118 protein-coding genes (1 of these 118 only partly in view) are annotated in these 110770 nt (G+C 65.1%); 55 read left to right on the top strand and 63 right to left on the bottom strand.

Annotated elements, in window-relative coordinates:
- Nucleotides 1–62: 62 nt before the first annotated feature.
- From IB243_RS22540 to IB243_RS22550, 3 genes are read right to left on the bottom strand one after another with little or no spacing between them, the layout of a single operon-like run.
- Complete coding sequence (locus IB243_RS22540) at nt 63–536, bottom strand: DUF6152 family protein (RefSeq protein ID WP_192429460.1); 474 nt, start codon at nt 534–536, stop codon at nt 63–65.
- Between the two features lie 23 nt (nt 537–559).
- A complete protein-coding gene (locus tag IB243_RS22545; RefSeq protein WP_010458801.1) occupies nt 560–982 on the bottom strand; it encodes a hypothetical protein in 423 nt (140 codons plus the stop codon).
- Nucleotides 983–999: 17 nt separating this feature from the next.
- Nucleotides 1000–1926: an asparaginase gene (locus IB243_RS22550; RefSeq protein ID WP_192429461.1), complete on the bottom strand. Its 927-nt coding sequence runs from the start codon at nt 1924–1926 to the stop codon at nt 1000–1002.
- A 113-nt stretch (nt 1927–2039) separates the two neighbouring features.
- Between IB243_RS22550 and lexA the strand changes: the two genes are divergently transcribed.
- Together lexA and IB243_RS22565 are read left to right on the top strand one after the other, a co-directional pair.
- Nucleotides 2040–2714: a transcriptional repressor LexA gene (lexA, locus tag IB243_RS22555; protein WP_010458797.1), complete on the top strand. Its 675-nt coding sequence runs from the start codon at nt 2040–2042 to the stop codon at nt 2712–2714.
- Between the two features lie 1053 nt (nt 2715–3767).
- A complete protein-coding gene (locus IB243_RS22565) occupies nt 3768–4043 on the top strand; it encodes a hypothetical protein (RefSeq protein ID WP_192429463.1) in 276 nt (91 codons plus the stop codon).
- A 28-nt stretch (nt 4044–4071) separates the two neighbouring features.
- Here IB243_RS22565 and IB243_RS22570 read toward each other — a convergent pair whose 3' ends face one another.
- From IB243_RS22570 to IB243_RS22710, 29 genes are all read right to left on the bottom strand, one after another.
- Nucleotides 4072–4221 carry a hypothetical protein gene (locus IB243_RS22570; RefSeq protein ID WP_192429464.1) on the bottom strand — a complete coding sequence of 50 codons (150 nt, stop codon included), beginning with the start codon at nt 4219–4221 and terminating at the stop codon, nt 4072–4074.
- Nucleotides 4221–4790, bottom strand: coding sequence for a hypothetical protein (locus tag IB243_RS22575; RefSeq protein WP_192429465.1), 570 nt, complete (start codon nt 4788–4790; stop codon nt 4221–4223). Before IB243_RS22575 ends, IB243_RS22570 begins: the two co-directional genes overlap by 1 nt.
- Nucleotides 4787–5335: a glycoside hydrolase family 19 protein gene (locus IB243_RS22580; protein WP_192429466.1), complete on the bottom strand. Its 549-nt coding sequence runs from the start codon at nt 5333–5335 to the stop codon at nt 4787–4789. The genes IB243_RS22575 and IB243_RS22580 overlap by 4 nt, the downstream gene beginning before the upstream one ends.
- A gap of 5 nt (nt 5336–5340) precedes the next feature.
- Nucleotides 5341–5622, bottom strand: coding sequence for a hypothetical protein (locus IB243_RS22585; RefSeq protein ID WP_192429467.1), 282 nt, complete (start codon nt 5620–5622; stop codon nt 5341–5343).
- Nucleotides 5619–6047 carry a hypothetical protein gene (locus tag IB243_RS22590; RefSeq protein WP_192429468.1) on the bottom strand — a complete coding sequence of 143 codons (429 nt, stop codon included), beginning with the start codon at nt 6045–6047 and terminating at the stop codon, nt 5619–5621. Before IB243_RS22590 ends, IB243_RS22585 begins: the two co-directional genes overlap by 4 nt.
- A gap of 52 nt (nt 6048–6099) precedes the next feature.
- Nucleotides 6100–6444 carry a hypothetical protein gene (locus tag IB243_RS22595; protein ID WP_192429469.1) on the bottom strand — a complete coding sequence of 115 codons (345 nt, stop codon included), beginning with the start codon at nt 6442–6444 and terminating at the stop codon, nt 6100–6102.
- A gap of 10 nt (nt 6445–6454) precedes the next feature.
- Complete coding sequence (locus IB243_RS22600) at nt 6455–6829, bottom strand: hypothetical protein (protein ID WP_192429470.1); 375 nt, start codon at nt 6827–6829, stop codon at nt 6455–6457.
- A complete protein-coding gene (locus IB243_RS22605; RefSeq protein WP_192429471.1) occupies nt 6826–7743 on the bottom strand; it encodes a hypothetical protein in 918 nt (305 codons plus the stop codon). The genes IB243_RS22600 and IB243_RS22605 overlap by 4 nt, the downstream gene beginning before the upstream one ends.
- 772 nt (nt 7744–8515) lie before the next feature.
- Complete coding sequence (locus tag IB243_RS22610; RefSeq protein ID WP_192429472.1) at nt 8516–8857, bottom strand: hypothetical protein; 342 nt, start codon at nt 8855–8857, stop codon at nt 8516–8518.
- A 9-nt stretch (nt 8858–8866) separates the two neighbouring features.
- A complete protein-coding gene (locus IB243_RS22615) occupies nt 8867–9505 on the bottom strand; it encodes a hypothetical protein (RefSeq protein ID WP_192429473.1) in 639 nt (212 codons plus the stop codon).
- The gene (locus tag IB243_RS27500; RefSeq protein ID WP_192429474.1) at nt 9502–10773 is read right to left on the bottom strand and encodes a carboxypeptidase-like regulatory domain-containing protein; all 1272 of its coding nucleotides are present in this window, start codon (nt 10771–10773) and stop codon (nt 9502–9504) included. Before IB243_RS27500 ends, IB243_RS22615 begins: the two co-directional genes overlap by 4 nt.
- A gap of 2 nt (nt 10774–10775) precedes the next feature.
- Nucleotides 10776–11048 (bottom strand): hypothetical protein, encoded by a 273-nt coding sequence (locus tag IB243_RS22625; protein WP_192429475.1) that lies wholly within the window; start codon nt 11046–11048, stop codon nt 10776–10778.
- A gap of 4 nt (nt 11049–11052) precedes the next feature.
- Nucleotides 11053–14121, bottom strand: a complete 3069-nt coding sequence (locus tag IB243_RS22630; RefSeq protein ID WP_192429476.1) for a hypothetical protein — start codon at nt 14119–14121, stop codon at nt 11053–11055.
- Between the two features lie 11 nt (nt 14122–14132).
- A complete protein-coding gene (locus tag IB243_RS22635; protein WP_192429477.1) occupies nt 14133–17012 on the bottom strand; it encodes a phage tail tape measure protein in 2880 nt (959 codons plus the stop codon).
- Nucleotides 17013–17142: 130 nt separating this feature from the next.
- Nucleotides 17143–17913 carry a hypothetical protein gene (locus tag IB243_RS22640; RefSeq protein ID WP_192429478.1) on the bottom strand — a complete coding sequence of 257 codons (771 nt, stop codon included), beginning with the start codon at nt 17911–17913 and terminating at the stop codon, nt 17143–17145.
- A gap of 39 nt (nt 17914–17952) precedes the next feature.
- Entirely contained in the window at nt 17953–18150 is a 198-nt protein-coding gene (locus tag IB243_RS22645) for a hypothetical protein (RefSeq protein ID WP_192429479.1), read from the bottom strand.
- A gap of 19 nt (nt 18151–18169) precedes the next feature.
- Nucleotides 18170–18601 carry a hypothetical protein gene (locus tag IB243_RS22650; protein ID WP_192429480.1) on the bottom strand — a complete coding sequence of 144 codons (432 nt, stop codon included), beginning with the start codon at nt 18599–18601 and terminating at the stop codon, nt 18170–18172.
- Between the two features lie 7 nt (nt 18602–18608).
- Complete coding sequence (locus IB243_RS22655) at nt 18609–18932, bottom strand: hypothetical protein (RefSeq protein WP_192429481.1); 324 nt, start codon at nt 18930–18932, stop codon at nt 18609–18611.
- 9 nt (nt 18933–18941) lie between these two features.
- The gene (locus IB243_RS22660) at nt 18942–19265 is read right to left on the bottom strand and encodes a DUF2190 family protein (protein WP_192429482.1); all 324 of its coding nucleotides are present in this window, start codon (nt 19263–19265) and stop codon (nt 18942–18944) included.
- A gap of 76 nt (nt 19266–19341) precedes the next feature.
- Nucleotides 19342–21435: a ClpP-like prohead protease/major capsid protein fusion protein gene (locus IB243_RS22665; RefSeq protein ID WP_192429483.1), complete on the bottom strand. Its 2094-nt coding sequence runs from the start codon at nt 21433–21435 to the stop codon at nt 19342–19344.
- A gap of 79 nt (nt 21436–21514) precedes the next feature.
- Nucleotides 21515–23077, bottom strand: coding sequence for a phage portal protein (locus IB243_RS22670; protein WP_192429484.1), 1563 nt, complete (start codon nt 23075–23077; stop codon nt 21515–21517).
- A gap of 16 nt (nt 23078–23093) precedes the next feature.
- Nucleotides 23094–23321, bottom strand: coding sequence for a hypothetical protein (locus IB243_RS22675; protein WP_225585235.1), 228 nt, complete (start codon nt 23319–23321; stop codon nt 23094–23096).
- A gap of 16 nt (nt 23322–23337) precedes the next feature.
- A complete protein-coding gene (locus tag IB243_RS22680) occupies nt 23338–23712 on the bottom strand; it encodes a Mor transcription activator family protein (protein ID WP_192429485.1) in 375 nt (124 codons plus the stop codon).
- Nucleotides 23709–25778, bottom strand: a complete 2070-nt coding sequence (locus IB243_RS22685; protein WP_225585236.1) for a phage terminase large subunit family protein — start codon at nt 25776–25778, stop codon at nt 23709–23711. Before IB243_RS22685 ends, IB243_RS22680 begins: the two co-directional genes overlap by 4 nt.
- Nucleotides 25775–26326: a hypothetical protein gene (locus tag IB243_RS22690; RefSeq protein ID WP_225585237.1), complete on the bottom strand. Its 552-nt coding sequence runs from the start codon at nt 26324–26326 to the stop codon at nt 25775–25777. Before IB243_RS22690 ends, IB243_RS22685 begins: the two co-directional genes overlap by 4 nt.
- 153 nt (nt 26327–26479) lie before the next feature.
- Nucleotides 26480–26941 carry a hypothetical protein gene (locus IB243_RS22695; protein WP_192429486.1) on the bottom strand — a complete coding sequence of 154 codons (462 nt, stop codon included), beginning with the start codon at nt 26939–26941 and terminating at the stop codon, nt 26480–26482.
- Nucleotides 26934–27872, bottom strand: coding sequence for a YdaU family protein (locus tag IB243_RS22700; RefSeq protein WP_192429487.1), 939 nt, complete (start codon nt 27870–27872; stop codon nt 26934–26936). The genes IB243_RS22695 and IB243_RS22700 overlap by 8 nt, the downstream gene beginning before the upstream one ends.
- Nucleotides 27869–28672, bottom strand: a complete 804-nt coding sequence (locus IB243_RS22705) for a hypothetical protein (RefSeq protein ID WP_192429488.1) — start codon at nt 28670–28672, stop codon at nt 27869–27871. Before IB243_RS22705 ends, IB243_RS22700 begins: the two co-directional genes overlap by 4 nt.
- A gap of 3 nt (nt 28673–28675) precedes the next feature.
- The gene (locus IB243_RS22710) at nt 28676–29200 is read right to left on the bottom strand and encodes a phage regulatory CII family protein (RefSeq protein ID WP_370540380.1); all 525 of its coding nucleotides are present in this window, start codon (nt 29198–29200) and stop codon (nt 28676–28678) included.
- Here IB243_RS22710 and IB243_RS22715 point away from each other — a divergent pair.
- The 4 genes from IB243_RS22715 to IB243_RS22730 all read left to right on the top strand — a co-directional run bounded on the left by IB243_RS22715 (nt 29199) and on the right by IB243_RS22730 (nt 30938).
- Nucleotides 29199–29450 carry a hypothetical protein gene (locus IB243_RS22715; protein WP_192429490.1) on the top strand — a complete coding sequence of 84 codons (252 nt, stop codon included), beginning with the start codon at nt 29199–29201 and terminating at the stop codon, nt 29448–29450. The two genes, IB243_RS22710 and IB243_RS22715, sit on opposite strands and share 2 nt — an antisense overlap.
- Nucleotides 29451–29528: 78 nt before the next feature.
- On the top strand, nt 29529–30056 hold the full coding sequence (locus tag IB243_RS22720) for a hypothetical protein (protein ID WP_192429491.1): 528 nt from the start codon (nt 29529–29531) through the stop codon (nt 30054–30056).
- 165 nt (nt 30057–30221) lie between these two features.
- Nucleotides 30222–30602, top strand: a complete 381-nt coding sequence (locus IB243_RS22725) for a hypothetical protein (RefSeq protein WP_192429492.1) — start codon at nt 30222–30224, stop codon at nt 30600–30602.
- Between the two features lie 135 nt (nt 30603–30737).
- Nucleotides 30738–30938: a hypothetical protein gene (locus tag IB243_RS22730; protein WP_192429493.1), complete on the top strand. Its 201-nt coding sequence runs from the start codon at nt 30738–30740 to the stop codon at nt 30936–30938.
- Here IB243_RS22730 and IB243_RS22735 read toward each other — a convergent pair.
- Both IB243_RS22735 and IB243_RS22740 read right to left on the bottom strand, forming a co-directional pair.
- Complete coding sequence (locus IB243_RS22735) at nt 30925–31149, bottom strand: hypothetical protein (RefSeq protein ID WP_192429494.1); 225 nt, start codon at nt 31147–31149, stop codon at nt 30925–30927. The genes IB243_RS22730 and IB243_RS22735 overlap by 14 nt on opposite strands.
- Nucleotides 31142–31447 carry a YdaS family helix-turn-helix protein gene (locus tag IB243_RS22740; RefSeq protein ID WP_192429495.1) on the bottom strand — a complete coding sequence of 102 codons (306 nt, stop codon included), beginning with the start codon at nt 31445–31447 and terminating at the stop codon, nt 31142–31144. Before IB243_RS22740 ends, IB243_RS22735 begins: the two co-directional genes overlap by 8 nt.
- Before the next feature lie 549 nt (nt 31448–31996).
- Between IB243_RS22740 and IB243_RS22750 the strand changes: the two genes are divergently transcribed.
- The 13 genes from IB243_RS22750 (at nt 31997) to IB243_RS22815 (ending at nt 38742) form a co-directional block, all read left to right on the top strand.
- Entirely contained in the window at nt 31997–32563 is a 567-nt protein-coding gene (locus tag IB243_RS22750; protein WP_192429497.1) for a hypothetical protein, read from the top strand.
- A 264-nt stretch (nt 32564–32827) separates the two neighbouring features.
- Complete coding sequence (locus IB243_RS27190; protein WP_225585241.1) at nt 32828–33838, top strand: DUF1566 domain-containing protein; 1011 nt, start codon at nt 32828–32830, stop codon at nt 33836–33838.
- 145 nt (nt 33839–33983) lie between these two features.
- The gene (locus tag IB243_RS22765) at nt 33984–34157 is read left to right on the top strand and encodes a hypothetical protein (protein ID WP_192429499.1); all 174 of its coding nucleotides are present in this window, start codon (nt 33984–33986) and stop codon (nt 34155–34157) included.
- Entirely contained in the window at nt 34154–34381 is a 228-nt protein-coding gene (locus IB243_RS22770) for a hypothetical protein (protein ID WP_192429500.1), read from the top strand. The genes IB243_RS22765 and IB243_RS22770 overlap by 4 nt, the downstream gene beginning before the upstream one ends.
- Before the next feature lie 64 nt (nt 34382–34445).
- Nucleotides 34446–34628 carry a hypothetical protein gene (locus IB243_RS22775; RefSeq protein ID WP_192429501.1) on the top strand — a complete coding sequence of 61 codons (183 nt, stop codon included), beginning with the start codon at nt 34446–34448 and terminating at the stop codon, nt 34626–34628.
- 22 nt (nt 34629–34650) lie between these two features.
- Entirely contained in the window at nt 34651–35028 is a 378-nt protein-coding gene (locus IB243_RS22780) for a hypothetical protein (RefSeq protein WP_192429502.1), read from the top strand.
- A gap of 17 nt (nt 35029–35045) precedes the next feature.
- The gene (locus IB243_RS22785) at nt 35046–35498 is read left to right on the top strand and encodes a DUF6378 domain-containing protein (protein WP_225585243.1); all 453 of its coding nucleotides are present in this window, start codon (nt 35046–35048) and stop codon (nt 35496–35498) included.
- Between the two features lie 16 nt (nt 35499–35514).
- On the top strand, nt 35515–36147 hold the full coding sequence (locus IB243_RS22790) for a hypothetical protein (RefSeq protein WP_192429503.1): 633 nt from the start codon (nt 35515–35517) through the stop codon (nt 36145–36147).
- Nucleotides 36144–36434, top strand: coding sequence for a hypothetical protein (locus tag IB243_RS22795; RefSeq protein ID WP_192429504.1), 291 nt, complete (start codon nt 36144–36146; stop codon nt 36432–36434). Before IB243_RS22790 ends, IB243_RS22795 begins: the two co-directional genes overlap by 4 nt.
- Entirely contained in the window at nt 36431–36922 is a 492-nt protein-coding gene (locus tag IB243_RS22800; protein WP_192429505.1) for a hypothetical protein, read from the top strand. The genes IB243_RS22795 and IB243_RS22800 overlap by 4 nt, the downstream gene beginning before the upstream one ends.
- Nucleotides 36923–36961: 39 nt before the next feature.
- Nucleotides 36962–37609, top strand: a complete 648-nt coding sequence (locus IB243_RS22805; RefSeq protein WP_192429506.1) for a DUF1566 domain-containing protein — start codon at nt 36962–36964, stop codon at nt 37607–37609.
- Between the two features lie 72 nt (nt 37610–37681).
- Complete coding sequence (locus IB243_RS22810) at nt 37682–38182, top strand: DUF1566 domain-containing protein (RefSeq protein ID WP_192429507.1); 501 nt, start codon at nt 37682–37684, stop codon at nt 38180–38182.
- Nucleotides 38183–38256: 74 nt separating this feature from the next.
- Entirely contained in the window at nt 38257–38742 is a 486-nt protein-coding gene (locus IB243_RS22815; RefSeq protein ID WP_192429508.1) for a four helix bundle protein, read from the top strand.
- A gap of 332 nt (nt 38743–39074) precedes the next feature.
- On the opposite strand, the gene IB243_RS22820 is transcribed toward IB243_RS22815, so the two are convergent.
- The gene (locus tag IB243_RS22820; RefSeq protein ID WP_192429509.1) at nt 39075–39275 is read right to left on the bottom strand and encodes a DUF3606 domain-containing protein; all 201 of its coding nucleotides are present in this window, start codon (nt 39273–39275) and stop codon (nt 39075–39077) included.
- Here IB243_RS22820 and IB243_RS22825 point away from each other — a divergent pair, their 5' ends adjacent.
- The 5 genes from IB243_RS22825 to IB243_RS22850 all read left to right on the top strand — a co-directional run bounded on the left by IB243_RS22825 (nt 39276) and on the right by IB243_RS22850 (nt 43382).
- Entirely contained in the window at nt 39276–39965 is a 690-nt protein-coding gene (locus tag IB243_RS22825) for a hypothetical protein (protein ID WP_225585245.1), read from the top strand.
- Nucleotides 39962–41071 (top strand): RNA-directed DNA polymerase, encoded by a 1110-nt coding sequence (locus IB243_RS22830; RefSeq protein WP_192429510.1) that lies wholly within the window; start codon nt 39962–39964, stop codon nt 41069–41071. The genes IB243_RS22825 and IB243_RS22830 overlap by 4 nt, the downstream gene beginning before the upstream one ends.
- Before the next feature lie 171 nt (nt 41072–41242).
- Nucleotides 41243–42865, top strand: coding sequence for a DUF4406 domain-containing protein (locus IB243_RS22840; RefSeq protein WP_225585247.1), 1623 nt, complete (start codon nt 41243–41245; stop codon nt 42863–42865).
- Complete coding sequence (locus IB243_RS22845) at nt 42862–43089, top strand: hypothetical protein (RefSeq protein WP_192429512.1); 228 nt, start codon at nt 42862–42864, stop codon at nt 43087–43089. Before IB243_RS22840 ends, IB243_RS22845 begins: the two co-directional genes overlap by 4 nt.
- The gene (locus IB243_RS22850; RefSeq protein ID WP_225585249.1) at nt 43086–43382 is read left to right on the top strand and encodes an AlpA family transcriptional regulator; all 297 of its coding nucleotides are present in this window, start codon (nt 43086–43088) and stop codon (nt 43380–43382) included. The genes IB243_RS22845 and IB243_RS22850 overlap by 4 nt, the downstream gene beginning before the upstream one ends.
- Here IB243_RS22850 and IB243_RS22855 read toward each other — a convergent pair.
- Nucleotides 43354–44652, bottom strand: a complete 1299-nt coding sequence (locus IB243_RS22855; protein WP_192429513.1) for an integrase family protein — start codon at nt 44650–44652, stop codon at nt 43354–43356. The two genes, IB243_RS22850 and IB243_RS22855, sit on opposite strands and share 29 nt — an antisense overlap.
- A 212-nt stretch (nt 44653–44864) precedes the next feature.
- Here IB243_RS22855 and IB243_RS22860 point away from each other — a divergent pair, with 212 nt between their 5' ends.
- The gene (locus tag IB243_RS22860; RefSeq protein ID WP_010458796.1) at nt 44865–45872 is read left to right on the top strand and encodes a D-2-hydroxyacid dehydrogenase family protein; all 1008 of its coding nucleotides are present in this window, start codon (nt 44865–44867) and stop codon (nt 45870–45872) included.
- 264 nt (nt 45873–46136) lie between these two features.
- Here IB243_RS22860 and IB243_RS22865 read toward each other — a convergent pair whose 3' ends face one another.
- From IB243_RS22865 to IB243_RS22880, 4 genes are all read right to left on the bottom strand, one after another.
- A complete protein-coding gene (locus tag IB243_RS22865) occupies nt 46137–47264 on the bottom strand; it encodes a branched-chain amino acid ABC transporter substrate-binding protein (protein ID WP_010458793.1) in 1128 nt (375 codons plus the stop codon).
- Nucleotides 47265–47395: 131 nt separating this feature from the next.
- On the bottom strand, nt 47396–47668 hold the full coding sequence (locus tag IB243_RS22870) for a hypothetical protein (protein ID WP_225585251.1): 273 nt from the start codon (nt 47666–47668) through the stop codon (nt 47396–47398).
- A gap of 329 nt (nt 47669–47997) precedes the next feature.
- Nucleotides 47998–48432 (bottom strand): DNA polymerase III subunit chi, encoded by a 435-nt coding sequence (locus IB243_RS22875; protein ID WP_192429514.1) that lies wholly within the window; start codon nt 48430–48432, stop codon nt 47998–48000.
- A 7-nt stretch (nt 48433–48439) separates the two neighbouring features.
- Nucleotides 48440–49936, bottom strand: a complete 1497-nt coding sequence (locus IB243_RS22880; RefSeq protein WP_192429515.1) for a leucyl aminopeptidase — start codon at nt 49934–49936, stop codon at nt 48440–48442.
- Between the two features lie 73 nt (nt 49937–50009).
- On the opposite strand from IB243_RS22880, the gene lptF reads away from it, so the two are divergent.
- The 5 genes from lptF to IB243_RS22905 all read left to right on the top strand — a co-directional run bounded on the left by lptF (nt 50010) and on the right by IB243_RS22905 (nt 54879).
- Nucleotides 50010–51113, top strand: a complete 1104-nt coding sequence (gene lptF / locus IB243_RS22885; RefSeq protein ID WP_010458789.1) for an LPS export ABC transporter permease LptF — start codon at nt 50010–50012, stop codon at nt 51111–51113.
- Nucleotides 51110–52216, top strand: coding sequence for an LPS export ABC transporter permease LptG (lptG, locus tag IB243_RS22890; protein WP_010458787.1), 1107 nt, complete (start codon nt 51110–51112; stop codon nt 52214–52216). The genes lptF and lptG overlap by 4 nt, the downstream gene beginning before the upstream one ends.
- A gap of 33 nt (nt 52217–52249) precedes the next feature.
- Nucleotides 52250–52630 (top strand): sirohydrochlorin chelatase, encoded by a 381-nt coding sequence (locus tag IB243_RS22895; RefSeq protein WP_029413043.1) that lies wholly within the window; start codon nt 52250–52252, stop codon nt 52628–52630.
- Nucleotides 52631–52695: 65 nt separating this feature from the next.
- Complete coding sequence (locus tag IB243_RS22900; RefSeq protein ID WP_192429516.1) at nt 52696–53637, top strand: CysB family HTH-type transcriptional regulator; 942 nt, start codon at nt 52696–52698, stop codon at nt 53635–53637.
- A gap of 54 nt (nt 53638–53691) precedes the next feature.
- Nucleotides 53692–54879, top strand: coding sequence for a pyridoxal phosphate-dependent aminotransferase (locus IB243_RS22905; protein ID WP_192429517.1), 1188 nt, complete (start codon nt 53692–53694; stop codon nt 54877–54879).
- Between the two features lie 21 nt (nt 54880–54900).
- Here the strand turns inward: IB243_RS22905 and IB243_RS22910 are convergent, their stop codons facing one another.
- Entirely contained in the window at nt 54901–55803 is a 903-nt protein-coding gene (locus IB243_RS22910) for a DMT family transporter (protein ID WP_192429518.1), read from the bottom strand.
- A 518-nt stretch (nt 55804–56321) separates the two neighbouring features.
- On the opposite strand from IB243_RS22910, the gene kdpF reads away from it, so the two are divergent.
- From kdpF to IB243_RS22940, 6 genes are all read left to right on the top strand, one after another.
- Entirely contained in the window at nt 56322–56402 is an 81-nt protein-coding gene (gene kdpF, locus IB243_RS22915) for a K(+)-transporting ATPase subunit F (RefSeq protein ID WP_225585278.1), read from the top strand.
- The gene (kdpA, locus tag IB243_RS22920; RefSeq protein ID WP_192429519.1) at nt 56399–58192 is read left to right on the top strand and encodes a potassium-transporting ATPase subunit KdpA; all 1794 of its coding nucleotides are present in this window, start codon (nt 56399–56401) and stop codon (nt 58190–58192) included. Before kdpF ends, kdpA begins: the two co-directional genes overlap by 4 nt.
- Nucleotides 58193–58212: 20 nt before the next feature.
- Nucleotides 58213–60279, top strand: coding sequence for a potassium-transporting ATPase subunit KdpB (gene kdpB, locus IB243_RS22925; RefSeq protein ID WP_192429520.1), 2067 nt, complete (start codon nt 58213–58215; stop codon nt 60277–60279).
- Between the two features lie 52 nt (nt 60280–60331).
- A complete protein-coding gene (kdpC, locus tag IB243_RS22930) occupies nt 60332–60946 on the top strand; it encodes a potassium-transporting ATPase subunit KdpC (protein ID WP_192429521.1) in 615 nt (204 codons plus the stop codon).
- Between the two features lie 70 nt (nt 60947–61016).
- Nucleotides 61017–63743, top strand: coding sequence for a DUF4118 domain-containing protein (locus tag IB243_RS22935; RefSeq protein WP_192429522.1), 2727 nt, complete (start codon nt 61017–61019; stop codon nt 63741–63743).
- 23 nt (nt 63744–63766) lie between these two features.
- Nucleotides 63767–64477, top strand: a complete 711-nt coding sequence (locus IB243_RS22940) for a response regulator (RefSeq protein WP_192429523.1) — start codon at nt 63767–63769, stop codon at nt 64475–64477.
- Nucleotides 64478–64498: 21 nt separating this feature from the next.
- Here IB243_RS22940 and IB243_RS22945 read toward each other — a convergent pair whose 3' ends face one another.
- Nucleotides 64499–65455: a YafY family protein gene (locus IB243_RS22945; protein ID WP_192429524.1), complete on the bottom strand. Its 957-nt coding sequence runs from the start codon at nt 65453–65455 to the stop codon at nt 64499–64501.
- Between the two features lie 93 nt (nt 65456–65548).
- Between IB243_RS22945 and IB243_RS22950 the strand changes: the two genes are divergently transcribed.
- Nucleotides 65549–66157 carry a glutathione S-transferase family protein gene (locus IB243_RS22950; protein WP_010458759.1) on the top strand — a complete coding sequence of 203 codons (609 nt, stop codon included), beginning with the start codon at nt 65549–65551 and terminating at the stop codon, nt 66155–66157.
- A gap of 22 nt (nt 66158–66179) precedes the next feature.
- Here IB243_RS22950 and rng read toward each other — a convergent pair whose 3' ends face one another.
- The 7 genes from rng to IB243_RS22985 form a co-directional block, all read right to left on the bottom strand.
- Nucleotides 66180–67667: a ribonuclease G gene (gene rng / locus IB243_RS22955; protein ID WP_010458757.1), complete on the bottom strand. Its 1488-nt coding sequence runs from the start codon at nt 67665–67667 to the stop codon at nt 66180–66182.
- 30 nt (nt 67668–67697) lie between these two features.
- Complete coding sequence (locus IB243_RS22960; RefSeq protein WP_192429525.1) at nt 67698–68312, bottom strand: nucleoside triphosphate pyrophosphatase; 615 nt, start codon at nt 68310–68312, stop codon at nt 67698–67700.
- Nucleotides 68313–68408: 96 nt separating this feature from the next.
- Nucleotides 68409–68876 carry a 23S rRNA (pseudouridine(1915)-N(3))-methyltransferase RlmH gene (gene rlmH / locus IB243_RS22965; protein ID WP_005798500.1) on the bottom strand — a complete coding sequence of 156 codons (468 nt, stop codon included), beginning with the start codon at nt 68874–68876 and terminating at the stop codon, nt 68409–68411.
- Between the two features lie 56 nt (nt 68877–68932).
- Nucleotides 68933–69817, bottom strand: a complete 885-nt coding sequence (gene rsfS, locus IB243_RS22970; RefSeq protein WP_010458751.1) for a ribosome silencing factor — start codon at nt 69815–69817, stop codon at nt 68933–68935.
- Between the two features lie 194 nt (nt 69818–70011).
- On the bottom strand, nt 70012–70980 hold the full coding sequence (gene hemF, locus IB243_RS22975) for an oxygen-dependent coproporphyrinogen oxidase (protein WP_192429526.1): 969 nt from the start codon (nt 70978–70980) through the stop codon (nt 70012–70014).
- Nucleotides 70981–71122: 142 nt separating this feature from the next.
- Nucleotides 71123–72400: a phosphoribosylamine--glycine ligase gene (gene purD / locus IB243_RS22980; protein WP_057270804.1), complete on the bottom strand. Its 1278-nt coding sequence runs from the start codon at nt 72398–72400 to the stop codon at nt 71123–71125.
- A gap of 229 nt (nt 72401–72629) precedes the next feature.
- Nucleotides 72630–73349, bottom strand: coding sequence for a YebC/PmpR family DNA-binding transcriptional regulator (locus tag IB243_RS22985; protein ID WP_010458745.1), 720 nt, complete (start codon nt 73347–73349; stop codon nt 72630–72632).
- 250 nt (nt 73350–73599) lie between these two features.
- Between IB243_RS22985 and IB243_RS22990 the strand changes: the two genes are divergently transcribed.
- The 13 genes from IB243_RS22990 to IB243_RS23050 all read left to right on the top strand — a co-directional run bounded on the left by IB243_RS22990 (nt 73600) and on the right by IB243_RS23050 (nt 89759).
- Entirely contained in the window at nt 73600–75120 is a 1521-nt protein-coding gene (locus tag IB243_RS22990) for a helicase HerA-like C-terminal domain-containing protein (RefSeq protein WP_192429527.1), read from the top strand.
- Nucleotides 75121–75305: 185 nt separating this feature from the next.
- Complete coding sequence (locus tag IB243_RS22995; RefSeq protein WP_192429528.1) at nt 75306–76124, top strand: hypothetical protein; 819 nt, start codon at nt 75306–75308, stop codon at nt 76122–76124.
- Nucleotides 76125–76288: 164 nt separating this feature from the next.
- The gene (locus tag IB243_RS23000; RefSeq protein WP_192429529.1) at nt 76289–77134 is read left to right on the top strand and encodes an enoyl-CoA hydratase-related protein; all 846 of its coding nucleotides are present in this window, start codon (nt 76289–76291) and stop codon (nt 77132–77134) included.
- A gap of 478 nt (nt 77135–77612) precedes the next feature.
- Nucleotides 77613–78605, top strand: a complete 993-nt coding sequence (locus tag IB243_RS23005; RefSeq protein WP_192429530.1) for a threo-3-hydroxy-L-aspartate ammonia-lyase — start codon at nt 77613–77615, stop codon at nt 78603–78605.
- A 400-nt stretch (nt 78606–79005) separates the two neighbouring features.
- Nucleotides 79006–80055, top strand: a complete 1050-nt coding sequence (locus IB243_RS23010) for a hypothetical protein (protein ID WP_192429531.1) — start codon at nt 79006–79008, stop codon at nt 80053–80055.
- 116 nt (nt 80056–80171) lie between these two features.
- Entirely contained in the window at nt 80172–82085 is a 1914-nt protein-coding gene (locus IB243_RS23015) for a hypothetical protein (protein ID WP_192429532.1), read from the top strand.
- A gap of 368 nt (nt 82086–82453) precedes the next feature.
- On the top strand, nt 82454–83098 hold the full coding sequence (gene upp / locus IB243_RS23020) for a uracil phosphoribosyltransferase (protein ID WP_192429533.1): 645 nt from the start codon (nt 82454–82456) through the stop codon (nt 83096–83098).
- A 226-nt stretch (nt 83099–83324) separates the two neighbouring features.
- Nucleotides 83325–84335, top strand: a complete 1011-nt coding sequence (locus IB243_RS23025) for a BMP family protein (RefSeq protein ID WP_192429534.1) — start codon at nt 83325–83327, stop codon at nt 84333–84335.
- Between the two features lie 132 nt (nt 84336–84467).
- On the top strand, nt 84468–85433 hold the full coding sequence (locus IB243_RS23030) for a 5'-methylthioadenosine/S-adenosylhomocysteine nucleosidase (protein ID WP_010458725.1): 966 nt from the start codon (nt 84468–84470) through the stop codon (nt 85431–85433).
- 198 nt (nt 85434–85631) lie between these two features.
- Nucleotides 85632–87176, top strand: a complete 1545-nt coding sequence (locus IB243_RS23035) for an ABC transporter ATP-binding protein (protein WP_192429535.1) — start codon at nt 85632–85634, stop codon at nt 87174–87176.
- 25 nt (nt 87177–87201) lie between these two features.
- Complete coding sequence (locus tag IB243_RS23040; protein WP_192429536.1) at nt 87202–88263, top strand: ABC transporter permease; 1062 nt, start codon at nt 87202–87204, stop codon at nt 88261–88263.
- A gap of 102 nt (nt 88264–88365) precedes the next feature.
- A complete protein-coding gene (locus tag IB243_RS23045; protein WP_192429537.1) occupies nt 88366–89289 on the top strand; it encodes an ABC transporter permease in 924 nt (307 codons plus the stop codon).
- Complete coding sequence (locus IB243_RS23050) at nt 89286–89759, top strand: hypothetical protein (RefSeq protein ID WP_192429538.1); 474 nt, start codon at nt 89286–89288, stop codon at nt 89757–89759. The genes IB243_RS23045 and IB243_RS23050 overlap by 4 nt, the downstream gene beginning before the upstream one ends.
- Before the next feature lie 17 nt (nt 89760–89776).
- Here IB243_RS23050 and IB243_RS23055 read toward each other — a convergent pair whose 3' ends face one another.
- Entirely contained in the window at nt 89777–90169 is a 393-nt protein-coding gene (locus tag IB243_RS23055) for a VOC family protein (RefSeq protein WP_192429539.1), read from the bottom strand.
- Here IB243_RS23055 and IB243_RS27315 point away from each other — a divergent pair.
- Both IB243_RS27315 and IB243_RS23060 read left to right on the top strand, forming a co-directional pair.
- Nucleotides 90168–90296 (top strand): hypothetical protein, encoded by a 129-nt coding sequence (locus IB243_RS27315; protein ID WP_255509300.1) that lies wholly within the window; start codon nt 90168–90170, stop codon nt 90294–90296. The genes IB243_RS23055 and IB243_RS27315 overlap by 2 nt on opposite strands.
- A complete protein-coding gene (locus tag IB243_RS23060) occupies nt 90289–91563 on the top strand; it encodes an amidohydrolase family protein (protein ID WP_192429540.1) in 1275 nt (424 codons plus the stop codon). Before IB243_RS27315 ends, IB243_RS23060 begins: the two co-directional genes overlap by 8 nt.
- A gap of 58 nt (nt 91564–91621) precedes the next feature.
- Here IB243_RS23060 and IB243_RS23065 read toward each other — a convergent pair whose 3' ends face one another.
- Genes IB243_RS23065 through IB243_RS23075 form a run of 3 tightly spaced genes read right to left on the bottom strand, consistent with a single transcriptional unit; the run spans nt 91622 to nt 96592 of the window.
- A complete protein-coding gene (locus IB243_RS23065; protein ID WP_192429541.1) occupies nt 91622–92755 on the bottom strand; it encodes an ABC transporter permease in 1134 nt (377 codons plus the stop codon).
- A gap of 1 nt (nt 92756) precedes the next feature.
- Nucleotides 92757–95528 carry a ribosome-associated ATPase/putative transporter RbbA gene (gene rbbA, locus IB243_RS23070; protein ID WP_192429542.1) on the bottom strand — a complete coding sequence of 924 codons (2772 nt, stop codon included), beginning with the start codon at nt 95526–95528 and terminating at the stop codon, nt 92757–92759.
- A complete protein-coding gene (locus IB243_RS23075) occupies nt 95525–96592 on the bottom strand; it encodes an HlyD family secretion protein (protein ID WP_192429543.1) in 1068 nt (355 codons plus the stop codon). Before IB243_RS23075 ends, rbbA begins: the two co-directional genes overlap by 4 nt.
- 157 nt (nt 96593–96749) lie before the next feature.
- On the opposite strand from IB243_RS23075, the gene IB243_RS23080 reads away from it, so the two are divergent.
- Nucleotides 96750–97406 (top strand): hypothetical protein, encoded by a 657-nt coding sequence (locus tag IB243_RS23080; protein WP_192429544.1) that lies wholly within the window; start codon nt 96750–96752, stop codon nt 97404–97406.
- Between the two features lie 136 nt (nt 97407–97542).
- Here IB243_RS23080 and IB243_RS23085 read toward each other — a convergent pair whose 3' ends face one another.
- The 7 genes from IB243_RS23085 to IB243_RS23115 form a co-directional block, all read right to left on the bottom strand.
- Nucleotides 97543–98190, bottom strand: coding sequence for a DUF1569 domain-containing protein (locus tag IB243_RS23085; protein WP_192429545.1), 648 nt, complete (start codon nt 98188–98190; stop codon nt 97543–97545).
- 176 nt (nt 98191–98366) lie between these two features.
- Nucleotides 98367–99635, bottom strand: a complete 1269-nt coding sequence (locus IB243_RS23090; protein ID WP_192429546.1) for a GGDEF domain-containing protein — start codon at nt 99633–99635, stop codon at nt 98367–98369.
- A gap of 159 nt (nt 99636–99794) precedes the next feature.
- On the bottom strand, nt 99795–101090 hold the full coding sequence (locus IB243_RS23095) for a hypothetical protein (RefSeq protein WP_192429547.1): 1296 nt from the start codon (nt 101088–101090) through the stop codon (nt 99795–99797).
- Between the two features lie 244 nt (nt 101091–101334).
- Nucleotides 101335–102093 carry a hypothetical protein gene (locus IB243_RS23100; RefSeq protein ID WP_010458701.1) on the bottom strand — a complete coding sequence of 253 codons (759 nt, stop codon included), beginning with the start codon at nt 102091–102093 and terminating at the stop codon, nt 101335–101337.
- Nucleotides 102094–102259: 166 nt separating this feature from the next.
- Entirely contained in the window at nt 102260–102844 is a 585-nt protein-coding gene (locus IB243_RS23105; RefSeq protein WP_192429548.1) for a hypothetical protein, read from the bottom strand.
- Nucleotides 102841–103131 (bottom strand): DnaJ domain-containing protein, encoded by a 291-nt coding sequence (locus tag IB243_RS23110; protein WP_192429549.1) that lies wholly within the window; start codon nt 103129–103131, stop codon nt 102841–102843. Before IB243_RS23110 ends, IB243_RS23105 begins: the two co-directional genes overlap by 4 nt.
- Before the next feature lie 67 nt (nt 103132–103198).
- Nucleotides 103199–103912: a YebC/PmpR family DNA-binding transcriptional regulator gene (locus tag IB243_RS23115; RefSeq protein WP_192429615.1), complete on the bottom strand. Its 714-nt coding sequence runs from the start codon at nt 103910–103912 to the stop codon at nt 103199–103201.
- 238 nt (nt 103913–104150) lie between these two features.
- Between IB243_RS23115 and IB243_RS23120 the strand changes: the two genes are divergently transcribed.
- Nucleotides 104151–105380, top strand: coding sequence for a nucleoside recognition domain-containing protein (locus IB243_RS23120; protein ID WP_192429550.1), 1230 nt, complete (start codon nt 104151–104153; stop codon nt 105378–105380).
- Nucleotides 105381–105478: 98 nt separating this feature from the next.
- Here the strand turns inward: IB243_RS23120 and IB243_RS23125 are convergent, their stop codons facing one another.
- The gene (locus IB243_RS23125) at nt 105479–106426 is read right to left on the bottom strand and encodes a ZIP family metal transporter (protein ID WP_225585253.1); all 948 of its coding nucleotides are present in this window, start codon (nt 106424–106426) and stop codon (nt 105479–105481) included.
- A 313-nt stretch (nt 106427–106739) separates the two neighbouring features.
- Here IB243_RS23125 and IB243_RS23130 point away from each other — a divergent pair, with 313 nt between their 5' ends.
- The gene (locus IB243_RS23130) at nt 106740–109019 is read left to right on the top strand and encodes an EAL domain-containing protein (protein ID WP_225585255.1); all 2280 of its coding nucleotides are present in this window, start codon (nt 106740–106742) and stop codon (nt 109017–109019) included.
- A 40-nt stretch (nt 109020–109059) separates the two neighbouring features.
- On the opposite strand, the gene IB243_RS23135 is transcribed toward IB243_RS23130, so the two are convergent.
- On the bottom strand, nt 109060–110406 hold the full coding sequence (locus IB243_RS23135; protein WP_192429551.1) for a protein kinase: 1347 nt from the start codon (nt 110404–110406) through the stop codon (nt 109060–109062).
- A gap of 31 nt (nt 110407–110437) precedes the next feature.
- On the bottom strand, nt 110438–110770 hold the 3' portion of the coding sequence (locus IB243_RS23140) for a cystathionine gamma-synthase family protein (protein ID WP_192429552.1). 915 nt of this gene lie beyond the right edge of the window; 333 of the gene's 1248 nt are visible here — the last part of the coding sequence; the start codon falls outside the window, past its right edge; the stop codon is at nt 110438–110440.

A 110770-nucleotide genomic window follows, 5' to 3' on the forward strand; every position in this document is an offset into this window, starting at 1 on the left:
TTTTATGCGGCGAAGACAACCGCTTCAGGGCTTCCACCTGGAAACCAGGCCATCCTGGTTATTCAGGCTGGGCTGGAGCGCAATCCGTAGGCCTTGCCATCCACAAACAGGTACTCCGCCCGCAGCACCGCATCGCCCTTCTCTTCGCGCAGGGTAAAGCCCACTACCGATACCGCCGCGCCGGTTTTGATCTCCTGCACCTGCCAGGCCTGCATGCGGGTCAGGGGCGCCAGTTCGACCTCCCAGCGGCGGTCCTTGCGGTTGGGCAACACCGCCTTGGCCAGCAGGGCCTTGCCGTCCACGGGGGAGGTCTGGGCCGGCACCACGCGCTGGGCCAGATCCGCAGGCAGCTTCAGTTCGGCAGGTATCTCCAGTTCCAGCTCGGCATGCGGGTTTTGCCAGCGCACCTTGAGTACCTTACCTTCCAGATAGATGGGACGCTCAGGATCAAAACTGCTCCAGCCGTGGTGGGCGTGCACCCCCAGCGGAACGGCGGAGGCGGCCAGGAGCACGTGGCGGCGTTGCAGGTGGGTCATCGATTCTCCCCTTGTCGTGTCGATCAGAGATAGGCAATCCAGCGGCCACAGACCACCACAGCCAGCCAGATCATGGTGGAGCCCAGCATCTGCACCCGGGCCAGGCCGTCCAGGCGCGCCAGCGAACCCCGCCCATGGAACCACGCGGCGTTGCAGCCTGCAAGCATTAACAGCAGCATCTTCAAGGTGAATGCGCGGCTGGCGAGCAGTTCGGCAGGCTGCGTGGCAAACATCAAGAGGCCCGACGCAGCCACCAGTCCAAAACCACACAACGCCAGCGACAGGCTGAGCCGCGCAAGGTCCTTGACGGGCAATGCCGCCCCGAGACCAAACACCCGCAACTCCAGCAAGACCAGATTGCCCAGCAGCAAGGCAATGCCCACGATGTGCACCACCTCCAGCGCCGGGTAGGCCCATGCATGGGTCTTGAGGGCAGCAAAAAACATCGGGGCGGCCTTGTTTCTCAGTGCAGCAGTTCCAGCATCAGCGAGATCCTGGCCTTCAAGGGCGAGAGTCCCCTGGAGTCGGGCAATGCGTCCCCCGGCTTGGGCAGCACCTGCCCCTCGGGGCAGCGTGTGGACCGCACCACCCGCACACCCACATCCTGTGCACGCAGCAACGCGCCCTCCAGAGCGTGATGGATGGTGCCATTGCCCGTACAGGCCACTACCAGCCCCTGGACCCCATCGCGCACCAACGCGTCCACCATGGCGCCCGATGCGCCAGCGTGGCTGACGAGCACTTCCACGCGGGGCCAGGCAAAGGAGGATGCTCTATTTTTAATAGCATTAAATGCGGATTTACTAAGCACTGGCGGCCAATCCTGCACAAGGCGGGCAATCCCCTCCTCCACCCAGCCCAAAGGGCCAGCCTCGCCAGAGTTGAACGCATGCACCCGGTAGGGGTGCACCTTCTGAACCTGCCGCGCCCCATGGATTTCCCCAGCGGCCACCACCAGCGTGCCCCGTGCACCGGGTGTAACCGCCACGGCAACGGCATCCAGAAGATTCTGCGGCCCGTCGGGCGTGAGCGCCGTCGCTGGGCGCATGGCGCAGGTCAGCACCACGGGTTTCGCCCGGGTATCCAGCACTTCGTGCAGGAACCAAGCCGTCTCCTCCAGCGTGTCGGTTCCGTGGGTAATGACTACACCACGCACCTCCGGATCTTCCAAGTGGTGCGCGCAGCGCAGCGCCAGCGCATGCCACACCTGGCCATCCATGTCCTTGCTGTCGATCTGGGCCACCTGCTCCGCCACCAGCCCGCCCTGCGCCGCCTGTTGCAATCCGGGAACGGCCGCAAGCAGTTGCTCGACGCCCACCTGTGCAGCGGTGTAACCAATGTTGTCACCAGCCCGCGCGGATGTGCCCGCAATGGTTCCCCCGGTGCCCAAAACTACAATTTTTTGCCCACTCACTTGCGTACTCCGAAAAACTGGTGAAAAATACAGTTACTGGATTAAAAAACAGTTGTCCTTCACTGTAGCCGCCTCCACCGGAAACCACCATGCTCGACAACCCGAAACTCACCGCCCGCCAGCAACAGATTCTGGATCTCATCCAGACGGCCATTGCACGCACTGGTGCGCCTCCCACCCGCGCAGAAATCGCGGCCGAACTGGGGTTCAAGTCGGCCAATGCGGCCGAAGAGCATCTGCAGGCATTGGCACGCAAGGGCGTGATCGAACTGGTCAGCGGCACATCACGTGGCATCCGTCTGCGCAGCGACACGGTACGCTCCATCAATGCAGCACGTGGCAGCCAGTTCAACCTACCCATTCCCGGGCTTTCACAGCTGGTTCTGCCTTTGGTGGGACGCGTGGCGGCGGGCTCGCCCATTCTCGCGCAGGAACACGTTGACCAGACCTACAGTGTGGAAAACAGCCTTTTCCATCACAAGCCCGATTACCTGCTCAAAGTGCGCGGCATGTCCATGCGCGATGCCGGCATCATGGATGGCGACCTGCTGGCCGTGCAGTCCACCCGTGAAGCCCGCAACGGCCAGATCATCGTGGCCCGCCTGGGAGACGACGTGACGGTCAAGCGCCTGCGTCGCACCGCCACGGCCATCGAATTGCTGCCCGAAAACCCGGATTACCCGGTCATCGTGGTGCAGCCTGGCGAACCGTTTGAGATCGAAGGTCTCGCGGTCGGACTCATCCGCAACACCATGCTGATGTAGCCACAGGGCTCCATCACATCCATTCCCTAGTTAGCTGCCGCACTGCAGGTGGCGGGCGTTTGGTGTACCGATAAAACAGGTACGCCAGCCCTGCGGTGCCGGTTCGATTTGCAATCCTGCCTATGTCCAACCCCCGACCTTCGGAGTTTTCACATGGGAATTGCCTTGACCACCTTTTCTGCACTCTCCACCCCACTGCGCTCACTGACCCGCTGGCTCCATCACGCAAGCCCTCTCAAAATGCAGTCTGCGGCAGACTCATCCCCAGCCCATGCCCATCCCGACGATGCGGCCCGGGGCAGCGGCCACAGTGAGGCAGGCACCCGCAAGCCCCACCAACGTCCCGCTGGCATCCCGCACCAGCGTCCGCTGCGTGGCAATTGGCCTTTTACGGTCAATCCTCAGATACCGCCCACCGAGGCCCCAACTCGACTGGCAACCACCAGCGGCGGAGTGTTCACGTCTTCGCCTGCGACCACCCGCAACCCCTGTGGATCACCGTGGTCGGCAGAAGGCTCTGCCAGCAGGACGGCCAAGGTCCTGCGCCGAGCCCCAGCATCGGGCGGCTCGGGCCGGCTGGTGATCGCTGGCCGCATGGCGGATGTGTGCGCTGAGCTGGACCGAATGGCCGCATCAGAGGCAGCGCTGCAAACCTGTTGAGGCGGCGCCATCTCTCACAACGAGCCATTGATGCCCTCTCATTGCGGGGCCTTCCCCAATGGTTTTAGGCAAAATAGCTCGAGGAGCAGCCACCGCACTCCCCGCCGCATGTGGGCTGCTCCGTTGCCCCTGCCAGCATCAGGGACCTGTTTTCGACCTCCTTGAGGGCATGGGTGAACAAGAATACGCACTCGTCCTAGCAGGTGGCTCCAACACTCCGTCACGAAAAGTCCAACACCTTTGATGCGCAAGGAGGCCGCCCGGCGTGATGCAGGCCGCTTCACCAAGGCACAATGTCGGGATGAACATTGTGATTCTCGATTTCTATTTTCCCAAATAGAAAACCACCAAGCACTCGAATAGCTACGCCAATAACTACGCTGAAACTTGAGTATGTTCTGCGAAATCGTTATTACCCGCGACAAAGGCCAGTTGCACGTGCCCATTGGGCCAGCGCAGAGGATGCGCGGCGATCTGATGATGGAGCACCGCAGCCTGGGCGAGCGCGAGCGCACGGTGCCGGTGCTTCGGTGTCTGCCCGGCAACCGCGAGCTGTTCGAGCCGCGCATGACGGCCGTGTGTGCGAACGTGTTTACCTTCTTTGGCCTGGAACGCGATGGCCACGCCTGGCACGCGCAGGAGTGGCGGTGCGAGGTGACGCGGGTGTGACAGCCCAGGCAGGCACCGCCACCGCCAATCAATCAATGCGGGGCGGCGGCCCATCTTCTCTGCGCGGGATGACCTGGCGCTGGGCGCGGTCTTGCAGCTCGCGCTGCTGTTCGCGCCACTCGCGGCGCTGGCGCTGTTCGATCCGGCGGGCGGCCTTGCGGCTGCTGGCCGATTGCATCACGGGGACCCGGCCACTTGCTGGCGCTTTTCTTCAATGTCCAGTATCTTGTTGACCTGACTGCTTACCTCAGCGTAGCGGGAGCGGCAGATTGCGATGGTTGTGGCAGTGTCCCGCTCGCTGGCATAGGCGCCTTCGGCTGCTGCGGGGTCGTCATCTGCAGATCCGGCAGCGGCTGGGGGCGCACCCGCAAGTTGGCTGGAAGTGGCTCGTAGCCCGACACCATGGGCGGGCATTGCACCGATGGCGTTGAGCATGCGGACAGTGCCAGCCCCCAGGCACTGGCGGTCAGACAAAGTAGCGATCTTTTCACGGGCGTCTCCAAGTTGGGTTGATAGGCTGGCCACCGTGGCCGCATGCACACCTGCAGTGGTGTCGTTGAATTGGCGCTGCTGCTTGGCATCGCTCTGGCGAGCCTCTTCAGCCACACGGGCTACATGCTCGCGCTGCAGCTGCTCTGCAGTGGTCTTGGACTTCCAGCGCCATTCCTGCACCTTCCACGTGCCGGCGGCGGCCAGGGCTGCGGCCACCAGGGCAGTGGCGGCGTAGGTGTAGAGACCGGCGATCATTGCAGCACCGCCTTCGCCGCGTCATACAGCGCCTGCCGGTCAGCCAGGCCGTTGGTGCCGCCGTTGATGCGCTTGGTGATGCGGATGAAATCCCCCACATCGGCAAAGGCATTCAGCTCGCGGCTGTGCCAGAACCATGCGGCGCTCATGGCGGCCAGGTCGGGGCGCTCCAGCAACGCGGGCACAGCCTCAAAGTCAGGAACGTTGGGCAGATAGGCGGCCAGGCCGTCGCGGGTGGCGCGGTAGTTGGCGCGGCCGGTGGTCTGGATCAGGCCGCGCCCCATGTAGCGCTTGCCGTCGCCCGGCTGGGTGTTGCCCAGATCCGCCCTGCCCTCGTACCGCTGCTGGGCTGGGGTAGGCCCCCAGATTTCCCGCACATACACCAGGCGCCCGGACTCATGGCCGATCTGCGCAAGGAAGGCGGCCAGACGGGCCGGGGTGTTGATGGCAAAGGTTTCGCAGGCGCGCGCGATGTGCGGCAGCCATTCATCAGCGCGGGCGGCGTTGCAGCCGGTGGCGGCGCGAAGTTGTTGTGCAGTCAGCATGATGGTCAACCCTCCTTGACTCGGGTACGAACAATGAGCACCGCAAAGCCCAGCAACACGCAAGCGTCTTGCAGCGTGGGGGCCTCCAGCGGCAGAAATGGCGTGATGACGGCGCCAGCACCGCCCAGCGCCAGCAGCGCCCAGGCCATGGCCTTGAGCCATTCGGTGGCGCGAACGCGCAGGCCCAGGCCGCGCCTGCATGGGGCTGTGCGCTCCAGCTTGTTGAGGGCTTCGGCCAACACGATCAGGCCGGCCAGCCAGTGCAGGATGGCAAGTGCGGTTGTCATGGCGTAGCCCCTCCACCAGGCTGCTGCGGCGGTTGCGCGGGCTGCGCCTGGCCGCTGATGCGGCGGATGGCAAACACCAGCACTTGCTGGGCACCACCCCCCACTGCAAAGGCACCGCCCAGCAGCAGGCTGTCAGGCAGCTGCGCAGCCAGCAGGGCCAACGGGGCCAGATAGCCCGCCGTGAGGCTGCTGGCAAACGCCACGAACATGCGCCGCAGCGTGGTGCGCAGCAGCTCGCGCCAGGTGTCACTACCGCCTGGCACGGCATTGAGCAGGATGATGGCCACCAGGGCACCGGCAAACCCTGCGATGAGCACATCGACCCGCAGGCCCAGCGATACGCCAAAGGCGGTGATCACGGAACTGGCGGCCGTGGCTGTGGCCACGGTGAGCAGGCCTGCAGCTGTGGACGTGGGTTCTGGCATGGGCTCCCTCTTGGTTGTGTTTGTTTTTTGGTGGACAGCAGCGCGCGCTGCGTCAGATGTGGTCCCCACTAGGGTCGTAAGGGTCCAACAGCGGCTCCGCCCAGGCCGCCACAGCCTTGCGCCAGCCGGTGCTGGTGGCGTTGTGGCGCTTGAGGCGGCTGGTTACCGTGCCCTCGCGCGGCAGCTCCATCAGCAACACGGTGAGCACCAGGGTGTTTGCCAAAAAGTCCAGCAGCAACCCAGCGAACAGCACGGGGTAGCCGAAGCACTTGGCGGTGGTGGTGAGCAGGCCTGCGTCTTTGGCGCGCTTGAGGCTCATGACAGCCAGAAAGAACACCCACAGGGCGTACAGCAGCAGCAAGGCATAGACAGGCGCGAGGATGATGGCTTGAGACATGGCTGGCCCTTTAGGTGATGAGGTACTGGCGAAGCGCGGCGATTTGTTCTTCACATTCCTTGAGCAGCCGATAGCCCTTGTTCTTGGCGCGCACATAGGTCAGCGGCACACCCGCCGCTGCGGCCTGGCTTTCGACCATCAAGATCAACCCCTCGCGCACGATGCGCTGAGGCGATCCACTGGCCTGCTCAAGCTCAGCGATCAGCGCCAGGGCGACTTCGGGGGTAGGTGGATCAGCAGGCAGCGGGATGTTTCCAAGCACGCGCCACGCGTAATACGCCACCGTCTCGGGGTGCGGGTCCACACCATCCATCGTGTTTGTTGGCACCTTCGTGTCACCATCCTTGATGACGTAGCCTTCGTGGGTGAGCTGATAGGTGGTCATGCGTATTCCCCACCGGTTGCAGTGGTTCCCGAGGCATTGCCTGGGAAGAAAGTGGCTCCAGCGCCAGCCGTCTGGATCAGAGCATTCATGGTGACGTCGTATCGTTTGCCCGTCGCGGACCCGCTGAACGTCGTGGATGCGCAAATCAGCATTGATCCGTTGGCCGCGCTTGCGAAGGCACTGCTGAATGCAGGCGTGCCCGTCACCGTGACCGTGCTGGCGTTGGCGGTGATGCTTCCGCCGTTCGCGGCCTGGAAGTGATAGCCGCCACCGCCTGCGATGGTGTAGCTGGTGGAGCTGGCGATGATGACCGCCCGATTCGACGCATAAATTTGCGCGAAACCAGCAGGCACGGCGCCCAGCGTGAAATTCTTCAGCCGAATGGTTCCGTAGCCGCTGACGATGTCGAAACCAGAAGTGCCAGCGTTGTACCGGAATCCGTCGAGCGTGTACTCCTGCAGCATGCCGTTCCCGGCAGCCACGCAAGAACCAGCGGTGGGCGCGATGACGCAGCTTCCAGGCGTTCCAGAATTTCCGAGGATCGTCACACCCGCAGACCCGACAAGCGGTTTCAGCACGAGGTTCTCATTCCACGTGGCATCGGCTACGTCGATGGTCGCCCCGTAGATGGACAGGTCGAGCGTTGCCACCGTATCGATGGCCTTTTGGATCGTCAGAAACGCGCCGCCGCTGGAGTCAACCAGGCCGTTGTTGCTGTCGCTGCCATCGGTGCGCACGTAGTAGGTGCGGGCGGCCGTGAGCTTTTCGCGGAACAAGCCTTGAAAGTAGGCCAGCAGCGTTGCCTTGAGATTTGCCCAGGTCAGTTTTTTCAACACATTCGAAGCGGCACTATCCACCAGGCCAAGCTCATCGGCATCGACCGGGGTTGCCTTGCTGGTGGCCGCGTGAATCACTGCTGCAATGTCTGCAGCACCACCGGTAGCGCCAGTGGCACCCGTTGCCCCCGTCGCACCAGTGGGCCCAGTCGCCCCCGTAGCACCTGTCGAGCCCGTAGGGCCGGTCCCACCCGTACCCCCCGTTGCACCAGTTGCGCCGGCAGGGCCAGTGGGCCCCACCAAGGATGCGAGCCATGCAGCCTCATCACCCACAAAGCCCTCTGCCACCGCGACTTCGTAGGCGCTACTGCCCGTTGCGCCGGTTGGTCCGGTTCCACCTGTCCCGCCGGTAGCCCCGGTTGCACCCGTTGGGCCCGTGCCACCAGTTGCACCAGTGCCCCCGGTAGCCCCTGTTGGCCCAGTACCACCGGTGACTCCAGTCGCACCAGTAGGCCCCTCCACGCCAGTAGCGCCCGATGCTCCAGTCGGCCCAGTGCCACCTGTTGCGCCGGTGGCACCCGTGGCCCCCGTCGGGCCAGTGGCCCCGGTACTGCCTGTTGCTCCCGCCGCCCCAGTGGCGCCCGTGGCCCCGGCAGCACCGGCGGGACCAGTGCCACCTGTCGCGCCAGCGACTCCGGTTGCACCCGTGGCCCCAGTCGCCCCTGTCGGACCTGTCCCGCCAGTTGCCCCCGTTGCGCCCGTCGGCCCGGTAGGCCCCACAGGACCAGTGCCACCACCTCCAGCCCCCGGGATCACCTGCGCCAGATCCAGCGGCAGCTGGTCCGGCGGCGTGAGCACGCGCAGCCATACCTCCGGCGCCAGCTCCAGGTCCAGATCAAGTTCGATGACTTCAGGCATCCTGTGTTACCCCCTTGAGCACGTACGCCTGGGCGGTGCGGGTGTAGAGCTTGAAGTCGTCGGGCGATGTCAGGCGAATATCGAATTCAGCCTCGCCCAGCGCCCAGGCTGCCGTGTCATCGCACGTGATGACCAGCACGCGGGTGGTGGCCGGGTTGTCCCACTCAATCGCCAAGTCGGCCAGCAGCGCGCCCGTTTTGGCGTTGCGCATTTGCGAAGCCAGGGCCCAACCCACAAAGTAGCCGTCGGCAAACGCTGTAGGGATGCGCCCCAGAATCCGCACGCTGGCGCCTTGCTTGATTTCGATGGGTTTGAATTTGCAGGTGCTGCTCATGGTGTTGCCCTACTCAGGTACAGAGACTTCAAGGTATGCAGTGAGGCGCACGGCGCCCATCACGGTGGTGCCGATCTTTGCCACCGCCTCCAGCACGCCAGGGCTGCCGCCCGTCTCCAGCGCCACGGTGAGCGTGTTGCCAGCGGCCACCATCAGCGGCTCATAAACGGTGTCGTAGTTGGAGTAGCCGCGCCATTCGTGTGGCCAGTACATGCTGGGCTCGGCATCGCCAAACGTGGGCAGCGTGATGGAGCGCGTGGGCGGCGTGGGGTTGTCGCCCGGGCTGATGGCAAGCGGCAAGGTGGAATCAAGGGCCGCGCCCTCCCAGATCACCGTGCCGCCCGTGTTCCACAGGGTGGGTACAAAGGTGACTTCCCAGGTGACTTCAATGCCACCCACCACCACCGCCACTGCAGGGCCCACAGCAAAGCGGCCATGGGGAAAGCCCAGCGTGTCCACATAGGTTTCCAGCTGGATCTCGGTGGCGGGCGCGTCGGCATCGTCAAACCAGCGCGCCCACACTGGCGGCTGCGCCTCGCCAGGGTCGGGGCCGCCGCCATCGTCTACCACCGGCGCCACGGCGGGGGCGGCAATGCGCTGCATGCGCAGGGTCAGGCCCAGGTTGGGTGTGCGCTGGATGACGGTCATACCACCACCTCCAGCGCAAAGTCCGCATACCCCGGCATGCGCACCGTAAGGGTGTGTGCCCCGCGCTCGGTGCGAAACTGCACCTGGCCCGATGCATCGGTGTTGGCGGTGTACAAGCCGTCCAGCGTGACGGCAGCACCCGCCATGGGCTGGCCGTTTTCATCGAGCACGGTGAAGGTGGCCACGCCGTCGCGGTAGGTGATTTGCTGGGCATCGTTGGCTGCAGGCACCAGGGCCGCGCCACGGCGCACCAGGTCGACACGCGGGGCGCTGGCGGCGTGCATTTCGGCCTTGAGGGTGTAGCTGCCCTGCTCCCTATCCAGCGATACCGAGGTGAGCACGGCTAGGCCCGCAGGGGCATGAGCGTGATCCATAAGCACCGTCATGCCCTCGCGCAGGTCACCCACGCGGTCTGACACGGTGGCATCCACCACCCACAGGGCGCGGGCAGCGGCGGCCAGCCGGGCCGATGCAATGGCCAGCGCATCGCGCGCTAGAAACACAGCAGGCAGGTCAATGTCCAGCGGCAGCTCGCCCCACAGGCCCACGGCCTGGGGCGCGGCCAAGCTCATGGAGCCACGTGCTGCGCCGGCGGCCCAGTCATACGCATAGGTGACGCGGGCAGTGGTGCGCAAGGCGGTGTTTTCTGCCCGGGCGGTGATGGACTCCACCACCGATGCATCCAGCGTGGCCACGGGCTGGCCCGGGGCGCGGCGCGTGGCCCAGCCGGGGCGCCACATGGCGCCCAGCGGTTCCACCACAGCGGCCACCGCCTGGCGCAAGGGCATGTCTTCGGCGATTACCAGGCCCAGCGTTGTCTGGCCATAGACTGCATCAAGCCCCGCCCATGCATCACGCGGCTCGGTGTGGCCGCACAGGCGCAGCAGCTCGCGCACGATGGCAGAGGGCGTGACCAGCTCGGCGCCTGTTTGCGGGTGGCGGCGGCCCGCCACCGACACGGCAACCGCCTCAGCGCCCGCTGGCTGCGCCAGGCGCAGCACGGCGATGGGGTGGCCCGTGGTGTCCAGTCGCTGCAGCAGCTGCCAGCCCTGGGTGGGGTGGCCACCCACGGTTACGCGGTCAATGCCTGCAACAGGGTGGTCTGCCACCAGCCACTCAGCGCCCGCCAGATCCAGCGGCACAGGGCTGACTCTGGCGCGGCCAAAAACCCACGGCAGGTAGCGGTCTGCCGCGTCTGCCCGGTACTGGGGCAGATCGGAGGCGCGGCGCAGCGGCAGCGGGTCGGAGTACAGCAGAGGTGCACCCACGGTCAAGCCTCCAGCTCCAGCACCACCGATGCACCCAAAGTCACCGCCTGCACCGCACCGGCAAAGATCAAGGCGCCGTCCTGGCGCAGCTCTGCACGGTGGCGCAGCACATCGGCCACGGCCAGCACCTGGGTGAGCTCGCCCCGAGCGTTGTCCAGCGTGACGGGCATCGCGGGCAGCTCGCCATTGATGGAGGCGTTGGACGCCCCCACGGCCACCACGGCGGCGCCCTCAAACACCAGGGGCGGGATGGTTTGCAAGGTGAGCTCAAACATGGCGCTACACCATCACCGGCCGCAGGGGCAGCGTGAGCGACACGGCGCGCTCTGCCGTGGACTGCCAGCCGCTTTCGTCGTTGGCCTCGATCTGCTCGCCATCAATGGTGCACAACGAGGCATCAGCGGGTGCATCCAGGTCGGGCACCATGGCCAGGGCTTCGGCGCCCTGGCGGGCGGCGTGGTCCAGCACGGCAAACAATTCGTCGTAGGTGCTGGCCAGCAGCACAGCCTCTTGGCCGTCCAGCTCCCAGCTCCAGCTGCCTGCCACGCCAGCGCCCCGGTACAGCGCACCGCTGTTGATGCCCGCGCCGCGCGACAGGGCCCAGGCACGGGTGCGGGCGATCTTGGGGGTGACGGAGGGCTGCCAGCCCTGCCCTGCCCACAGCCAGCCGATGGCGCCACCGGCGCCAGCCCCGGCAATGGTCACGCGCAGGTAGCGCACCGCAGCGCCGTCGGCCTCATCCACCCTGGCAAAGGCCAGCACGGGGTGCAGCACCAGGGGCATGGTCCACTCGCCATGGGCGGCCCCGCCCCCCTCCACCGTGACGGTGGCCGTGGGGGCCAGGTCGTGCAGGGCCAGCATGACCACCTCCACCGGCACGGCCGCGCCCAGGTCCAGCTCCAGAACCACATCGGCGCCGTCCCATGCAAAGGCGCGGCCCACACGGGGCTGGCGCAGGCGGTCGGTGCCGTAGGTGGCCACGGCGCGGAACTGCCAGGTGTCATCCGCCAGAAACGATGGCGCCGCACCGGCCGCCGCCTGCAGCAGCAGGCCGTCACCCAGATCCAGCGGGGCGCCATAAAGCTCGCCCGTGGTCCACGCGCCAGCGTCGCGGCGCCAGCGCAGCTCGCCGCCTTCAATGTCAAAGGCCAGGGTGTCACCCACCTCAAACGGGATGCCGCCGGGCAGCAGGGCCACATCGGCAGGGCCATCGGTGTACGGTGCGGGTGCACCAGGGTCATACAGCCAGTCAGCCAGTGCGCCCAGCACGCTGCTGCGGGCCGTCCACGTTTGCACCGGGCTGCCGTCTGACCCGCCCGTGAGGGGCGCGCTGCCCGCCGCGATCAGCGGGATGGTGAACTTGTCACCTTCCGCCCAGGCGGCCTGGTTGTGGGTGTTGCTGATGCGGATGACGATGCGGTCGCCCACCTTGAGGCGGTGGGCGCATTCGGTGATCACGCCCAGGCCAAATTCTTGCGTGCTCACAACCGCGCCCGCCAGGTCACGGATGACGCTGACGTAGGGCTGGTTGTTGAACATGGGGAGATAAATGCCGTCGACGTGTTCCCACCAGAACAAGTCGCCCGGATCACGCCAGCAAGGGCTCCCCGAACCCCCACCAGCGTCAGATTTTGGGAGGATGCCCGCCTTTACGCGACATACATCCATTTTGGCTGAGTACTTCTGATTGAGCTCCTCGCCAAAGGTAGATGTGTTGCCGCCAGAGCCATCCATGGCGGCATAAGCAGCCCAATCGGCCTTGAAGGTCACGACGGCCGCATCCCAGGCGGTCCGCGCGTCAACCGTCTCATAGACCTCCAGCAGCGCAGGCACCAGCACATCGTGGATGCAGCGGTTGACCAGGCGTACGTCACCCGCGTCAGACACCACCTTGGCGCTGTTGGCTGTCTCACCCACGGCCAGGGCAATGTTTGTGCCGAGGAACCCGGCACGCCACTCCATCAAATCGAGCAGCCGCGTTTTTACTTCGTCATCCATGGCGTCACCTCCATCCTCGGGCAGCAGGCCCAGGCATTCCAGGTTGACTGGGAGCGCCGGCAGGTGGCTGCAACTGCAGTCTGCGGGCGGGCGTTTTTTCCATACAAAGGTCACCTCCTTGTCGGTAGCGGCAATGCCCAACAGGGCGGGGTTGAAACAGATGGCGGGCAGGCCTTCGTCGTCGGCGCGGGATACGGCCTCAAACCGGGGCACGATAGATGCCCCCTCAGACACGGCCATGGCGGGCTGCGGGATGGTGAAAGCCACCGGCCCGTCGGCATACGGCACACCGGTGTAGGCAGGCAGCAGCTGGCCGCTGACGCCGCCCTTCACGCTCCAGTACTGGGCGCCGCCAGTGGCCCGGCCTTCGCAGGTGACGGTGATGTTTTCAGTGGGTGCATCGGGCTGCACCACCCCCACCACCATGGTTTGCGGGCGGCGCACGGATGCGATGACGGGCAGCGCATGCGCATCGGTGCGCAAAGGGATGTCGGTAACGGCCTGGCCACCGGGCGCGCGGTCTTCGGCCACCACGCCCAGCACCTGCAGCAGCGCGCTGCGGGCCTGGACCTGGCTCAAAAAATCAAACATGGTGGTGGCGGTGTAGGTCTCGGTGTCCACACCGTCGGTCACCTCCAGCTCATAGTCGCCCGCCACGGCGCGCACACGGGTGTTCTCGGGCACGTCGTACGCCACGGCGGGGTCGATGCGGTAGGTGAAGCGACCCTTGTCCCACGTCTTCCAGGCGCGCAGCACCTGGGGGATGCCCGCAAACGCAATGCGCAGGGCGCCCGCAGGCACCTCGGCACCGCTGCCCGGGGGCTGGCCCCAGTCAAACTGCGCACCCTCGAACGACGCGGTGCCCACGCTGATGGCGGCCAGGGTGGAATACGGCAGGTCGGTGTAGGTGAGGCTGCGGGTTACCGTGAGTTCAATGCTGTTGCCCGCCGCGCCCTCTGCCCGGGCGGCCAGCTGCACGCCGAAGAAATCGAGCACCGCGGGCGTTGCGGCGGTGCCTGCATCCAGCAAGGTGAAGCGCAGGGTTTGCGGCACGGCGCCCACGTCGATGCTCTGCACATCCAGCGTGCCATTACCCACGCCCTGCAGCACAGGGGTGGATGCGCGCAGGGCGCCGTCGGGCCCGCCCAGCACCTCCACATCCACCACCGTATCGGCCCCGCCGGTGTAGGCGCCCGTCAGCGACATGCTGCCGTTGCCCGCGCGCGTTTGCGCCAGCAGGTGCACCTGGGTGCTGGGCCGCTGGGCCGACGCGGTGATGGTGGCCGCACGCACCTTGTTGTGCGCGTTGCCAAGGATGCGGGTGCGGGTGTAGGGGGTGAAAGTGGGCATGGCAGGTTTCGTCAAGAACGCAGGCCCCTGCGGGCGAGGTTTTCAATGGCGGGGATCAGCTGGCGCGCCATGCGCTCCGCCTCTGCGCGGTTGGACAGGTCCACACCGGGCGACAAGTTGATGTTGATCACGGGCGCACCAGGGCCAGCAGACACACCACTGCCACGGCCCGGGCGCCTGCCCTGGCTGCTGCTGCTGCCTTCGTCGTCGCTGTTGTTGCTGCTGCCACTACCACCACGGCCGCCACCCGCACCGCCTGCAGCGGCGGGGTCTTTGGGCTTGGCGCCAATGCCGTTGAGCAGCAGGTCCTCCAGCTCTTGCAGGCGGCGGCGCTGCTCTGCGATCTGTTTGGAGCTTTCGGCAGATTCGATGCGGCTCAGGCCGCCGATCTGCGCCATGTCCGAAAGGATCTTGGCAAGCTGCCGCGCTTCTTCGGCCAGGGGGTTGCCCACGTTTTGCTGGCCGTAGCGCTTGGCAATGTCGGCGTCGATGGTTTCTTGCGACTCACCCTGCAGGGCGCGCTGACCAGCGGTGTTCAAGGAGTAGCCCTCCTTGTCCATGTTCCATTTTTTGCGGTAGGCCTCTGCGGCTTTTTCGGCGGCGGCGGCCTCGCGTTCTAGCAGGGCAATCTGGCGCTCGGTGAGGTCGGCCGTCATCGTGTAACGCATGAGCATTTCAGCCATGACGTCTTTTTGCGCCTCGATGGCTTCGCGGTTCATGTGCCAGCCACGGGCCATGCGCTCCAGGCCGTCAGTGCCTTTGTTTGCCACTTCCAAGGTGGCGCGGCCCGCTTCATCCACAGAAATTTTGTACCCGTGCGACGCGGCCTGAGCCCTGAGCCAAGCCGGGACAATGCCCCCATCCGCAGCCGCAATGACTTTTTCCGCCATTGCCGCCCAAGCACGGTCAACATCCCTCGCCGTACTGCTCGAATCGTTCCTGATCAGCTCAAACGCCTTGCGCGCACTCTCTGCCGCCTCTTGCAATTTTGCAGAGCTGACGATCCCAAGCGTGCCAAATGCCTGCCCAACTTGCTTGGCCAAATCGTCCAGCTTCCGCTTGTACTCTTCGGCCGTCAATGAGCCCTGCCTCAAGGTCTTCTGGAACTCGTCCATGACCTTGATTGCCTCATTGATGTTGCCGTCAGCCTTTAGCTGCTCGTATCGGCGGTTCAGTTCTTCCAACTTTTGTGCATGCTCCGCCGCCGCCTTGGCGGACGCATTGTCAGCATCGACCTTCTTTCGGTAGGCAAGCTCGGACTGCCGCAGTGCATCGGCGCCCTTCGTCAGTTCCTCAGCGATCTTGCCCATGGCAGCACTGGTAAGCACTGCCTGCTTTTCCGATTCGGACATGGCCTTGGTGACGCCAGCCCAACCATCACGCGCCAGCTCCGCACCCTTGGCCGAATCCTCCAGCGCCTGCCTTGCCTTCTCACCCAGCGCCTGGCTGGCGGCAGCAGTCGCCTCAGCGGATAGGCGGATTTCGTCGGCTGCACGCTTGTATCGTTCAGACAGCTCACCAAAGGTAATCTTCGACAGCGCCTCGATCAGCGTGGCCGCACCCAACTGGATGCGCGCGAACTGAGCGACCATCACTTCGGTGACCTTGTAGATAAAGGCCATGGCACCATCAATGCCCGCCGTCATCACCCCCCAGGCCAGCTTGACCACGTTGCCCGCGTTGGTGGCGTATTCACCCACCCGGGTGAGCGTGGCGTTGGACTCGTCGGCAAACTGCTGCATGCGGGCCAGCACCACCGTGAAATCCACAGTTGCCAGGAACTCCCGGACGAACTGAATGCCCTGGCGCATGGCGGTGGCAATGGACTCGCCAAAGCGCTGCACAGTGCCATCCTCCACAGCGCGGCGGAATGCGGCCGTCAGTTCATCGACGGCCTGCTTGAGCACCGGCAGCACGGGCGTGCCCAGCACATCCGTGACGGCCTTCCAGGCATTGCCCAGGGATGACAGCGATCCATTGAGGTTGTCGCGCAGGGTTTTGGCCGTTGCCGCAGCACTACCCTCAGCGTTCTTGAGCTTGTCGATGAGCGACTGCAGAGCAGGGATGCCAGCATTGAGCAGGCCACGGAATGCAGGCCCAGCCTCTGTGCCCACCGCCAGAATGGCATTGGCACCACGCGGCCCCGCTTCTGCCAGCTGCTTCAGGGCATCTTCAAAATTGTTGGTGGTGATACCCATCAACGCCAGCTCTTGGCGGAACTTGCTGGCGGGGTCGAGGAACTGGCTCAAGATGGCGTTGAGCGCAGTACCTGCGCGGCTGGCATCAATGCCGCCGTCGGCAAACTTGCCGATCAGGCCCACCGTGGTTTCAAGGCTAAGGTTCAGCGCCTTGGCAGACGGCGCGGCGTAGCTGAGTGCCTGCGCCAGGCCGGTGACACTGGTGTTGGAGGCATTGGCACCCATGGCCAGCACGTCGGCGTATTTGCCAGCGTCGGCAAACTCCCCACCCATGGCGGCCATGATCTTGGTGAGGTATTCGGACGATTCGGCCAGGCCCACCTCACCCGCCTGGGCCAGCGCAATAACGCCCGGCAGCGCAGCCATCGCCTGGTTGGCATCGGCCCCAGCCTTTGCAAGATTGGTCAGCGCATCGGCTGTCTCTACATTGGAGAACCCCGACGATGCCGCCGCATCCTTGGCCAGCTTGGTGAGCTTGGCCATTTCTTCCGCGCTGGCGCCTGTGGCAGCCTGCACACGGCTCATGGCCGCCTCGAAGTCCGCAGCCCCCCTCACCACATTGGAGAAAGCCTGGATGCCAAAGTAGCCCAGAATGGCCGTGCCCACAGCCGCCACCTTGGCCTGCAACGACGAGAACACCGCCGAGGCGTTGTCCTTGGCGTTGATCAGGATCTGGATGGGCTTGATGGCCATGGTGGGTGGTGGTGAAACTTTTCAGGCAATGCAGCGGCTTCGAGTGCCGCCGCGTGGGCAGCGGCACTGGGAGGCGTTGGTTGCATCGGCGCGCTGGGCGCCGATGGGGTCAGGTCTGCAGCGCGGGCGGCTACAGCCAGTCAACCCGGGCGAACGAGCCGTAGAGCGGATCGCTGGCCAGCTCGGGCACGTAGAGCACCTCGCCCTCGAATGTGAGCGTTGCTTCTTCGTCGTTGATCCACGAGAAGTCGCCATTCATCGTGAGGTCGATGCGCGGGATAATCAGCCGGGCCTTGCGGCCGTCGTGGTTGACACCGCTGAACACCAGGCCACGCTCCACCGCGGCAGGCTGCGAGAACGCGGCCATGCTTTCGTAGGCGGCGTAGGAGTAGTCCGCAAAGATGGGCTGCGTGAGGCCGGCCACCGACAACAGCCGGGCGGTGCTGTGGGCAGCACTCAAGATCTCGTAGTGCGTGCCCTCCACCAGGGTCACCGGGCTGCCGGTGCTGTCTTCCAGCACGATGCTGCTGGCGTTGGGGTGCTTGAGAAAGAAGGTGTCGCCCACTTCCATCGTGGCCAGCGGCTCCGCCGTCACAGTGCCCGCATCGTTTTCAGCGATCTGCGAGAACAGTGCCGCCGCGAACATAGGGCCGTTGAATTCCACCAGCTCCAGCGATACCACCATGGACTTTGCGCCCGGCAGGTTGGCCAGCGTGAGGCGGCTGCCGGAGCAGGTCTCTTTGATGGCCTTCTTTTCCTGCGAAAGGCTGGTGGTGAGCGTGCGGGTGCTGCAACCCACTTCGCGCAGCTTGGTGAGGTAGGCCATGGAGGCACGGCCGTTGACACGGTCATAAACGCCGACTTCCACGGGGCCCTGGCCGCTCCAGATCATTTTTTCCATTGCTTGCTCCTACTGAGTTTTGGGGATGGCTGGCGGGGTTCAGGCGCCGGGGCCGCCGGTGTCGGACTGGCTGCCTGCCTCGGCAGACACCGCCCCCACCTCTTTGGCGGCCTTGATGCCGATGAGCCAATTGGCCTTGCCTTCTGGCAGGGTGAGCTCGGAGCCAGCGGGATACTTGCGGCCCGCGTGTTCGTGCTGCTTGAGCAGCTCGACCTTCTTTGTGGTTTGCTTGTCCATGATGTGATTCCTTGTGAAATCAGCAGCCACCACAGGTGGAGACTGCAAAACGTTTGCTGTGGGTGAAGATGAGCTGACAGCCCACCACCGAATCGAAAGGATCAAAAGCCCGCACCTGGCCGAGCACCAGACCCGTCCACTGATCGTTGGTCTCAGAAGCCCCCAGGACCTTGAATCCGTGCAGCGCCCGAATAGCGGCAGCAAAAGCAGCATGCAGATCCGCAGCGGCATCAGGACCACGGTTGACGCCGATGGACACCGACACCACCGGCGACACATTGACCGACGAAACGCCCTTGGCATCACCCACGGTTGCGCCTTCGTATCGCACGTCGATAAATGGCACGGCATCACGAGGCTCTGCCGTCAACCCATCGCGGACAGACCACGACGACTCGAAGTGCGGAACGCCACGCAGGTGGGATGCGATTGCAGAGAGGGCAAGGAACATGGAAGCCTCAACCCTTGCGGAAAACGACGAGGCCAGACACCCAGCCGCTGGAATCTGGCTGTACACCCGCGTCCACAACGTAGGTCACGCCGTCGATCACCAGCTCGCTGCCTTCGGCCAGGCCGGGGGCATGGGCTGCGACATTGAGCGATACGGCAATCTCTGGCGCATCCACGATCTCGCCGCGTCCACCAAAGCCCTCTGTTTGGCCCCTGTCAAGGACCACGCCGAAGGGCTCGCCGCCCTGGTAGGTGGCGATGGCATTGGCGAGGCGCGCCTCGACCGCGCTATTTACGCGGGCTTCGAGGGCGGCGAAGGGGTTGGTGGCCATGGTGGTCGGTCAGGCGTTCAGGTGCAGCCAGGCGGTGGTGGCGCCATTGCCCGCAGGTTTGGCCGCATAGCCCGCCAAGGTGTTGCCGCTGGCTGTGGTGGTGAGGCGGAAATCGTCCGCGTCCCAGTACAGCAGCGCGCCCTGCGCAACCACGTCGGTGCCGAGCTTTGCGAGCTCGACCACGCCCTTGACACGGATAGAGCCTGTTTCGCCGGCGGCGATATTGGCCACGGCAATGCCGACGCGCACGCCGATGACGACAACGGCGCCGCTGGCCACTGCCCCCGCTGGGGTGTGGTCGAGCACATCGCCTACTTGGATGAAGTTCTTCATGATGACGGTCCTTGAGGATGGAGAGGTGGGGGAGCGGGCGGGCGCCAATGCGCCCCGCCCTGTCACATGCCGCCGATCAGGCGCCCGGGTTCTTTGCCAGCGCCTTCCAGTCGAGGGCACTGACACCGGCGTCGATGCGCACCTTGAACTCGGTGCCGTCCACGTTCCAGCCTTGGCGCTGCTCCAGATAGGGCTGATCGTTGCCGTCGAGGTAGTTCACTTCGATGGTGTCGTGCATCTGCGCACCGCCTGCGCCGTACCAGGTGGTGGACGATGCAGCGTCCAGACGGGCATCGCTGATGACTTCGAACGTGCCGCGCACGCTGTTGGGCGTGGTGTTGTTGCGGGTGGTCGCGCCCACTTCAAACTCACTGTCTCGGACCACGTTGGCTGTGCCTTGCAAAGCAACTGGCACCAGCAGGTGCTTCATGCGCATGTTGAGCACCGAGGCGCCTTGCTTTTGCAGCGCCATCGCGGAGCGCATGGCGTCCACGCTGGCGGTGCTGAGTGCGGCGCCGGTCAGCAGGTTGGCGTGGTCCGCATGGAAAAGCGCCACGCCGTCTTGCATGGTGGGATTGGCTGTGAGAATGGCGTACACCAGATCACCAATGGTGCGGATTGCCGCACGGCCCATCATGCGAGGTACGCGGGTGAATGCGTCGATGTCGTCGTTGATGATGGCCTGGCGGGTGATGCTGAACAGCTCACCGTAGGTGGCAAGCATCACTGGGGCGCCACGCTCGCCTACGGTGATGTACTTGTACTCGGCACCCTCGGCCACCTTGCGAAGGCTGGGGAACATATTCAGGTCCACACGGCTGCCAGGGCGGAAGTCGGGCAGCGTGCCGGCACGGGTCCAGAGCTGGAAGGTTTCCTCGGCTTCTTGGTAGCCCAGCAGCAGGGAGCGGTTGGCCACATTCGCCAGCAACCCGGGGAAATCACTGGTGCTATGGGTGAACGCGTTGCCGATAAAGGTCTTCTTGTCCATGCCGTCGGACTTGAAGCCGGCGCGGGTCAGGCTGGCGCGGGCCAGTTCGGCAAGCGAGTAGCCACGGAAGGGGTTTGCGCCTTCTGCCTTGACCAGGCCAGCGCGGGCCAGCAGCGCGTTTTCCGTAGCGCCGCGATGCTTGTCCGCTTCGTCTTCGACGATCACGACGTGGCCGCCGGCCACTGGCGTTGCGCCCGCTGCGAGGTGCGCCAGCAGCTGGGTGCCGGCTGCCTCAACGGTGACGTTGTGGTCGTTCTGCAGGCGGGCCATCAGCTCGCCCACGCCTTGGCGGTCGGCGAATGGCCGGAAGCTGGCGGCGATGCCGTTGCGGCGGGCTTGGTCGGCGGCCAGGATGGCAGCCGGATCTACGACAGCAACAGCGGGCGCGGCAGCTGCCACGGGGGCGGCGGCGCTTCCGCCACCGGCCGCAGCGGCACCAGCAGCGCCAATGGCGGCCAGCAACACATGGGTACGGATTTTCATGGGGTCCTCTTCAGCGGAAGGTGCTGCAGCTGCAGCGGGTATGCCCTGCGCCTGCGCATCGGCAGGCACGGAGCGGTAACGGGAAACGGGCATATCGCGCGCGGCGCTGGCGGCGATGGGATTGGCGTCGGTGACGGCGTCGATGAGCTTTGCGGCGAGCGCCTCTTCGGCCGTGAAAAAATGGTCTTTTCCGTCGGTGAGCAGCGCGAGGGCCCCGGCCTGGTCGCCGGTCTTGGCGGCGTAGCTGGTGGACATTGCCGAAGCCCAGGTGTCGAGCTGGTCGGCTAGCTCGCGCAATTCAGCGCTGTTGCCAGCGGCGTAGGTCCAGGGGGCGTGGATCATCATCAGCGCGTTGCTGGCCATGTTGATCGTGTCGCCGCCCATGGCGATCAAGCTGGCGATGCTGTAGGCGATGCCGTCGATTTCGACCGTGATTTGCGCCTTGTGGCGCTTCATGGCGTTGCAGATGGCAATGCCGTCTGGGACGCTGCCACCAAGGCTATTGATGCGCACGGTGATCGCGTCCACATCGAGGGCGCCCAACTCCTGCATGAAGCTCTTGGCGCTGGTGGTTTCGTCCCACCAGCTTTCACCGATGTCGCCGTAAATCAGGATTTCGGCTGCAGCCAAAGCGCCGATCGCAGCGGCGGCGATGGCTGTCTTGCGGCGGATGGCGTACCAGGGTTGTGCGGTTTTCATGTGCTGAGGGCTCTCGATTGGAGAGCCCTCAGTGTCTGGATTTGCCTGTCCAGTTTCTAGGGAAGAAACTGGACAATTTTCAAGCGGTCGCCTCTTCTTCCTCTTCCTCTTCCTCTTCGTTCTGGCGCTTCTTCGCTGGCGCAGCAGCGGCACCGAATGCCACGCCGTTTTTGAACTCCGCATTGCTGGTGAAGATCAAGGCCTTCTCGGCTGCCTCCTTGCGGAAAGCCTCCACCTGCTCAAGCACGTCCCGGGGGTTGCCCCCACGGCGGCGGATCACTTCGACCTCGCTCGCAAAGCCGGCCTGCACCAGCCGCTCCCACGCTGCGGCCTCGTGCACGGGGTTGATCCACGGCATGGACTGGCCCACGAAAAGCGCGTCATCGGCACTGCCCGGGCGCAGGTCGGGCGGCATGGGCACCACGCCGCTGAGGTGCGCAGCCATCACGAACGTCTCCCACACGGGCTGCACGAACATGCCCACGAACTCGTCGGTGAGCACGGCGTAGTGCACCCACTGTTCCACCAGCTCCTGCCGCTGCGCGCTGTACGTGCCGTTGTAATCGCGGCTGATGCTGGAGTAGCTAGCGCCGATGCCGGCAGCGAAGGCCCGCAGCTGGCCCGAGCGCCAGACCACAAGGTTAGGGTTAGGCCGGTTGCTGTCGATGAGGCCGATCTCTTCGCCCACCTGCAGCGTGTCCAGAATCATGCCGGGCTGCATGCGCAGGTCGCGTGGCAATGGGTTGCCCTCTTCGTCCTGCTCAACCTTCGGGCCCGTGGCGCTGTAGCCGTTGGGCTCGTTGCGCTTGACGTAGGCGGTCAGGGACGCGGCCACCTTGGCGGCGACGCGCTCGCTCTCTTCGTAGTCCTTCAGATCCTCGACCCGGGTCACGACGCTGGCGAACTCGGACACACCGCGCTGCTGGTGCAAGCGGTCCAGTGTGGCCAGGTGCAGCACCCGTTCGGCTGGGATGGTCTTGAGGTCGCTCGCGCCGCGCAATACCAGGGAATCGCGCGGGTCATTCCGGTACACCAGATAGCCGGTGGCCTCTCCCCACGCGTTGGACTGGATGCCCTGCCGAATGCCCTTGCTGACATCGTCATAGTCCAGGGGGACGAAGTCGGGTTCAAACAGCTCCAGCGAATACGGCACGCGCGTGCCGTGGTTCAGGTAGGGCACAGGCCCAATCAGCTCCTGCGCGAACGCCTCGCCGTCACGCAGCCAGGTGTAGGCCATCAGCCGCTGCGCCATGGGCCAGCGGTATTTTTTGGTGACCTCGGGTTTGCGCTGCCAGTCACGGTAGGCCTCTCGCAGGGCGTCTGCGTATTCTTTGTGTATCGTGCCGTCCATGCGGCGCGGCTGCGGCTCGATGCCAACGCCACCAGCGCCGACGACGTTGTTCACCAGCACGCGCAGAGCGCCGCGGGAAAGGTCATGGTTGCGTTCGAGGTAGCGCGCATGCGCTCGCAAGGCGGCAGCTCCACCGCCCACCAGGGCATTCGGGCTGCTGTTGTCGTTGCGGCGCTTGCGCTGGCGGCTGGGCTTGGCACCTTCGTAGTGCGCCAGTGCCTGGCGCGCCTGGGCGCGCTGGAGGCCACGCACAGGATCGCGCCAGGCCACGAGTCGGTCGATGATGTTCATGTGTCCGGTCTTTCGGTCAGCGGTCGGGGCCGTCGAATCGGGCCGCCGAGAACGACAGGCCGCCTATAGTGGCGCAGCCGCCCTGCTCTGCTGTGGCGCGGCGTTCCCATTCCTGGCGGCCCTTGCGGATCTCGGCCAGGTTTTCGACGGTGAGGGTGCGGTTGCCGAAGGACACCGACTTGCCAAGCAGCAGCGCTGTCTCGGCCTCGAGGTACTTGGCCACCATGTCAGTTGCGATAGTCATGCGCGCCACACTACGGCTAACCCTGTCCACTTTCCAGGGGAAAAGCTGGACTATTTGAGGGCGGGCGATGCTGGCCCACGATGTCATAGATGCGCGCCCGGCTGAGCCCGGTGCGCTTCTGGATCCGGGCGAGGCTTTCACGGGTTCCATCGAACTCGCGGCGTATGCCAGCATCGCGCTCGCTGCGATCAGGCGACGGGATGTAAAGGTCCTGCCCTCCCATGCGGGAGCGCAGACCATCCACCAGCACCCGCGCGAACATGCCGGCGAGGCCTTCATTCATGCCGATGTCTTCGCGCACGATGGCGAGGAAATCTCGCTCGAGCTGCACGGCGGCGTCTTCGGCTTGCGCGGCGGATTGGTGAGAGCCATCGGCTGGGTTGAGGTTCATAGGGTGCTGCTCCATTCTTCGGATGCAAAGGGTGATCGGGCAGGTGTTGAACGCTGCGCAACGCGCGGCGCGGGTTGAGGCGTGGGCGGTGGTGCCGCCGAAGGAACACGAATTGCAATGGTTTCTGCGGTCGGCGCGCTAAACAGGTCAGCCGGAGGCTGGACAGATGCTTCCAGCCGCGTCCACTGCGCATCCGTCCACTTGTGCATGCCCTGCCCCATGGCGGCGTGCGTGGCGTAGTTACGGTTGTCGAGCTGCTCATTGCGGGGGCGGCGCTTGATCCAGCGGTAGGCGTCGCGGCCGTTGATCTTGGCCAGCACGCGCTGCTCTGCGGTGAGCTGTTCGTAGAACTCGCGGGGCAGTTCGTCGCTGAAATGCACGTACCCGGGGCCGGGGTTTTCAATGGAGAGCTGCCCCAGCAGCAGGTCTTTGGCGGCATCCACGCCCACGCGCCACAGCTTGATGCCGCGTGCCACCTTGCGGCCGCGCCAGTTGATTTCTTGCAGGCTGCTGGGGCCGACGATGGGCAGGCCGTCGGCGCCGTCACCTTTGATGGCGCGCAGGTTGGGCAGCAGGTGCTGGGCCTTGGCCACCCAGTTGTAAACGGCCTGGGTCTGGTCGGAGCTGTCGATATCGGTGGCGCTGATGCCCAGGCTGCCGCCGTGCCATTCTTGCGTGTAGCGGCGCTGCAGCTGCTGGGTGACGGCATCCCATTCTTCGTCCACTGCGGGGTTGCCCTCGATCATGATGACGTCCACCACCCAGGATTCCATGCCCCTACCCCAGGCGTACACGGTGATTTCCCACCGGTTGCGCTGCACGTCCACGCCAGCGGTGAGGTACAGCCCGCCCTTGGGCACGGTGCAGAGCTTGTAGGGCTCTGCCCTGGCCTGCAGGGCGTGTTCGTCGGTGCGCTCGCCAGCAAGCTCCCAGGTTTCGCCCAGGGTTTCGTTGACGAAGAGCTGCATGGGGCCGGTGTCGCCAGCCTCCAGGGCTTTCAGTGCCTTTTCGAATTCATCGACGATGTCTGTCCACGCGCGCTGCGGGCTGTAGGCCGTCCACACGTGCACGCCCAGGCTGCGCGGTGGGTTGCAGGGCATGCCCATGCTGTCGCGCCAGATGCGGTCGCGGCCGTAGCGTTTGCCGGTGCGCTCGCACACCCAGGCACCACTGACCGGCACCCCGCCTGGCATGTAGTCGGCCTGGGTGATGGATTTGCGGCAGTGGGGGCACACGTGGTGCACTGTGTCGGGCTGGCCACGAGTCCACTTGAATCCGTGGGCCACCTTCTTGCCACCCCACATCAACGGGTGCTCAAGCCCGCAGTGGATGCAGTCGATGTGAAAGCGCACCAGGCCTACGGCTTCGTTGACCGCGTCTTCGATGTGGCACAGGCCTTTGAGCAGCGGTGTGGATCCGCAGATCAGCTTGGGGTATGGCGCGCCTTCCAGGCGGCCACGGGCGAGGCCTCGAGGCGGGCCAGATTTCTCGATGCTGCGATCGAACTTGCTGATCTCGTCGAGGATCACCTCGTCCACCGTGATACGGCGGTATGCGCGCGCCGCCTTACCCCCCAACAAGTGCAGGGCGCTATCCCGGAATGCCTTGTATTTGATGGTTTCTTCGTGACGATTGCCCAGCTTGCGAGCCTTGTTGATGGCCTGCACACCGTTGACGGGGTCGAGCAGCGGGTCAATCTCGCTCTTGACATAGCTGTCGCGGTCGTCGTCAGTGGGCTGGTACAGCGCCTGTTTGCGGCGGCGGTGCGCGATGTTGTAGGTGATCTTGCAGGTGACCATCTTGGTGTAACCCACCCGCTTGGCCTTCATCACGTCGAGCTCTTCAATCCTGTCATCGCTCATGAAATCGAGGATGCCGACCTGAAAGCACCATGCCACCCACGCGCCCTTTTGGTGGCTGCTCTCCCCCGCAAGGATGAAGTTGTCCGGCGCCCAGTCCCCCAGGCGCTGCGGCACCTCTGCCCGCAAGCTTTCCAACCCGATGCGGATGGCCGCCTTGATGGCAGCCGCCGTCTCGGGGTGGATGGCCGGGGGCATGGTGGTCATGCGGGCAGACCCTCGCTGTAGGGCTCGTCTTCGCCCAGCTCGTCGGCTTCGAGCATGGCGTCCACGCTGTCGGACACCAGCTTTGCGGTGGAGCGGATCCACTCATTTCGCGCGGAAGCGATCACCTGAAGCACAGCGGTCTTGGCTTCGTCCGGCAGATCCGGGCAGGCCTTGCGCAGCGTGCCCTCCAGCTGGTCGAACCGCCCCACCACGGCGCTGGCCGCCTGGCCCAGCACATCGGCCAGCAGGCCGACCGGGGCGTATTCCCTGCGGGCCACGGCGTTTTTGATGGCCTGGCCTTCGCGCTGTTCACGCGCCAGGGCGGCGCGCTCTTGCACCAGGTCGAGCCCGCCAGCACCATCGCCCAAGCGCCCAGCGGCCTGATCGCGCAACCGCTCGCAGTAGGCCACCAGCCATTCCTGCGCCGAGTCACCGCGCACGATCACCCCATCAGACACAAGCTGACTCACCCGGGCCTCACTCACGCCGATCATGGCCGCGAATTCCGCCTGGGAAATCTGCTGCTCGAGGATGGGGATGATCTTCAAGCATCACCCCCATGAACTACAAAAAAAAGAGCATAAAAGCTAAGAGCCATCTTCACTTAACCCCCTTAGCAACCCTGCGCAACAGTCCACGACCGGGGTGCGAATTACCCGCACTGGAGGGAGCCAGGAAGGACCCGCGACAGGGGGCGACTATCACTCGGGATCCCCCGCCGCCGAGCGGCGGGCGCGCACCGATGCAGCAGCCTCGCGTGCGGCGAGGGAAACGTGCTCACCCCGCGCCACTCGGTCCGCAATGGCATCAGCCCATGCCTTGGGTGGCGCAGCATCAGGCGCACGCAAACGAGCGAGCAGCTCACGCATCACCGCCTTGCCCGCCTCACTAGTGGCAGGCAATGGCAGTGGTGCATACGCAGGGCGCGGTCCCGCAGCACACAGCGTGCGGAAGTCCACCGCCGTGGGCACCTGCTCAGGCAGGTTGTCCAGCGCGTGCATCACGGCGCTGGGGTTGCCCGCATAGTCGCGCAGCACACGGCGCCAGTCAGCACGCACCAGCTCCATATCCAAGCCAGCCCACATCGCCAGCCATCGGCGCCCATACCGCACAGCCAGTGCCGAATGGATCTGCACCACGAAGTCGGGTGTCGCGTCATGCATGGGCCACCTCCACCACCGGCAGCAGCGCACGCGCACCAGCCGCTTGATCCTGGAAAAACTGGTACCCGTCAGCCATGGCCGTGGGCGCCGCTGCATGGGCAGGGGCACGCGCTGCAGCCAGGGGGGCTGCCTCTGCCATCCGGGCGCGGGCAGCGGCTTCAGCACGCGATTCCGCAGGGGGTGCACTCATGCTCGCCAGCACCCGGTCCACGTAGGCAGGCAGGTAGGCAATGCCCTCGGTGGCCTCGACCCGGGCCTTGGCCACCGCATCGCGCATCTGACCCAACGACACGCCAGCCGATACCCACGCCTTCGCCTTGGGCCAGAACTTCTTCCGGTCCTGCAGGTCAGTGTGGTCCACCTCCACCCCGAACTCCGGGCCGAACAGCATGGCCCATTCGCCCTCCGACTTCGGCACCGTGTCGGCAGACGGCTGAACGACCGTTGCATCGTCGTCGGCTTTTGGAGACGAAGTCTCTTTTACATGGTTCTGGTTCTGGTTCTGGTTGGTGGTTCGTCCGTTCAACGGGCGTTCAACGGACGTTGAACCAGTGACCGCAGCACCACCAGACACATCACCACCGCCACCCTCTGGCGCCCGCTTCTTCTTGCGCTTGGCCGCAGACGCACGGCCCGCGCTGCTTTGTTGCTCCTGTTTTTGACGGTATGCGGCAATCTCTCCATCGCAGCGGGCGTTGTGCCAACCATCGTCCTGCAGCACAAAGAACTCCTCAAGCACCGAATCGAGCGCCGCGCGCTGTTCATCGGTGTGCGCCAACACACGCCGTGCCAGCTTCGACACGTCTCGGTTCAACGGCCGTTCGGTGTCGTAATACACATCCAGCAGTTCCCGGTACAACGCCCGTTCAACGAACGTTAAATGACGGGTCGCGCTATTGAAGTCGCCAATATGGTGCGGATAGTGATTCATACCCCAGCAGCCTCCCTGATCCGAAAGCGCACCCGCTTGTCAAGGTACGGCTGCAGGTCGGCCTGCTTTGCCACCTTCTCCATACTCAGCAGCGGGCGCGTGTACCTTGCCGGTGAAATGAATGCCACAGCCAGGAGAATCGACTCCTTGTTGCGAGCCCAGATCCCAGCGCCGAGCGGTCCAGTGCCATCCGACACAAACCACTCCCTGCCATCCATCATCACGATGGAACGCTTGGTTTTGATGTTGCTAGTGAACTGGTACCGCTTCATCGCAGCGGTGCGCTGCCGCTTGGTCATCGTGGCCAGGCCATCAGCATTCACCCGCAAGAACGCCAGCAGCTTTTTCACCCATGCGCCGTTGAAGTTGCCGCTGCCGTCGTCGCTGCCCGGGTAGGGGCCATTGCCACGCGCGGGCAACGCCACCTGCATACCAGACGGCAGCAGCTTCATCTTGCGCAGCGCCGCCTCCATCCGCTTGTCCGCACGCCGCCCGCCGAACTCTTGTGCCTGCAGGATCTTTTGCGGGTCCACGCCCGGCTTTTTGGGGTTGCGTGGTCCTACAGCCACAGACAGCTTGTCAGCCGTCGCCCGGGTTACCCACGGGCTATTGGCGATGTAGTTGGTGGGCCGATCAAACACGCTGCGGTACTCCGCCTTCATGGCCCGCTGCAGCTGACCACCCGCATCATTCAGCGCGAGCGCGTAAGCCGCACGGGCCTGCGGACCACTGAGCTTGCTCAAGGTTTCCCGAACCCGATCAAGGTTCTTCACACCAATGCTCAACTGCAAGTTCGCCATGGCCTACACCCTCGGCTCAGGGCGCATGCGCCCACGCACCACAGCGACCTGATGGCTGATGGTCGCAATCAAATCCTGCGCCCTCGCATCCACACGACCAACTGCAGATCGCGTGGGGTGAACAAGCTGCAGCGCATCCGCCACCGCCGCCGAATACTCACCCTGAGCACGCTGCTGCAACATGAATGCCTCCACCGGATCGCCGTCGGACTGGTCGGGCGCCGCCGGCGTGCACACGTGGCCCAGGGCCGCAGCCATAGCGTGCAGCACTGCAAAGTTTCCGCTCAGGGCCTGCATCGCCACCAACTCATCAGCACGAAGGTGGTGCGTGTCATTGTTGGGGTTCGCCTTGTGCGTCAACGTGCTGGCAGGCATGCCCATACGCACTGCCAGAGCAGCCACCCCACCGGGGTATCCGTGCACCGTGTGATAGGCAGCATCCGCCACCGTGAGGCCCTGAGGCATGTCGGGCAAGGCCTCATCAGCGCCATAGGCAAAGCCAGGAGGAATTGAGACATTTATACCCATGACAAATCAACCCCTCGACCGCAGCAACGCGGCCACAAATGAAGACAGCACCACCCTGCCCCACCGCCTGGCCGCGATGGAACTGCTGGTGCAAAACCTGGTGTTCGTGCTCGATGCACAAGGCGCGCTCAATGCAGACGCCTTTGCCGACTGGATGGCCATCGCCATCGGCCGCATGCGCGCCACAGGCAGCGTGCCGGCCGCAGAGACCAATGCCCTGCAGAACCTCGTCAATGAGGTGGTCCGGTGATAGCCCTGAAAAATGGCGCCAGCCCCGCTGTGGCATACGATGGAAGCTCTCATACACCCATCGCCACAGAGGGCCGACATGTCAGATCTTGTGACAGCCATCACCGCAGCGACCACTGCCTTCAACTTACTGAAGGGCGCAGTGGCGATGCGAGACGAAAAACTCGTAGCAACAGCGCAGGCCGAAATGCAGCTGAAGCTCAACGAAGCATCAGCCATGTCCTTCTCCCAACTGCAAGACATGCACAGCCTCGAACTGGAGACGCAAAAGCTGCGTACGGAACTCGGAAAGGCGAATGCCCGCGAGGAACGATTGCTGGCAGAGATCGAACAAAGACGACGATACAAACTGGCCCAACCTGCTCCCGGCAAATGGGCAAACCTTCGCGTGGAGGATGCGCCAGGCCCACCCGAAACCACCGCATATTTCTGCACCAGCTGCCAAGCCGAAAAACGCGAGGTGCCACTGCAGTTCAAAGCACCATCGCCTGGCATGAGCGGTTACCTGATCTGCCCCGTAGAGAGGCGCCATTCGCTGGAGTTGGGCGGTGCGCTGCCCCAAGGCCAGCGCCCACAAGAAGACGACCCATTTGCGCGCAACTGGTAGCACGCTCATGCCGCAGCCTCCGCTACAGATTCAATAGCACCTTGCGCTTGACTGCCAAGCACTGGAGCCGAATTACTGCTGCATCGAACAACGGCTGGCGCGTCGAAACGCTGGGGCCAAATGCGATGCAAGACCCCCACCTCCGCGACCATCTTGAACGCGACCATGCCCAACACCATGCCCAGCCAGAACAAAAGCAATTCAGTGAACTTCACAGCGGCATACCTCCGGTTGTTGACGGGTCAAACGCCAGCGCCAGCAGACTGGGAGGCAGCAGCCGAACTGATCGACGCGGGGTTGGCCACGGGCCGCGTGCACCGCGAATCGACGACCGGACAAAGGAGCATCGACCTACTGACAGGCTTTGCCCCAACGCTGCAGGGGCGCCTATACGCCCAGCAACTGCAAGAGCAGGCAAAGGCGCGCAGCATGTTGGGAAGAATGCGCAAATGGGTTTGGGTGCTGGCTGGCGCACTGGGCGGCGTGCTTGCCGAGTCGGCAGCAGGCATGCTGACCGAAGCAATGAAGCGATTGCTGGGCTGGTGACGGCGCTACGCATGCGCGGCCTCCTTTGCTTCGGAATTGATAGCTACTGGCGCTTGATGGGTAAGCGCTCTGGTGGTGCGGGGCACCTCTCTAGAATGGAAGTTCCACCAACCACCCATAGAAAGGGCCCGCACCATGAGCGAAACCAAATACCTGAGCGGCGCAGAGTTCAAACTGCACTTCAGGGATTTACTGGAAAGCCTGGCCGACGACGACCAGATCACCTTCGGAGCTGGCGACCTGAGCTTTTTGGCGCTACGGGAGCGAGGCCCAAAGATTGGCCCACGCGTCGTGCAGATCGAATTCAACGAGACGTACACGATCACCTCGGGCTAGCAGTCACCACAGCCTCATGCACATCGGCCTGGCGGCGCAGCTCGACCACAGCCTGCTCACGCATCTCACGCGCCAGCTTTGCCACATGGCCCGCCAGCCGGTCTTGCTCAAACGCGGCATACACCGCGTCTTTGCGCCCCATGAAGGTGCCGCACATGTCAATACGGCCATCAGACCGCAGCTTGATTTCAATAGTGCCGATGTCAGACATGCGCGACCTCCTTTGCTTCGGAATTGATAGCTACTAGCGCTTGATGGGCAAGCGCTGGCGTGGTGTTGGGGCTGGTTTGAGCCAGCTCGGGCCAGATGGACTGCCAGTCGTCGGGGCGAATGTGCTTTCGCGTGACAGCACCACTTGTGAATTTCTCGATGGCTGTGGCGTGCTCAAGGGGGATTGACTTGTCCCCAGAAGCCATCTTGGCAACGAACGACGCCGGCACATGCAGGAACGCCGCAAGGCGCACACCCCTACCGCGCTCAGCTGACAACCACGTTTTGAGGATTTCCATGCCACGGATTGTATCCATGGGATATGTCTCGTCAATAACCGCTGGGCAATACTATTTTTTACCCCACAAGGCTGTAATGCCGCAGATGCAAACAGTCCAAGAAACACGCAGGCAAAGATTGGGACTGCTCAAAGAAAAGTATGGCCGATGGGTTGACCTCAATGCAGCGCTCAACTGGGAATCAACAAACGCCAGACTGTCACAGATCCATAGCGGTACGCTCAGGAGCGACCGAGGCACCCCCTACACAATGGGCGACGACACAGCACGGGAGATAGAGCAAAAGCTCAATCTGCCCCTTGGGTGGATGGACACCCCACCTAGCGCCGCAGACACCTACGGCACAAACGCACCTCTGGAGCGTATGGCCGCGCTTTTCGCAGTCATGGAACCCGAGATGCAATACAAGGTGGTTCGCATGGTAGCTGCACTCAATGAACAAGCCGATGGCACTAATGGGCCAAGCTAACACCAAAGCTACAGGCCGCACTGCCCGGGCTGCCAATCAGTCGAACTTCACTCCACTTCGCGACTGAGGAAGCGCCAGCGATGGAATGGCTTTTCATCCTCATCATCGCTGGATGCGCCGCATTCATGCTTGCGGGCCCGAAACGCAAGCCCACCGCCCGCAATACGCGCACCATCGCACCAGCAAACATAAAGCCACCAGAACCTGGCACGCCAATAACCACGCAAAAAGCCGCTTGCGACTACCTAGACGCGCTGCTGGCATCTCGGAGCGCTGGAGTGCGGAGGACGATGGTTGCCGACATGCGGGAACAGATGCGCGAGCACGTGGAAGAATTGCGCACCAACATTGAATACCTTACCGAAGAGATCGCCAAGCAGCTCGAATTTCGGCAGGGCGTGGCAGAAGACCTTGAAGGCGAGGCGGATGAGAATGCCGAGCCGGATGACGAAGACACCGCCCGCACCCGCCGTCACCTTGCGCACCTAGACCGCGAGATGGCCGAGATGAAACAGCAACTGGCCGCCGACAAACAGGCACTGCGCGACTTCCGCACCGACCGCACCACGTGGGTACAGGCGTACGCTAAACACTGCCTACACACGGCACAAAACCCGAACCTAGGGCGAAGCCGACACGGCATCTGAAGTTACAGCAGCAAGAGCGCTTCTACGCACTCACCCGCCTGCTGCCAAGACCCTCCGAAACTGAACTTTAGGGCCGCGTCCTACACGCGCCTGGAGTCAGGCAATCCATCTCGGACCTCGAAATTGCGCACGCCACCCCGATGCTTGTGGCAAACATACCCCATGGGAAGTTTTTTGCTTTAAAGTTGCCCTGCGGATATTGACACGACATATCCACCGGATACACAATTCCTCCACACGCCACCCCGGCGCCCTGGAGGAACGATGCAGACAACCGCCCACGCAGACCCAGCACAGGGTCAGCAATTCACACTGACCGCAGAGACCCCCGCAGACCGTGAGCTGCTGGATGCTTTGCACATGGACGGCCTGCAGTCTGCAGTGCCTGTCGCTTTTCATCGCACACCTGAAGATGGCGGCTATGCAAACAGTGGCCTCACGCTGCTGGTGAACCGCAAACACCCCACAGTGCTAGAAGCCCAGTCGGGCCGCCAGTTCCTCCGCGCTGCACGCGATCTGATTGGCCTGGGCCTTGGTCAAGACGCACTCAACCGCCATATTGGCCTCAATGCCGCAGATCCAGAGGCGAAGGAACAGTTCGCCTCCATTCTCGAAAAGCTCCAGCTCATGCTGGATCTGGGGGCGCTCGCGATCGGGAAGCCGGAAGGCATGCGGCAAAAAATGGACAGCACCCATTGCGGGCTCCTTTGCAGTGGTTCAACAAAGCACCATTCTGTGCCAGCGATTGGCAGCCACATTCCCGAACAAGGCGGCACCCTGGGCGCCATCCTTGCTCACCCTGACGGAAGCGGCCTCTACGGCCTGATCGTTGCCGACGCCGCGCACGACGTGACCGGCAAGTGGGGCGAATACGGCCAGGACGTACCCGGCGCCAAAGGCCCCGACGGCGCCGCCAACACCCAGGCCATGCTGGCCGCAGGCAGCCCCATCGCCCAGGCCGTGCGCGCCCTCAACATTGAGGGCCACACCGACTGGTTCATCGGCAGCCGGTTGCAGATGCTCGCGCTGTACGAGGCATCGCCCGGCCTGTTCGACAAGGACTCTTGGTATTGGACCAGCTCGCAGTCCTCGCGCTACGACGCTTGGTGCCAGGGCTTCGAGTACGGCAGCAGCGACGCCGGCTACAAGGTCAGCGAGTTCCGTGCCCGTCCCGTCCGCAGCATTCAACTTCAGCCCTTCACACCTTCGCAACTCCCCCAGCCCATCGCCGAAGGCGATTCGCGCGAAATTTTGGACACAGAGGTGGCAGCGTGAACCACCGCCACCTGAATCCTGTGCGCCTGTACGCCGTCCGAGCCGGCAAAGCCACGCACCACATCTGGGCTACCAGTGAGTGCGATGCCATCGCCAAAGCCCACGGCTTGGGACTGCCCGCCAGTGCCGCGCGAAAGGTTGCACTGTGATCAGCCAGCGCACCAAGTCCGCCACAGGCCAACGCCTGGGCGCACCCACACCACTACCCACCCTGCACGACGCAGAGCAAGCCGCGTTTCGCACCGGCTGGTGGAACGGCAAGGTAGTGGGCTTCGTACTGGGCATGGCCACGGCCGTGCTGCTGGGATGGCTGCGATGAACGCCACCCACCCCACCACCGAGCGCCGCACCAAGCCGCGCACCGCCCACGCCTGCCAGGCCGACCGCTGCCGCCAGGGCCACCGCGCATGCCCCGTGCCCCAGGCCTGCGAGCTGCCCGAGGAAGAGCCCTACAGCAACGCAGAAATCACCGGCTACGTGCTGGTAATGGCCGCCGGTGTAGTGGGCTTTTGCTACCTGCTGTTTGTCGGCGCTGGCGCTTGATGCGCAAGCGCTGGTAGCTATCAATTTTGACACCCCCCCAACCACGCCAACAGGAGAAATCACCATGCCCACTTTTGCATTCAACCTGAACCAGACCGTGACCATCGCCGCAAGCGGCGAGTGCGGCGTCGTCATTGGCCGCGCTGAGTATGCGAACAGCTGCAACAACTACTACGTGCGCTACAAGGCCAGCGACGGCCGCGCCACCGAAGCGTGGTGGACCGAAGACGCGTTGGTCACCCGCTGAAAGAACACCCAGCGAGCCCACCATGCACCACACCGGCACCCTCTACATGAGCAAGCAACGCCCCACGGTAAACACCGAGCGGGACGGCGCCTTTCGCCTGGAACTGGTGCTGGTGGACAACATGGGCCGCAACCCGCACACCGGCTTTGAAGAAAAAGAAGCCTACCGCGTGCGCTGGGCGGGCGCCGATGCACAAGCCTTCTGGGCCGAGCACCGCGCCAACCTTACCGCAGGCACGCCGCTACACGTAGAGCTTGAGCGCCTGCGCGCCCACCCGGGCCCGCAAGCCTACCCACCAGTCCCAGAACTGCGGGGGCGCGTTCTTCGCCTCCAGATGCTGCCTCGCCGCGTGCACCACACGCCCCAGGCGGCCACCCAATCCGCAGCAGCCGCTGCTTAACCCCGAAAGCAACCACCATGACCACATCCAGCAAGCGCAGCCGCGCCGCCACCAAGCCCGCCGCACGCAGCACCACCATCGCCAAGGCCCTGCCCGGCCACGCAGCGCCCATCGCAGCTGCCTCCAACGTCGCGCCGCTGCGCACCGGCCCCAAGCTGGCGCAAGAAGTGCTGCGCGCCGCCGCCGAAATCATCACCGACCGTGGCGCCCAGCGCGACAGCACCCAAGGCATGAGCGTCATGCCGCAAGAGCGCAGCATGGCTGCCACCGTGGCCGCGTTCAACGCCATCGAGGGCACAAGCCTAACCCCACGCCAGGGTTGGGCCTTCATGCAGACCCTCAAGCTCACCCGCGCCGCCACCAGTGCCCGCAACGGCATTTTCAACGCCGACGACTACAAGGACGGCGCCGCCTATGCCGCGCTGGGCCACGAGGCAGCCGAAGACGAAGCCAGCCACGCAGCCAACTGATCCGGGTAGAACCACCATGACCGATCAATGGCTCGTGACCGCCGACGGCACAGACCAGCCCATCAGCGGTTACCAGCTGCTGATCGGCAACCAGGCGCCGCGCATCGAGGTGATCGCGCACAGCCTGGCACAGATCAACCGTTTCACCGGACACGCCACGCGCCCCTACAGCGTGGCCGAGCACAGCCTGCTGGTGTGCGACATCATGGCCGCGCGCGGGCTAGACCACCACGCCCAGCGCGCCGGCCTGATGCACGACGCACACGAATGCCTGGCGGGCGATATCTCCAGCCCCGCCAAGTGGGTAATCGGCGTGCCCTGGCACTGCTTTGAAAACCCGCTGGCCCTGATGGTGCAAAAGCAATACCACCTGAAGACCGCGAACACCGCCTACCGCGTCGATATCAAGACTGCAGACCTCACAGCTCTGGCTACCGAGCGCCGCGACCTGATGCGCTTTGACGCGCAGCGCAACGCACCTTGGGGCGTCATCGACCACCCCGGCGCCGAGGTGGCGCCCATGGAAGGCGTGGATCTAAACAACCCCGCTCGCATAGCCATGACCTGGCGGCACCACCGCGATGCGTTCCTGGCACGGTATCGCGCGCTGGATGCGCAGTGCAAGGTGATTGCAGGAGCCACGGCATGAACACCCCCGAACCCGGCACCTACGAAGCCCGCCACCACACCCCCGCGCAAAAGCGCGCGGCCACCCTGGCAGCCACCGCAGCCCGCCGCCGCGCCGAAGCCGCCCGCATCGCCCAGGCCGCTCGCGAGCGCAGCGAGTTTCTGAAAAGCAAGCACTACCCCTGCCCCGAGCTAGGCCGCAACCCCGGGCTCACCGACGCCCGCTTCGCCGCCTACGCCCTGCCCAGCCGCGTGGGCAACTGTCTGCACTACCCCGATGGACGCACTAAAGAGGTAACCCAGCCATGAACCGCCAACAACGCCGCGAAGCCCAACACAAGCACGCTACCCGCCGCAACCCCAGCCGCTGGCAGGCCAACCCCACCGCCGCCTTCGCCGTCATCCTCGAACGCTCGCCCATGCGGCAAGAAGACATGGCTAGATCCAGCAACGTGGTGCGCACCGCATGGCACCACCTGTGCAACGGCACCGGCACCACCGACCACTTCGACGCCGTGGCCACCGCCATGAACATCTGCCTTGTGCGCAGCGAAAGCATTGGCGAAGACGCCATCGAAGTCGCCCAACGCGCCCAGGCCGCCATGGTGGCCATGCAGCAGCGCTACCTGCGCTGCGCCCGCCTGGGCCCCGACGCCGCCGCCCTGGCCGCTGTGCCCGTGGGCCTGGATCTTTACGACGAACTGCTGCGTATGAGCAGCCCGCTGCAGCTCGAAACCGCCCTGGCCGAAGTCTCCCACCGCATTACCCACGGCGACGTGCTGGCGCCCGCGCACTGACACCCCCCCAACACCACCACCCCGCAAGGACCAACCACCATGCTGCACATCAAAAACCTGCACCTCAGCTTTTACAACGAGCCCACCGTGGGCGCCAACGCGCAAGGCGCCCTGCAACAACTGCTGGCAGGGCTGGGCGCCAGCACCCAGACCAATGCCGCCGCGCCATCGGCGCCTACACCGGTGGCGACCACCACCGCCCTCACACCACCAGCACCCGGCCAGCCATGGCCCGGCCAGGGCGGCATCTACATCTGCACCTTGCCCGCCCAGTTTGGCCTGCCTGCCCGCCACCTGGTGCTGGGCACCAACGAGGCCGAAAACCTGCAATGGGGCGGCTACGGCGAAGAAGCCACCGGCGCCACCAGCCAGACCGACGGCCGCGCCAACACCGCCGCCCTGGTGGCCAGCGCCACAGACCACCCCGCAGCCCAGTGGGCCGCCGCATACACCGAAGACGGCCATGCCGACTACTACCTGCCCAGCCGCATCGAGCTGCTGATGTGCTACCTGCACGCACCCCAGGTTTTCAAGACCTCAGGCTGGTACTGGAGCAGCTCGCAGTACGCGCGCGGCAACGCTTGGTGCCAGGCCTTCGAGTGCGGCCACAGCTACGCCATCATCAAGGGCAGCGAGTTCCGTGCCCGTCCCGTCCGCAGCATTCAACTTCAGCCCTCCAGCACTTAAAAACTCGCGCCCTCATGCACGGCGCGTAGCGCCGTCCGCGTGAATTTTTGCAACTCACCCCCGGACCACACCATGCGCAACCTCTGCATACCCCTGTTCGGCGCCCTTGTCCCCGCGCAAGGCGGCCACTTCGGCGCCATCCTGCGCGGCGCTGCCGCAGATGGCAGTGAAGACTACGCCCTCATCGTTGCCGAAGCATCGGCCGAGATTGAAGACGCCACCTGGGCCGACGAATACAAGACCATCGAAGGCGCCGACAGCAAGACTGACGGCCCGGCCAACACCGCAGCCATGGCAGCCGCAGGCCTTGCCCTTGCACAGCGCATCAAGGCCCTGGACCTGGGCGGCCACACCGACTGGTATCTGCCGGCCGCCGCCGAGCTGCGCGCCCTTTCGGCCACTGTGCCCGAGCTGTTCCACCAGAAGGACTGGTATTGGAGCAGCTCGCAGTACTCGCGCAGCTACGCTTGGTGCCAGGACTTCGAGTGCGGCAGCAGCAACGCCCTCTTCAAGGACAACGAGTTCCGTGCCCGTCCCGTCCGCAGAGTTCAACTTCAGGCCTTGAACACTTAACCCCTTCCGCCCACGCACCGGCGCGGAGCGCCGGTCGCGCGTGATTTTTTCACCCACCCGACCCCGCTTCGACCATGTCCCTCGCCACCGACCTCGAAATCCACAAGCAAGGCACCGCCCTGCTCGACCTGTGCGCCGACGTACAGGCCCGCATACCCCGCGCCTTCCGCGCATCCATGGGGTACCGGATTTCGGATGAGTGTGTCGAGATACTGGTGCTGATAGGCCGGGCCAACGCAGCCCGCCAGCCGCAAGACAGGGCCAACCACCTGGAGAAGCTGCTGGAGCGCCTGCAGGTAGCCCAGATCCTGCTGCGCTCCGCGCACGCCAAACGACTCATCGCCACCAAGCTGTGGGCCACCAGCATCGAGCTGACCGACACCATCGGCAAGATGGCCAACGGCTGGCTCAAGTCCGCCCGGGCTCGCGTCACCAGCGGCCCGACCAGCGAGGGCGCCGTAGCCACACCCGGCAGCGGCACCACCGCCACAACGTCGGCAGAGCCACAGGGCTACACCCCCGGCCTGTTCGACACCACCGCCGCAGCGCCTGCCGCATGACAGCCAAGGCCGCCATGCCCGTGCGCTTTATGAATCTGGTCGAGCCGCTGGGCGCCAGCAGCACCAGCACCCCAACGGTGCTGACTGTCAGCCCCACCGCCAGGCGCACCACGGATACCACCGCGCGGCACACCAGCGCGGCCCGGTCCGGCGCAGTTTCCCCGCTGATCGGCGCAAGCCTTCGGCAGGGCGACGTAGATAGCTCGACGCTTCGCAGTACTCGCGCAACAACGCTTGGTGCCAGGACTTCGAGTACGGCAACAGCAACGCCAACAACAAGGACAACGAGTTCCGTGCCCGTCCCGTCCGCAGATTCAAGGGCTTTCGCCCAACTAGATCGGCTTGCTCTGCAAGCGCTTGGCAAGGATGTGCACGCCTACATCCTTCGCCATCACACCCGCCGCACGCACTGCGGAACGCAACTCATCCTCTGTCACTCGGAAGTGCGCGGTCCAGTACTTCAATTCCCAAGGCTCGTTCACATTCACACGCAATGCGTCCGCCGGGCCGCGCTTGCTCAGGTCATCTGCCATATGTGCACCTCGACAATCAAAAGTTTTGAAGGCCTGCAGATTGAGGCCAGATCATCTGTATCGATTGGTGGAAACACCAACCCTGGACGCGAACTCGGTCAACCCGCCCGAGACACCTACAAGATTACCGTTCTTTTTGCCAGGGCGGACAGCCACTACAAGGCCCTCCCCAGTTGCGACGTCTGGGACGAAACCCGCGACGCCCGCAAGTGGCCGGGCGGCACACCCCTGATCGCGCACCCACCTTGCCGCGCGTGGGGCCGCCTGCGCCAGTTTGCCAAGCCACGGCCCGATGAAAAGCAGCTAGGCATTGATGCCGTAGCCCACGTGCGCCGATACGGCGGCGTGCTGGAACACCCAGAAGAATCAACCCTCTTCCCCTACTGCCGCATGCCAGAGCCGGGCGAATTCCCCGACGAATGGGGCGGCTGGACTCTGTACATCGAGCAATTCCACTGGGGCCACCGCGCCCAGAAGGCCACATGGCTCTACATCGTAGGCTGCCAGCCCAGCGACCTGCCACCCATGCCGCGACGCCCGGGCCGCGCCACGCACTGCGTGCGCCCCACCAAGAGCTACCCGCGCCTGCCATCCATCACCAAAGCCGAACGCGAGCATACGCCCCCCCAACTGGCCGCATGGCTGGTGGAGCTGGCCAGCCGCTGCAAGGCGCCGGAGCTGACCACATGACCATCCCCACCATCGACACCCTTTTGCAGGCCTACATCGACTGCCGCCAGCACAAGCGCAACACCACCAGCGCACTCGAGTTTGAGCAGCACGTGGAGCGCAACCTGTGCGACCTGCACGCCGAGCTGCTGGACGGCAGCTACCGACCCGGCCGCAGCATCTGCTTTGCCATCACCCGCCCCAAGCCGCGCGAGGTGTGGGCCGCGCAGTTCCGCGACCGCATCGTGCACCACCTGCTGTACAACCACATCGGCCCGCGCTTCGAGGCGTCGTTCGTGGCCGACTCCTGCGCCTGCATCCCGGGCCGTGGCACCCTGTACGGCGCCCAACGGCTGGAAGCCCAGGTGCGCAGCTGCACCCAGAACTGGGCCCGCCCCGCCTTCTACCTGAAGTGCGACTGCGCCAACTTCTTCGTCAGCATCCACAAGCCCACCCTGCTGCAGCGCCTGGCCGCCCGCATCCACGAACCGTGGTGGCTAGCCCTGGCCACCACCATCCTGATGCACGACCCGCGCACCGACGTGGAGGTACGCGGCAAGACCAGCACCCTGCGCCGTGTGCCCGGGCACAAAAGCCTGTTCAACGCGCCAGCCGACACCGGCCTGCCCATCGGCAACCTGAGCAGCCAGTTCTTTGCCAACGTGCTGCTTGACGGCCTGGACCAGTACGCCAAGCACCAGCTGCGCGCGCCGCACTACGTGCGCTATGTGGATGACTTCATCCTGCTGCACCCTGACGCCCAGTGGCTCAGCGCCGCGCTGCGCGATATCACCACATGGCTACCCGCCAATCTGGGCGTGCAGCTCAACCCCAGCAAGACCATCCTGCAGCCCGTGGACCGGGGCATCGACTTCGTCGGCCAGGTCATAAAGCCCTGGCGCCGCACCACCCGCCGCCGCACCCTGGCCAGCGCCCTGCAGCGCATCGAGCACCTGCCAGCCGCCGAGGTATTCAGCGCAGGCAACAGCTACCTGGGCCTGGTGCGCCAAGCCAGCCACAGCCACAAGGAGCGCGCGGCGGTGTGCCGGGCGCTGCTGAAGCGCGGGCACGCGGTAGAGGGGTTACACCTGAGCAAGGCATTCGCGAGGGCTGAAGCATGTGGCTGAAAAAGCTGTTCCGGCGCACTCCGGAATACACCTATGGCACAGCGGGGCCCAACAAGCGACCCGCGCGCAAGCACGCCTCAGGCCGGGTCGAGTTTGTTCTGTGGAAGGCGGGCGAGCAAGGACACGCAACCGACTACTGGATCGCTTTCCACGAGTACTGGTGGCCAACCTTTGAGCAAGACGACAAATCAATGCAAACCGCCGCGCGAAATAGCTAGATATTTGATAGCTACCAGCGCTTTATCCATAAGCGTTAGATGCGAACTTGATGGAGAGAATATGGCACAAGACGACAAAACTACAACCGGTGCGGCAGAACTGCCGGAAGCGCTGCGACTGGCTGCACAGGCCGTCAAGGCGTGGTCCAACATCGATGACTTCTGGGAGCTGCCCGACAGCGACTGCGGCGAAACAGTGCTGGGGGCCATTGAAGAAGGCGAGAAGTACGCGCTGCTGACAATCGACGCAGACACCTTTGGCACCGATGGCGAGTCGGTCAAGCTCGCGCGGTTCTACGCGTCTGCGAATCCTGGCGCTGTGCTGGCACTCCTGGATGAACGCGACCACCTCCACGCCCAGGTCGAGGCACTCAGCGCAGCGCAGGCAGGGGTGCCAGCCGAGCCGCTGCACATCACACATGGCCCGCTGATGCGTCACGCTGCCCACCTTCTTAGATCGCGCAAACCTGCACTTCCAGAGCATGAAAGCGTTGCAGCAGAGCTGGAAACGGCAGCAGACGGCCACCCAACTCCATCTGGAGAGCCGTCAGCGGAGTGGCTGGCTTTGGCAGAGTGGGCTATTGGCGGCGCCGCAGAACCCCCCCAGCCCAGCCCATCCCCTGCGCCAGCCGAAGCCGTGGAGCGCATCGTGCACCTGCGTGCTGCCCGTGAAAAGCACGTGTACGTAGCTGGGCCAATGACGGGACTGCCGGAGTTCAATTTCCCACTGTTCAACGCCACGGCGGCGCGCCTGCGCTCTGATGGTTGGCATGTCGAGAACCCCGCCGAGCACGGCCACGTCGAGGGCGCAGGCTGGGCCGACTACCTGCGATGGGATATCAGCCGCATCGCCACCTGCGGTGCCGTCTACCTGCTGCCGGGCTGGTCGAAGTCCAAGGGCGCGAGCTTGGAGGTGCACATCGCTCAGGTGCTTGGCCTGCGTGTGCTTTTGGCAGACGGCGCCGAACCTCCACAGGCATCCCCTGCGCCAGCCCAGCCGGGGCAGGAGGTTGATCTGATCGCCCGTGGCATGCACTGGAAAGAGTGCGAAACGCTCATGAAGGAAGCGTGCGCCCAGGAGGGCGTGCAATGGGACGACGAGAAAGAGCCGCAGAGTATTGCCATCAACGTCATGATGCGGCTCGCCAACGCAGCCCACAAAGCCGGGTTCACACTGGGCAAGGAGCGGATGGCAGCCGCAGCCCGTGCCGCACCACAGCCAGCAACGGCAGATGCGGCGCCGAGCGAGTGGGATGTGCGCGGCCAGCTTGCAGCCTCGCTCACCTTCTGGCACCGCCTGAAAGACAAGGAGGACGACGAGCTCGTGGAGCTATTCCAAAGGTGGTCAGCACCATCTGCCGAGGCGGATGCGGTGTTGGCCTACCTGGACGCGCTACAGGACGACGCAGCAGTGCATATTTTCCCAAGCGATCTTAGGCGCTGCGCCACCAGTGAGTGCACGGCAACCGTTTACTCCGTGCGCGTCGGAAGCCCGGACGGCAAGACTGTGCCGCTGTTCAGCCGCGAGCAGGTTGCCGCCGCCCTGGCAGCCCAGCGGGAGGTCAAGCCATCATGAGCCCAACCACCACCCCAATCCCCCCCCAGCTAAAAGCCGGTGGCGTGCTCAAGTTCAGCCCGCGCACGCAGCGGTTTTTCATCATCCAACACAGCCGCGAAATCCCCATCGACCAAGCCCAGGCCCGCCGACTGACCACCAGCAGCCAGGTGCGGCCGAACGGGGTGGATAGCCACGGGCTGTACGTGTTTGCGTTGGCAGACAAAAGAGGCAGCAAGCGATGACCGCAACCCCAACCCCCATCCAGCCCGAAAAAATGCTATCCCCCGGCACCCCCATGGTGCTCGACCTGCCCGGCGTGGCCGAAACCCTGTGCGTGTCGCCATCCACCGTGCAGCTTATGGTGCGCCAGGGTGAATTCCCCGAGCCGCGCCAGCTGTCAGGCCGCCGGGTGGGATGGCTCAGCATCGAGGTGGCGGCCTGGGCGGCAGCGCGGCCCAAGTCTGTGCAGCTACCACCCCACAACACCGGGGCGTCCAAGCCACGGGCTAAGCGGGCAGATCTGCAGCCCGGGTAACGACACCCTCCAGATGCGCATCCAGCCTGGCCAGCCAGTGGGCGCGCTCCTTGTCGTAGCGATATAGGTTGTAGTCGCCCGCCACACCGGGCACCACGTGCCCCAGGATGGCCTCGCCCACCTCGTGCGGGCAGCCCATGGCGGCCAGCAGCGTGCGGCCGGTGCGCCGCAGGTCGTGCGGAGACCAGTGGGTAACGGACAGCCGCTCGCGCACATGGTCGGGGCGCGACGCGCAATAGGGCTGGCGGTAGTGCACCTTGCTCTGCATGTAGGCCTGGGTCTGCGCCTGCAGCACCCCCGCCCGTGACACGCTAGGGAACAGCCAGGGCCCGCCGGCGGCCACCAAGCGCCGCACGATCTTTTCAGCCCGGCCAAACAGCGGAACGCGCAGATCTACCGCAGCATCGATGTGCCGGTTTTTGGTCAGCGCCTTGGGCATCGTCCACCACAGCACGCCATCGGCCTCCCCCCGGATGAACTCAGGCCGCATTGCCACAATCTCCGCACCGCGCGTGCACGTCCACAGCTGCAGAGTCACGAAATCCTGCACCTGCTGACTGAACAGGTGCATGTTGCAGGCCAACAGCGCGCCAATCTCGGCATCCTGCAGCACCCGCTTGGTGGTGCCCTTGTGTTCGCCGCCACGCTTGGCACCCTTGCTGCGCAGCTTGCGGGCCAGCACCTGTGCCCACCAGTTGGGCAGGTCATCAGGAATGCGCCCCCCATCCATGGCATGCACCCACGCTGCCGCCAACTCGGTCTTGACGGAATTGGCCAGAACGGGCCGGTCTGCCAGGCCGGTTATCAGATCAAACGCAAAGCGCCGGGTTACATCGGCCACCGGCGTGGCCTGGTGCTTGAGCGTAGCTTTTTCAAGCCGCCGCTGCACCGCCCTGGCACCCTTGGCCTCGCGCCGCACCTGCAGATACCCCGTGGCGTAGTCGCGCACCAAGTCACCCAGCGTGTACACCGCCGCCCCCTGCGCGGCCACACCTGCCGGCACAGCGGCCAGCTTGCGCGCGGCCTGCGGGTCGCCACCCGCATCACGCACCGCTCGCAGCTCAGCCCACCGCGCGGCCGCGTCCACCGGCGGCACATCGGGGTAATGCCCCAGCCGCACCTGTTTCATCTGGCCCGTGGCCGGGTGTTTGTAACGGTAGATCCATGTCTTACGACTCAATGACGCCACCAACCTCAGGCCATTGCAACCTTGAACGACAATGTAGGCACCAGGCTGAAGAGCCTTAGCGGCCCGTGCATCAAACTGCATTCGCCACCCCTTGGATTAACCGGCGGCACAAGGTTGCCAAAACCTACGCCAAACCTACGCCGAGGCGGCAAGTGTAGCCCGTATCGCACTGAACGCTTTCACCAGAACAACAACACTAATGCAGCGCAGTGGCGTAGATTTTTGCCAATCAAATCAAGGCCTTACAGCGATATTGCCTTGTGAATCAATGAGTTATGAAAGTTGAACAAACGATGAATATCGTTATTCTCGACGACTACCAGGACGCAGTCCGCAAGCTCCACTGCGCATCCCGGCTCGACGCGTACACCGCCAAGGTCTACACCAATACCGTCAAAGGACTGGGCCAGCTTTCGGTTCGCCTCAAGGATGCTGACATCATCGTTCTGGTGCGGGAGCGCACGCAGATCACTCGGCAACTGGTGGAAAAACTGCCCCGCCTCAAGCTCATCGCGCAAACCGGCAAGATCGGCAACCACATCGATGTGGCGGCCTGTACCGAGCGTGGCATTGCAGTGGCAGAAGGCGTAGGCTCCCCCGTAGCTCCCGCTGAGTTGACATGGGCCCTTGTGATGGCGGCAATGCGCAGGTTGCCACAGTACATCTCCAACCTCAAGCACGGCGCGTGGCAACAATCGGGATTGAAGACAGCGTCCATGCCCGCCAACTTTGGCCTTGGCAACGTGCTGCGTGGCAAAACGCTGGGGATCTGGGGGTATGGCCGCATTGGCCAACTGGTGGCGGGCTATGGACGTGCATTTGGAATGAACGTCCGCATTTGGGGACGCGAAGCCTCACGCGCCCAGGCCCTGACGGATGGCTACCAGGCTGCCACCACGCGCGAAGAGTTTTTCTCGCAATGCGATGTGATCTCGCTGCACCTTCGCTTGAACGATGAAACACGCAGCATCGTTTCTCTCGAAGATCTCTCGTGCATGAAGCCCACCGCGCTTTTGGTCAACACCTCGCGGGCCGAGCTGATTGAACCCGACGCACTGATCGCAGCCTTGAATCGGGGTCGCCCCGGCATGGCCGCAGTCGATGTGTTCGAGAGCGAGCCCATCCTCCAGGGCCACGCCCTCCTCCGGCTGGAGAACTGCATTTGCACACCCCATATCGGCTATGTGGAGCAAGACAGCTACGAGCTTTACTTTGGTGCAGCGTTTGACAATGTGGTGAATTTCATCAAAGGCACCCCTACCAACATCGTGAATCCAGGTGCGTTGCAGGTAAGGCGTTGATACAAAGAAATCCCACTGGGCCATTCCGCCATGGGCAAAAAAACCTTGCAGGTGGTTGAGTTCGTCTCGGTTTCGCTTTGCGCTTTGGTGGCCCCCTCTCGTTCAGTCTGTTCTTCGATGCATTCCCGGTTCGGAGTGCTGCGCCAACAAACTGAATAGCTACAGACAAGTGACGCTTCCACAAGCAAAAAGGGCTTCCCGAAGGAAGCCCTTTTGTTTTGGCCCTGCAAGGCACAGAGTGCCTTGCAAGTGGGACCACTCCAATTACAGAGGGGTCTTCTTGCCGTCCTTGTAGACGTACAGCGTGATCGAGGGGTTCTTCATTTCGCCGTTAGGTTCGAAGGCGATGGCAGAGGTCACACCCTTGAAGTTCGCCTTGGCCAGTTCGTTCACATACACCTTGGGGTCCACCGAGTTGGCGCGCTTCATGGCGTCAACCAGCAGGAACGTGGCATCGTAGGTGTAAGGGCTGTACACCTGGAACTGGTTCGGGTACTTGGCATCGTACTTGGCCTTCCAGGCGGTACCGCCAGGCATCTTGGCCAGCGAGGAACCGCCTTCGGCACAGATCACGTTAGCCAGGGTCTTGGCACCGGCAGCCAGCTTGGCGATTTCAGACGTGCAGACGCCGTCACCACCAAAGTACTTCACATTGCCCATGCCCAGCTGTTCCATCTGGCGCAGCATAGGACCGGCTTGAGGGTCCATACCACCGTAGAACACGGCATCGGGGTTCTTGGACTTGATCGCGGTCAGGATGGCCATGAAGTCAGTGGCCTTGTCGGTCGTGAACTGCTCGTCCACCACCTTCATGCCCTTGGCAACAGCGGTCTTCTTGAACACGTCTGCCACACCTTGGCCGTAAGCGGTACGGTCATCGATGATGGCAACGGTTTTCAGCTTGAGCGTATCCACTGCGTAGAACGCCAGACCAGCGCCCAGCGCGTTGTCGTTGGCGATGATACGGAACGTGGTCTTGTAGCCAGGCTTGGTCAGGTTGGGGTTGGTTGCAGCGCCCGTCACCATTGGAATGCCGCAGTCGTTGTAGACCTTGGAAGCAGGAATGGTGGTACCGGAGTTGAGGTGGCCGACAACGCCAGCGACCTTGGAGTCGCACAGCTTTTGTGCAGCGGCCGTGCCCTGCTTTGGATCGGCAGCGTCGTCTTCGGCTTGAAGTTCGAACTTGATCTTCTTGCCGCCGATGGTGACACCTTGAGCATTCAGCTCTTCAATGGCCATGCGGGCGCCATTTTCGTTGTCCTTGCCGTAGTGGGCTTGGGCGCCAGAAACCGGAGCCACATGGCCGATCTTGACCACCTGCTCTTGTGCAGAGGCCACACCAGCAACAGCCGCGATAGCAGCAACCACGGTCAGTTTCAACTTCAATTGCATATCAAATCTCCAGTAAAGATAAACGCTGAGAATCTTCTTGTGTCTCAACGCAGGCGAACATATCGCAATTTACGGGCCAGATCATTAGGGAACACGATTAAACGCGAGAGAAACCACAGGGGAATACCCTGTCATCCCTTTGGCACAGAGGGTGCGCCACTGGCCAACTCATCCGCCACCGCCTCGTACACAGCGTGCCGGACCACGGATTCAATCTCTTCACGCAGTCGCGGCAGCACCGATCGTGTCTGCTCCTGCACCACCGTGGCGATTGCTTCGCGCAAACGTTGATCCAGCACAACATCCACCCGCTGCATGACCCGGTGCACCATGTACTCCTCCATGCCTTCAGGCAGGGGCCGCGTCAACACCGGTTTTGCAGCCACGGCGGCGAAGGGAGCCATAAGAGGCGCAGGCGCCGCCACAACCGCCGCAGCGGGTGCCCGTTGAGCCACAGCAGGGGACGCTGCGTGCACAGGCACGGGAGCAGCTGCAGTCCGTGGGGCGACCACAGCAGGCGGACGGGCACTGGGCAATGGCGGACTCAATGGACGGGCCGCCGGCTGCGGCGCTGTTGCAAGGGGCCGCGCACTCGACAAGGCGGACGGAGACATGACCGTCGTGCGCAATGGCGCGCCCGTTGCAGGTTGCAGGGGCACGGAGTCCGGCACCTGCACCACTTCGGTGAGGGTGGGAATAAAACGTGGAGGGGTTTTGGAAGGAGGCAGTGCCATCAGCCAGCTTTCAGCACAAGGTCGTGGCGGGTGATGGCGTAGCCGCGCGATGCATAGTGGCGCCAGCGCGTCCGGGCCTCGCCACGATCCGCTTCATCCTGTGCACTCACCACCTCCACCAGTCGGTCAAACCGGCCAAATCCTTCGGGCACTTCCGCATGCAGGTTCAGCAGCACTTCGTGGTGCGGGGCAAACCGCGCATCGGCTGTCAGCAACACCGGCGACGCGTGGACAAGTTCTTCATCGGCATCGCCCAGGCAATGGGCCACAAAGTCCTGCGGTGCCAGGGCCCAGAGCATGCGATCCAGCACCGCCAGCGTGTCGGGCGGCGCCGCAATCACCAGCCGGGCCCCACTGCGCTGCACCTTGCGGGCGAAGCGGCATGCATAGGCCAGCTTGTCCGGCGCATTGAAGTGAAACGCAACCTCGGTCATCGTGCGCTCAGGCAGCCTTGGTGCGCACGGAGCGTTTTGCCGCCGCAGGCTTGGAAACCGGCTTGGCACTGGCCTGCCCCAGCAGATAGTGCACAAGAAGTCCCACGGGCCGCCCCGTGGCTCCCTTGGCGGCCCCCCCCTTCCAGGCCGTGCCGGCAATATCCAGGTGCGCCCATGGCAGGTCGCCCACATACTTTTGCAGGAACTTTGCGGCGGTAATGGAGCCCCCCGCACGCCCGGCCACATTGCCCATGTCCGCGAAATTGCTCTTGAGACCGTCGGCATAGTCGTCGTCCAGCGGCATGCGCCAGCAAGGGTCTTGCGCAGACTCGCCAGCCTCCTGCAGCGCAGACGCAAGGGGATCACTATTGGCAAACAGCCCACTGCGCACGCCACCCAGCGCAATCACGCAGGCGCCGGTCAACGTGGCAATGTCCACCACGGCGGCAGGCTTGAAGCGGGCGGCGTAGGTGAGCGCGTCGCACAACACCAGGCGGCCTTCGGCGTCGGTGTTCAGGATTTCGATGGTCTGCCCGCTCATGCTGGTGACCACGTCACCCGGCTTGACGGCACGGCCATCGGGCATGTTCTCGCAGGCGGGGATCAGCCCCACCACATTGACAGAGGGCTGCAGCTCGCCCAATGCGCGGAACGTTCCCAGCACGCTGGCAGCACCGCACATGTCGAACTTCATTTCGTCCATCTCCGGGGCAGGCTTGATCGAGATGCCCCCGGTGTCGAAGGTAATGCCCTTGCCCACCAGCACGATCGGCGCCTGCTCCTTGGCCGCGCCGTTGTAGCGCAATTCAATGAATCGCAGGGGTTCCTCGGAACCCCGTGCCACGGCAAGGAAGGCGCCCATGCCCAACCGGGCCACTTCGGCCGGGCCATGCACCTTGCACTGGATACGGGGCAGCTTGGCCAGGGTCTTGGCCGCATCGGCGAGCAGGCTGGGGGTAGCGTGGTTGGCAGGGCGATTGCCCCATTCCCGCGCAAACTCCACCCCAGCCACCAGGGCCACACCAGCGTCGAAGTCTTCGCGCACATCTGGTGCGCTATGGACCCCCACCACGCAGCGGCTCAGGCTGCGCGCTTCGACCTTGGTCTTGGTGGTGGTGTAGACATAGCTCACTTCGGCCACAGCTTGCACAGCGGCGCTGACGGATGCGGCTTGCACGACGCCAGCAAAACACAGCACCACCCGCTTGGTTTGCGGCGCCTTGATGGCACCGCCAACCGCCTGCAGCGCCTGGCGCGTGGCGCGGGCAGACCCGTCGCCCAGGCCCACCAGCACCACGCGACGGGCGGCAACGGCAGGCACCTGGTACAGCTGCAGGTGCTTGCCCGCCTTGGTGGCCAGATCTCCATTCTTGAGCGCCAACGCCGCCAGGGCAGACAGTGCATCCTTGCCAGGCTTGAAGCCCTCAGGCAGCAGAACGACCAACAGGTCGCATTTTTCCGAAGCTGCCGCAGCAAGGTCAAGGGTCTTGAGATCAAAGTTCATAATCGGTGTTTTCCTTTTGAGCGTGCTATGCACTTTGACATGCACGCAAAAGTGCATAGCGCGCTCTTCACCAATGTTATTCGATTCATCCATCCGCAAGGAGCTGGCGCGCAGCTTCGGCGCGACGCTCGTGGTGCTGGTGACCGTGGTCATGACCATGATGCTCATCCGCACCCTGGGACAGGCATCCAAGGGCAGCGTGAGCCCTTCCGATGTGATGCTGGTCATGGGCTTCACCGTCCTTGGGCAGTTGCCCACCATCCTGAGCCTGAGCCTCTTCATCGCCGTGGTTGGCACGCTGTCGCGCATGTACCGTGACAGTGAAATGGTCATCTGGTTTGCCAGTGGCCGTGGCCTCATCAGCCTGCTGCGGCCGCTGCTGCGCTTTGCGTGGCCGGTGATGGTGATCATTGCCGTGCTGTCGCTGCTGGTCTGGCCCTGGGCCAACTCCCAGATCCAGGAACTCAAGACGCGCTATGAACAGCGCAGCGACATCGATCGCATCGCGCCCGGCGAATTCCAGGAATCCTCCAACGGCAGCCGGGTGTTCTTCATTGACAAGGACAGCCCTGACACGCAAGCCGGCAACAACATCTTCATCGCCGCCACCGACGGCGCGCGCGAATCCGTGACCTCTGCACGCAGCGCCCGGCTCGAGACACGGGGTGGCGAACGCATGGCGGTGCTGAGCGAAGGCCAGCGGCTAGAGACCTCGCGCGACAAGCCCGGCGTCAAGATCAGCGAGTTCGTCGAATACGGCACCCGCATTGGCTCCGCACCCGCAGGCTCGGCGGAAGAACTCTCCGTCAAGACCCGCGCCACGCACGAGTTGCTGATGCAACCCTTGCCCGCCTACCGTGCCGAGCTGGGCTGGCGCCTGGGGCTAGCGCTGGCCGCCATCAACTTTGTGGTGCTGGGCCTGGCCGTGGCCAGCGTCAACCCGCGCGCTGCACGCAGCACCAGCCTGGTGTTCGCGCTTTTTGCCTTCATCGTGTACTACAACCTCATGACGCTGGGGCAAAGCTGGGTGGGCGCGGGCCGGCTGGGCCTGGTGAGCTTCATGGTGCTGCTGCATGGCGGCATGCTGACGATGTCGCTGCTGATCCTGGCTGCGCGCCACAACCACTGGACCGTGCGGCGGCTCTGGCAGCCCAGGCCGACCAGGAGCCCTGCATGAAAACCATCCGCCGCCTGATCCACCGCGAAGCCCTGTTTGCCGTCGCCTTTGTCACCGCCGGATTTCTGGCGCTGTTCTTCTTTTTCGACCTGGTGGACGAACTGCGCTGGGTGGGCCGCACCGGCGCCGAGGGTTACCAGCTCTCGCACGCGTTCCTATTCGTAGTGCTGAGCATTCCCAGCCACCTGTACGAGCTGCTGCCCATTACCGTGCTTATCGGCACCATCTTCGTGATGGCGCGGCTCGCCCAAAGCTCCGAGTTCACCATCATGCGCACCAGCGGCATGGGCCCCTGGCGCGCGTTGCGCACCCTGGTGGCACTGGGCAGTTTTTTTGTGCTGCTGACCTTTGCGGTCGGCGACTACATTGCGCCGCTCACAGACCGCACGGCCCAGCTGGTCAAGGTGCGATACCTGGGGCGCCTGACCACGGGCGCCACCGGCGCCTGGCTCAAGGAGCGCCAGGACGATCACTCCTATGCCGTGAACGTGCGCGCCCTCACGCCCAATGGCGGCATGCTGGACGTGCGCATCTTTGAATTCGATGCCAAGGGCCGGCTGGCATCGCAGACGCGTGCTGCGACAGGCCAGTTTGGGTCAGAAGGGGCATGGAACCTCGAGAATGTAAAGCGCAGCCGGTTTGAACAACGCGGCAGCGACGAGGCGCGTGTGGAGCACCTGGACGCCCCCACCCTGCAATGGCCCACCCGCATCAGCGCCGACATGGTGGCCGCCTCGCTGCTCAAGCCGGACCGCATGGCCACCATTGATCTGTTCCAGTACATCCGCCACCTCGACGCCAACGGCCAGTCCGCCCAGCGGTATGAGATCGAGTTCTGGCGCAAGGTGTTTTACCCGCTCAGTTGCCTGGTGATGGTGGTGCTGGCCCTGCCCTTTGCCTACCTGCATTTCCGCTCGGGCGGCATTGCGGGCTATGTGTTTGGCGGGGTCATGGCGGGCATCAGCTTCTTCCTGCTGAACAACGTGTTTGGCTACGCAGGCAATCTGCAGAACTGGTCGCCCTGGCTCACCGCTGCAGCGCCGGGGCTCATCTATTCGGTGCTGTCGCTGGCGGCGTTTGGCTGGCTGGTGCTCCGCCGGTAAAAACTTTTTAAGCCTTTTTGGCCTCTACCGCTTATGCAGCAAGCGCAAGCAGCTATCATTTTGTTCGCACACGGCTCTCGTGATCCACTCTGGCGCGTGCCGCTGGAGGCCGTTGCGGCGCGCATCGCAGCGCAGCAGCCCGGTCGGCCGGTCCTTTGCGCCTACCTGGAGCTGTGCGCCCCCTCACTGGCTGACGCCACCCGCCAGCTCGCAGCCCAAGGCGCCACCCAAGTCACGGTGGTGCCCATGTTCCTGGGCACTGGCAAACATGCCCGCGAAGACCTGCCCCTGCTGGTGCAGGAACTGCGTGCCACCCACCCCGACGTTCAATTCCATGTGCAGACCGCCATCGGCGAAGACCCGCGCATGACCGCCCTGATGGCAGAAATTGCCTGCGAGCCCCCTCAAAATTGACGGTTCTGTCGAAATCCCTTAGATGCTTGCAGCATAATGATGCAACCCTTTAGGCGATATCAGATATGAACCTGCACCAATTTCGCTTCGTTCAAGAGGCCGCACGCCGCAACCTCAACCTGACCGAAGCCGCCAAGGCCCTGCATACGTCGCAGCCGGGCGTCTCCAAAGCCATCATCGAGCTGGAAGAAGAACTGGGCGTGGACATTTTTGCCCGCCACGGCAAACGCCTCAAGCGCATCACCGAGCCCGGCCAGCATGTGCTCAAAAGCATCGAAGTCATCATGCGCGAGGTCGGTAACTTGAAGCGCATTGGCGAACAGTTCAGCGCGCAAGACAGCGGCACCCTCAGCATCGCCACCACCCACACCCAGGCCCGGTATGTGCTGCCCGTGCCCGTAGCCCGGCTGCGCGAGGCCTACCCCAAGGTCAACATCAGCCTGCACCAGGCCACGCCGCACGAGGTGGCACGCATGGTGATCGATGAAGTGGCAGAAATCGGCATGGCCACCGAATCGCTGGCTGACTACCCTGAACTCGTGACCCTGCCCTGCTACGAATGGCAACACGTGCTGGTGGTGCCCAACGACCACCCGCTGGCGCAAAAAGAACGTATCGGCCTTGATGACCTCGCACATGAGGCACTCATCACCTACCACCCCTCCTTCACCGGCCGGGGCAAGATCGACCAGGCCTTTGCCGCCCGCAAGCTGCAGCCGCGCATCGTGCTCGAAGCCATCGACTCCGACGTGATCAAGACCTATGTGCGCCTGGGCCTGGGCATCGGCATCGTGGCCGAGATGGCCATGCGCGACGACCCGGTGGGCGACCTGGCCGTGCGCCCCGTGGGGCACCTCTTCGGCCAGAGCGTGGCCCGTGTTGCTTTCAAGCGCAGCGCCTACCTGCGCAACTTTGTCTACAAGTTTGCCGAACTGCTGAGCGACCGCCTGAGCCGCGACCTCATCGCCCGAGCCATGAGCGGCCATGTCAACGACTACGAGCTGTGACCGCTCCACCATCCAGCTGATTCCAGAACACCTTGATTTCCACGTTGTTGCGCTATGACCCAAGCTAACGCCGCCTCCATTGCTGCCACCGCACGCACACCCGCCTTCCCCAGCAAACTGCCCAATGTCGGCACCACCATCTTCACGGTGATGTCAGCCCTGGCCACCGAGCACAAGGCCGTCAACCTGGGCCAGGGCTTCCCGGACTTTGAATGCGCCCCCGAGCTGGTGAATGCCGTCACCGCCGCCATGCAGGCCGGGCACAACCAGTATCCGCCCATGCCCGGCATCCCCGCGCTGCGCGAGGCCGTAGCCCGCAAGATCGAGGCGCTGCACGGCCGCGCCTACAACCCCAATACCGAAATCACCATCACGGCCGGTGCCACGCAGGCCATCATCACCGCCATCCTGGCCATCGTGCACCCAGGCGATGAAGTCATCGTGCTCGACCCCTGCTACGACAGCTACGTGCCCAACATCGAGCTGGCCGGTGGCAAAGCCGTGCGCGTTCCACTCACGCCCGGCACCTTCCGCCCCGACTTTGCCAAGATCAGCACCGCGATCACACCGCGCACCCGCGCCATCCTCATCAACAGCCCGCACAACCCCAGCGCCACCATCTGGACGGCTGGGGAAATGCGCCAGCTCGAAGACCTGCTCGCCCCCACCAACATCCTGCTGATCAGCGACGAGGTGTACGAACACATGGTGTTCGACGGCGCCGACCACCAAAGCGCCGCGCGCTTTCCGGGCCTGGCCGCCCGCGCCTTCATCGTGTCGAGCTTCGGCAAGACCTTTCACGTCACCGGCTGGAAGGTCGGCACCGTGGCGGCCCCTGCCGCCCTGACGGCCGAGTTCCGCAAGGTGCACCAGTTCAACGTATTCACGGTGAACACGCCCATGCAGCACGGCCTGGCCGCCTACCTGCAAGACCCCGCACCCTACCTGCAGCTGCCCGCGTTCTACCAGGCCAAGCGCGACCTGTTCCGTGAGGGCCTTGCGGGCTCGCGCTTCAAGCTGCTGCCCAGCACCGGCAGCTACTTCCAGTGCGTGGATATCTCGGCCATCAGCGATTTGAACGAGGCCGATTTCTGCCAGTGGCTTACCCGTGAAGTGGGTGTAGCGGCGATTCCGTTGTCGGCGTTTTATGGCGACGGGTTTGACCAGCGTGTGGTGAGGTTCTGCTTCGCCAAGAAAGACGAAACGCTGCGTGCCGCGCTGGAGCGGCTGCGCACGCTGTGACCCACAGGGCCTTTGAAGGCCCTACCGTGTCTGCCTTGCCAGCCACACACCTGCAACCGCCAGAGCCATCCCCACCAGCGCCCAGCCGCTGAGCGTCTCGCCAAACATCGCCCAGGCGATCAGCGCGGTGGTGGGCGGGGTCAGGTAAAACAGGCTGGCCACGTTCACTGCCCCGCCCCGGCGGATGAGCAGGTTCAGCAGGCTCACGGCGCCCAGCGACAGTACCAACACGAGCCAGCCCAGCGCAAACACAAACTCTCCGGTCCACGATATGGCCATGGATTCGGTGGCGTAGGCGACCACGGCCATGGCGGCGGCACAGGGCAGGTACTGGATCACCGAGCCCGTTCGCAAGTCGAACGAGGGGCAAAACCGCTTCTGGTACAGCGTGCCAGCGGTGATGCCCAGCAGCGCAACCACAGCGGGCAACAGCATGCCCCACAAAGCGCCCGCAGGCACGGTAGCCACCTTGCCGGCCACTACCAGCGCCACACCTGTAAAGCCCAGGGCCAGGCCCGCCCACTGCGCAGCCCGCACCTTTTCACCGAGCAGGGCCCCCGCCACCAAAGCGGTCAGCAGCGGCTGCAACCCCACCACCAGCGCCGTGATGCCCGACGGCAGTCCGTGGCCGATGGCGATGAACACCCCGCCCAGGTACACGCCGTGCACCAGCAGGCCCGACACCCCGATGTGCAACCAGGCCCTGCCCGACGGCGGCCAGGGTGCACGCGCCACGGCCACTACCGCGAGCATGAGCACGATGACGATGGCAAACCGCAGCGCAAGAAAAGTCAGCGGCTCCACATACGGCAGTCCCAGCTTGGCGCCGATAAAGCCCGTGCTCCAGAGCGCCACAAAAAGCAGAGGGACCAGCGAATCGAGCGGACTGGAAGCGCTGGGGCGGAGCGGAGTGGCCTGGGTCATGGAGGAAAGAAGCGAATGCAGGGTGGGGATGATCGCAGTTTGCGAGCGTCTGTGCTCCAGGCCGGCATATGCGCTCCCGTGACGCCTGATGGACAGGGGCAGGTCTCAATGCGTGCCGCACCCCTGTAAGGTGCGCAGCCGCAAAGACACCAGGCGCCAGCGCAAAACCAGCAGGCCAGTGGTCCGTGCAGAGAAAAATATGAATAAAAATGGCCTCTAGCGCTTGATTGATAAGCGTCAAAAGCTATAACTTCGATAGCAATTTCCAGCACCACCTTTCTGTTGGCCCGGACCTGGTGCCTGCCCGTCTTGATGCGTTCTTGATACCCCGCCCCGCACTCTTGCGGCCATCTTGATACGGTGGTTCCTAGCATCGGTCCATGTCTCAAGGAGGACGATATGGACTGGATTTTTTTGGCGGCGGGAGGCCTGCTCTGGCTGGCCGTCTACGGGCTGACCCAGGGCTGCGCACTGCTGCAGCGCCAAGCGCAAGGGGGGCGGTCATGACCAGCGGCTGGATGATTCTGGCGGCCGTACTGGCTGCGGCCCTCTTGGTGTACCTAGTCGCCGTGCTGCTGCGTCCGGAGGACTTTTCATGAGCACCGGTGCCTGGCTGCAACTGGCAGTGTTTTTGGCCCTGCTGCTGGCGTTGGCGTGGCCGCTGGCACGCACTATCGACGCCGTGATGGCCGGTCGCTTTGCGCTGGGGCAGCGGCTTGAGGGGCCGCTGTTCCGTCTCGCGGGCGTGCGGCCCGATGAAGAAACCGGCTGGCTGCGCTACGCGCTGGGGCTGCTGGTGTTCAACGGCCTGGGCGTGCTGGCGGTGTATGCGCTGCAGCGCTGGCAGGCCATGCTGCCGCTCAACCCTCAGGGCATGGCTGGGGTGGCACCCGATTCGGCCTTCAACACGGCCATCAGTTTTGTCACCAACACCAACTGGCAGGGCTATGGCGGCGAGAGCACCATGAGCTACCTCACGCAGATGCTGGCGCTGACGGTGCAGAACTTTCTGTCTGCCGCCACAGGCCTCGTGGTGGTGGTGGCCCTGGTACGCGGGTTTGCGCGCCACTCTGCACAAAGCATCGGCAACGTGTGGGTGGACCTGACCCGTGCCACGCTGTGGGTGCTGCTGCCGCTGTCGCTGGTGTTGGCGGTGGTGTTTGCGGGCCAAGGGGTCATCCAGAACCTATCCCCCTACACCGAAGTGCAGACACTGGAGCCCGTGCACTACGACGCCCCCAAGCTCGATAGCGCAGGCCAGCCCGTGCTGGACGCCCAGGGCGTCCCGGTCACCGAGCCCGCTACACAAACCACGCAAACGCTGGCCATGGGCCCCGTGGCCTCGCAATTGGCCATCAAGATGCTGGGCACCAATGGAGGCGGCTTCTTCAACGCCAACTCGGCCCACCCGTTCGAGAACCCCTCGGCGACCAGCAACCTGCTGCAGATGCTGGCGATCTTCCTGGTCCCCACGGCGCTGTGCCTGGTGTTTGGCCGCATGATCGGCGACGAGCGCCAGGGCTGGACCATCCTGGCCACCATGAGTCTGCTGTTCGTGGTGGCGGTGGTGGCCACCACCGCCTTCGAACAGCAGGGTAACCCGATCCTGGCATCGCTGGGCGTGGACCAGGCGGCCAGCGCCTTGCAGGCGGGCGGCAACATGGAAGGCAAGGAAGCCCGCTTTGGCATCGCCACTTCCGCCCTGTTCGCAGTGATCACCACGGCGGCCAGCTGCGGCGCGGTGATTGCCATGCACGACAGCTTCACACCCCTGGGCGGCATGGTGCCCCTGGTGCTGATGCAGATGGGCGAGGTGGTGTTTGGCGGTGTCGGCTCGGGCCTGTACGGCATGCTGGTGTTCGCCATCATGGCCGTGTTCATAGCCGGGCTGATGATTGGCCGCACGCCCGAGTACCTGGGCAAGAAGATCGAGACGCATGAGATGAAGCTCGTCTCCATCGCCATTCTCGTCACGCCCCTGCTGGTGCTGCTGGGCACGGCCGTGGCGGTGATGAGCGAGGCGGGTCGTGCGGGCCTGTCCAACCCCGGCGCGCACGGCTTCAGCCAGGTGCTGTATGCACTGTCTTCCGCCGCCAACAACAACGGCAGCGCCTTTGCAGGCCTGTCGGCCAACACCCCCTTCTACAACGTGCTGCTGGCCGTGGCCATGTGGCTGGGTCGCTTTGGCGTGATCGTGCCGGTGCTGGCCATGGCGGGGTCCCTCGCCGCCAAAAAGCGCGCCACCGCCACCGATGGCACCTTGCCCACCCACGGCCCGCTGTTTGTGGCGCTGCTGGCGGGTGTGGTGCTGCTGGTGGGTTTGCTGAACTATGTGCCCGCCCTCGCGCTGGGCCCGGTGGTAGAGCATCTCGTGCTCACACCCCGTTAAGAAATGGCTGGGAGATTGTGATGACTCGCAAGACATTGACCCTGTTCGACCCTGCCCTGGTGCGCCCCGCGCTGCTGGAGGCTTTCAAGAAGCTGGACCCGCGCGTGCAATGGCGCAACCCGGTGATGTTTGTGGTGTACGTGGGCAGCGCCTTCACCACCGCGCTGGCCGCCAGCAAACCCGAGGGCTTCACCGCTGCCGTGGCGCTGTGGCTGTGGTTCACCGTGCTGTTTGCCAACTTTGCCGAGGCCATGGCCGAAGGCCGCAGCAAGGCCCAGGCGGCCTCGCTGCGCGGCCTGAAGAAGCAGACCTGGGCCAAGAAACTCGATGGTCAGTTTGACCGGGCCACCCCACGCACCGCCATGACCTGGCTGCCGCTGGAGGCCGCCAACCTGCGCAAGGGCGACGTGGTGCTGGTGGAGGCGGGCGACACCATCCCTGCCGACGGCGAGGTGATCGATGGCGTGGCCTCGGTGGACGAGAGCGCCATCACGGGCGAGTCGGCCCCCGTGATCCGCGAATCGGGCGGCGACTTCTCGGCCGTCACCGGCGGCACCCGCGTGCTGTCGGACTGGATCGTGGTGCGCGTGGCCGTGAACCCCGGCGAGACCTTTGTGGACCGCATGATCGCCATGGTGGAGAACGCCAAACGCCACAAGACGCCCAACGAGATCGCGCTCACCATCCTGCTCGTGGCATTGACCATCGTGTTCCTTGGCGTGGTGGTCACGCTGCTGCCGTTCTCGCTGTTCAGCGTGCTGGCCAGCGGCGCGGGCGAGCCCGTGAGCCTGGTGGTGCTGGTGGCCCTGCTGGTGTGCCTGATCCCCACCACGATTGCAGGCCTGCTCAGCGCCATTGGCGTGGCGGGTATGAGCCGCATGATGCAGGCCAATGTGATCGCCACCTCGGGCCGCGCGGTGGAGGCGGCAGGCGATGTAGACGTGCTGCTGCTGGACAAGACCGGCACCATCACGCTGGGTAACCGCCAGGCCAGCCAGTTCATTTCTGCCCCGGGTGTCACGGATGCCGCACTGGCCGACGCCGCCCAGCTCGCATCACTGGCCGATGAAACGCCCGAAGGCCGCAGCATCGTGGTGCTGGCCAAGCAGAAGTTCAACCTGCGCGAGCGCGACATCGAAGCCCTGGGCGCCCAATTTGTGCACTTCACCGCGCAAACCCGCATGAGCGGCGTCGATCTGCCCGGCCCCCGCCTGCTGCGCAAGGGCGCGGCCGACGCCATCCGCAAGCATGTGGAGGCACTGGGTGGGCGCTTTCCCACCGCCGTGCAGACCGCGGTGGACGATGTATCACGCCGCGGCAGCACCCCGCTGGTGGTGGCCGATGGCGCCCACGTGCTGGGCGTGGTGGAGCTCAAGGATGTCGTCAAGGGCGGCATCAAGGAGCGCTTTGCCGAATTGCGCCGCATGGGCATCAAGACCGTGATGGTGACCGGCGACAACCGCCTCACGGCCGCCGCCATTGCCGCCGAGGCCGGCGTGGACGACTTCCTGGCCGAAGCCACGCCCGAGGCCAAGCTGCAGCTCATCCGCAGCTACCAGGCTGCAGGCCAGTTAGTAGCGATGACGGGCGACGGCACCAACGACGCCCCAGCTCTCGCCCAGGCCGATGTGGCCGTGGCCATGAACACCGGCACCCAGGCCGCCAAGGAGGCCGGCAACATGGTGGACCTGGACAGCAACCCCACCAAGCTCATCGAAATCGTGGAGACCGGCAAGCAGATGCTGATGACGCGCGGCTCGCTCACCACCTTCAGCATCGCCAACGACATCGCCAAATACTTCGCCATCATCCCGGCGGCGTTTGTCACCACCTACCCGCAGCTGTCGGCGCTGAACTTCATGCATCTGGCAAGTCCTTCGTCGGCCATCCTGTCGGCGGTGGTGTTCAACGCGCTGATCATCATCTTCCTGATCCCGCTGGCCCTGAAGGGCGTGGCCTACCGCGCCGTGGGTGCCGCCGCGCTTCTGCGCCGCAACCTGGCCATTTATGGGCTGGGGGGCATGGTGGTGCCGTTCATTGGCATCAAGCTGATTGACATGGTGCTGGCTGCCGCGGGATTGACTTGAGCTCTGCCCATTCGCAAACACAGCTCCCCGAATCACTGACAAGGAAAATCGTATGTCTATCCGTATCCCCCGCGACGACGTGCCCGCCAGCGCAGGCGGCCTGCTGCGCCCCGCCCTCACGTTGTTTGTTGTGCTCTCCATCGTCACCGGCCTGCTGTACCCACTGGCTGTGACCGGCGTGGCGCAAACGGCCTTCCCGCACCAGGCCAACGGCAGCCTTGTCACCCAGGCCGGCAAGGTGGTGGGCTCCGAGCTGATCGGCCAGTCGTTCACCGAGCCCGGCCACTTCTGGGGCCGCCCTTCGGCCACTGCGCCCATGCCTTACAACGCATCGGCATCGGGTGGTTCCAACCAGGGCCCCACCAATCCAGCGCTGGCCGAAGCCGTCAAGGCACGTATCGTGGCCCTGCGCGCAGCCGACCCCGGCAACACCCGCCCCGTGCCCGTGGACCTGGTCACCGCATCGGCCAGCGGGCTAGACCCACACATCAGCCCCGCAGCCGCCGCCTACCAAACCGAGCGCGTGGCCCGTGCCCTGGGCCTGCCCGTGGGGCAAGTGCAGGCGCTGGTGCAGCAGCACACCGAAAGCCCCTGGCTGGGCCTGCTGGGCGAGCCGCGTGTGAGCGTGCTGGCATTGAACATGGCGCTTGATAAGCTATCAAAATAATAGCTACTAGCGCTTGATAGACAAGCGCCAGAGGCCATTTTTATTCAAATTTGCCGGATACACTGTCCCCATGCAGGATCGCCCCGACCCCGACGCGCTGCTGCAGCGCATCCAGCAAGAGCAGGCCCAGCAGCAGCGTGGGCGGCTCAAGGTGTTCTTCGGCGCCTGCGCGGGCGTGGGCAAGACATTCGCCATGCTGTCGGCGGCAAGGGCCGCACAAGCGCAGGGCCTGCCCGTCACCATCGGCGTGGTTGAGACGCATGGCCGCGCCGACACCGAGGCGCTGACCGCGCACCTGCCGCGCCTGCCGCTGCGCGCCCTGCCCTATAAAGACCGCACCCTGCCCGAGTTTGACCTGGACGCCGCCCTGGCCTGGGGCGCTGCGCACCCAGAGGGCCTGGTCCTGCTGGACGAACTGGCCCACAGCAACGTGGCCGGATCGCGCCACCCCAAACGCTGGCAAGACGCCGAAGAACTGCTGGCCGCAGGCATCGACGTGTGGTCCACCATGAACGTGCAGCACCTGGAGAGCCTGAACGACATCGTCAGCGGCATCACCGGCATCCGCGTGTGGGAGACGGTGCCCGACCAGTTCTTTGACGCAGCCGATGAGGTGGTGGTGGTGGACCTGCCGCCCGACGAGCTGCTGGCGCGCCTCAAAGCTGGCAAGGTCTACCTGCCCCAGCAGGCCGAACGCGCCGCCGCCAATTTCTTTCGCAAAGGCAACCTGCTGGCCCTGCGCGAGCTGGCCCTGCGCCGCACCGCCGACCGGGTGGACGATGAAATGCGCGCCTACCGCCGCGCCAGCACCACCACCGCCGAGGCCGTGTGGCCCAACCGTGAGGCCCTGCTGGCTTGCGTGGGCACCGGCGACAACGCCGAAAAAGTGGTGCGCAGCTGCGCGCGCCTGGCCACCCAGCTCGACCTGCCCTGGCACGCGGTGCATGTGGAAACACCCGAGCAGCAAGGCCAATCGGCCACCCTGCACCCGCAGGTGGAACGCACGCTGAAAATTGCCCAGCAACTGGGCGCCGCCGCCTGCGCCGTGCTGCCTGCCGCCCAGCCCGCCCAGGCCCTGGTGCGCTATGCACGCGAACACAATCTGGTGCGTGTGGTGATGGGCCGCAGCGCCCGCCGCTGGCCCTGGCAAGCCACGCTGGCCGAACAGATCGGCCAACGCGCCAGCGACCTGGACCTGCTGCAGGTGGGCACGCTGCCCAGTCGCGACGCACTCACAGAACGCAAAGCCACCCGCTCCAGCGCCGCCGCCCCTCGCGCGCCTTTCTGGCCGGGCTACATCGCCGCCGCCCTGGCCTGCTGCGTGGCCGCCGTCATTGCCACACCGCTGGCCAACGTGCTGGAGCTGACCAACATCGTCATGCTGTTTTTGCTGGTGGTGGTGGGGGTGGCGCTGCGCTTTGGGCGCGGCCCGGCCATCATGGCGGCGTTCCTGGGCGTGGGGTTTTTTGACTTCTTCTTTGTGCCGCCCCGCTTCAACTTTGCGGTAAGCGACGCGCAGTACGTCGTCACCTTCGCCGTGATGCTGGTGGTGGCCCTGGTGGTGGGCCAGCTCACCGCCGGGCTCAAGGTGCAGGCCGAGGCCGCCACCGACCGCGAGCACCGTGTGCGCAGCCTGTACGACATGGCGCGTGACCTGTCTGCCGCCCTGCTGCCCGAACAGGTGGCCGAGATTGGCGCACGCTTTATCACGGGCGAGTTCAGCGCAGGCAGCGCGCTGGTGGTGGCCGACGATGACAACCGCCTGCAAGTGCTGCCCGGAGGCACAGCCCCCGTGGACATGGCCGTGGCCCAATGGGCCTTTGAGCGCGGCGAGCCTGCGGGCCGGGGCACGGACACCTTGCACTCCAGCCCCACGCTGGTGCTGCCGCTCAAGGCGCCGATGCGCATCCGTGGCGTGCTGGTGGTGGCGATGCCACAACATCAAGGTCAGGGCCAAGTACCGGGCGTAGAACCGCGCCGCCTGCTGCAGACCTGCGCCTCGCTGCTCGCCATTTCGCTCGAGCGCATCCACTACATCGACGTGGCGCAAAAGAGCACGGTACAGATCGAGTCCGAACGCCTGCGCAACTCGCTGTTGTCAGCCATCTCGCACGACCTGCGCACGCCGCTGGCCTCGCTGGTCGGCCTGGCCGAATCGCTGGCCATGGTGCAACCGCCCCTGCCCGCGCACCAGCAGGAGTTGACCAGCGCCATCCAGCAATCCGCCCAGCGCATGAGCGCACTGGTCAACAACCTGCTGGACATGGCCCGACTGGAGGCTGGTGCCGTGCAGCTCAACAAAGCCTGGCAGCCGCTGGAAGAAGTGGTGGGCAGTGCCCTGGCCGCCAGTGCCCCCGCCATCGCTGCGCACCGGGTCGAAGTGACTCTGCCCGACGACCTGCCCCTGCTGCAGATCGACGCCGTGCTGATGGAGCGCGTGCTGGTCAACCTGCTGGAAAACGCCGCCAAGTACACGCCCGCAGACACCACCATCCACATCAGCGCGCAGCCGCAAAGCGACGCGGTGGCACTGACCCTCACCGACGAAGGCCCGGGCCTGCCCAAAGGGCGCGAAGAGTTGCTGTTTGAAAAATTCGAACGTGGCGCTCGCGAAAGCGCCACGCCCGGCGTCGGCCTGGGCCTGGCCATCTGCCGCGCCATCGTGCAGGCGCATGGTGGCAGCATCCGGGGCGATACGATCCACAACGCACAGGGCCAGCCTACAGGTGCGCGCTTTACGCTGCTGCTGCCACGCGGCACACCGCCCACCGACTTGGGCGATGACGCCGACGCCTGACACCCTTGCATCCATGCCATGCCATGACCGATCTGCCCACCCACATCCTCATCGTCGAAGACGAAGCCGACATCCGCCGCTTTGTGCGCCTGACACTGGAGACCGAAGGCCACACCGTGCACGAGGCCGCCACCCTGCAGCGCGGCCTGATCGAAGCCGGCACCCGCCGCCCCGACCTGGTGGTGCTGGACCTTGGGCTACCCGATGGGGATGGCGTCGATTTGATCCGCGACCTGCGCACCTGGTCGGCCATGCCCATCATCGTGCTCTCGGCCCGCAGCGCGGAGGCTAGCAAGATCGCGGCGCTGGACGCAGGGGCCGACGACTATCTGGTCAAGCCCTTTGGCTCGGGCGAACTGATGGCCCGCGTGCGCGCGCAGCTGCGGCGCAGCCAGCGGTCCTCGAGCGCCGAGGCAACACCCGTCATCCATTTCGGCGACATCACCGTGGACCTCGCCCGCCGCACCGTGGAGCGCCACACGGAAGGGCATGGCAGCGAGGCCCTGCACCTCACCCCCATCGAATACAAGCTGCTCACGCACCTGGCGTCCCAGCCCGACCGCGTGATCACCCATCAGCAACTGCTCAAGGCCGTGTGGGGGCCGGGCCACGCGGAGGACACGCACTATGTGCGCGTGCACCTGGCCAACTTGCGCAAGAAGGTGGAAGACAACGCGTCCATGCCCCGGCACCTGGTGACCGAGGCGGGAATCGGCTATCGGTTTGTGCCGTAGGCCCGAAAGACCTGTTTTCTCTCAGGGTGCGCAGCGCAGGGCCCGCTCGCCAATCGCCTTCAACCGGTCCTTCAACGCCTGTGGGGCCAGCACCTCAAAATCCAGGTCCAACACCACCAGCCAATACACCAGCGTATCGAGCGAATGGGCTCCGCATTCCAGCACACAGCGCTCGGCATCCAAGGCCTTGAGGACACCGACCGACGGGGGAATGCGGTGCACCGCTTCTGACAACGGCGCATGCAACACAATGCGCGCCTGCTCCGCATAAGGGGCCACCGCCAGCGAGCGTGAGACATACGCCTTCAAATCCCCACCATCCGGCGACACCCGGGGCGCGAAATGGGCGCCCACCGTGGGCACCCCCACGATGCGGTCGATGCGGAAGGTGCGCCAGTCCTCCCGCACCCGGTCCCACGCCACCAGGTACCAGCGGTGGCCGGTATGGGCCAGGCCCTGGGGTTCCACGCTGCGTTCAGCGCTGCGGCCCCGGCTGTCGCCGTAGGCGAACTCCAGGCGCAGCTGGTCTCGGCAGGCCGATGCGAGTGTGGCCAGCAGCGAGGCATCCACTACCGGCCCGACACGGTCCATGGGCAGGATGGTGGAGCGCAGTGCGTCCACCTGCTGCCGCAGCCGTGCGGGCATGGCCTGCTCCAGCTTGACCAGCGCCCGCAGCGCCGGCTCTTCAATGCCGCCTACCGCACCCGCTGTGGCGGTGCGCAGCGCAATCGACACGGCCAGGGCCTCGCCGTCGTCCAGCAGCAAGGGCGGCAGCGCCTGCCCGGCCCGGAAGGCATATCCACCCGCCACACCGCTGCTGGCGTGCACGGGGTAGCCCAGCTGGCGCAGGCGGTCGATGTCCCGCCGCAGGGTGCGCGGATGCACCTCCAGGCGCTCGGCCAGTTCCGGCCCCATCCAGTGGTTGCGCGTCTGCAACAAGGAAAGCAGCCGCAACAGGCGGGTGGATGACGTGAGCATGGCGTGACTGTACTGCACATTGAGGGCCAAAACTGTCCGCAATGGTTCTTACAGTGGCACCACCTTTTCTTCCACAACCCCAAGGAGCTTTTTATGTCCATCGTCCTCTACTGGCACCCCATGTCCAGCGCCAGCCCTATCGCCTGCGCCCTTGTCGAACTGGGTGTGCCCCACGAACGCGTGAAGGTCGACATCCGCACCGGCGAACAGCACCGCCCGGAGTACCTGGCCCTCAACCCCAACGGCAAGGTCCCCACCCTGACCGTGGACGGTGCCCCCATGTTCGAGACCCTGGCCATCCACCTGTGGCTGGGCCATCGCTTTGGCATCGAACGCGGGCTGTGGCCCGCAGCGGGCACTCCGGAGGCGCTGCAGGCCCTGTCGTGGTGTGCCTGGTCGTACGTGACCTACGGCGCGGTGCTGGTGCGCCTGCACGTGGCCACGCAGGGCGAGGAGTCGCTGCGCAGCGCCGTGCATGCACAGGCGGCCACGGCGGGCCTGAACGATTTGCTGGCGGTGCTGGACGCGCGGCTGGCCAAGCAGCCCTGGATGCTGGGGGCCGACTATTCGCTGGTGGACCTGGTGGTGGGGTCGGTGCTGGGCTACAGCGTGTACTTGGGCGCGCCGGTCAATGCGCATCCCCATGTGAAGGACTGGCTGGCACGGGTACAGGCACGCCCTGCGATGCAGATCGAGAGCTGATGCTGCGCCCCGGCCGCGGGCGCTAGAGCAGCACGATGTCGTACTGCTCCTGCCCCATTGCACTCTCGGCCTGCAGCGAGATCGGCTTGCCTATGAAGTCGGACAGCCCCGCGAGGTGCTGGCTCTCTTCGTCCAGAAACAGCTCCACCACCCGTGCCGACGCCACCACCCGGAATTCGCGCGGGTTGAACTGGCGCGCTTCGCGCAGGATCTCGCGCAGCACGTCGTAGCACACGCTGCGCGCGGTCTTGACGCTGCCCTTGCCCTGGCAGGCCTCGCAGGGTTCGCACAGCATGTGGGCCAGGGATTCGCGGGTGCGCTTGCGCGTCATTTCCACCAGCCCCAGCTGCGAGAAGCCACCCGCCATGGTCTTCACGCGGTCGCGGGCGAGCTGTTTTTTGAACTCCGCCAGCACGGCCTGCTGGTGGTCGTCGCGCACCATGTCGATGAAGTCCACGATGATGATGCCGCCCAGGTTCCGCAGGCGCAGCTGGCGCGCAATGGCTTGCGCGGCCTCGAGGTTGGTCTTGAAGATGGTGTCGTCGAAATTGCGGGCGCCCACATAACCACCCGTGTTCACATCGATGGTGGTGAGCGCCTCGGTCTGGTCCACGATGAGGTAACCGCCCGACTTCAGATCGACGCGGCGCCCCAGGGCCTTGGCCACTTCTTCGTCAATGGAATACAGGTCAAAAATCGGGCGTTCGCCCTTGTAGTGCTGCAGCTTGCCAGCGGCGGCGGGCATGAACTCCACGCCAAACGCCCGCAGCCGCTGGAACTGCTCCATCGAGTCGAGCCGGATGGTCTGCGTGTGGTCGCCCACCAAGTCGCGCAGCACGCGCTGCAGCAGGTCCAGGTCCTGGTGCAGCAGCGACATGGCCGGCAGCTTGAGCGATGCCTCCTTGATGCGCGCCCAGGTCTTGCGCAGGTAGGCGATGTCTTCGGCCAGTTCTTCGTCGGTAGAGTCTTCGCCATTGGTGCGCAGGATGAACCCGCCGCCACCGCCCGTGGATTTGTCGCCCACCAGCGCCTGCAGGCGCGCACGCAGCGCATCGCGCTCTGCGGGCGGAATCTTCTGCGACACGCCCACATGGTCGTCCTGCGGCAAAAACACCAGCAGGCGCCCGGCCACGCTGATCTGCGTGGAAAGGCGCGCGCCCTTGGTGCCAATCGGGTCCTTGATGACCTGCACCATGAGCGACTGGCCTTCGAACACCTGCTTTTCAATCGGCACCTGCGGCTCGTTCTTGCGGGCGAATGCGGGCGGCTCGCCATCGGGCTGGCGCTGCCACACATCGGCCACATGCAAAAAGGCCGCGCGCTCCAGGCCGATGTCGATGAAGGCCGACTGCATGCCGGGCAGCACCCGCGAGACCTTGCCCAGGTAAACGTTGCCCACCAGGCCGCGCTCCAGCGTGCGCTCGATGTGCAGCTCCTGCACGGCGCCGTGCTCCACCACGGCCACCCGGGTTTCCTGGGGGGACCAGTTGATCAGGATGTCTTGTTGCATGGCGTTGTTGTTGTCTTTTGTTAGCGTCGCTTAGATGGCAAAGCCCGAAGCGCGCAGCAGTTGCGCAGTCTCGTACATGGGCAGCCCCATGATGCCCGAATAGCTGCCCGCCAGGTGCTCCACATACGCCGCCGCCCGCCCCTGGATGCCATAGGCCCCGGCCTTGCCCAGTGGCTCGCCCGTGGCCACATAGGCGTCGATCTGCGCGGGTGTCATGGGGGCAAAGGTCACGCGTGACACCGACAGTGCCGCCAGCCGTTTGCCGCCCACCTGCAGCGCCACGGCAGTGAGCACGCGGTGCTCATGCCCCGCCAGTTCGGCCAGCATGCGCGCGGCATGCGGCGCGTCGTCGGGCTTGCCGTAGATCGTGCGGCCCAGGGCCACGGTGGTGTCAGAGCACAGGATCGGTGCATCGGGCAAACCCCGCCGCGCGCGCCGGGCCACGGCGGCATCGAGCTTGAGGCCGGTCACACGTTCCACATAGGCCGTGGGCGCTTCACCGGGCAGCACCACTTCGATGGCCTCGGCGTCTTCGGGCTCGTCGCCGCGCACATTGGGCAGCAGCAGTTCGTGGCGCACACCCAGTTGTTCGAGCAACTGGCGCCGGCGCGGGCTTTGGGAAGCAAGGTAGATGAAGTCGGGCATGAACGGATTTTGAATAAAAATCAGCTCTAGCGCTTATCCATCAAGCGCTAGCAGCTATAAAAAATATAGTACTTCACCCACACCCCGATCCAGGCCTCATTCGCGGTGGTAGGGGTGCCCGGCGTTCACCGACCAGGCGCGGTACAGCTGCTCGATGAGCAGCACCCGCACCATGGCGTGCGGCAAGGTCAGGTCCGAGAGGCGGATGCGCTCGTGCGCACCCTGGCGAAAGGCCGGGTCCAGCCCGTCGGGGCCGCCGATGACCAGGGCCACATCGTCGCCCCCCAGTTGCCAGCCCTTCAGGCGCTCGGCCAGGGCCTTGGTGGTGAGGCTGGTGCCACGCTCATCCAGCGCCACCACGCGCGTACCCCGGGGGATGGCGGCTTCAATGCGCTCGCGCTCGGCGGCATACAGCGTCTCCAGCGTTTTGGAGCCGCGCGGTTCGGTCTTGACGGCTTTGAGTTCGACTTTGAGCTCCGGCGGAAACCGCTTGGCGTAGTCGTCGTATGCAGTCTGCGCCCAGTCGGGCACGCGCTGGCCCACGGCCACGATCAGCAGCTTCATGGAAACTCAGGCGCGGTGCGCGGGTACGGTGGGTCGTCGATGGGCCGAGGCAGCAATCACTTGCGGCCTGGCGCCCTCTTGGTTGCGGGCTTGGCAGCTGCGCCGCCGCGAGTTGCGGCGGGCTTGGCACCGGTCTTGGCGGCAGCAGCGGTCTTGCTGCGGGGGGCCGATGGCTTGACGACCACGGTCTTGATCGGTGCCTTGGTGGCTGCGGGCTTCTTGGCGGCAGTGGTTGGCTTTGCGGGCGCCTTGGCCGGCGCGGCCTTGGCACTGCTGCTTTTTGCGGGGGTCTTGGCTGGGGCCTTGGTGATGGCTTTGGCAGGTGCTTTTGCTGTTGTCTTGGCTGCAGGTTTCGCAGCAGATTTAGCAGGTGCGGCAGCGGACTTGGCAGCTGTTTTGGCTACGGCCTTGACCGTGGCCTTGCCCGACCGGGCCGGCACCGCTGGTGCGGCTGCCTTTTTGGCGGGCGCCTTGCCTGCAGCCTTAGCGTCGGACTTGGCAGCCTTCTGGGCCGACTTCTTTTCGGCCAATTCGGTGGCGGCACTGGAAACCGGCTTGGCGGCGCCCAGCTTCAGACGCACTGGCGTGTCGCCCCACAGCTCTTCCAGACGGTAGTACTGGCGGATGGCGGGCTGCATGATGTGCGCAACGGCGGCGCCACAGTCCACGATGATCCATTCGCCGTTGTCTTCGCCTTCGATGCGCGGCTTGGTGAAGCCCGCTTCTTTCACCGCGTCGCGCACGCTGGCAGCCAAGGCCTTGGTCTGGCGGTTGGAGGTGCCCGATGCCACGATCACCCGTTCAAACAGCGGCGAGAGATGCTCGGTGTTGAAGACCTGGATGTCTTGCGCCTTGACGTCCTCCAGGCCATCGACGATGGCGCGCTGGAGTTTGGTGACGTCTTTTTTGGCGGCGGTTTCCGATTTGGTGGAGGTGGTCATCAGGCGGTGAATAGAGAGGAAATGGAATCAATATAGCGTGCAACGCAGCGCGCAACCAGTAGGGCTGCGCCTTGGGTGTTGCGCTGGTGTTGCGCAGGGGCGCTGCGGCAATTTGAGGTGTTTTTGGCCTCTTGCGCTGGTGTGAAAAGCGCGGGCAGCTATTGAAATTATAGCTTTTGCGCTTGTCAAGGCTTTCAAACCGCTGCAGCAGCCTCGCCAGCCAGCCAGTCGCGTCGCACTAGAAAGCGTTGCGTGAGGTCGGCTTCGGCAGTGTCCGCAGCATCCGAGCGCTGGTACGACCAAGCCACCAGCGGCGGCATAGACAACAAAATCGACTCGGTGCGCCCCCCCGACTGCAGGCCAAAGTGGGTGCCCCGGTCCCACACCAGGTTGAACTCGACATAGCGGCCCCGGCGGTAGAGCTGAAAGTCGCGCTCACGTTCGCCAAACGGCAGGTTCTGGCGCTTCTCTACGATGGGCAGGTAGGCCTTGAGGAAGGCATCACCCACCGACTGCGTCATGGCCAGGCTCTGGTCAAAACCCAGTTCCGCGAAGTCGTCGTAGAACACCCCGCCCACACCGCGCTGCTCGCTGCGGTGCTTGAGGTAGAAGTATTCGTCGCACCACTGCTTGAAGCGCGGGTACTTGTCGTCGCCAAACGGCGCCAGCGCGTCACGGCAGGTTTGGTGAAAGTGCACCGCATCTTCTTCAAACCCGTAGTACGGCGTGAGGTCCATGCCCCCGCCAAACCAGCAGGTGGGTGTCTGACCCGGGTGGCCTGCCGCGATCATGCGCACATTCATGTGCACGGTGGGCACGTACGGGTTGCGCGGATGGAAGACCAGCGACACGCCCATGGCCTCGAACGGTGCACCCGCCAGCTCGGGCCGGTGCTGCGTGGCCGAGGGCGGCAGCTGCGGGCCACGCACATGGCTGAAACCGCAGCCCGCGCGCTCGAACACCCGGCCACCTTCCAGGATATTGGTAATGCCGTCGCCTTGCAGCGGCTCACCAGGGGGTTTGCTCCAGGCATCGGCCAAAAAACGCGCGCCGCCCTCGCCTTCCACGGCTTCGAGCGCATCGGTAATGCGCGTCTGCAGGCCCTGCAAATAGCTGCGTACGGTCGCCACGGTCGTGGCCGGATTCAATCCAGGTGGTTGCATTTCAGTTATCCATTGCCATCGGCGCCATGCGCTGCCGGTAAAACTGGCGCGGCCCAGGCCAGGGACGCCAAGCAAGGGCCGCCCCGCCGCGAGGGCGTCATCCCCCTGTGGGGGAAGGCGCCGCAGGCGACTCAGGGGGGAGCTATTTCACCGCGCGGAAGCCAATGTCGCGGCGGTATTGCGCGCCATCGAACTGGATACCACGCGCCACGTCGTAGGCACGTTGCTGCGCCTGCTTGACGCTGTCAGCCAGCACCGTCACGCACAGCACCCGGCCACCCGTCACGCTGACCACGCCATCCTGCAACTGCGTGCCGGCGTGGAACACCACCGCATCGTCGGCCTCGGCGGGCAGGCCCGTGATGGGATCGCCCTTGCGGGGAGCTTCCGGATAGCCGTGCGCCGCCATAACCACGCCCAGTGCGGTGCGGCGGTCCCATTGCAGTTCCATCTGGTCGAGCTTGCCGTCAGCGGCAGCGGCCATCACGTCGCTGAAATCACTTTTCAGGCGCATGAGGATGGGTTGCGTCTCGGGGTCGCCCATGCGGCAGTTGAATTCGAGCGTCTTGGGCTGGCCCTTGGCGTCGATCATCAGGCCGGCGTACAGGAAGCCGGTGTAAGGGATGCCGTCCTTTTCCATGCCACGGATCGTGGGCAGGATGATCTCGCGCATGGCGCGGGCATGTACGTCGGCCGTGACCACTGGCGCGGGCGAATACGCACCCATGCCGCCGGTGTTGGGACCTTCGTCGCCGTCTTTGAGGCGCTTGTGATCCTGGCTGGTGGCCAGCGCCAGCACGTTCTTGCCATCGCACAGCACGATGAAGGAGGCTTCCTCGCCTTCGAGGAATTCCTCGATCACCACGCGCGCACCGCCTTCGTTGTGCGTTACGCCGTACTTGTTGTCCACCAGCATGAAGTCCACGGCATCGTGGGCCTCCTGCAGCGTCATGGCCACGACCACGCCCTTGCCAGCCGCCAGGCCGTCGGCCTTGATGACGATGGGCGCACCCAGGCGGTCCACAAAGGCGTGGGCGGCCACCGGGTCGGTGAAGGTGTCGTAGTCGGCCGTGGGAATGCCATGGCGGCGCATGAAGGCCTTGGAGAAGGCCTTTGAGCTTTCGAGCTGTGCGGCGGCCTTGGTGGGCCCGAAGATGCGCAGGCCATTGGCACGGAACTCATCGACCACACCGGCGGCCAGCGGCGCCTCGGGGCCCACCACGGTCAGCGCGATCTTTTCGGCCTGCGCCCACACGCGCAGTTCGCGCACGTCGGTGATGGCCACGTTGTCGAGCTTGGGGTTCAGCGCCGTGCCACCGTTGCCGGGCGCCACATACACCTTGGTCACCTTGGGGGACTGGCTCAGTTTCCACGCCATCGCGTGTTCACGGCCGCCGCCACCAATCACAAGTACTTTCATAGGAACCTTTGGTGAACCTCTGCTTGGCACTACGCCACAGCTCAGGGGCTCGTAAAAAAAATCTATCGCGACCGATCGCGCTGCTCGCTACATACAAAACCGTTGAAACTGGCACGACCCAAGCCCGTGCCCCCGCGCAAGGGCCGCCCCGCCGCGCTGGGGGCGTCCCCCTCCCGCAAGCGCAGCGCAGCGAGAGAGGGGGAAGCGGCGCAGCCGCTCAGGGGGAGCTTCACAATGCAGCGTTGTGGTAGACCTCCTGGGTATCGTCCAGGTCCTCCAGCACATCCAGCAGCCGCTGCATGCGCGCCGCGTCGTCGCCCGTCAGTTCGATGGTGTTTTCAGGCCGCATGGTCACGCCCGCCACTTCGGGCGTGAGGCCTGCGGCTTCCAGGGCATTCTTCACGGCTTCGAAGTCGGCCGGGGCGGTCAGCACCTCCACGGCACCGTCGTCGTCGGTCACCACGTCTTCAGCGCCAGCCTCCAGCGCCACTTCCATCACCTTGTCTTCACTCGTGCCCGGGGCAAAGATCAGCTGGCCGCAGTGCTTGAACTGGAACACCACCGAGCCTTCGGTGCCCATGTTGCCACCGTGTTTGCTGAACGCGTGTCGCACTTCGGCCACGGTGCGCACGCGGTTGTCGGTCATGGTGTCGATCATGATGGCCGCACCGCCAATTCCATAGCCCTCGTAGCGGATTTCTTCGTAGGTCAGGCCTTCGGCGTTGCCGGTGGCCTTGTCGATGTTGTATTTGATGCGGTCGGCGGGCATATTGGCCGCTTTGGCCTTGTCCACCGCCAGGCGCAGGCGGGGGTTGGCAGACAGGTCGCCGCCGCCCGAGCGGGCAGCCACGGTGATTTCGCGAATGATGCGGGTCCAGATCTTGCCGCGTTTTTCATCCTGGCGCCCTTTGCGGTGCTGGATATTCGCCCATTTGCTGTGTCCTGCCACGGGAAGTCCTTCTGTACTTGGTGTATTGATTTAATCTACTCAGTGGATTTTACTTTTTGCTGAACCCAGGGAACCTCTGCACGCTTCGCGCGGAAAGTGGGCGCCGCGGATCGGGATGGGCTGCCAGGCACAAAGCGCAGCAATAGCCACAGCTATTGCGAGCATTTGTAACGCAGCAGGCCGCCCGAGACCGCAGATGCACACGGCGCGCGACGCGTGCAGAGGCTCCCTCACCCCGAGGAAACCCGAAATGGCCGAACCCCTGCTGATTGCCAAGCACGACACCATCGAATGCCACCTGCTTCCAGGCCTGGCCAACCGCCACGGGCTCATCACCGGTGCAACCGGCACCGGCAAGACCGTGACCCTGCAGACCCTGGCCGAGAACTTCTCGCGCATTGGCGTGCCGGTGTTCATGGCCGATGTGAAGGGCGACCTCACAGGCGCCAGCCAACCGGGCAAGATCGGCGACAAGCTGGCGGCCGTGCTCAAGGAGCGTGGCCTTCCCCTGCCCGCCCCCCTGGCCTGCCCCACCACACTGTGGGATGTGTTCGGCGAACAGGGCCACCCGGTGCGCGCCACGGTGTCGGACATGGGCCCGCTGCTGCTGGGCCGCATGCTCAACCTGAACGAGACCCAGCTGGGTGTGCTCAACCTGGTGTTCAAGATCGCCGACGACAACGGCATGCTGCTGCTGGACCTCAAAGACCTGCGCGCCATGCTGCAGTACGTGGGCGACAACGCCAAGGAGTTCACCACCGAATACGGCAACGTGAGCGCCGCCAGCGTGGGCGCCATCCAGCGCGGGCTGCTGCAGATCGAGCAGCAGGGCGGCACGCAGTTCTTCGGCGAGCCCATGCTCAACATCCAGGACTTCATGCAGACGGTGGATGGCCACGGCGTGGTCAACATCCTGGCGGCCGACAAGCTCATGAATTCGCCGCGCCTGTACGCCACGTTTTTGCTGTGGATGCTGTCCGAGCTGTTCGAGCAGCTGCCCGAGATTGGCGATCCCGAGCAGCCCAAGCTGGTGTTCTTCTTCGACGAAGCCCACCTGCTGTTCAACGAGGCGCCCAAGGTGCTGGTGGAGCGCATCGAACTTGTGGTGCGCCTGGTGCGCTCCAAGGGCGTCGGGGTTTACTTCGTGACGCAAAACCCGCTCGATATCCCCGATAGCGTGCTGGCCCAGCTGGGCAACCGTGTGCAGCATGCGCTGCGGGCCTTCACCCCGCGCGACCAGAAGGCCGTCAAAGCGACGGCCACCACCATGCGGCAAAAGCCGGGCCTCGATATCGAAACCGCCATCACCGAACTGGCAGTGGGCGAGGCGCTGGTGAGCTTTCTGGATGCCAAGGGCCGCCCGAGCATCACCGAGCGCGTCTTCGTACTGCCCCCCGGCAGCCAGCTCGGCCCCATCACACCGCAGCAGCGCCAGGTGCTGGTGGCCAACTCGCTGGTCGCGGGCGTGTATGAAAAGGTGGTGGACCGCGAATCGGCCTACGAAAAGCTCAAGGGCCGCGCGGCCGAAGCCAGTGCGCAAGCGCCGGCTAGTGGCAAAGGAGCCCCCGCCAACACGGAAGACAGCGGCGGCGGCCTGATGGGCGGGCTCAACGACGTGCTGTTTGGCACCACAGGCCCGCGTGGTGGCAAACGCGACGGCCTGGCCCAGACCATGGCCAAGTCGGCGGTGCGCACCATGGGCACCACCATCGGCAAGGAAATCCTGCGCGGGGTGCTGGGCAGCATCTTCGGCGGCAGCAAGCGGCGTTGAACCCGGCAGGGGCGCAGATTCCCGCCCCTGCCTTGCATCCCCAGCGCGGCCCCATCGCCGGACCGTCAGCTATTGGAGGTGCCGCTGGCAATCCACGCGTGACAACCTGAAGACACCGTCCAAAGTGTCATCAATCAGTCACGTTACTGCCGTGAAATCGCCACATAACAACAAAAGGAGGGACGATGAAACGCATCGAAAACATTCTGCTGTGGTGGGGAAGCAAGGTTGTGCTGCTGGCGATTGGCGTGTGGGTGGCCGCCATCGTCGGGATCTTTGCGGGTGCCTGGCGCTTGCGCTGGCCCTGGATCCTGTATTTTTTTGCCACGGTCGTCGTCACGGCCCTGGTGATCCAGTGGACCAACGCGGTGCGCCAGCGCACCATCCGCGAAGCCCCCCTGCCCCGCTTTCTGCAGCGCAAGCTGCGTGAAACCTACCCGCACCTGAGCACGCGCGATTGCGAGCTGGTCGAACGCGGCCTGCGCCAGTTCTTCATGGCCTGCCTGCGCGGCAACAAGCAGTTTGTGGCCATGCCCTCCAAGGCGGTCGATGTGCTGTGGCATGAGTTCATCCTGCACACCCAGGCCTACAAAGCCTGGTGCCACAACGCCCTGGGTTTCTTCTTGCACCACACCCCGGCCGAGGCGCTGGGCAAAAAGGCGCGGCACAACGACGGCCTGCGTCGCTGCTGGTACTGGGTGTGCAAGGAGGAGTCGATCGACCCCAAGGCCCCCAGCCGCCTGCCCCTGCTGTTTGCACTGGATGCCAAGTTCGCCATTGCGGGCGGCTTCACCTACGTGCCCGACTGCTCCGACATCGCCCGCAAGAGCGACGCGGGTGGTAGCGGTGGCGACAGCTACTGCGGCACCAGCTTCTCGGACGGCAGCTACAGCGGCAGCTCGGGCGACTTCGGCGGTGCCGAGAGTTCGGATGGCGGTGGTGGCGACGGCGGCGGAGATGGAGGGGGCGATGGCGGCGGCTGCGGTGGGGGCGGCGGCGATTGAACGACATCCGCTCCGGCTGAACACCGCGTAGCCACGGCGACCCCGGAAGTTACTCTTTTTTTTATAGCTTGAAGCGCTTACCAGACAAGCGCAAGCGGCCAAAAACACCCAAAGTCACCCAGGCGACGACCCCGGGTGGGCCAGCGGGTCTACAGTGGCAGCCCATGAACACCACCCCCACCTGCTTCATCCTCAGCATCACCCACCATGTCGCCCACCTGGTGCTGAACCGCCCCGAGGCCATGAACACCATGCACCCCACCTTCTGGCGCGAGCTGGACGAGGTGCTGGCCCAGCTGAACCAATCGGGCAAGGCGCGGGCGCTGGTTATCAGCAGCACCGGCAAGCACTTCAGCGCGGGCATGGCGCTGGAGACCTTCGGCGGCGCCATCACCATGGACGACCAGAGCCCCGAGGGCCGGGCCGCCATCTTTGACCTGCTGACCGACATGCAGGCCACCTTCAGCCGCATCGAGAGCCTGCGCATCCCCGTCATCATGGCCATCCAGGGCGGCTGCATCGGCGGCGCGGTGGACATGGTCACGGCGGCCTGCGTGCGCTACGCCACGGCCGACGCCTTCTTCTGCATCCAAGAGATCAACATCGGCATGGTGGCCGACGTAGGCACGCTGCAGCGCCTGCCCAAGCTCATCCCGCTGGGCGTGGTGAAAGAGCTGGCCTACACCGGCCGCCGCCTGAGCGCAGCCAAGGCCCTGGGCTACGGTCTGGTCAACGAAGTGTTCGAGACCCAAGAAGCGATGCTCGCCGCTGCCTTGCAATGCGCACAAGAGATCGCCAGCAAGCCGCCCGTGGCCATCTGGGGCACCAAACAGGCCGTGAACTACGCGCGCGACCATTCGGTGGAAGACAGCCTGCGCCAGATGGGCTGGCTGCAGGGCGCCATCTGGAGCAACCAGCATGTGCGCGAGTCCGTCACGGCCATGAAACAAAAGCGCGCAGGCGACTTCCCGGCACTCACGCCGCTGCAGCGGTTCAGCGAGCTGGGCTAAGAACGTGTTCACGATCTCGCAGGGGTCGCGTTGGAGCGCAATCGGGATGAGTGGATGCTTCGGATGCGCCGCATGGGCTCATGCCCATGCAAGCAGCCGGGGCGTCCAATCGCCCGATTTCGCTCCAACCCTTCGGGCAGCGGTCTTGGCGGGCGGTCTGCGGCGTTACGGCGCTTGCCAATAGCCAAGCTATTGGCTGCGCACCGCGCCTAGCATCCCATCTCGCCAAGGCCGCTGCGCGACTCCTGGGAGATCGTGAACACGTTCTAAGGGCTCGGCCCGCGAGGCGGGCCTGGGCATGGCAGGGCACCTGCGCTGATGCGCGCGCGCCAAACCATCAAAACTCATAGCTACCCACGCTTTCAGGACAAGCGCTGGCGTCCATTTTTACTCAAAACTCCATGCTGACGGGCTATCATGTAGCCGCCCAGGGGTGGGCCATCGCCGCCCCGCTTTCGCCCTGATGGAGGATGCCGCCATGACACTGCCCAGTGTGACCCCGCCTACCTACGACGACGTGGCCGCCGCCGCGTACCGGCTCAAGGGCATGGCGCACCACACGCCGGTGCTGCGCTCCACCACCGCCGACGAACTGCTCGGCGCGCAACTGTTCTTCAAATGCGAGAACCTGCAGCGCACTGGCGCCTTCAAGTTTCGCGGGGCCTTCAACACCCTGGCCCAATTCACCGACGAACAGCGCGAGCGCGGCGTGCTGGCCTTCTCGGCCGGCAACCATGCACAGGCCATTGCACTGTCCGCCCGGATGCTGGACATGCCCGCCGTCATCGTCATGCCCGCAGACGCGCCCGCCTCCAAGATGGCGGCCACACGGGCCTATGGTGCCCAGGTCGTCACCTACGACCGCTACACCGAAGACCGCGAAGCCATCAGCCGCCACTTGGCGCTGGAGCGCGGCATGACGCTGGTACCGCCGTTCGACCACCCGCACGTCATTGCAGGCCAAGGCACCGCTGCCAAGGAACTGTTTGAAGAAGTGCCCGACCTGGACTACCTGTTCGTCTGCGTGGGCGGCGGCGGCCTGCTGGCCGGCAGCCTGCTGGCCGCGCAGGCCCTGGCGCCCCAGTGCCGCGTGGTGGGCGTCGAGCCCGAAACCGGCAACGACGCCCAGCAGTCGCTGCGCGCCGGGCACATCGTCCGCATCCCCACGCCCCACACCATTGCCGACGGCGCGCAGACCCAAGCCCTGGGCGAACTCACCTACCCCATCATCCGCGACCATGCCGAAGACATCATCAGCGTGAGCGACGAACAGCTCATGCAATCCCTGCGCTTCTTTGCCGAGCGCATGAAGATCGTGGTGGAGCCCACCGGCGCCCTGGCCTATGCGGGTGCGCAGGCCTTCTCGGGCGCGGACAACGGCGGCAAACTGCTGCACGGCGAACGCGTGGGCATCCTCATCAGCGGGGGCAATGTCGATCTGGCGCGCTATGCGCGGTTTCTGGCAGATTAGGGCCTGCCCCTCCTGTTTTTGTCCGCTGCTTTGCCGTCCAAGGGGCCAGACGATGCCCCCTTTTTTGCCGCAGCTTTCGCAGGGATTGATTTGTTGGATTATCCCCACATCATCACCCTCCAAAGAAGCATGCGGTGCCTCCTTGCGGTGTGGTCGGCCTGACAAGCGGCCCAGTCAATCCATCGCAGCCTTTCGCCCCTCGAAAAGGCCACGCGGGCCATTTTTCCCGGGGAGGCACGCGAATTGATGCTGCAGCAACACAGGGAAAACTTCAGCGAGACGACCTGCGCGCACAACAGTTAGACACAATCTTTAGCCACAGCATTACCGAGCGGCAACACTCCTTCAGCGGCTCCCCACGTGAAATGGCGCGACCCACCGAGTCATCACGGAGTCCGCCATGCCCCCACCAACCGCCCGCGACCTGCGTGCAACCACACTGTGCCGCCTGATCGCCTCCACCCTCACACTCGGCCTGGCCGCGTGCGGTGGCGCTGACAATGACGGCAGCTTTGCCACCGCGGCCGCCCCCCTCGCTCATACGCAAGCACAGACAGAAGCCCCCCCAGGGTGCACCCCCACCGCCCCAGCAACACGCACGCTCAGCCCCGACAAAGACCATAACACCCTGTGCTGGGGCGACGTGGGTTGGAGCGAGCCCACCCTGGACGGCGCAGCGCTGCAGCAAAACCTGGATTTCTACCCCGCAACCGGCTCGGCCGCAGCGACAACCGCGCCGCTCATCGTGTGGGCCCACCCCAACGGCCGCACAAAGGCACTTGATGCCACCCTGCGGGACACGCTGCTAAAACCAGCGCTGCTCGGGGGCTACGCATTTGCGTCCTTGGAGTTCCGCCATCCCGTAGTCAACGCACCCACGCAACCCAACAGCCCTGTCCCCCACACCGATATTGCCCAGGCCTTGAACTACCTCGTGGCCCATGCATCGGCGCTGCAAGTCGACCCACGCAACATCTTCCTGGTGGGCCAGTCACGCGGCACGCTGGGTGTATGGACGGCCTTGCAACCGCCCCTCACCTCCCCCCGCGTGCGCGCAGTGTTTGGGGTCAACGCGCAAACGAGTTACGACGGCAACGACTTCGCGCAGTGGTTTCTCGTCGAACCCGCACGCGACGACTTTCTGCGCGCGTTCAACCGCAAGAACCCCAACGCCGACCGCTACGGCAGCGCTGTGCGCGACGTCACCCGCAATGCCCCAGCTGTGCATCTGCGCTATGACAGCCCCGTGGTAGGCCAGCAGCTCACCCTGGCTCAGATGCAGCAGCAAGACGCCCTGCACTACCCCGACTTTGGCCCTGCGCTATGCAAGGCCTACACGCAAGCCCAGTCCAACGCCTGCAGCTACGACGCTGACTCTCGCTACCACGACCGTCCCGACCTCGTCTACGAAGGTTACGTGCGCTTTTTTGATCGCCACCGAGCACCTTAAGCCGCTTCCCCACCAAGAAAAATACAAATGCAAGCCAGGGAGGAGACCAGCCACCACGACGACACCAAACCACACACCCCCTCACCTATCCATCATTCAATGAACCCATTCATTCCATGAAACTCACACATCACGCCCTGTGGGGCATCCTTCTCGCGAGTCTGCTGCAAGGCTGCGGCGGTGGCTCCACCAGTACCAGCACCACGCAGTCCACCACCAAAACCATCCACGCCAGCACCATTGGCGACGACGATGGCAACGGCCTTGCCCCGCTGGATACGTCCCTGGTGCGAACACGCCACGCTGGTGGCGCAGCCATCAATCTGGTGGCATTCACCTCCGACAGCAGCGACATGCCCACCATCGACCTGGCCAAGCGCATGCAAAAGTGGAGCCCTACCAGCAAGACCGGCGCATGGGGCTCTGCTCCCTATGAGCGCCTTGACCTGGATGCCAACGGCTGGGTACAAAGCCTGCCAGCCAACCCCGACGAGGCGGGCTACGCCAGTGTCAGCTCCGCCATCCTGGACAACAACAGCGCCAAGTCCCGCCTGACAGGTATCTATCATGTCTACTACGAAGGAGAGGGCGACTTCTACATTGCAGGTGCTTCGGCCAGAGACTTCAAGAAGGTGGAACCAGGCCACGCCACCTTCAACATGCTGGACGACGCCGGGCTGAGTGAAAACCTGTTCATCAACATCTCCAAGGTCACCCCCGGCAACCATCTGCGCAACATCCGCATCCTCGCACCGGGAGGAATCTGTGGAAACAACCGATTCAAATGGGTTGCGGACAGCAGTGCCTGCGTGGGCACAAGCTACAAATCACTGGTGGAGCTGTCGCAGACCCAAATATGGTTTCCCAATTTCCTGGGCGACCTCAGCGGCTACCGTGCCTTGCGTTTCATGGACTGGTTCAAGACCAACAGCTCCCCTCTTGCGACGTGGGAAACGCGGCCACTCAAAGCCCACTACACCTGGAACACCGACTACGGCGTTCCTGTGGGCATGGCCGTGAACCTGGCCAATACCCTGCAAGCCGATGCCTGGCTCAACATCCCCTTCCACGCCAGCGACGACTATGCGCGGCGCCTGGCCCAGCTCGTGAAGCAGAGCCTCAACCCGGCCGCCAAATTCATAGTGGAATACGGCAATGAACCGTGGAACAACGGCTACGGCTTCTCGCAAAACTACCAGTGGCTCGCGGGTCAGGGCAGCGAAAAATTCAACGGTGAAGGCAGCGTGCACGACCGCGTCATCAACTACTACGCACTGCGCTCCAGCCAGCTGTGCCAGATCATCAAGCAGGAGTTTGGTGCGCAGTCGTCCCGCGTGCAATGCGTGGTCAATCAGCAGATCTCCGTGATAGACCCCGACCTGCCCCTGCTGCGCTGCCCCCTGGCCGTGAAACACGGGCACATTGCAGGCGGCTGTGCCAGCGCCATCGACGCTGTGGCCGTGGCCCCCTATGTGGGCGGCTATCTGGGCGACCGTGAGCACATTGCGGCCGTGGAGACATGGACGCATGAATCCGACGGCGGACTCAGCACCCTCTTCAAGGAACTGCGCGCCAAAGACGCAAATGGCAACTCCATTGCCGACACCCCGCTCAAGTCCCCCGAAATCCCGCATGGCGCCATCGACCAGGTGACCAGCTGGATCAACGGACAAAAGGCGATCGTCTCCGACAAGAATTTCAAAAAACCCCTGTTCGCCTACGAAGGGGGACAACACCTTGCCGTGGTCACCACGGCCAACGCAGCCGTCACTCAGCTGTTTACCAACGCCAACCGCGACGCACGCATGGGCGATGTGTACCGCGACTTGATGGGCGCGTGGACCAATGCCAACGGCACCGCGCCAGGGCAGGTCTTCACCTACTTCAACAACGTCTACAAGCCCGGCTCCGACGGCGCATGGGGCCTGCGCGAAGCTGCGTTTGACAACGCAGCCAGCAACCCCAAATGGGTTGCCGTTCAGCCCTACCGCGAAAACATTGCCTGCTGGTGGGCCCAGTGCGCCCCATGACGCTGCATTACTCCTAACGCACGCCCCAGAACGCACACCCTCGACATCCGCGAGGGTGTGCGCAAGCACCATGCACCGAGAGCGCCGCGCCAGTAACGCCGTCCGGCCCACCACATGGCCATGGGAGTGCAACAGCAAGTGGCACGGTCGGGGCTCCCTTCGCACAGGAATAGACAGGGAAACGGGCCCTGGAATACTTTCCGAGGCCCCTGCGGCCCCCTCCCCTCAAGGGGGCGACACCGGTGGCCTGGCAAAGCCAGCTCCACAGCTCCCCGAGGCCTCAAGGCCTGTTTCTACGGACCGGGGAAAAAGGGAGGTCAAAATACGGCCAACACCCTTCATTCATCCCGTAGACCAGAGGCCGCGCCATGAGCACCGCACCCCAAAGCAATGTCACCGTCATCACCCACCCCCTCGTGCAGCACAAGCTCACGCTGATGCGCCGAAAGGACGCCAGCACCAACAGCTTTCGCCGCCTGCTGGGCGAGCTCTCGACCCTGATGGCTTACGAAGTGACGCGCGACATGCCGCTGCAGGACTTCGAGATCGAAACCCCGCTGGAGACCATGACCGGCAAGGTCATCGACGGCAAGAAGCTGGTGCTGGTCTCCATCCTGCGCGCGGGCAACGGCTTTCTGGACGGCATGCTCAACGTGGTGCCCGGCGCCCGCGTCGGCCACATCGGCCTGTACCGCGACCCGGCCACGCTGCAGCCCGTGGAGTACTACTTCAAGATGCCGTCCGAAATGGACGAGCGCGACATCATCGTGGTAGACCCCATGCTGGCCACCGGCAACTCGGCCGCCGCCTGCGTGGACCGCTTGAAGAAGCTCAACCCCCGCTCCATCAAGTTCGTCTGCCTGCTTGCCGCGCCCGAGGGCATTGCCACGTTGCAAAAGGCCCACCCCGACGTACCGATCTTCACCGCCGCCATCGACCGCGAGCTCAACGACCACGGCTATATCCTGCCGGGCCTGGGGGATGCGGGGGACCGGATTTTTGGCACCAAATAAGCGCATGGCACTGTTGCATGCCCCAGCCACCATCGTGCCTTTGGGCGCTGTGGTGGCTTTTTTTTGATGGAGACAACCGCAGCACCGCGATTTTTTTACCACTTGGTGGCTTTCCTCTGGCAGACTTGCCTGCGGCCCGCTCCCCTGGCGCTGCGCACGACTGGCGCACAAATTGCATGAGGACCGGACCTCTCCTCCTCATTCGATTGCCTGAAGGACCCCCACCATGACCACTCGCCGCATCTTCACCGGACGCCTGCTCTGCACCTCCATGGCCTTGTCTGCCGCCATGGCGATGGCACCCTCTTTGGCCACAGCGCAGTCCAAGATCAAGGTCGCGGCGATCTATACGGTGCCCTTCGAGCAGCAATGGGTCAGCCGCATTCACAAGGCGCTCAAGGCGGCCGAAGCACGCGGCGAGATCGAATACAAGGCCAGCGAAAACGTCAGCAACGCCGACTACGAACGTGTGATGCGCGAGTACGCCACGGGCGGCAACCAGCTCATCGTGGGCGAGGCCTTTGCGGTGGAAGCCGCCGCCCGCAAGGTAGCCAAGGATTTCCCCAAGACATCATTCCTTCTGGGCTCCTCGGGCAAGCCGCAGGCACCCAACTTCAGCGTGTTCGACAACTACATCCAGGAGCCTGCTTACCTCAGCGGCATGATCGCGGGCGGCATGACCAAGACGAACAAGATCGGCATGGTGGGCGGCTTCCCCATTCCTGAGGTCAACCGCCTGATGCACGCCTTCATGGCCGGCGCCAAGGAGACCAACCCCAAGGTCGAGTTCACCATCACCTTCATCAACAGCTGGTTTGACCCACCCAAGGCCAAAGAAGCCACCTTTGCCATGATCGACAAGGGCGCCGATGTGCTCTATGCCGAACGTTTTGGCGTGAGCGATGCGGCCAAGGAAAAGGGCAAGCTCGCCATTGGCAACGTGATCAATACGCAGGACAAGTACCCCGACACCGTCGTCGCCTCGGCCCTGTGGCACATGGAGCCCAGCATCGACCGTGCGCTCAAGCTGGTCAAGGAAGGCAAGTTCACCCCCGAAGACTACGGCCCGTATTCGATGATGAAGCACAAGGGCTCGGAACTCGCTCCGCTGGGCACGTTCGAGAAGAAGATCCCCGCCGACATCGTCGCCAAGGTCAAGGCCAAGGAATCTGACATCCTGGCGGGCAAGTTCACCGTGAAGGTGGATGACAGCCAGCCCAAGTCCACGGCCAAGTAAACACCGCACCATCGCGGGCGCACTGCCCGCTTCGTGTCTAAGAACCTGTTCCAAAGGCCACCCCTGCAACGCGGTGGCCTGTTTGCTTGTATCTCCTCACACCCTTCTGTCTGAACCACAAGGCACCACATCATGCACACGCCCCGTACCACCAAGCCTACTCTGACAACCCGGTGCACCCGCCTGCTGGGCGCCCTGGCCCTGGCCGCAGTGGTCGCGGGCTGTGCCGCCACCTCGCCTGGCAAAACAGCCGTTCGGCTGGATGACACACCGCGCATCGCCGTCATCTCGGCCTTTGCGCCCGAACTGACGGTGCTGCTGCCCAAGGTGCAACAACCCGCCAAGCACAGCGTCAACGGCGTGGAGTTCACCACCGGCACGCTCGAAGGCAAGCCCGTTGTCGTGTTCCTCTCGGGCATCAGCATGACCAACGCGGCCATGAACACACAGCTGGTGCTGGACCGCTTCCATGTGAGCCACATTGTCTTTTCCGGCATCGCCGGTGGCGTGAACCCCAGCCTGCACATTGGCGACGTGACCGTGCCCGCGCAGTGGGGCCAGTACATGGAATGGCTGATGGCGCGTGAAGACAAGCCCGGGCAGTACAGCGCCCCCGCGTGGATGAAAAGCGAGCTGACGATGCCCGCCTTCGGCATGATGCACCCGCGCCCCGTCGAGGTGCGGTCGGCAGCCAAGCCCGGCATCACCAAACAGTTCTGGTTTGAAGCCGACCCGAAGATGCTGGCCACCGCACGCAGCCTTCAGAACGTAGGCCTGGAGCATTGCCTGGCGAGCACCTGCCTGAAGCAACGCCCGCAACTCGTGGTGGGCGGCAGCGGCGTGTCGGGCCAGGCATTTGTGGACAACAAGGCCTTCCGCGAATACGCGTTCAAGACCTTCGAGGCCAACGTGCTCGACATGGAAACCGCCGCTACCGCCATGGTGGCGCACAGCAATGGCGTGCCGTACATCGCCTTTCGCTCGCTGAGTGACCTGGCGGGTGGTGGTGACGGCGAGAATGAAATGGGCACCTTCATGGGCCTGGCAGCTGCCAATTCGGCGAAGGTGCTGCAGGCGTTTCTGGCGGCCTGGAAGTGAGTTCACTTCAACCGCACTGTTCGCTGCGCGCCCTGAGCCCCTTCCCCCTCGTGAGGAAGGGGTTGGGTAGAAGGGGAAGCTGGAAACCGGCGCTGTGCTTGATGCGTAAGCCGCGCCCCCTCTCCCCCGCCCTCTCCCGCGAGGGGAGAGGGCGCGACAGCCAACTGCAGTTAGCGCGCGGCACCGTGGAGGACTGACATGGCACCCGTCCTGCGCCTCACAAACATCACCAAACGCTTCGGCAAGCTGGTCGCCAACGACGGCATCAGCTTGACCCTGGCGCGTGGCGAGGTGCTGGCCCTGCTGGGTGAGAACGGCGCAGGCAAGTCCACGCTGATGTCCATCCTGTTCGGGCACTACGTAGCCGACGAAGGACACATCGAAGTCTTCGGCCAACCCCTGCCGCCCGGCCAGCCGCGCGCAGCGCTGGCGGCGGGCATTGGCATGGTGCACCAGCACTTCACCCTGGCCGACAACCTGACGGTGCTGGACAACGTGCTGCTGGGTACCGAGCCGCTGTGGCAGCCGTTCTCGCGCCGCAGCAGCGCGCGGGCCAAGCTGCTGGCCGTGGCGCAGCAGTTTGGTTTGCCCGTGGATGCCGATGCCCGCGTGGGCGGCCTCTCGGTGGGCGAGCGCCAGCGGGTCGAAATCCTGAAAGCGCTGTACCGGGGCGCGCGCATCCTCATCCTCGACGAACCCACGGCGGTGCTCACTCCGCAGGAGAGCGAGGCCTTGTTCGACACCCTGGCGCAGATGGTGGCGCAGGGCCTGTCCATCATCTTCATCAGCCACAAGCTGGGCGAAGTGCTGCGCGTGTCGCACCGCGTGGCCGTGCTGCGCCAGGGCAAGCTGGTGGCCGAGGCGCCCGCGCAGGGCATCACCCAAGGGCAACTGGCGCAGTGGATGGTGGGCCATGCCATCGAAGCCCCTGCGCGGCGCCCGGCCCGGGTGGTGGGTGCTGCCGTCTGCAGCCTGCACAACGTGAGCACCGCACCCACCGGCCGTGACCGGTTGCAGAACGTGTCGCTCACCCTCCACGCAGGCGAAATCGTGGCCATCGCGGGCGTCAGCGGCAATGGCCAGGTCGCGCTGGCCGATGTGCTGTGTGGCGTGCGCGCCGCCACTGCGGGCCAGGCCACGCTGCGCGGCGCGCCCTTGCAAGCCCGGCCCGCGTGGTTGGTGAACCAGGGCGTGGCCCGCATCCCTGAAGACCGGCACGCTGTGGGCGTGGTGGGCGATTTGCCGGTGTGGGAAAACGCCGTGTCGGAACGCCTGCGCAGCCACTGGTTTGCGCACCCATGGTTCAAGGCCTTCTGGGTCAAGCGCCGTGCAGCCCGACAACACGCGCAGCACGTGGCCGAGACCTTTGATGTGCGTGGCGGCGGGCTCGACACGCCAGCCCGGTCGCTTTCGGGCGGCAACATGCAAAAGCTCATCCTTGGCCGGGCACTGCTGCCGCCTGAGGATGAGGCGGGCCACAGTGCTCCTGCGCCCCAACTCATCGTCGCGCACCAGCCCACCTGGGGGCTGGATATCGGTGCCGTGATGTTTGTGCAGCAGCAGCTCATCAACGCGCGCGACGGCGGCGCGGCCGTGCTGCTGATTTCGGATGACCTCGATGAAGTATTGGCCCTGGGCGACCGCGTGGCGGTGATGCACGATGGACAGCTGAGCGAGGCGCGGCCTGCGGAGGCTTGGACGCGCGAGGCGGTTGGGCTGGCGATGGCAGGCGCCATGCACTGACCCAACGTACAAGAACAAAATCATCATGCGACTCGAAAAACGCAATCACACCTCCCCCGCAGCCTATGTGCTGGCACCGGTGGGCGCCGTGGTTTTCACGCTGCTCATCAGCGGCCTGCTGGTGATGTGGGCCGGGGCGCCGGTGGGGCAGACCTATGCGCTGCTGCTGCAGGGCGCCTTCGGTTCGGTGTTTGCGCTGACCGAAACGCTCACGCGCGCCACGCCGCTGATCCTGACGGGGCTGGCAGCCGCCGTGGCCTTTCGGGCGCGGTTGTTCAACATCGGGGCCGAGGGGCAGTTGTACGCGGGCGCGCTGGCCGCCGTGGCGGTGGGTGGGATGCACGGCGGCACGGGGCTGGAATGGTCGCCCTGGCTGCTCTTCCCGCTGATGATGCTGGCAGCTGCGCTGGCCGGGGCGCTGCTGCTGCTGGGCCCGGCGCTGATGAAGGCGCGGCTGGGGGTGGACGAGGTGGTCACCACGCTGCTGCTCAACTTCATCATGCTGCTGCTGGTGTCGGCGCTGCTCGACGGCCCGATGAAAGACCCGCTCTCGATGGGCTGGCCGCAGAGCGTGGCGCTGCAGGGCGAGCTGGAGCTGTCCCGCCTGGTGCCGCAGACGCGGCTGCACACGGGGCTGCTGTGGGCCGTGTCGCTGGCGGTGATGCTGTGGGCGCTGCTGGCGCGCACGGTGCCAGGGTTCGACATTCGCGCGGCGGGCGCCAATGCGCGGGCTGCGGCGTTTGCGGGCGTGCCCATCACGCGCACCGTGGTGCTGGTGGCGCTGCTGTCGGGTGGCCTGGCGGGGCTGGCGGGGGCCATCGAGGTGGCGGGCCGCACGGGCTATGTGACGCTCGACATGTCGCCGGGCTACGGGTACAGCGGCATCGTGATTGCCATGCTGGCGGGGCTGCACCCGCTGGGGGTGGTGGCGGCGGGCGTGTTCGTGGCCGGCGTGCTGGTGGGGGCCGACAGCATGAGCCGCGCGGTGGGTGTGCCGACCTACATTGCGGACGTGATCGTGGCCACGTCGCTGATCGCGGTGCTGGTGGCGGGGCTGCTCACGCAGTACCGGGTGCGCTGGAAGTGAACCCGCCATGCACCCAAAATTCAAACAAAAAATGCCTCTGCCGCTTGTCTATCAAGCGCTAGCAGCTATTAATTTGATAGTGACAGCCTGGAGCGCCACCGCATGACCGAGTTGCTCGATATCCTCGCCAACCCGGCCTTCTGGATCGCCACCCTGCGCGTGGCCACACCGCTCATCCTGGGCACGCTGGGGGTGCTGCTGTGCGAGCGCGCGGGGGTGCTGAACCTGGGCATAGAGGGGATCATGGTGGCGGGGGCGTTCACCGGCTGGCTCACGGTGTATGCCGGGCACGGCCTGTGGGCAGGGGTACTGGTGGCGGCGCTCACGGGTGCGGCGTTCGGGCTGCTGCATGCGTGGCTGACGGTGGGCCTGGCGCTGTCGCAGCATGTATCAGGCCTAGGCATCACGCTGCTGGCCACGGCACTGTCGTACTACGGGTACCGGGTGAGCTTCCCGAAGGTCAACACGCCGCCCACCATCGAGCCGTTTGCGCCGATGGAGTGGCTGGGCATACCCATTTTGTCGGCGCAAACGCCGCTCACGCTGCTGGCGCTGGTGCTGGTGCCGCTGCTGGCCTGGGTGCTGATGCGCACCCCGCTGGGCCTGGCGGTGCGCATGGTGGGCGAGAACCCGCAGGCGGCCGAGGGCCAGGGCATTCCGGTGGCGGCCACGCGCACCGGGGCCATCGTGGCCGGCTCCGCACTGATGGGCGTGGCGGGCGCCTTCCTCACGCTGTCGGCGTTCAACGCGTTTTTCTTCAACATGGTGAACGGGCGCGGCTGGATCTGCGTGGCGCTGGTGGTGTTCGCCTCGTGGCGGCCGGGCAAGGCGCTGCTGGGTGCCTTGCTCTTTGCCTTCTGCGATGCGCTGCAGTTGCGGCTGCAGCAGGCGGGCGATGCGTGGCTGCCGTACCAGGTGTATCTGATGCTGCCGTACGGGCTGTCCATCCTGGCGCTGGTGCTGGTGGCGCGCAGGGCCGCGTATCCTCAGGCACTGATGAAGCCCTACCGCAAGGGGGAGCGATGAAGCGCGCACTCAACCCGGTCGCGCGCTGGCTGGTGGGTGCGCTGCTGGCCTGTGCCGGCCAGGCCCACGCGCTGGGCATGGATCTGCCGTATCAATCCTTCGCCACTGCGCCCGATGTGGACTGGATCAAGGTCTGCGGCCAATGGCCCGCGTCCGTGCAAGCTGGCGAAGGCGGTGGCATGTACCGCATCGTGCACGCCACGCGCCATGCGCAGTCTTTTCTGTACCTGCAATGGATCGTGCGCGACAGCAGTGACAGCGCCTCGGAGGTACATACCGAAGGCTTTGATGCCATCAACAACGACCATGCCGAAATCACGCTGAGCCAGATGAACTGCCAGCCAACACGCCAGGGCATCCGCTTTACCGCGCGGGCGGAATCAGGGCACGACAACAGCGTGTTTCGCATCACCATCGATGCCGGGCACAAGCCGGGCGAGCTGCGCTTTCGCACCAGCCAGAGGCGCTGATGCGTTGGACGCGTCATTCAGGCGGCGGGTGCCCCCATGGGCGTGCACAGCTCCACCAGTGCGCCATTGATGTCCGCCACATAGGCCACGGTCTGGCCCCAGGGCATCTGCTCGGGGGCCTGTACCAGCCGAGCACCAGCGTCCACCGCACGCTGCAAGGCGGCAGCTACATCGGCGGTGGTGAAGGCGATCTCAAAGCTGGGGGCATCGGCCGACGCGCGCTGGGGGTTCTTGCCCAGCTCCACCATCAGCCGCAAGGAAGCAAAAGCCAGCGAAGTGGCTCCCGTGTCCAGCTCGCCAAAATCGCCTGCATCGTGCAAAAAACGGCGCGCAAAGCCGAAGGCCTGTTCGTAGAAAGCGATGGTTTTCGGAACGTCTTCGACGTAGAGAATGGTGTAGCCAAATTGCATGAAAACTGCCTTTGCAAAAAATGCGTTGAAATGGCTGGATGCCTCCAGCGAAAGCCACAGCTTAGGCATGCAGCCCGCCTTTGTCTTGAATAAACCCGACAGCAACGACCCCACCCGCCATGCTTGACCTGCTCATCACCCACGCCACCCTGTCCGACGGCCGCCAGAACATGTCGATTGCCGTGCAGGACGGCCGCATCGCCGAGGTGACCGAGGGCCTGCAAGCCCCCGCGCACGAGGCGGTGGATGCGGGCGGTCTGCTGGTGAGCCCGCCGTTTGTGGACGCGCATTTCCACATGGATTCGACCCTGAGCTACGGCCAGCCGCGCGTGAACGAAAGTGGCACTCTGCTCGAAGGCATTGCGCTGTGGGGCGAGCTCAAGCCGACGCTGACGCACGAGGCCATCGTAGAGCGCGCCCTGCGCTATTGCGACATGGCCGTGGCGCGCGGGCTGCTGGCTATACGGTCGCACGTGGACACCAGCCACCCCAGCCTGCTGCCGGTGCAGGCGCTGCTGGACGTGAAGCAGCGCGTGGCGCCGTACCTGGATTTGCAGCTCGTGGCCTTCCCACAAGACGGTGTGCTGCGTGCGCGGGGGGGGCTAGCCAACCTGAAACGTGCGCTCGATATGGGCGTGGACGTGGTGGGCGGCATTCCGCACTTCGAACGCACCATGGCGCAGGGGGCCGAGAGCGTGAAGATCCTGTGCGAACTGGCTGCCGAACACGGCAAGCGCGTGGACATGCATTGCGACGAATCCGACGACCCGCATTCACGCCATGTGGAAACCCTAGCGTATGAAACCCAGCGCCTGGGCCTGCACGGCCGGGTGACGGGCTCGCACCTCACCTCCATGCACAGCATGGACAACTACTACGTGAGCAAGCTCATCCCGCTGATGGCCGAGGCCGACCTGGGCGTGGTGGCCAACCCGCTCATCAACATCACGCTGCAAGGCCGCCACGACACCTACCCCAAGCGCCGGGGCATGACCCGTGTGCCCGAGCTGATGGCTGCGGGCCTGACGGTGGCGTTTGGCCACGACTGCGTGCTGGACCCCTGGTACAGCGGCGGCAGCGCCGACATGCTGGAGGCCGCGCACATGGGCCTGCATGTGGGCCAGATGACCAGCCAGGCCGCGATGCGGCAGTGTTTTGATGCGGTGACGGTGAATCCCGCCAAGCTGCTGGGGCTGGAGGGCTACGGTATCGCCCCCGGCTGCCATGCCGACCTGGTGCTGCTGCATGCGTGCAACCCGGTGGACGCCATCCGCCTGCGCGCCACGCGCCTGGGTGTGTGGCGGCGCGGCCAACGGGTGGCCAGCAGCCCAGCGCCCGTGGCGCAGCTGAACCTGCCTGGGCGGCCCGGCAGCGTAAATTTCACGTCAAATTAGCCTCTCACGCTTATGTATCAAGCGCAAACAGCTACACATTCAATAGCATTTCAAGCGTTCACGCCATGCGCGCAATCGTCCTGCGAAACCGCGCCAGCGCCAGGCTGAACAGCACCGCCCCAATCCCCAGCAGCCACACCAGCGATGGCCACACCACCGCCCAGCCCGCGCCACGGTAGAGGATGGCCTGGGCCAGCTCGGTGAAGTGCGTGGTGGGCGCCAGCGCCATGCCGTACTGCACCCACAGCGGCATGCTCTCGCGCGGGGTGACACCGCCGGACAGCATCTGCAGCGGCATCATCACCAGCACCATCAGCAAGCCAAACTGCGGCATGCTGCGCGCCACCGTGGCCATGAAGATGCCCATGGACGTGGTGGCAAACAGATGCAGCGTGGCGCCCAGCAGAAACAGCGGCACCGAGCCCTCGATGGGCACACCAATCGCCCACCGGATCACCGCCGTGAGCGACACCCAGGTAGCGACCAGCACCACCAGCGCCATGGCCCAGACCTTGGCCAGCATGATCTCGCCGGGGGTGACGGGCATCACCAGCAAATGCTCCACCGTGCCATGCTCGCGCTCGCGTATCAGCGCGGCGCCGGTGAGGATGATGGAGAGCATGGTCACGATGTTGATCAGCTCCATCAGCGAGCCAAACCACGCGGGGTTCAGCGCCGGGTTGAAGCGCGAACGCACCGTCAGTTCGATGGGCTGGGCGGCCACGGCGCGGTCGCGCTGCACGAACTCGGCCACCTCCAGCTGCACGATCTGCTGCACCGCCCCATTGGCCGCAAACGCCTGCCCCATGCGCGTGGCGTCGATGTTGAGCTGCACCTGCGGCACCCGGCCCGCCAGCACGTCGCGCTGGAAATGCGTGGGGATGTGCAGCACCAGCGTGAAGCGGCCGGCGTCCAGGCCCGGGTCCACCTCGCGCATGCTGATCATCGCGGGGCGGGTGAACTGGGGCGCGTAGAACGCGGTGGCGATGCGCTGGGACAAGGCCGAGTCGTCCTCGTCCACGATGGCAATGGGCACGTGGTACAGCGTCTCGGGCTGCGCCATGCCCGCCGAGTACACCGCCAGCGTGGTGGTGTAGACGATGAGGAACAGCATGGCTGGATCGCGCCACAGGCTCCATAGCTCCTTGATGCCCAGCCTGAAGATGTTCGACCAGCGGCCACGCAGCGCCATGTCAGGTCTCCTGCTTCTTCAGCAAAGCGATGGCGGTGCCGACGATGACCGGCACTGCCACCAGCATGGGCCAGAACTCGGCCTGCAAATCCTGCAGGCCCAGCGCCTTGTTGAACACGCCCCGGCTGATGGTGAACATGTGGCTGGCTGGGTAGACCTCGCCCACCCAGCGCGCAAAGCCCGTCATGGACGACACCGGGTTGATGAGCCCCGCAAACTGCACGGCAGGAATGATGGTGCCCACCATGGCAAAGAACATCGCCGCGATCTGGCTGCGCGTGACGGTGGAGGCCAAAAGGCCCATGCCCGTGGAACACAGGCTGAACAGCACGGCGCCCAGCGTCAGCGTGGCAAAGCTGCCGGTGATGGGCACCCCAAACACCGTCACCGCCGCCAGGCACATCAGGCCAAAGTTGAACAGCGCCAGCAGCACATAGGGCAGCTGCTTGCCCAGCATGAATTCGGTGCGCGTGGTGGGCGTGACATACAGGTTGATGATGGAGCCCAGCTCCTTCTCGCGCACCACGGCCAGGGCCGTGAGCATGGCGGGCAGCATGAGCAACAGCAGCGGGATCACGGCGGGCACCATGGACGGCAGGCTGCGCACGTCGGGGTTGTAGCGGTAGCGCGGCTCCACCTCCAGCAGGCCCCGGGGCACCACGCCCGTGCGGCTGCGGCTTTGCTCCACCAGCCATTGCTGGTGCAGGCCCTGGGCGTAGCCGATGACGGTTTCGGCGCGCTGGGGCATGGCCCCGTCCACCCAGGCACCGATCTGCACCGGCTGGCCGCGTGCCACGTCGCGCGCAAAGCCGGGCGGTATCTCCAGCGCCAGCGATATCTCGGCGGAGCGCATGCGCGCATCCAGCTCGGCGTAGGTGGCAATCGGCGGCTCCTCGGTAAAGTAGCGCGAGCCCGCGAGGTTCAGCGTGTAGGCGCGGCTCAACGCGGTCTGGTCGCGGTCCAGCACGGCAAAGCGCAGGTTCTCCACGTCCATGCTGATGCCGTAGCCCATCACGAACATCAGGATCAGCGAGCCCAGCAGCGCCATGGCGCCACGCACCGGGTCGCGGCGCAGCTCCAGAGATTCGCGCCACTGGGTGCTGTGGATGCGGGCCAAGCTCTGGCGCAAACGAGTGGGCCAGGTGGAGGCGTTGGGTGTGGGTACAGCCGATAGCGTGGTGTGGTCCGAAGCCTCCACGGGTACAGGGGCCTGGGCCGTGCCCGCGGCATCCTCCAGGTAGCCGATGAAGGCTTCCTCCAGCATGGCAGCACCGCGCTTGGCAACAATCTCCTGCGGCGCGGCACTCTCCAGCACACGCCCCGCGTGCATCAGCGAGATGCGGTCGCAGCGCTCGGCCTCGTTCATGAAGTGGGTGGAGATGAAGATGGTGACCTTGTCGCGCCGCGCCAGCTCCACCATCAGGCGCCAGAAGTGGTCGCGCGCCATGGGGTCCACGCCCGAGGTGGGCTCGTCCAGGATCAGCAGCTCGGGTTGGTGCACCATGGCCACGGCCAGCGACAGGCGTTGGCGCATGCCCAGTGGCAGCTTCATGGGCAGTGCGCTGCGGGCGGCCTGCAGGTCAAAGCGCTCCAGCATGGCCGTCACGCGCGCAGGCACCTCGGCCTCGGGCACATGGAACAGCCGGGCGTGCAGCACCAGGTTCTGCTCCACCGAGAGTTCGCTGTACAGCGAAAACGCCTGCGACATGTAGCCCACGCGCCGCCGCGTGGCGATGTCCTTGGGGTCCACCGGCTGGCCAAACAGCCAGGCCTGTCCGTCGCTGGCGGGCAGCAGGCCGGTGAGCATCTTCATGGTGGTGGATTTGCCGCAGCCGTTGCTGCCCAGAAAGCCAAAGATCTCGCCGCGCTGGATGCGAAAGCTCACGTGGTCCACCGCCACAAAGTCGCCAAAACGCATGGTCAGGTCGCGCGCCTCGATGGCGACGTTGGCGGCATCGTGGGCCTGCGACCGGTCCAGCGGCGGAATCTGCACCGCCTGGTGGCCCCGGCGCTTGGCCTCGGGCAGCAGGGCCACAAAGGCCTGCTCCAGCGAATCGTGCCCGGTGCGGGCCATCAGCTCGGCAGGCGTACCCGTGGCCAGAATGCGCCCTTCGTCCATGGCCACCAGCCATTCAAAACGCTGGGCCTCTTCCATGTAGGCCGTGGCCACGATCACGCTCATGCCGGGCCGCGCGGCGCGGATGCGGCCGATCAGGTCCCAGAACTGTGCGCGCGCCAGCGGATCCACGCCGGTGGTGGGTTCGTCCAGGATCAGCAGGTCCGGGTCGTGGATGAGCGCGCAGCACAGCGCCAGCTTTTGCTTCATGCCCCCCGAGAGCTTGCCCGCAGGCCGCGCCAGGAACGGGTGCAGGCCGGTGCTGCGCGTGAGTTCATCAATGCGGCGGCGCCGCTCGGCCGCGTCATGCCCAAACAGGCGGCCAAAGAACTGCAGGTTCTCTTCCACCGAGAGCGTGGGGTACAGGTTCTTGCCCAGGCCCTGCGGCATGTAGGCGATGCGGGGGCACACGCGGCTGCGGTGGCGGCTTTTGGCCATGTCGCCGCCCAGCACCTCCACAGTGCCCTGCTGCACAGCGCGTGCGCCCGCCACCAGCGCCAGCAGGCTGGACTTGCCCACGCCGTCCGGCCCGATCAGGCCCACCATGCGGCCTGCGGCCACTTCCAAGTCAATCCCATCGAGCGCCACAGTCCGCCCGTAGCGCTGGCCCACGCCACGCAGGCGGGCCACGGGTGCCACGCTGCCGGGGAGATTCACCGGTCGGCCTTGACGGCAAGATTGGCGGGCCACTCCACCGCAGGGTCCACCCGCAGCCAAGCCACTCCGGGCAGGCCGGTCTTGACCTGCTCCTGGTGGCGCAGCAGCAGCGCCTTGTCGATCTGCGCGCGCACGCGGAACATGAGCTTTTGGCGCTCGCTGGCGGTCTCCACCGTCTTGGGCGTGAACTGCGCGGTGCTGGCCACAAATGAGACGGTGGCCGGGATCACAAAGCCCGGCGCGGCGTCGAGCACGATGCGCACCTCGCTGCCCAGCGCCACGCGGCCCGCCACGGTTTCGGGCAAAAAGAAGGTCATGTACACGTCGCTCAGGTCCACCAGCTGCAGCACGCGCGCACCCGCACCCACCACCTCGCCGGGCTGCACCACGCGGAACTGGACGCGGCCATCGCGCGGCGCCTTGAGCTCGCTGTCGGCCAGCTCCACATCGATGCGGGCCAGCGTGGCCTGCAGCGCGCGCACATTGGCCTCGGCGCTGGTCACCTGCGTGCGCGACGCACCGATGCCCGCCTGCGCGGCCTTCGCCTGGGCTTTTGCAGCGGTCACAGCGGCTTGCTGGCTGCGCACCTTGGCGCGGTCGTCGTCGAGCAACTGGCTGGAGAAAAAGCCCTCGCGCGCCAGCTGCTCGGAGCGCGGCAGGCGGCGGCGGGCGGTGTCGAGGTCGCTCTCGCGCTGCACGACCACGGCCAGCGCGGCCTGGTAGTCACTATCACGCTGGGCCACCTGCACCTGGGCACTGCTGATGGCCAGCTGCGCCTGCTGCAGCCGGGCCACAGCCTCTTCACGCTGGGCCTGCAGGCTGTCGATCTGCATGCGGGCCAGGGGTTGCCCGGCTTTCACGAAGTCGCCCTCGGCCACCAGAACCTCCAGCACCCGCCCGGCGAGCTTGGTGGCCACGGCGATCTCGGTCGCCTCGATGCGGCCGTTGCCGCTCACGAAGCCGGGGCCTGGCCCTTTGGCCTGCCAGGGCGCCCAGCGCAGCAGCAGCCCTCCTCCCAGCAGCACCACGGCCAAAGCCGCAGCGATCTTCCATTGCTTGCTCATTGTCCATCCTTGTGGGCACTTGGGCCCGTCGGGGGATGGTAGCTTTGCACCCCGCGTTACCCCAAGCCGCAGCACGCCCTTCCTTGACCTGCATCAATCGCCACCCGAACATCCGGCCTGCACCTGCCGCGCGTGGCGGCCCCTTGAACCGAAACCCATGACTGCCCTCACCACCCCGCCCCTTTCAGACACCCTGGCCTGGCTGCTGGGCCGCCCTGTCAGCCCCGAAGACGGGCTGCCGGAAGATGAACTGGCCGCCGCAAGCCATCGCCTGGGTGGCCCAGTGCCCCCTGCCCTGCACGCTTACTACGCCGCCGTGGGCAGGCGTGCCGATTTGATGGCCGGTTTTCAGCGGTTTGCGCCGCCGCAAGACTGGGAGTGCCTGGGCGACAAGCTGCTGTTTCTGGAAGAAAACCAGGGCGTGTGCTGGTGGGCCACCGATGCCCGGCAGCGGGTGTGGCAGACCACCGACCTGGATTCCCCGGACTGGTTCGAGGAAGCCGTGGGCCTGGAGGCGTTTTTGCACACCGTCGCCTACTACCAGATGGCACAGGGCGGCTATCCGTTCTGCGGCATGCGCACGTGCCATGGGCTCTCAACGCATGGGGACCTGGCAGCGCTGCTCCACGCCATGCAGGCGCAGGCCGTGGTAGATGTGGCGGGGCTGCGCATCTTCACCGTGGGGCCGCAGGCGATGGTGTGGTACTTGCATTCCGAGGGGGCGCTTGCAGAGCCGGGCCTGTTCCTGAGCGCCCTGGACGCTGATCGCTTTGACGCGCTGTGCGCCCAGTGGGACTTTGGCGATCTGGGCTGATCTGGCAATCAGAAAATATTGGAAAAATGGCTCTAGCGCTTATTAAATAAGCGCTAGAAGCTATATTACTTATAGCAAAAACCTCTATCAGGGTTGAATTCCGCAGCCCACGCAGCACGGCTGCATCAGCCTTCACTCAGCCGCGCACATCAAACGCCGACAGGTGATTGGCCAGGTGCATGGCGTGCGCCTGCTCGTACTGCGCCTTGCTCAACGCCCCGTAGGCGAAGTGCGGGTGGAACGGCCCGGCGTGGACGGCGAAGTCCTGCACGGCCTTGCGCAGCCGGGCCAGGGCCGCCGAAGCGTCGGGCGTGGATGCATCCAGAGCAGGCGCACCCGGGATCGGCTCCGCCAGGTTGTGGCTCATGCGGCCACGCAGGGCAAACACGTTGAAAGCCGCCGCGCCCAGGGTGTTCTGGAACAGCGCCGACCTGGGCGCCGGGAAGCCCCGCAGCGAGAACTCGATGCTCTGTGCGCAGTGCTCCAGCGTCTGCGACCAGTTCCAGGCCGTGGCGGGCGCCAGCGGCTGGACCGCAGCGCCCGCAAGGCGCTCGACCTCTTGCATGGCGCGCGCCAGGGTGCCAAAGACGAGTTGCCGGTCGTTGCCCGGCCGGTACAGCAGGTAGCCGGCCCCGGCGGCCGCCGCCACACCCAGGGCGGCCAGCCCCGTGCCGGATGCCAGGAACGCCCTGCGCTGCGCTGCGGGCGCCGACGGCGATGCACCGGGCGCGGTGCCGGGGCCCGCGCCGCCGAGCGGGTTGCTGCCGTGGGGATTCAATGCCATGGGGGATGGTGGTGGTCTGGGAATGGACGGGACGAGGCAAGGCCACCATTGTGCGGCGGCGCGCTGCGCGGCGGCACGCCCGAAGGTCGGGCAGCCGACACAGGCAGCGTTTCAGGCCCATCAGGCAAGCGGCAGGGCCCGGCGGCGCGACCGCACGCGCGCCTGGTGGAAGCTGGCTACAGCACCGCCGCGCTGCGCGCCGTGCGGGGCCGCTCCGCGGGGCGCGGCCACTTCAACGGCACGGGATCGTCCGGCAGCGCCACGACCTCCACCCGGTTGCGCCCGCGCGCCTTGGCAAGGTACATCGCCTCGTCCGCCCGCTGCAGCACCGCCTCGGCCGAATCCCCGCTGGTGGACAACGTGATGCCGATGCTCACGGTCAGGGGCACGCGCCGCCGTTCGGCATCCATGGGCTCGGACTCGACCAGCGCCCGCAGGCGTTCGGCCACGCCGGCGGCACCAGGGCCGTCCGCGTTGGGCAGGAAGATGGCGAACTCCTCCCCACCCAGGCGGCCCATCACATCCTCCCGGCGCAGGCAGCGGTGGGCCAGATCCACGAAGTGGCGCAGCGCGTCGTCCCCGCACTGGTGGCCGCCGGTGTCGTTGATCTTCTTGAAGTGGTCGAGGTCCATCACCAGCACGGGCAGCGCGGCCCGGGTACGCTGGGCATTGCTCAGGCCCTTGTCCAGCAGCGTGATGAAGGCGCGGCGGTTGAACACGCTGGTGAGCGGGTCGATCTCGGCGAGGTGGCGCAGCTCGCTCGTCACGAATTCATTGGTCAGCATCAGCACGCCAAACGCGATCATCACGAGGGCCACCGTGGCCTCCAGCACCACGAACTGCGACAGCTGCGTCAGCAGGCCGGCATCCGAAGGGGCGGCCAGCCGGAAGATCACGGGGCGCACCAGCACGCACACCCCATGGAAGGCCATGACGCCCGCGAGCAGGTAGCGCGCCGGAACACGGCGAAAGCCACCCTGCGCCAGCGTGCGCGCCGTGAGCAGGAAGCACACGCCCGCGAACCAGCCCGCCAGGGCGAACCGCGCGCCGGGATGGGGCTGCGCCACCGTGAAATACACCGACAGCGCCACCAGCGACACGATGGCGGCCGCGGCATACCGGTGCGCGATGGGCGGGCGCCCCATGTAGGCGCGGCTGCCCAGCCAGCACAGGTAGGCCGCCAGCGCATTGGCCCCCTGCGCCAGCACCACGGCCGGCACTTCGGGCATCCGCTCGCGCGCCAGCAGCGTGGCGCAGAACACCGACGCGCCCAGGAATGACAGCGTCCACAGCCGCAGGCCCGGGATGTTCTTGTTGAAATGCCACACGGCATACAGCACTGCGGTAACCAGCGCCGACAGGATGGCCGCGAGAATGACGAGTGTGGGGCTGTGCACGGAGACGGAACGGGGCAGCGGCGTAAGGGAGCCCCGCGGGGCTGGCATGAAGGGATTGCGGCAGGACAAGAAACGCGCTGAATGTTAACCGAGCCGTTGCGAAATGCAGGAACTATCGCGCGGGGCCACGCGGCGGCGCCACGGGCGCGGGCCGCCGGTGCCAGCGCCCCTGCCCCAGGCCGCGGCCGGCCACCTCTTCCTTGGTGCTCAGTCGCCCACCACGTTGCACTCCCGGCGCAGCAGTGCCAGGGCGTCGTGCATCTGGTAGTCCATGTCGCTGAGCAGGGTCTTTTCCGCGTCCTGCACGAAGCCGGTCCACAGGGCGATGTAGTCCTGCTGGTGCACGCCGGGCGCATGGGCGCGGATGAAGTCGGACGCCAGCGCCGGCCGCAGGCCCGATTTGCGGATCTTTCGGACGAGGCTCGCGGCGGTCTTCTCGGTCAGCAGCGTCTTCTTGGGGGCCCCGGCCGCTAGGCACAGGAACAGCGTGAGCAGCGAATGTTCGTCATCGTTGCCCTGCACCGTTCTCGTCCAGGTCTTGCTCGCGGGAAGCGGGGGTTCCTCACCCTCCTCCAGCGCATCCAGGCTGCGGTGGAAGTTGTCCACCTCGGCCAAGGGGTCGTCCAGCAGAAAGTAGCGCGCGCGGAAAGCGCCGGTGGGGCGCAGCAGCGTGCGCACCGGTGTGGCCGCGTCGAGCAGCTTGGGCAGGTCGGCCAGCACGCTGGCGCAATGCGCCTGCACCACCTCGCGCAGTTCGGCAGGCAAGCCGGCAGGCAGGCGCAGCTGCACGGGCGGCGCGAGCTTCTTCTTGCGCTGTGCCATCAGCACTTTTTCGAACGACACGGTGTTGGGCCACTCGCCGAGGTCCATGGCCTTGGGCGCCAGGGCCACCATGAGCAAGCCAGCGCGGATGACGGCTTCCGCGTCGGCGCCCGCGGCTTCCAGCTCGTCGGGGTCCAGGTCGAACTGCCCGGCCAGCCACTGGGCGGCCCGGATGGCCTGCGCAATCTGCGTGCGGCGCGCCAGCTCGGCCCGGTAGTCGGCGTGGCTGCGCAGCGACCACACGGCCAGCAACGGGGTTTCGGCATCGGCATAGCCGGCCATGCCGAAATTGCTGCTCTCGGGCATGGCGATCAGGCGCTTGAGCATGTCCGAGCCCCCCTTGGAGCGCGACAGGAACGAATGGTCGCGCAGCGAGACGGCGGCCTCGTGCAGGTCGCCCCCGGTGGTGTCCAGCAGGTACAGGCTGATGAGGTTGACCATGCGGTCGCGCGCCTTCTCCAGCTCGGGGCGCAGAAACTCGCTGCCAAAGTAGCGCGCAATCTGCACCATGCCCTTGGGCGCGTCGGTGTTGATGGCCGCTAGTTTCTCGGCACCCAGCACGCCATGCTGAGCACCATACGCCAGCGCCTTTTCAAAGAACGGGCGGGCGTCGTGGAGTTGAAGCGCGTTGGCGGCTGCAATCTCGTCAGTCGTTGAAGAAGGCGTGTTGGGCACAGTCATATCAGTATCTATCGCGCTTCGCAGTGCTCGTGGGCCATGAAACTGGCACGCTCCAGGCCAGAACCGCCGCGCAAGGGCCACCCCGCCGCGCTGGCGGTGTCCCCCTTCCCGAATTGCGCAGCAATTGGAGAGAAGGGGCTGAGGGCCGCGGCTCCAAGCCTGCATGCGCAGGCTTGGACGTGCCCGAAGAGCCGCAGCCTCTGGCGGTGGCACCGAGGCGCGAAGCGCCACAGGGAGTTGTCATCTAAATCGCGGATTCTTCGTCAGAGGTGCGGGCTGCTGGCGTGGCCTTGCCGCGATCGGTTTCGCTGGTCTCGAACTTGCCATCGTCTTCCTCGGCGGGCTCATCACCCTCTTCCAGGCCCAGGTCAAAGGCGCGGGCCTTGGCGCGCAGCACCAGCAGCGTTTCGATGAACAGGTCGCGGCACTCGTAGCGCAGCAGCCAGGCCATTTGCATCCAGTCACGGTCGGCGACCTCGTCTAGGTCGATGCGGGGCTGCACATAGCCAGAGGCCAGCAATTCGTCGTCGGTCAGCGTGACGCCGTAGTCTTCGACCGCGTCAAATGTGCCGGTGCGGGCAAAGGCTTCGATGCGGCTCCACTTTTCGGCAAAGTAGTTGGCCAGTGCCTCGGCGCCGCCTTCCAGGTTGCCGATGGCAGTGAGGAACTCCACCGGGTCGGCATCGTCGCGAAAGATGACGGCGTTGACCATGTTGCGCAGGTGGGTGTGCGTGAGGTCCTTGTATTGCTTCTCCAGCACCATGGCCCGGGCAAATTGTTCCGGCGTGACCAGCAGGTTGACCACCGAAGCCTTGGAGTCGTCGTACTCGCGCATCACGGCCAGGATGTCCTTGGGCGCCAGCTGGTCCAGCACCACCATGAGCGCACCATCCCCATCGGTATCGGCCAGTTCGGCCAGCGCCGATTCAGCGCCCACGATGTCGCCCGCCGCGATGAGGCTGGTGGTTTTGGTGATGAGGGCGAGATGGGTGTTGTTGCTCATGCGAAATTCCTTTTCATTGGTCCGTTGCGCCAAGCGCGCCGCGCTGGTCTATGGAACTGGCGCGCCCCAAGCCAGCGGTCGCCGCGCAAGGGCCGCCCCGCCGCGCTGGCGGCGTCCCCCTGGGGGGAAGGCGCGAAGCGACACAGGGGAGCATCATCCCCTGGGGCTAGTCCTTCCGGTCAAAGCCCACGTCCGACAGCCAGTTGGAACTGGCCTCTTCGCGGCTGCGGCTGTTCTTCGGATCAGCGGCGTCATCGGCGCTCAGCGCGTCGTAGTCGTCATCATGCTCTGCGGCGTCTTCACCGTCCTCCGCATCGCCGTCACCATCGCCATCGGCATGCGAGGCCGCCTGGGGCGCCAGACGGGCGTGCTGCCGCAGGTATTCCAGCCCGGCAGCTACGGCCATGAAGCGGGCGCCCTGCGGTTCGCGCAACACGGTCTGCGCCAGGCTGGTGGCCCAGGGCTCCAGCGTGATGGCATGCGTGAGGCTGTGCCAGTCGGGCAATTCGTCCACCGGCAAACCCAGCAGGTGTTCCACCGCGGCAGGTTTGGAGAACCGAAAGCCGCGATGAAAGACCACCGCCACCATCTCGGGCGCCGGCTCCATCATCTGCACCAAAAAGGCAATCTCGTTGCGCTTTTCGGCCAAACGCTTGCGCAAGACGTCCTTGCCTTCGGAGTCGGACAGCAGGTCATCCAGCTCGGCCTGGTAGGCGGAGCGCAGGTCATAAAAGTAAGGGGAAAGTTTCACGGAGTGGGCGTCAAAATGCGCGTGGAATAGGCTTGCCAGATCTCTTGGGCGGTCTGCAGCGGGTCGTCCAGCAGGTTGCGGCGGCGGTTGTCGTCGTAGGCCTGCCGGGCGGTGTCGTCCGACAAAACCTCGTAGGCCTTTTGCACCGCCTGGAAGCGCTGCGCGGCGTCGGGGGCGTCGTTGCGGTCCGGGTGATAGAACGACGCCTTCTGCCGGAAGGCCTTCTTGATGTCGGCCGGCGATGCGTTGGCCGCCAGCCCAAGGGCGGCGTAGTGGTCTGCGGTCATGGAAGATTGGATGGAGCGGAGATGGGGCGGAACCGGCACTGCGCGCAGAACCAGCAAACCACCGCCATCAGCCGCCCAGGCTCACAAAAACGTCCTGCACGTCGTCGTTGGAATCGATGGCAGCCAGGAAGTTCTCCACCTCTTCGAGCTGTTCGGCCGTCAGGTTGGCGGGGTTCACGGGGTTCTTGGGCTTGTAGCCCAGCTTGACCGACAGCACATTGAAACCATGGGCGGGCAGCGCACGGCTCACCAGGTCAAGGTCGGTGGGGTCGGTCCAGAAGGTGGTGGTGCCTTCTTCGTCGCCCGCTTCAAAGTCTTGTGCACCTGCCTCGATGGCGGCCAGCTCGGGGTCTGCGCCGGGCGTGGCGGGTTCGGCCTCGATCATGCCGACATGGTTGAAGTCCCAGGCCACCGAGCCGGATGTGCCCAGTTGCCCCTTGCGGAACAGCACGCGCATTTCAGGTGCCGTGCGGTTCACGTTGTCGGTCAGGCATTCGACCATCACCGCGACCTGGTGGGGTGCAAAGCCTTCGTAGATCACACGTTCGTAGTTGACGGCGTCAGCGCCCGTGCCAGAGCCCTTCTTGATGGCGCGCTCCAGCGTGTCCTTGGGCATAGAGGCCTTGCGGGCCTGCTCCACCACCAGGCGCAGACGGGAGTTGCCGGCCGGGTCAGCGCCGCCGCGTGCGGCCACGGTGATTTCCTTGACCAGTTTGCCAAACAGCTTGCCCTTGGCATCCGCCACCTGTGCCTTGCCTTTTGCTTTCCACTGCGCGCCCATGGTGATGTCTTTCTTGGAGTTGTGGCGCGCCAGGGCGCCTGTCGATAGGTATATGGGGCGGCCCATCCAGGCACCGAAAGCCCCGAAAAAGGCCTTTGCACAGGTTTGAACCGAACCCTATAGGGTACCACTGACCGAGCCGTTGCCCTGCCGCCACGTTCAAGCCAGCGCCGGACCTGGGGGCGGGTAACCTCGCCACCATGCATGCACTCCGCTCCTCCATCCTTCAGGATCACTGATGCTCAACACCTTGTGGCTGGGCTTTTTCCTGACCGCTGCCGTGGCAGCCCTGGCGCAATGGCTGGTGGGCGGCAATGCGCAGATCTTTGCCGCCATGGTCGAGGCGCTGTTTGCCATGGCCAAGCTGTCGGTCGAGGTGATGGTGCTGTTGTTTGGCACGCTCACGCTGTGGCTGGGTTTCTTGCGCATTGCCGAGAAGGCGGGCATCGTGGACGCACTGGCGCGCTGGCTGGCGCCGCTGTTTCGGCGGCTGATGCCCGGGGTTCCCAGCGGCCACCCGGCCCTGGGCCTCATGACGCTGAACTTTGCGGCCAACGCCCTGGGACTGGACAACGCAGCCACCCCCATGGGCTTGAAGGCGATGAAAGCCCTGCAGGAGCTGAACCCAGAGCCCGACACCGCCACCAACGCGCAGATCCTGTTCCTGGTGCTTAACGCCTCCTCCCTCACGCTGCTGCCGGTGACGATCTTCATGTACCGCATGCAGCAGGGCGCGCCCGACCCTACCCTGGTGTTCCTGCCGATCCTGCTGGCCACATCGGCTTCCACGCTGGTGGGGCTGCTCAGCGTGGCGGTGGTGCAGCGCCTGCCTTTGTGGAGCCCCGTGGTGCTGGCCTATCTGCTGCCTGTGGCCCTGGTGCTGGGCGGCTTTATGGCGCTGCTGACCACCTTGAGCGCCACCGCGCTGGCCAGCCTGTCGTCCCTGCTGGGCAACCTCACGCTGTTTGCGCTGATCGTGCTGTTTGTGGCCATCGGCGCGTGGCGCAAGGTGGCCGTGTACGAAGCGTTCATCGAAGGCGCGCGCGAAGGCTTCGATGTGGCCAAGGGCCTGCTGCCTTACCTGGTGGCCATGCTGTGTGCCGTGGGAGTGTTTCGCGCATCGGGGGCGCTGGGTTATGTGTTGGACGGCATCCGCTGGTGCGTGCAGATGCTGGGCGCGGACACCCGGTTCGTCGATGCGCTGCCCACCGCGCTGGTCAAACCGTTTTCCGGCAGCGCCGCGCGCGCCATGCTCATCGAGACCATGCAGACCCAGGGGGTGGACAGCTTCGCCGCGCTGGCAGCGGCCACCATCCAGGGCAGCACCGAAACCACCTTCTACGTGCTGGCGGTGTACTTCGGCGCGGTGGGCATCCAGCGCACACGGCACACCGTCAGTTGCGCCTTGCTGGCCGAACTGGCCGGTGTGGTGGCGGCCATTGCAGTGTGTTACCAGTTCTTCGGATAGAACGCAGAGAGAATATTTTTTAAAAAGGCACTATCGCTTGCCCAGTAAAAATTCATAGCTATTATTAATATAGCAATTGTATTTCCAGCCCGCAGGGATCATCCCAGCGCCGTATCCAGCAGCATCATGATCACAAAGCCCAGCATGAGGCCGCCTGTGGCCCAGGCCTCATGTCCTTTGCGGTGGGATTCGGGAATGATCTCGTGGCTGATCACGAACAACATGGCGCCCGCCGCAAAACCCAGTCCCCACGGCAACAGGCTCGCGCTGTAGCCAACCACGGCCGCACCCAGCACCGCGCCCACGGGCTCGACCAGGCCCGACGCCATGCCCAGCCCCACGGCCAAGGCCCGCCGGTAACCCGCCGCCAGCAGAGCCACCGCCACCACCAGGCCTTCCGGCACATCCTGAATGGCAATGCCCGTGGCGAGGGCACTGGCGCGCAAGTTGTCGCCGCCCGCATAAGCCACACCAATGGCGAGCCCTTCCGGCAGGTTGTGCAGGCCGATCGCAAACACAAAAAGCCATGTTCGCCGCAAGGTGCGCGCGGTGTGTCCACCTTCCACGCCTTTGATGAAATGCTCGTGCGGCAGCCAACGCTCCATCAGCAGCAGCACCAGCGCCCCGAGCAAAATGGAGGCGCCCACGGCGCCACCCGCAGCCCAGGGCCCCGCTCCGGCAGCCCGCGCGGCGGCGATGCCTGGAATGATCAGGGAAAATGCACACGCGGCCAGCATGACACCCGCACCAAAGCCAAACAGCGTATCCTGCGTGCGCTCAGGCAGCCGCTGCGAGAGCAACACCGGCAGCGTACCGAGGGCCGTGGCCAGCGCAGCCGCCATGCCACCCAGCAGTGCCGCAAAAACCAGGGGTTGTCCCGCTATCCACTGCCACACTTGCGCGGTGGCAACCACCAGCCCCGCAAGCACGATGGCCAGCCCCACCCACTGCCGACCCTGAAGATGGGGAATCCCTTGGCGCCGGGATACCAGCGCACGCGACCCAGGCACGTCGTCGGTAGAGCTGGAAGGAGGGAAAGGGTGCATGACGGGCTCCGGTAGAGCCTTTTGCGGTGAACGAAGGTAGCGTACTCAGGCAATCAAATGATACCCATTCTCATTTAAAACCACCACCCCGCTTTTGCCTGGGCCGCCCAGCCCACAGTCCGTTACCCCAGCGAAACCACTGGCCCCTTCCTGAGGCAACACAGCGCCCATTGGTGGTTTCCACCATGCGGGTTGCAGGTCTGGTACCTATGCTCGGCAACATCGGCATACCGGCGGCTTCACGATGGTGCCCCGGTCCTGCCTCGCCTTGTGGCTCCCACAAGTTCCCGGAAAGCGCCCTTCGCCCCATCCCATGACAATGCCCCCCGATCCGATGGCGCCACACGACCCGCAAGAGCGCAGGCACTCAGACGCCCTGCTCCAGCTGTGCAAGCGCCTGGAACGCGCCTGGACCCTGTCCGATGTGCTCGACGCCGTGAAACCCATGGGGGAAAGCGTTTTTGACTACCGCCATGTCTGGCTGGCACTGATCGATGACGCCTCGGGGATGCTGGACTTCCTGACCCACACCAGCGGCGGCGAGGAGAGCGCCCTGAGCCGCCAGTTGCAGACCATGAAGATCCCCGTGAAGGGGGATGCGCTGCTCGAGGAAATCATGCAGGCCACGCACGTCGTCGTGGTGGAAGACGCCCGCACCGACCCACGCACCAACAAGGCTGTGGTCGCCGTGCTGCACAACCGCACCATCGTCAATGTGCCGCTGATCATGGCCAACCAGCGCCTGGGCGCACTGGGCATGGGCACCTATGGCGACGAGGAAGGCGTGCGCCCCCCCAAGCCCTGGCAGATTGCGCTTATGCAGGCCACCGCCGGGCATCTGGCCGTGGCGCTGGACCGGGTGCGCTTCATGACCGCACAGCGCGAAGCCGAAGAGGCTCTGCTGCAGGAGAAGGAACGCCTGCAGGTCACCTTGCACTCGATCAGCGACGCCGTGGTCACCACCGACGCTGCAGGGCTGGTGCAGTACCTCAACCCCGCCGCCCAGGCGCTGACGGGGTGGTCGCTGGCCGCAGCCTGCGGGCGCAGGCACCAGGAGGTCCTGGGCTTGGCCATCGAAGCCGGCGCTGACACTGCGCCCGACCTGGTGGGCCGCGCACTCGCACAAGGTTGCACCCAGTTGCATGGCAAGCTGCGGTCCACGCCCCAGGCGGGTGCGCCCCTGCTGATGGACCTGTCGGCCTCGCCGCTGCTGCGCCCGGGCGGGCATGCCGATGGCGTGGTGCTGGTGTTTCGCGACGTGACCGAAGCCAGCCGGCTGAGCCGCGAAATGGAGTTCCAGGCCATGCACGACACGCTCACGAGCCTGGGCAACCGCCGTGCATTCGAACACCTGCTGGCCCAGGCCTTCGCCGCCACGCGCGACGCCAGGGCCCACCACTGCGTGTGCTACCTCGATCTCGACAACTTCAAGGTGATCAACGACACCTGCGGCCATGCCGCAGGCGACGAGCTGCTGCGGCAGGTGGCGCGCCTGTTCCTGGCCCACCTGCAGCCCCAGGACCTGCTGTGCCGATTGGGGGGCGACGAATTCGGCATCCTGCTGTGGCAACAGGATCTGCAGCAGGCCCTGCAGTTGGCCGAGCGCATGCAGCAGGGCCTGGCCGCTTTCCGTTTTTGTTGGCGCGACCATGTGTTCAGCGTGAGTGTCAGCATTGGGGCGGTGATGCTCGACGCCGCCACCGAAAGCGTGGGCGCCTTGCTGCAAGCGGCAGACAGCGCGTGCTACGTGGCCAAGGATGGGGGCCGCAACCGCATTCATGTCTATGCCGAGAACGACCCTGCTCTGGCGCAGCGCTATGGCGTCATGGAATGGGTCAGCCGCATAGAGCATGCGCTGCAGCACGACCGGTTTGAGCTGTTTGGCCAGCCCATCACCCGCCTGGGCCCGGCACATGGCAGCCAGCCCCATGGCCTGCATTGCGAGATCCTGCTGCGCATGCACACCGCCGACGGCCAACTGGTCTCGCCGGGCGAATTCATGCCCGCAGTGGAGCGCTACCACCTGGCGGCCCGGGTGGACCGATGGGTCATCAAGAACGCCCTGGCCTGGATGGCAGAGCACCAGGATCGCGTGGAGCTGTGCTGCATCAACCTGTCAGGCCAGTCCGTGGGCGATGCCGCTTTTTTGAGCCAGGTGCTGCAGGCCATGGACCAGACCTCGGTACGCTGCGACCGCCTGTGTTTCGAGATCACCGAAACGGCCGCCATGGGCGACCTGGCGGCGGCCAACCGCTTCTTCCACGCACTGCGCGCCCGGGGCTGCCAGTTCGCCCTGGACGACTTTGGCAGCGGACTGTCGTCGTACGCCTACCTGCGCGAGCTGGCGGTGGACATGCTCAAGATCGACGGGCAGTTCGTGAAGCACATGGCAGATGACCCCGTGAGCTTTGCCATGGTGAAGTCCATCCACGAAATCGGTTGCCTGATGGGCAAAAAGACCGTCGCGGAGTTTGCCGAAAGCCAGGCCATCGTGAACCTGCTGACAGGACTGGGCGTGCACTTTGCCCAGGGATACGCCCTGGGCCGCCCCGCCCCGATCGACGAGTTGCTGCTGGAAACCGTGGCGCACTGAGAACCTTGCCGCGCCGCACGGCCTGCGCAAACCCGGTGTTTCAACCCCGCGGTGCCGAGGGCGATGCAGGCGCCGCAGGGGCAGCCACCAGCTCCCACTCTGCCAGCTGTTCGTTGGTCGCAATCAGCCGCCCCACCAGCAGCTTGATGAATGCCTTGTCAAAACACGACTGCAGGTCTTCAGACGCCCCGCGCAACGCCGGGTTGCGGACCTTGAGCACCAGCACCTCCGTCTCGGCCACGGCGGTGGCGGTGCGCAGCCTGTTGTCGGGGCGCAGGTAGGTCATTTCACCCAGGGTGACGCCCGCGCCCAACGTGCTGAGGTTCCAGCCTTGGCGGCTCACGGCCACCTGGCCCTCGATCAGGATGCAGAACGAATCGCCCGGCGTGTTTTCGCGCATCAGCACCGTGCCCGCCCCAAGCCTGCGCCAGTTGCCCAGGCGCATCAGCTCCCACAGGGCCACGTCGTGAAAGTCGGCAAAAAACGGCAGCGCACGCAAGCGCGCAAAACGCTCGGCCTCGGTGTCCTGTGACCGCTGGCGCGGCAGGCCCTGGTGTGCAGTCAGCAGCGCCTGCGCAAAATCGTCCCAGGTCTCAAAACGGTCTGAGGGCTGCTTGGCCAGGGCGCGCAACAGCACGGCGTCCACATGGGCTGGCAGCGATGCACGCAGCAGGCTCGGCGGCGTGGGTGCCTCGTTGCTGATCTTGTAGAGCGTGGCAAAGTCGGTGTCGCCGTCAAACGGGCGGCGGCCCGTGAGCAGCTCGTACACCACTACGGCCAGAGAAAACATGTCGCTGTGGTGGGTGAGGTCCTGTTCACGCACCTGTTCGGGCGACATGTACGACGGCGAGCCCACCAGACCCGACAGCTGCGTGGCATCGCTGCGCAGCGACAGCGCCGCACCAAAATCCGTCAGCTTGATGTCGCCATCCTGCGCCAGCATGAGGTTGGCGGGCTTGATGTCGCGGTGCACCAGGCCTTCGCGGCAGGCGTACTCCAGCGCGTTGCAGCACTTGAAGGCAATGTCCAGCACCTGCGGCACGGGCAGCAATGTATCGGGTGTGGCATAGGCCGACAGGGGCTGTCCGTCCACGTACTCCAGCACGAGGTAGGGTGGCAGTGCCTCCTCGTCCGCATCGAGCAGGCGCACGATATTGGGGTGGCGCAGGCGGCCCGAAAGCGCGGCCTCGTTGCGCAGCAGCTTGCGGTAGCGCTCAGCCTGCTCGGGCACTTTCAACAGGTGGGCATGCGTCTGCTTGATGGCCACCTTGCGGCCCCGAAAGCCGTCGAGCCCCAGGAATACGATGCCGCTGGCACCCCGGCCCAGTTCGCGCTCGATACGGTACTTGCCAATGCTGGCGGGGGGTGCCGAGGTTGCTGTGGCCATGTGTGGGGCTCCTGGGAAGGTCTTTGGCAGGTCAGCCCCCCGCAAGGGCCTGCTCAAAGTCGGCGAGCAGGTCTTCGGAGTCTTCCAGGCCCACGGACACGCGGATCATGCTGTCGGCAATATCCATGGTGGCTCGCACGGCGGGGCCAGCTTCCCAGAAAATCGTGTGGGCCACAGGGATGATGAGCGTGCGCGTGTCTGCCAGGCCCGTGGCCTTGATCGGCAGCTGCAGCCGGTTGCACACGGGCAGGCACTGGTCGGGGTCGCGCAGCTCGAACGACAGCAGCCACGAACCGGCCTTGAGGTGCTTTTTGGCAAAGGCATGCTGGGGGTGCGAGGGCAGCATGGGATAGAGCACGCGGGA

It is taken from the genome of Acidovorax sp. ACV01 (assembly GCF_014851495.1).
GTDB lineage: Bacteria > Pseudomonadota > Gammaproteobacteria > Burkholderiales > Burkholderiaceae_C > Acidovorax > Acidovorax radicis.

Excerpts from the sequence above, each read along its gene's own strand:
- IB243_RS22540 (WP_192429460.1), bottom strand. The coding sequence starts at position 536 with ATGACCCACCTGCAACGCCGCCACGTGCTCCTGGCCGCCTCCGCCGTT.
- IB243_RS22545 (WP_010458801.1), bottom strand. The coding sequence starts at position 982 with ATGTTTTTTGCTGCCCTCAAGACCCATGCATGGGCCTACCCGGCGCTG.
- lexA (WP_010458797.1), top strand. The coding sequence starts at position 2,040 with ATGCTCGACAACCCGAAACTCACCGCCCGCCAGCAACAGATTCTGGAT.
- IB243_RS22565 (WP_192429463.1), top strand. The coding sequence starts at position 3,768 with ATGTTCTGCGAAATCGTTATTACCCGCGACAAAGGCCAGTTGCACGTG.
- IB243_RS22570 (WP_192429464.1), bottom strand. The coding sequence starts at position 4,221 with ATGCAATCGGCCAGCAGCCGCAAGGCCGCCCGCCGGATCGAACAGCGC.
- IB243_RS22575 (WP_192429465.1), bottom strand. The coding sequence starts at position 4,790 with ATGATCGCCGGTCTCTACACCTACGCCGCCACTGCCCTGGTGGCCGCA.
- IB243_RS22580 (WP_192429466.1), bottom strand. The coding sequence starts at position 5,335 with ATGCTGACTGCACAACAACTTCGCGCCGCCACCGGCTGCAACGCCGCC.
- IB243_RS22585 (WP_192429467.1), bottom strand. The coding sequence starts at position 5,622 with ATGACAACCGCACTTGCCATCCTGCACTGGCTGGCCGGCCTGATCGTG.
- IB243_RS22590 (WP_192429468.1), bottom strand. The coding sequence starts at position 6,047 with ATGCCAGAACCCACGTCCACAGCTGCAGGCCTGCTCACCGTGGCCACA.
- IB243_RS22595 (WP_192429469.1), bottom strand. The coding sequence starts at position 6,444 with ATGTCTCAAGCCATCATCCTCGCGCCTGTCTATGCCTTGCTGCTGCTG.
- IB243_RS22600 (WP_192429470.1), bottom strand. The coding sequence starts at position 6,829 with ATGACCACCTATCAGCTCACCCACGAAGGCTACGTCATCAAGGATGGT.
- IB243_RS22610 (WP_192429472.1), bottom strand. The coding sequence starts at position 8,857 with ATGAGCAGCACCTGCAAATTCAAACCCATCGAAATCAAGCAAGGCGCC.
- IB243_RS22615 (WP_192429473.1), bottom strand. The coding sequence starts at position 9,505 with ATGACCGTCATCCAGCGCACACCCAACCTGGGCCTGACCCTGCGCATG.
- IB243_RS22625 (WP_192429475.1), bottom strand. The coding sequence starts at position 11,048 with ATGTTTGAGCTCACCTTGCAAACCATCCCGCCCCTGGTGTTTGAGGGC.
- IB243_RS22630 (WP_192429476.1), bottom strand. The coding sequence starts at position 14,121 with ATGCCCACTTTCACCCCCTACACCCGCACCCGCATCCTTGGCAACGCG.
- IB243_RS22635 (WP_192429477.1), bottom strand. The coding sequence starts at position 17,012 with ATGGCCATCAAGCCCATCCAGATCCTGATCAACGCCAAGGACAACGCC.
- IB243_RS22640 (WP_192429478.1), bottom strand. The coding sequence starts at position 17,913 with ATGGAAAAAATGATCTGGAGCGGCCAGGGCCCCGTGGAAGTCGGCGTT.
- IB243_RS22645 (WP_192429479.1), bottom strand. The coding sequence starts at position 18,150 with ATGGACAAGCAAACCACAAAGAAGGTCGAGCTGCTCAAGCAGCACGAA.
- IB243_RS22650 (WP_192429480.1), bottom strand. The coding sequence starts at position 18,601 with ATGTTCCTTGCCCTCTCTGCAATCGCATCCCACCTGCGTGGCGTTCCG.
- IB243_RS22655 (WP_192429481.1), bottom strand. The coding sequence starts at position 18,932 with ATGGCCACCAACCCCTTCGCCGCCCTCGAAGCCCGCGTAAATAGCGCG.
- IB243_RS22660 (WP_192429482.1), bottom strand. The coding sequence starts at position 19,265 with ATGAAGAACTTCATCCAAGTAGGCGATGTGCTCGACCACACCCCAGCG.
- IB243_RS22665 (WP_192429483.1), bottom strand. The coding sequence starts at position 21,435 with ATGAAAACCGCACAACCCTGGTACGCCATCCGCCGCAAGACAGCCATC.
- IB243_RS22670 (WP_192429484.1), bottom strand. The coding sequence starts at position 23,077 with ATGAACATCATCGACCGACTCGTGGCCTGGCGCGATCCTGTGCGTGGC.
- IB243_RS22675 (WP_225585235.1), bottom strand. The coding sequence starts at position 23,321 with ATGACTATCGCAACTGACATGGTGGCCAAGTACCTCGAGGCCGAGACA.
- IB243_RS22680 (WP_192429485.1), bottom strand. The coding sequence starts at position 23,712 with ATGAACCTCAACCCAGCCGATGGCTCTCACCAATCCGCCGCGCAAGCC.
- IB243_RS22685 (WP_225585236.1), bottom strand. The coding sequence starts at position 25,778 with ATGACCACCATGCCCCCGGCCATCCACCCCGAGACGGCGGCTGCCATC.
- IB243_RS22695 (WP_192429486.1), bottom strand. The coding sequence starts at position 26,941 with ATGCATGACGCGACACCCGACTTCGTGGTGCAGATCCATTCGGCACTG.
- IB243_RS22700 (WP_192429487.1), bottom strand. The coding sequence starts at position 27,872 with ATGAATCACTATCCGCACCATATTGGCGACTTCAATAGCGCGACCCGT.
- IB243_RS22705 (WP_192429488.1), bottom strand. The coding sequence starts at position 28,672 with ATGGCGAACTTGCAGTTGAGCATTGGTGTGAAGAACCTTGATCGGGTT.
- IB243_RS22715 (WP_192429490.1), top strand. The coding sequence starts at position 29,199 with ATGACAAATCAACCCCTCGACCGCAGCAACGCGGCCACAAATGAAGAC.
- IB243_RS22710 (WP_370540380.1), bottom strand. The coding sequence starts at position 29,200 with ATGGGTATAAATGTCTCAATTCCTCCTGGCTTTGCCTATGGCGCTGAT.
- IB243_RS22720 (WP_192429491.1), top strand. The coding sequence starts at position 29,529 with ATGTCAGATCTTGTGACAGCCATCACCGCAGCGACCACTGCCTTCAAC.
- IB243_RS22725 (WP_192429492.1), top strand. The coding sequence starts at position 30,222 with ATGCCCAACACCATGCCCAGCCAGAACAAAAGCAATTCAGTGAACTTC.
- IB243_RS22730 (WP_192429493.1), top strand. The coding sequence starts at position 30,738 with ATGAGCGAAACCAAATACCTGAGCGGCGCAGAGTTCAAACTGCACTTC.
- IB243_RS22735 (WP_192429494.1), bottom strand. The coding sequence starts at position 31,149 with ATGTCTGACATCGGCACTATTGAAATCAAGCTGCGGTCTGATGGCCGT.
- IB243_RS22740 (WP_192429495.1), bottom strand. The coding sequence starts at position 31,447 with ATGGAAATCCTCAAAACGTGGTTGTCAGCTGAGCGCGGTAGGGGTGTG.
- IB243_RS22750 (WP_192429497.1), top strand. The coding sequence starts at position 31,997 with ATGGAATGGCTTTTCATCCTCATCATCGCTGGATGCGCCGCATTCATG.
- IB243_RS27190 (WP_225585241.1), top strand. The coding sequence starts at position 32,828 with ATGCAGACAACCGCCCACGCAGACCCAGCACAGGGTCAGCAATTCACA.
- IB243_RS22770 (WP_192429500.1), top strand. The coding sequence starts at position 34,154 with ATGAACGCCACCCACCCCACCACCGAGCGCCGCACCAAGCCGCGCACC.
- IB243_RS22775 (WP_192429501.1), top strand. The coding sequence starts at position 34,446 with ATGCCCACTTTTGCATTCAACCTGAACCAGACCGTGACCATCGCCGCA.
- IB243_RS22780 (WP_192429502.1), top strand. The coding sequence starts at position 34,651 with ATGCACCACACCGGCACCCTCTACATGAGCAAGCAACGCCCCACGGTA.
- IB243_RS22785 (WP_225585243.1), top strand. The coding sequence starts at position 35,046 with ATGACCACATCCAGCAAGCGCAGCCGCGCCGCCACCAAGCCCGCCGCA.
- IB243_RS22790 (WP_192429503.1), top strand. The coding sequence starts at position 35,515 with ATGACCGATCAATGGCTCGTGACCGCCGACGGCACAGACCAGCCCATC.
- IB243_RS22795 (WP_192429504.1), top strand. The coding sequence starts at position 36,144 with ATGAACACCCCCGAACCCGGCACCTACGAAGCCCGCCACCACACCCCC.
- IB243_RS22800 (WP_192429505.1), top strand. The coding sequence starts at position 36,431 with ATGAACCGCCAACAACGCCGCGAAGCCCAACACAAGCACGCTACCCGC.
- IB243_RS22805 (WP_192429506.1), top strand. The coding sequence starts at position 36,962 with ATGCTGCACATCAAAAACCTGCACCTCAGCTTTTACAACGAGCCCACC.
- IB243_RS22810 (WP_192429507.1), top strand. The coding sequence starts at position 37,682 with ATGCGCAACCTCTGCATACCCCTGTTCGGCGCCCTTGTCCCCGCGCAA.
- IB243_RS22815 (WP_192429508.1), top strand. The coding sequence starts at position 38,257 with ATGTCCCTCGCCACCGACCTCGAAATCCACAAGCAAGGCACCGCCCTG.
- IB243_RS22820 (WP_192429509.1), bottom strand. The coding sequence starts at position 39,275 with ATGGCAGATGACCTGAGCAAGCGCGGCCCGGCGGACGCATTGCGTGTG.
- IB243_RS22825 (WP_225585245.1), top strand. The coding sequence starts at position 39,276 with ATGTGCACCTCGACAATCAAAAGTTTTGAAGGCCTGCAGATTGAGGCC.
- IB243_RS22830 (WP_192429510.1), top strand. The coding sequence starts at position 39,962 with ATGACCATCCCCACCATCGACACCCTTTTGCAGGCCTACATCGACTGC.
- IB243_RS22845 (WP_192429512.1), top strand. The coding sequence starts at position 42,862 with ATGAGCCCAACCACCACCCCAATCCCCCCCCAGCTAAAAGCCGGTGGC.
- IB243_RS22850 (WP_225585249.1), top strand. The coding sequence starts at position 43,086 with ATGACCGCAACCCCAACCCCCATCCAGCCCGAAAAAATGCTATCCCCC.
- IB243_RS22855 (WP_192429513.1), bottom strand. The coding sequence starts at position 44,652 with ATGCAGTTTGATGCACGGGCCGCTAAGGCTCTTCAGCCTGGTGCCTAC.
- IB243_RS22860 (WP_010458796.1), top strand. The coding sequence starts at position 44,865 with ATGAATATCGTTATTCTCGACGACTACCAGGACGCAGTCCGCAAGCTC.
- IB243_RS22865 (WP_010458793.1), bottom strand. The coding sequence starts at position 47,264 with ATGCAATTGAAGTTGAAACTGACCGTGGTTGCTGCTATCGCGGCTGTT.
- IB243_RS22870 (WP_225585251.1), bottom strand. The coding sequence starts at position 47,668 with ATGGCTCCCTTCGCCGCCGTGGCTGCAAAACCGGTGTTGACGCGGCCC.
- IB243_RS22875 (WP_192429514.1), bottom strand. The coding sequence starts at position 48,432 with ATGACCGAGGTTGCGTTTCACTTCAATGCGCCGGACAAGCTGGCCTAT.
- IB243_RS22880 (WP_192429515.1), bottom strand. The coding sequence starts at position 49,936 with ATGAACTTTGATCTCAAGACCCTTGACCTTGCTGCGGCAGCTTCGGAA.
- lptF (WP_010458789.1), top strand. The coding sequence starts at position 50,010 with ATGTTATTCGATTCATCCATCCGCAAGGAGCTGGCGCGCAGCTTCGGC.
- lptG (WP_010458787.1), top strand. The coding sequence starts at position 51,110 with ATGAAAACCATCCGCCGCCTGATCCACCGCGAAGCCCTGTTTGCCGTC.
- IB243_RS22895 (WP_029413043.1), top strand. The coding sequence starts at position 52,250 with ATGCAGCAAGCGCAAGCAGCTATCATTTTGTTCGCACACGGCTCTCGT.
- IB243_RS22900 (WP_192429516.1), top strand. The coding sequence starts at position 52,696 with ATGAACCTGCACCAATTTCGCTTCGTTCAAGAGGCCGCACGCCGCAAC.
- IB243_RS22905 (WP_192429517.1), top strand. The coding sequence starts at position 53,692 with ATGACCCAAGCTAACGCCGCCTCCATTGCTGCCACCGCACGCACACCC.
- IB243_RS22910 (WP_192429518.1), bottom strand. The coding sequence starts at position 55,803 with ATGACCCAGGCCACTCCGCTCCGCCCCAGCGCTTCCAGTCCGCTCGAT.
- kdpF (WP_225585278.1), top strand. The coding sequence starts at position 56,322 with ATGATTCTGGCGGCCGTACTGGCTGCGGCCCTCTTGGTGTACCTAGTC.
- kdpA (WP_192429519.1), top strand. The coding sequence starts at position 56,399 with ATGAGCACCGGTGCCTGGCTGCAACTGGCAGTGTTTTTGGCCCTGCTG.
- kdpB (WP_192429520.1), top strand. The coding sequence starts at position 58,213 with ATGACTCGCAAGACATTGACCCTGTTCGACCCTGCCCTGGTGCGCCCC.
- kdpC (WP_192429521.1), top strand. The coding sequence starts at position 60,332 with ATGTCTATCCGTATCCCCCGCGACGACGTGCCCGCCAGCGCAGGCGGC.
- IB243_RS22935 (WP_192429522.1), top strand. The coding sequence starts at position 61,017 with ATGCAGGATCGCCCCGACCCCGACGCGCTGCTGCAGCGCATCCAGCAA.
- IB243_RS22940 (WP_192429523.1), top strand. The coding sequence starts at position 63,767 with ATGACCGATCTGCCCACCCACATCCTCATCGTCGAAGACGAAGCCGAC.
- IB243_RS22945 (WP_192429524.1), bottom strand. The coding sequence starts at position 65,455 with ATGCTCACGTCATCCACCCGCCTGTTGCGGCTGCTTTCCTTGTTGCAG.
- IB243_RS22950 (WP_010458759.1), top strand. The coding sequence starts at position 65,549 with ATGTCCATCGTCCTCTACTGGCACCCCATGTCCAGCGCCAGCCCTATC.
- rng (WP_010458757.1), bottom strand. The coding sequence starts at position 67,667 with ATGCAACAAGACATCCTGATCAACTGGTCCCCCCAGGAAACCCGGGTG.
- IB243_RS22960 (WP_192429525.1), bottom strand. The coding sequence starts at position 68,312 with ATGCCCGACTTCATCTACCTTGCTTCCCAAAGCCCGCGCCGGCGCCAG.
- rlmH (WP_005798500.1), bottom strand. The coding sequence starts at position 68,876 with ATGAAGCTGCTGATCGTGGCCGTGGGCCAGCGCGTGCCCGACTGGGCG.
- rsfS (WP_010458751.1), bottom strand. The coding sequence starts at position 69,817 with ATGACCACCTCCACCAAATCGGAAACCGCCGCCAAAAAAGACGTCACC.
- hemF (WP_192429526.1), bottom strand. The coding sequence starts at position 70,980 with ATGCAACCACCTGGATTGAATCCGGCCACGACCGTGGCGACCGTACGC.
- purD (WP_057270804.1), bottom strand. The coding sequence starts at position 72,400 with ATGAAAGTACTTGTGATTGGTGGCGGCGGCCGTGAACACGCGATGGCG.
- IB243_RS22990 (WP_192429527.1), top strand. The coding sequence starts at position 73,600 with ATGGCCGAACCCCTGCTGATTGCCAAGCACGACACCATCGAATGCCAC.
- IB243_RS22995 (WP_192429528.1), top strand. The coding sequence starts at position 75,306 with ATGAAACGCATCGAAAACATTCTGCTGTGGTGGGGAAGCAAGGTTGTG.
- IB243_RS23000 (WP_192429529.1), top strand. The coding sequence starts at position 76,289 with ATGAACACCACCCCCACCTGCTTCATCCTCAGCATCACCCACCATGTC.
- IB243_RS23005 (WP_192429530.1), top strand. The coding sequence starts at position 77,613 with ATGACACTGCCCAGTGTGACCCCGCCTACCTACGACGACGTGGCCGCC.
- IB243_RS23010 (WP_192429531.1), top strand. The coding sequence starts at position 79,006 with ATGCCCCCACCAACCGCCCGCGACCTGCGTGCAACCACACTGTGCCGC.
- IB243_RS23015 (WP_192429532.1), top strand. The coding sequence starts at position 80,172 with ATGAAACTCACACATCACGCCCTGTGGGGCATCCTTCTCGCGAGTCTG.
- upp (WP_192429533.1), top strand. The coding sequence starts at position 82,454 with ATGAGCACCGCACCCCAAAGCAATGTCACCGTCATCACCCACCCCCTC.
- IB243_RS23025 (WP_192429534.1), top strand. The coding sequence starts at position 83,325 with ATGACCACTCGCCGCATCTTCACCGGACGCCTGCTCTGCACCTCCATG.
- IB243_RS23030 (WP_010458725.1), top strand. The coding sequence starts at position 84,468 with ATGCACACGCCCCGTACCACCAAGCCTACTCTGACAACCCGGTGCACC.
- IB243_RS23035 (WP_192429535.1), top strand. The coding sequence starts at position 85,632 with ATGGCACCCGTCCTGCGCCTCACAAACATCACCAAACGCTTCGGCAAG.
- IB243_RS23040 (WP_192429536.1), top strand. The coding sequence starts at position 87,202 with ATGCGACTCGAAAAACGCAATCACACCTCCCCCGCAGCCTATGTGCTG.
- IB243_RS23045 (WP_192429537.1), top strand. The coding sequence starts at position 88,366 with ATGACCGAGTTGCTCGATATCCTCGCCAACCCGGCCTTCTGGATCGCC.
- IB243_RS23050 (WP_192429538.1), top strand. The coding sequence starts at position 89,286 with ATGAAGCGCGCACTCAACCCGGTCGCGCGCTGGCTGGTGGGTGCGCTG.
- IB243_RS27315 (WP_255509300.1), top strand. The coding sequence starts at position 90,168 with ATGAAAACTGCCTTTGCAAAAAATGCGTTGAAATGGCTGGATGCCTCC.
- IB243_RS23055 (WP_192429539.1), bottom strand. The coding sequence starts at position 90,169 with ATGCAATTTGGCTACACCATTCTCTACGTCGAAGACGTTCCGAAAACC.
- IB243_RS23060 (WP_192429540.1), top strand. The coding sequence starts at position 90,289 with ATGCTTGACCTGCTCATCACCCACGCCACCCTGTCCGACGGCCGCCAG.
- IB243_RS23065 (WP_192429541.1), bottom strand. The coding sequence starts at position 92,755 with ATGGCGCTGCGTGGCCGCTGGTCGAACATCTTCAGGCTGGGCATCAAG.
- IB243_RS23075 (WP_192429543.1), bottom strand. The coding sequence starts at position 96,592 with ATGAGCAAGCAATGGAAGATCGCTGCGGCTTTGGCCGTGGTGCTGCTG.
- IB243_RS23080 (WP_192429544.1), top strand. The coding sequence starts at position 96,750 with ATGACTGCCCTCACCACCCCGCCCCTTTCAGACACCCTGGCCTGGCTG.
- IB243_RS23085 (WP_192429545.1), bottom strand. The coding sequence starts at position 98,190 with ATGGCATTGAATCCCCACGGCAGCAACCCGCTCGGCGGCGCGGGCCCC.
- IB243_RS23090 (WP_192429546.1), bottom strand. The coding sequence starts at position 99,635 with ATGCCAGCCCCGCGGGGCTCCCTTACGCCGCTGCCCCGTTCCGTCTCC.
- IB243_RS23095 (WP_192429547.1), bottom strand. The coding sequence starts at position 101,090 with ATGACTGTGCCCAACACGCCTTCTTCAACGACTGACGAGATTGCAGCC.
- IB243_RS23100 (WP_010458701.1), bottom strand. The coding sequence starts at position 102,093 with ATGAGCAACAACACCCATCTCGCCCTCATCACCAAAACCACCAGCCTC.
- IB243_RS23110 (WP_192429549.1), bottom strand. The coding sequence starts at position 103,131 with ATGACCGCAGACCACTACGCCGCCCTTGGGCTGGCGGCCAACGCATCG.
- IB243_RS23115 (WP_192429615.1), bottom strand. The coding sequence starts at position 103,912 with ATGGGCGCGCAGTGGAAAGCAAAAGGCAAGGCACAGGTGGCGGATGCC.
- IB243_RS23120 (WP_192429550.1), top strand. The coding sequence starts at position 104,151 with ATGCTCAACACCTTGTGGCTGGGCTTTTTCCTGACCGCTGCCGTGGCA.
- IB243_RS23125 (WP_225585253.1), bottom strand. The coding sequence starts at position 106,426 with ATGCACCCTTTCCCTCCTTCCAGCTCTACCGACGACGTGCCTGGGTCG.
- IB243_RS23130 (WP_225585255.1), top strand. The coding sequence starts at position 106,740 with ATGACAATGCCCCCCGATCCGATGGCGCCACACGACCCGCAAGAGCGC.
- IB243_RS23135 (WP_192429551.1), bottom strand. The coding sequence starts at position 110,406 with ATGGCCACAGCAACCTCGGCACCCCCCGCCAGCATTGGCAAGTACCGT.